Genomic DNA, 115343 nt, shown 5'->3' on the forward strand with positions numbered 1-115343 from the left:
CTGTTTTTGCAACTCTCGGGTTCCGTGCCGACCGCGTCGATGCGGGCGCGGTCCGTGGATGGGCAGGTCAGCTGGTCGACGTGATCGAGGCTGCAGCCATCGCCGAAGGGGATGACGTGAGTGAAGGGGCGAAACTATGACATACGTCGCATCGCTCCGCGGGGTCGACCGCTATACGGGGGCTCACAGTATTGATACCCTCACCTCATTAAGGGTAGCCTTTGCTACTTACTTCGGGACATCGATTGGCGACCTTATCAGGTCGTCCCGTCGGGGATGGACTACCTGTAATGAGTGAATCACCGAGAGACTCCAGCGCCGAACCCGCCGTGGTCGACATCGTCGGCGTCGGGTTCGGTCCGGCCAACCTCGCGTTGGCCATCGCTGTCGAAGAACACAATGCAAATTGTGCAGCCGTTGATCGGGTGAATGCGCGGTTCTTCGAAAAGCAGTCTCAGTTCGCGTGGCATCCCGGGATGCTGCTCGACGGTGCCACGATGCAGATCGCGTTTCCGAAGGACCTGGTGACGTTCCGTAACCCACAGAGCGGATACAGCTTCTTCTCGTATCTGTTCGAGCAGGGGCGGCTGGTCGACTTCGTCAACCACCAGACCTTCTTTCCCACGCGCCACGAGTTCAACGACTACCTGTGCTGGGCAGCTCGACGAGTCGACGCGGATGTGCAGTTCGGTACAACCGTCGACGGGGTCGAGGGCATCAAGAACTCCGACGGCGTTGTCGATCGCTTTGCGGTTCGCACAGCCGACGGTGAAACGGTGATCGCCCGCAACATCGTCGTCGGCGCCGGATTGAAAGAGCGGATCCCGGAGTGGGCAACGCCGTCGTCCCGGTGCTTCCACAACCACCAGTTCCTCTTCCACCTCGAAGCAATGCCTGAGCCCGTGCACAACCGGTTCGTTGTTCTCGGTGCCGGTCAGAGTGCCGCGGAGATCGTCGACTACCTGCACGCGAACTACCCGAACGCCGAAGTCCACAGTGTTTTTGCCCGCTACGGCTACAGCCCGGCAGACGACAGCCCGTACGCAAATCGCATCTTCGATCCCGAAGCCGTCGATCAGCTGCACGGCGCCGACGCCGCGGAACGACGTCGACTTCTCGATCTGCACCGCAGTACCAATTACTCGGTCGTCGACATCGAACTGATCAACAAGCTCTATGCCACCGAGTATCAGGAGATGGTTCGCGGGCCGCGGCGACTGTTCATGCGTCGGGCCTCGGAGATCACGAGTGCCGTGGAGACCGAATCCGGCATCGAACTGGCCGTCCGCAGCAACCTCGACGGCTTGACCGACACGCTGTCGTGCGACGCACTCATTCTGGCCACGGGTTTCACCCCGGCGCCGCTGGACAATTTGTTGGGTGAACTCGTGCCGGATTCGTCCGTTCCGCGTAACGTCAGTCGGGATTATCGACTGGCTGTAACGGAGGACGTGACAGGCGGTATCTATCTGCAGGGTGGGACAGAACAGACTCACGGATTGACGTCGTCGCTGCTGTCGAACGTGGCAGTGCGGGCGGGGGAGATTCTGGCGTCGGTGCTGAGCCACCAGAACCGAACTGGTGCGCTTGCTAGTCTGGGCGCACAAGACACGTACGTAACGAGTGAGGCGAGATGAGCACTAACCCTTTCGATGACGAAGACGGCCGCTTCTACGTGCTGGTGAACGACGAGGACCAGCACTCGCTGTGGCCCACGTTTTCCGAGGTCCCCGCCGGCTGGCGCGTGGTGTTCGGTGAAGACAGCCGCAAGGCGTGCCTCGAATACGTCGAGGCGAACTGGACCGACATGCGTCCGAAGAGCCTGCGCGAGGCAATGGAAGCTGATCAGGCTGCCGGCGGAAAGCACGCAGTCGAGAGCTGATTCTCTCACTGCTCGGAAACCCCCGAGTGAACCGAAAGAGCTGGGCACCGTCAGGTGCCCAGCTCTTTCTGCTTGAATCTCTCTTACTTCTCGGTGACGGGAACGCGGCGTTTGCGCTTGCGGACCATCGGTCGGCGTAGCGAGTCCACGCGCATCAGGATTCGTGGACGACGCAGTGTTCGTGCTCCCCATTCGCCGAGCGTCACGCCAGCAGCCAGGGCGCAGCCGATACCGAATGCCGACAGCAAAGCAGTCAGACCGATCAGTACCTGGTCGTTGAGCAGCGCGTACAGGCCTCGGTACAGCGACAGACCGGGGAGTAGGGGAGTGATGCCTGCGACCGCGACGACCAGCGGAGGCGTCAGGGCGCGGCGAGCCATCAGACCACCGGCAAGACCGACGACGGTCGCCGCGATCGCTGCGGCGATCACGGGGCCGACGTCGAGTGTTTGCACGAAGATCGACACACCGCTGCCGGCCGCGCCGCCCAGGAATGCCGCGGTGAGTGCACGCCGCTCGGCGTAGCAGGCAAGAGCGTAGAAGACCGACGCACACGCGCCGGAGAGCATCAGGATCGGCAACTGCGTGATGGTCGATACTTCCACGTTGATCGGTGGAAGCGTCGAACCCAACATCCCGGTCATTCGCAACGAGATCGCGACGCCCGCGATGATGCCGCCCGTCATCATCACCACTTCGAAGAATCGCGCGACGGCCGTGATGGGCGCACCCATGATCGCGTCCTGGACCGAGCCCACCAGCGACAGCCCCGACAGCAAGACGACCACGCCGGCCGCGATCACCAGCGACGGCCGGATACTGATCCCCAGCTGATCTTGAAAGGTATAGAGCGTCGCGGCGGGCGCAGCCGCGATGAGACCACCGACAACCTGCTGGAAGAAGAACGGTAATCCGAACCGGTTCAGTACGCGGTTGACCCGATCGATCACCATCGTCGTCAGAAACGCGACTGTGGCAACGAGGAACCCGCCGCCGAGCAGGACGGAGACCGAAGCCGCCATCGCTGCCCAGGCCATGGTTGCGGTCCATCGGTTGTACGGGTGCGGCGCCGTCGTGATGGCTGTGAGTGCGTCGTGCGCTTGGTCCGGTGTGATCGCCTCACGGCGGATACGACGCGTCAGACGGTCGACAGCCGCCAGTCGCGTGAAGTCCATCGAGCGGTAGTGGACGATGCGCATCGTGCTCGCCGGCGGTCGCGTCGGGCCGCGATAGGCAGAGAGCACAATCGAGTTGTAAGTGACGTCGACGTCACACTGAGCAAGGCCGTAGGTGGCGGCGATGAACTGCACCTGCTCCGCCGTGTCCATGGCCGCGGTCCCGGAGGCGAGGAGGACTTCGCCGACCCGAACCGCCAGGTCCAGAACTTCTGCGACGACGGCGTCGTCGGTGAGGTCGATCGGTTGTAGCGGCGCGGGAGCCGACGTGACCGTGTCGACGGTGGCTTGGCGGTTTCCCGTCAGGCGTGTGAGTGCTTCGGTGAATTTCGCCATCAGGGGGCGGAGTGGGAGTTGCGCATGGGGCCCACGCTATCTAACGTGACCCGGGCGCGGCCACCGTGACGGCTTGGATATGATGGCTCCGCAAAGTCAGTCGCGGCAACGCGTCGGTCTTCGCCTCCTTAGCTCAGTGGTAGAGCACTCGCCTTGTAAGCGAAAGGTCGTCGGTTCAATCCCGACAGGAGGCTCCGAAAGTAGAGGCACTCACCAAGATTCTGGTGGGTGCCTCTGTGTTTGCCGAATTACTGTGTTTGCCGGGTTCAGTTGGTCTCAGGCTTGTTCGTGGCCTGGCGCGGATCGATCGCGCCGTCGATGTACTGCTGGGCGATCACTCGCAGTTTGACGTTGCTGCGCTGTGAGTCCTGTATGAGGATGCGGAAGGCGCGGTCGGCGTCGACGCGGTGGGTGCCCATGATGATGCCCTTGGCTTGTTCGATGACGCCTCTCGATTCGAGTGCACGCTCGAGGTCCATCGCGTGCTTTCTGGCGATGTCGAGGCGCTGCGAGCTGTGCAGCGCGTAGGACGAGGTGACGGCGAACAGTTGGAGCAATGCCACGTCGGCGCCGGTGAAACCTCGGAGGTCATGGCTGTAGAGATTGAGGGTTCCCAGTGGGCGATCTCTACCGGGCAATGGCATCGACAGAAAGCTGACGGCGCCGACTGCTTTTGCCGCGCTTGCGAATTGAGGCCACCGGCTGTGGGCTTCGCTGGCATGCGCACGTACAACCGTGCCCGTGCGTGACGACGTCACACTCGGTCCGTAGTCCAGTCGGAATTGGATCGAGTCGACGGTGCGAACGAGTTGGTGGGTGGCGGCTACGGTTCGGAATGTCGAATCCGAACCGCCGATGGTTATTCCGGCCATGTCGGCGTCGGCGATGAGATCGACGGCGTGTTTGCAGACCTGTTCGAGAAATTGCTCGGCCTGGGCATGTGGATCGAGGTGCGCGTACAGCGATTGCAGGGCGTCCGAGGCGGCGTCCAGGCTGTCCTGCGACGCGGAATTTCGGCCCCCGGTAGGGCCGCGGTGTTCTCTGGCAATGCGCGGCGCCGTCATTGTCTCAACCACCCTTCCCCATCACGTCGCAGGCATGTCCGATTCGTCTTATTGTTGCACCGGACTAACTGTTGTGCACTCTGTTTGGGTGGACAAGTGTCTGGTGGGGCAGACGGTTATGCGGGTGGGATACGTATGCCTAATCGTGATGTTTGGTTCAGTCATTTGCGGGTAGTCCGCCGAGAATGGAATTGCGTTGTCCTGCAACAGTTAACGCGGAAACTGCGACCGCGGTACAAGTTTTCTCCGCAATGGCGCGCAGGTCGCGAACTTGGCCTATTGTCAGCGCCAGCGCACAATCTTGTACGCGTAACCCGCAGACAGTGAAGGGGATACGACGATGAACGGACTGATCGCGGCTCTGAACAGTGGAATGACCGTTGGCTTGGCCAACACGATTCTGACTTTCGGCGGAATCATCATCAATCTCAACATCGTGATCAACAACTGACCGCGTAATCGGCGAGTAACCGTTTGTTATGCCGATTCGATCGGAAGGTCCGGCCCTGGGCGTTCGCCCTTGCTCTTGAGCCAGCGATTGGGAAGCTTGCCGGCCAGTTCTCCGAGTGGACCGACTGCAGCACTGAGGATTCCGACTGTTTCCTGCAGTACCTCGACGCTGGCGCTCATTCTCTCGAGGTTGGGGGCGAGCGAAGTCAAGGTATCGGACAGTGCAACGATCTGGTCAAGCGGGCCGCCTTCGGCGATGAGCCGTTCGAAGGCGCCGTTCTCCGCCAAGAGTGTTTCGAGGATGCCGTTCTCGGCCAGTGCGCGATCGATGACACCGTCCTTGGCAGTCAGGCGTTCGACGGCACCGTCCTGTGCGGTCAGGCGTTCCAGCGGACCGTCCTCCGCCATCATTCGGTCGAGGAGACCGTCCGGGGCGAGCAACCGTTCCAAAGCGCCGTTCTCGGCGAGCACCCGATCCAACGGTCCGCCGGGAGCAAGAAGTCTTTCGAGTGGTCCGCCGGGAGCGAGAAGTCGTTCGAGAGTGCCGTCGGGTGCAGTCAGTTTGTCGACCGGGCCGCCGGGTGAGAGAAGGCGATCGAGCGGCCCACCGGGGGCCAAGGCCTGCCCGATGGGCCGATCGTCTGCAGTAAGCGATGACAACTGCTGGATCATCTGCATGGGTCCGCGGGGGCTGGCCAGGCCTGCAGCACCCGCCGTCACGGCACCGGTATTACCGACGGCGATACGGACGGTAGCCACCGTCAGCTCGGCGATACCCAAACTGATCTCTGCGGCTGCAATGCCCGCGCGTAGGGGAAGCGTGAGCATCTCCAGCAGTTTCATGCGTTAACTGTAACCGGTAACACACAAACACTCATCAGGATCGCCGGTCAGTGAAGGACCTTCAGACCGACCACACAACCGACGATGCCGAGGATCAGCAGAATCTTGACGACCGACGTGGACTCCGCGCCGGTGATCATCGCGTATCCGACGGTCAGGGCGGCGCCGATGCCGACCCAGACCGCGTACGCAGTTCCGATGGGAAGGGTGCGCATTGCATACGCGAGGCCGGCCATACTGACGATCAGGCCGAGGATGAAGACAACGGTGGGTGACATCTTGCTGAATCCGTCGGACTTACCCAGCGCGGTAGCCCAGACAGCTTCGAAAAGTCCGGAAATGACGAGCACGATCCATGCCATGGTGAACAACTCCCAAGGCACCGTCTTTTCGCTGGCCGGGTACGGTGCGCTCGTCCGGATGTCGTCGTTGACCACCCAACCATAGCAACAGAATTCTGCGTTCCGACCCGATCAGCTGGCGATTTAGGTCACCAAAGCCGTTCGAACTCTCTTCAGATGGATGGTCGACATGGCCACCACGATCGTCGCCGTCGCAGCGAGAACAGTCAAAGGAATCGGCGTGGTCACGGCGGCCGGTCCGTGTTCCTCGAGCGGAGCGGTCGACCACCCGAATTCCTGCGAGACAGGGTCCAGGAAGGTCGCTGAAACCGAGAACAAGGTAAGAGTGAAGGGAAGTACGGACCCGCTCGCGACTGCTCCGACGGCAACAGGCATGCATGACGCGACGGCCAGTCCCAGCGCAAGGGGGAGGACGAAGACGTAGGCAACCGTGGTCAGGGCGGCATCCAGCAATCCCGAGAGTGTGGTCACGGCAAGGAGTCCCAGCCCGAGTTGGGGCATCGGTCTTTTCCAGCCGACGGCGACGCCCAGCGCCAGGGCAGCACCCACCGCGGGCACCGCCCAAGTCCAGTCGGATGAAAAGGAAATCGAGCTGATCGAAACCGCGCCGATTGCGAGTCCGGCGAGTATGAAGCGGGCGTCGTGTTGCGGCAAACGCCAAGCCAGTGCGACGGTAACGGCAACCGCGATCACCACCGCCGTCACCCAGGACCCAGGCGATGTCGACGTCGAGCCCAACCACGCATACAGGGCCGTGAATGCCAGGGGCAGAACAACTCCCAAAGTCACCAGGCGTGTGTCGACGTCGTCCGTCTCTTGACCTGATCGTGCGGCCAAGGCGACTCCGGCTACCAGAAGGGTTGCAGCGAGCAGTATCCAGACGGGAACCGTGGACGGCACGGGGTAGGTATCGCCCGGAAGTGCGAGCGACCACCTGGCGACGCGATCGCGCCACAAGTCTGCGCCGCCGAAGTACAGGGTCGTCGCGGTCACCCCGAGTGCGAGAGCAATTTGTGCTGCGCGGTGACTCTTCGTCGGATATGCCGCCGCCGCGAGGAAAGTGCCGGCTCCCATTGCGTTCAGGGTCACCGATATCGAGGCGGAGACAGGGACGAATGCTGGTAACGCGATGACTAGGGCGCCAACTGCAGCGAAGACACTCGCGAGTCCGCCACGTCCCCAGCGATGTAGTAGCGCAACACCGACCGCCGCAACCACAGCGGCAGTTGCTCCCGCCCACTGCGGTGTGATCACCACCGAGGTGAGGCCGTCGTCGGAGAACGAGAAGTCGTCAACTCGAGACTCGGCCACTGCGTACGCGGCCACCACACCGCCGACCAGCGCGGACGCCACCGAACCGTAGAGCTGTGCGATTTGAACTGGGCTACGTTGCTGCATAATTCGTCGAATTTTTGCACAACTCGCCGATACGACTGATCGTCGCATCGCCGTGCGGATCCATCCACACTGGTTCCCCGTCTCGAAGTCGAGGAACAAGCAGATGGCGCCCTCGGCTCGGCCACTGAACGAAGTCGTAGCCGGCCAATTTGGTCTGAACGATATCGGCGACCCACACCGCAGCGTCCGCGAATGCAGTATCCATCGACAGTGCGTTGAAGTGGCTGAATCCGCCGATGTCACGTGCGCCTTGCCAGCCGATCGTGACGTTGTAGTCGCTGTTGATCGGAAATTCCCAGATCAGACGATCGACAACAACTTCAGCTCCGAATCGCAGGCAACGCAGATCTTGGGCTACAGCCGCGAGGGCTTGTGCCCAAGACTCCGGTGGCGCGAAGCCGGGATCCTCGCCGGGATCGGAGTTGTTGGTGAACAGAGGAATACGCCAGGTCAAGCATTCCATGTTCCACAGTGGAGGAAGTGACATGCCGCATCCTTCCGGTTCGTGGGCCTGTACCCCAGCTTTTCGCCTGTACCCCAGCTTTTCACCTGCACCCGGCTTTTCACCTGCACTCAGCCGTTCACAGGAAGCTCCCAGGGAACATACAGCGAGAATCCAGTGGCAGGGGAGAAGATGGTTCTCGTGACCGACAAGACCCCCGAAGCCCGCATCCTCGTCGTCGACGACGAACCCACCATCGTGGAGTTGCTCTCCGTGAGCCTCCGATTCCAGGGCTTCGAGGTGGCAACTGCTTCGAGCGGAGCCCAAGGCCTGGACGTCGCGCGGACATTCCGTCCCGACGCGATTGTTCTCGACGTCATGATGCCCGGGATGGACGGCTTCGGTCTGCTTCGACGCCTCCGTGCCGACGGTGTGGACGCACCGGTCCTGTTTCTGACGGCGAAGGATTCGCTCGACGACAAGATCAGCGGCCTGACCCTCGGCGCGGACGACTACGTGACCAAGCCGTTCAGCCTCGAAGAGGTCGTGACGAGGTTGCGGGTCATCCTGCGCCGCGCCGGCCGCGGGGTCGCACCGGAGCAGTCGCCGCGGGTGAAGTTCGCCGACATCGAACTCGACGACGACACCCGCGAGGTCTGGAAGAAGGGCGAGTTGGTTGCACTCTCACCCACCGAGTTCACACTGCTCCGATACTTCATGGTCAATGCCGGGACGGTTCTCAGTAAGCCTCGAATTCTCGACCACGTCTGGAACTACGACTTCGGCGGGGAGGTCGGAGTTGTCGAGTCCTACGTGTCCTACCTGCGGCGCAAGGTGGATACGGGGGAGACACCGCTGATTCACACATTGCGTGGGGTCGGCTACGTGATGCGTGAACCGCGGCAATGATCGCCGCCGCGGAAAACGATCAGCTTCCGAAGCGGGGTCGTTTCCGTCTCCATTCACTGCCGCTGCGCTTCACCCTGGTTGCGGCCTTGCTGGTGTTGGCGGCGCTGGGTCTGTTGGCGTCTGGCGTCGCGGTCACTTCTGCTCTCGAGAATTCACTGACCCAGCGAACCGACAAAACGCTGTACGAGGCGGTCGACGGCTGGGCAAAGCCGCACACCAGAGATTTGCAGCCACCCAGCGATGTCGGTCCGCAAACTCGTCCGCCCAGTCCCTTCTTCGTTCGGACGGTGACCCCGGACGGGAAGGTGTTCACTCTCAACGACAAGTCGACGACAACCGAACCCGACCTGTCGAAAGATTCCACCAACGGCCCGATCACCGTCGGATCGAGCGACGGTTCGGACGTGAACTGGCGAGTTCTCACGACGGTTCGCGAAAACACGACCACGACTATCGGTGTGCGACTGACGGATATCGAACAGACCGTCGACGACCTGGTCGGCCTGCAACTCGGCATCGGCCTGGTTGTCCTGCTGATCCTCGGCGGCGGAGCGTATTTCGTGGTTCGTCGGAGCCTTCGTCCGCTGGTCGAGGTTGAGGAAACTGCCGCTGCCATTGCCGCCGGCGACCTTCATCGACGGGTCCCGGAGCGTGACGACCGCACCGAGGTCGGCCGATTGTCGGTGGCGCTCAACGGAATGCTCGCGCAGATTCAACACGCATTTGCCGCGACCGAGGCTTCGGAGGAATCAGCACGGCGTTCCGAGGAGAAGATGCGTAGGTTTGTCGGCGACGCGAGCCACGAGTTGCGCACACCCTTGACGACTATTCGTGGGTTCGCCGAGTTGTATCGCCAAGGCGCCATGACGGATACGGAAACGCTAATGAACCGGATCGAGGGCGAGGCGTCGAGGATGGGACTTCTGGTCGAAGATCTTCTCATGCTGGCAAGACTCGACGAACAGCGTCCACTCGAGAACAAGCCAGTGGATCTGCTTGCAGTTGCGGCGGATTCGGTACAGGCGGCACGAGCGATCGCACCGGATCGAACTGTCGAACTTCAGATGACCGGCGGCCCAGGCCTGCCCGAAGTGCAGGGTGACGAGGCCAGGCTGCGTCAGGTAGTTGCCAATCTGGTGGGCAACGCGATCAAACACACTCCGCCGGATGCGCAGGTCACCGTTCGTGTCGGTACGACCGAGAACTCCGCGGTGGTCGAGGTTTCGGATACCGGTCAGGGTTTGAGTGACGAGGATGCCGCGCGGATCTTCGAGCGTTTCTACCGCGCCGACACCTCTCGCACCCGTGAGACCGGGGGCGCCGGTCTCGGCCTGTCCATCGTTTCGGCTTTGGTTGCAGCGCACGACGGAACCGTCAGCGTCGAGACCTCCCTCGGGCAGGGGACGACGTTCCGCGTCGAATTGCCGCGTGACCCGAAGGACGACTGACGCCGGATTACCGCAACCGGCCCCTCAGAAGTAGGTGTGCACCGTGCCGACGACGCGGTAATCCGAATCGACCTCGGGAATCAGTGACCACTTGTCGAACGTGGTGCAGGGATGCGAGATTCCGCAACCGAGCAGATCGCCGACCTTCACGTCGAAGTCAGCCGGAACGTCGACGTACGCGTGCTGGTCGTTGAGCGCGGTGATGGTCAGTTCTCGCGCTGGTCGGTTGGATCCGTCGCGTCGGCGCCACAGGACTATGGGAAAGCCTGCGTCGGAACCGACATCGCGGCGGCCGAAGCCCAGGATCACCCGTCCGGGTTCAGGTATTGAGAGCACTACGCCCCAGACCTCTGCGGCTCCCTGCAGAGTTCGTGGTCCGTCTGCCCATGGCGAAGTCTCGGCATAGAGACCGTGATCGTGAGTGATGTAGCAACCGCTGCGCAGCACGACGCGTACACCGTTGTCGAGTGCCCACCGTCCGGCCAGTTCGCGTACAACGAGATCGTGAAATGCACTGCCGCCGAAAGTGACCAGTGGCCGGGGAGCCTTCGCGGAGTTGTTCTCGAACAGGTTCTCGGCAACACAGATTTCCGTGAAAACCCGCGCGGATTTGAGATACGAATCGACGGAGATACGGCGGGCTGCTACCGAGGCTCCGGGCATCATGCCCTCGAACCCCTCGACTCCGGTGAGAATCAACGAAGGTGCCTGCGATGCTGCGCGTGCGACGTCGAGTGCTTGCTCGACAGTGCGAGCGCCCGCGCGTCCGCTGTCGTAGCCGAGTTCGACGAGAACCCGGATACGGCTGGCTGGTGAGACTTTCGCGATCAACTGTTCCATCAGGCGGACGCTCTCGACCGAGTCCACGAGGGTGGTGACGAAGAAATCGGGGTCGGTGGCCTGGGCGTCGCAGATCCACCGAATGCCGGCGGGATCGAGAACCTGGCTGGCGATGATGATGGTGTCCACACCGAACTCACGCAGAATGCGTGCCTGCGCAACGGTTGCCGCCGTCATCGCCCAAGCCCCGGCGTCGAGTTGCCGACGAACCAGTTCGGGGCTCATCGTGGTCTTCGCGTGTGGCGCCAGATCCACATCGTGATCGGAGCAGAACTGCGCCATGAGGTCGACATTGTGCGCGATCGCTGCACGATCGAGTGTCATCACGGGTAGCAGGAGGTTGCCGTCGAGCGCAGAGATCCCCAGTGGCTCCAGGTCGGAGCCGTCGCGGCCTTGGAGGTCGGTGCCGAATGCCTTGTGCTGCCAACCGATCGGGGGGTTCGCGAAATCCGTCATGGCATCGATTGTGCCGTTGATTGCAGACGATGTGTTCATGTGTGGTGACTTTCTGTCAGAACTATGCAGGTCAGAACGAGATCCGGCTATGAGCGGCGTACCGGGCGACCGGGCAACGCGTCCTGGACCACGGCACCGCCTTCGACGACGGGTACGCCGCCGACCAGCACGAGGCTGATTCCGGTGGAGGGACGGGTGCCGTCGATGTAGGTGGCGTTGTCGGTGATTCGCTCGGGGTCGAAAACGAGGATGTCCGCGTCGCTACCGGGGCTGATCCGACCTTTCGTCGCCATCGAGGGAACCGACTCCTCCAGAATCTGCGCGGGGATCAACGAGCAGCGCGCGATGATCTCCGACAGCGACAGCAGTTGACGCTCGCGGTACAGCGTACGAATCGCACGTGCATAGGTGCCGGCGCCGCGGGGATGGCCGAGTGCCTTCTCCGGCAATGGCCACTGCAACGCATCGGCAGCGGTACGGCCTGGCCAGGTCAGCGGCATCGCGTCGCTCGCGATGGCGGCACGGTCGAAGGTCATCGCGCGTTCGAGGAACTCGCGCTGCACGGTGTCGTTCTCGTCGAGGAACTCCACCAACACCAGTCCGCCGGGGTCGGTTGCCCGAAGATGTTCCAGCTGCTTGCGGTCCGCGATACGTTCACCGGTGGGCACGAAAGTCAGCGATCGTGGTGTCAGATTCATCAGATGCAGCTTGTCTGGATCGAGAAACGCAGCTCCGACGGCCGTCGAGCCTGACCCGTACGGATACGCCTCTGTCGTGACGCGAGATCCGGCTGCCTGGACCTGAGCCACCACGGACAGTGCATGGTCGACGTGCATTCCCGAGGTGCTGTTGACGTGGCAGTAGTGCATGTGCGCGCCGGTTTCGGCTGCTGCACGGGCGATTTCGACGGCGCCGTCCACCGGGCTCGACGGATCGGCCGAGATGAGTGGGCGCGCATGGGTGTAAGTGGGAACTCCGGCTCGGGCCGCGAGATCCGCTACCTGCAGGTACTCGGCCGGATCGGATTTCGGGGCGTATCCGACCACCACGCCGATGCCGAGAGCGCCTGCAGCGAGATCGTTTTCGAGGAGTTCGAGAATGTGGGCGCGCTGGGAGGCAGTGGGTTCGCCCTGCCAGCTCGGGGAACCGACATGGTGCAAGAGAGTCCTGATGTCGCCATCGGGATCGGCGCCCGAGAGTTCGATCATGCGTGCGTGCGCCCACGACGTCGCGTAGCCGTAGTTGATCGGGCGCCCCTCGGCACCGGCACGCGCATATGCCTTCGCAACAGGAATGACGCCTGCCTCCAGTTCGAGGGCCGTCGTCACTCCGTCCAACGCCTGAAGTCGCTGCTCGGCGATTTCCTGTCCGTGGCTGTGCAGGTCGATGAATCCGGGGCAGATCACCTGACCGGTCACGTCGATCGTCTGCCGAGCCTCGATCGCGTCGTGACCCCACGCCGAGACCTTGCCGTCGGTGATCGCGATGCCCCGAACCTCGTCGGTCCCCGATGCGGGATCGACGACGCGGCCGCCGGTGAACACGATGTCGTGGACCTGCATCAGCGCTGCACTCCTGTCGTTGGTCGAACCGCCTGGCCCGGCGAATGTCCCGATGGTTTCACGGCTCAGGTATCGGATTCTGGTGTGAACGTCCCAAATGGAGGCCGACTCACCGTTCGACCGGACAAGAAACGAATGCAGTCGAGTGTGAAGGTGAAAGCGAAGTTATCAATTCAGCCGATTGAGATCGATGGAGGACAGGAATGCACGCCTATATTTCGGTGGACATGGAGGGTATCGCGGGTATCGCGACGCTCGATCAGACGATCCGCGGCGGTGGCGGCTACCACCGTGCGCAGATGCTCATGACCGCCGAGACCAATGCTGCGATCGCCGGTGCGTTCGACGCCGGTGCGACGAGTGTCCTGGTCAACGACAGCCACGGAACGATGGACAACCTGCTTCACGCCGATCTGGATCCACGGGCGCGCCTGATCTTCGGATCACCGAAGATGCAGTGCATGGCTGAAGGAATGACGTCGGATCACGACGTCGCCCTGTTTGTCGGCTATCACGCACCAGCTGGTGGACCCGGCGTCTTGGCGCACACGTTCTCGAGTTTGTTCGCCGACGTCCGCCTCGACGGCAAGTCCGTCTCCGAGACCGACGTCAACACCCTCTACGCTGCCACCCAGGGCGTTCCCGTCGGTCTCGTGACGGGTGACGACATCATCTGTGGCTTGGTGGACGCGGCCTCGCCGACAACCGAGACCGTCGAGGTCAAGAAGGCACACGGATGGTCGGCAACCAATTCGCTGCCGCCGTCGCTGGCGTGCGAGCAGATCCGAGCAGGCGCCGAGCGCGCAGTGCGCAAGGCCGACACGCTGAAGCCGGTCGAGCTGCGTGACGAGTGGACCCTCGAGATCGTTCACCCCACCACTACGGGAGCTGAACTCGCCGAGGCTGTTCCCGGCTCACGACGGATTTCGGATCGTACGATTTCGCACACACTCGGCAGCGTCGACGACATTCTCGGCCTGATCACTGTCAATGCTCGGCTTGCAGCCGCAGGCGTCTCGACGATCGTGGCAGTCGCCAATCGCACGTGATGAAGTAGCGACTCTATCGCGAAATGCCGCCGACGCCGTGTGCGTCGGCGGCATTTGTCATCTCCTGGGGCAGAACATGTTCCGACCGACCAAACGTTGCTTCAGGTATTGGTGAAACGGACCAATGCGGTAGACGTGTTCGCTGTCACACTTCATCAGTCTTTTCAATGTTCTAGTCCATGCGGCACAAGACAATTCGGGAGGCTTGATGAAGGCGGAACACGTCACAGTGGAAGAACCATTGCGGGGGACCGGCGGTTCGGTTCGAAACATGTTGGACAACAAGTCGATTCGTCGCACAACCACCGTTACGGTGGGGCTGCTCAGTACTATCTGGTTGATCGACATGGTGGATCGCGTCATGATCGGGCTTGCGCTTCCGATGATCGGCGACGAATTCTCGCTCAGCAGTACGCAGTTGGGTGGTGTGGTTTCGGTCTTCGCGATCTTCTACATGCTCGGGCAGGTCCCCGGCGGAATGTTGGCCGACCGTTTCGGACCCAGGCCACTGTTGATCGTCGCCTTGATCCTGTGGTCGGTGTTCACCGCGTTGACAGGGTTCGCGTGGGGTCTCATCTCGCTGATGGTCATGCGTGCGATGTTCGGCATCAGCCAGGGGCTCTTTCCGGCGGCGTCGTTCAAGGCTTTGGCTGAGCGGACGCGTCCGAAAACCAGAGCGACCGCGATGGGTTTCATGCTCGGCGCCAACAACCTCGGCCCCGGCGTCGCACCGCTGATCATCGCGCCGGTCCTCATGGCCGTGGGGTGGCGTGACGCGTTCTGGCTGGTGGCGATCGTCGGCGCTGTGATCGGCACGGTGGTGTGGTTGGTGCTGCCGGCACCGTTGGACACGGACATCTCGGAAGATCCTGAGGCTGCGCTGCAACCTCTGGCGAGCGAGCACTCTCGCGCCGCGGTGTTCAAGTCCGCGTCGGTGTGGAAGTTCGCAATTCTGTTCTGCCTGGCCAACATGTCCGCGTACGGTCTGATGACCTGGGTGCCGAGTTATCTGCTCAACGACAAGGGACTCTCGCTGATCGACACGGGAATCTTTGCCGCGATCCCTTTCATCGTCACGGCGCTGGCAACGATTGTGGGCGGGCGGTTGGTGGACAAGTACTTCCACGACCGGGCTCGGATTCTTCTGGTTCCGTGTATGGCCACGTCGGCAGTCCTGTTGTTCCTGATGACCACCGCTGACACCGTCGCGATGTTCACGTTCTACGAGACGTTGGCTCTAGGCATCAGCGGTCTGTGTTCGATGTCGATCTTCGCGATGCCGTTGCGGGCACTTCCTTCCGAATTCCTCGGTTCCGGAATGGGTTTGATCAACGGTTGTGGTCAGTTCGCCGGTTTCATCACCCCGCTCGTGATGGGATGGATGGTGGACCAGTTCTCGTACATGGCTGCATTCGGAGTCCTGGTCGGAGCGACGAGCGCTGCCGCATTGGTGGCCATGATCGTTCCGCAGACCCCGGCGAAATTCTGAGAAGGAGACTGAAGATGTCGGCAACGGACGGCACACGAAAGATCGAAGACGACGTCGTCACCGATTTTTCCGAGAAGATGAGTTACGGGGCCTACCTCGGACTCGATACCCTCCTGGATTCGCAGCATCCGGTGAGCGAGCCGGAACACCACGACGAACTCTTGTTCATCATTCAGCACCAGACCAGCGAGTTGTGGCTCAAGCTGTTTCTCCACGAGATACGGGCGGCCAGAGCAGCGATCGCTGCCGACGACATTCGGGTCGCATTCAAGCGGATCGCACGCGTCAAACACATCCAGGCCACTCTGACCGAACAGTGGTCCGTGTTGGCGACACTGACGCCGGCGGAGTATGCGGAGTTCAGGGGCGTTCTCGGCAACTCGTCGGGGTTCCAGTCGTACCAGTACCGCGCCGTGGAATTCGTGCTCGGAAACAAGAACGCCGGCATGCTGAAGGTGTTCGAATCGGATCCGTCCGCCCATCGATTGTTGGAGACCCTGCTCGGAGAGCCGACGCTGTACGACGAGTTCTGGCGGTACCTGTCCAGGCAGGGTTACGACGTTCCGGCGTCGGCTCTCGAACGAGACGTCAGCGCGCCCTACGTGCGAAACGACGAGCTGATTCCGCTGGTCAAGGCAATCTACGAGAACGTCGAACAGCACTGGACGGCGTACGAGGCATTCGAGGAGTTGGTCGACCTCGAGGAGAGCTTTCAGCTGTGGCGGTTCCGGCATCTTCGGACCGTGCTGCGGGTGATCGGCATGAAGAAGGGGACCGGCGGTTCGAGTGGTGGTGCCGGGTTCCTGCAACGTGCGCTGGAGTTGAGCTTCTTCCCCGAGCTGTTTGCCGCCCGAACAGAGATCGGTACCTGACACACCTGCTTGATGACACACAGTTGCTTGTCACACCCAGCTGTTCGTGACGCACGACGAATCCGAGCCCGAAGGACAGGAGTCTTGGACAAGATCCGACAGGGTCGCTTCGGCCAAGCTTGACTGCGAAGTTGCAAGTCGGTGACAGGAGAGCGTCGGAGTGGACAAGAAATCAATGGTGGCAGACCTGGCGGCGCTGGTAACCGCCGAGTCGCCCAGTTCCGACCTCGGCGCAGTCGATGCATGTGCGGACGTGGTGGCCGACATCGGCGAACGCCATCTCGGAAGCGCCCCCGAACGTATCCGTATCGACGGACGCCAGCACTTGCGTTGGTCGTTCGGCGCGGAGCCGAAGGTGATGCTCCTGGGCCATTTCGACACCGTCTGGCCGCTCGGAACGCTCGCGGAGTTGCCCTGGTCGGTCACCGACAACATCGCCACCGGACCCGGAGTCTTCGACATGAAGGCCGGCATCGTCCAGCTCTTCCATGCGCTCGCATCGCTTCCGTCGCTCGACGGGGTGGTCGTGCTCCTCAATTCCGACGAGGAAATCGGCTCCCCGACTTCGCGCGCACTGATCGAGAAGCAAGCCCGTCAGGTCGACGCTGTGCTGGTCCTCGAGGCCGCCGCCGACGGCGCGGTGAAGACCGCGCGCAAGGGTATGTCGCTGTACTGCGTCGACATCGAGGGACGCGCTGCACATGCCGGACTGGAACCGGAGCGAGGCGTGAACGCCGTAGTTGAGCTCGCACATCAGATTCAGGCCGTGGTGGAGCTCGCGGACCCGGCGGCGGGAACGTCGGTGGTGCCGTCCGTGATCAGTGGCGGAACCACGACCAATACCGTTGCAGCGCAAGCACAACTGTGGTGTGACGTTCGCATGTGGTCCGTGAAGGAACAGGAACGCATCGATCGTTCGATCCGTGCGCTGACACCGGCGCTGGCCGAAAGTCGAATTTCGGTGTCCGGAGGACCCAACCGTGGGCCACTGGAATCAGTGTCTTCGGAGAAGCTGTACTTTCTCGCTCACCAGGTCAGCAGTGAGAGCGGGTTGGGAATGCTTCGCGACTGCGCAGTCGGCGGTGCGTCGGACGGAAATTTCACTGCCGCAGTCGGAACTCCCACGTTGGACGGCCTCGGTGCCGTCGGCGGTGGTGCCCACGCAGCGACAGAACACGTAGAGATAGATCAGATGATCCCGCGCGCCACCTTGTTGGCCGGTCTGGTGACTCGAATCCTGGAGGGAGGACTGTGACGATGACGTCGCCGAACAATGTCCAACGCAAGACCGTTCAACCATTCGGAGGTGTATCGCCTTCACGGATGCGGCAAGCAATCAGCCAGGCCGAGCAAGCCGCTCTGCTTGCATGTGTGACTATCGAAACCGTCACCGGGCATGCCGAGTTGGAACAGGTATTCGGTCTGTTCGAGAAGGTATGGCAGCCGGAGAGCGGCAACCCTCCCGTCCATCGGGACATGATGAAAGCGCTCGCGCACTCCGGTAACTACGTCGCCGGCGCTTTTCGTGGCGGAGATCTGATCGGCGGCTCGGTTGCATTCTTCGAGGAACCGCAACATCGTTCGTTGCATTCACACATCACGGGGATCCTGCCGAACGTGCAGAACGGGCACATCGGCCTCGCGTTGAAACTGTTCCAGCGAGCGTGGGCACTGGAACGAGGAATTCTCCACGTGCGGTGGACTTTCGACCCGCTCGTCGCTCGCAATGCCTACTTCAACGTCTCGAAACTCGGTGCGTTCCCGATCCAGTATCTGCCGCGTTTCTACGCGCCGATGAACGACAGTCTCAACGGCGGCGCAGACAGCGACCGATTGCTGATCGACTGGGAAATCGGTAGCAGCAAGGTTTCCGACGTCGTCGCCGGTTCGGGAGAGGTCCCGACTCCCGAGTCGTTGGGAGCGAGCGAACTGTTGTCGATCTCCGAAGCCGGCCTGCCCGTGTTGAAGTCGACCAAGAATCGATTCGTCACGGTGGCTACACCGAATGACGTGTACACACTGCGTAAGTCGGACCCGGCGGCAGCGAACGACTGGCGCCTGGCAGTCCGCGAGACTCTCGGGGGTGTGCTCGCCGAGAACGGAGTGGTTCTCGCAGTCACCAGGACCGGAAAATATGTACTGGACCGTGCGCCGGGAACACAGGCAGGCAGGACAACAGCGGAGGTTACATCGTGAAGATCGACGGAGTTGAATTACGCCGGGCAGCAATGCCGTTGAAGGCGCCGTTCCGAACCTCGTTCGGCACGGAGACCACCAAGGACGTGTTGTTCGTCAAGGTGGTCACCTCGGAGTCGGCGGGCTGGGGCGAGTGCGTTGCGATGTCCGAGCCTCGCTACTGCTCCGAATACACGGACGGCGCCGCCGAAGTCCTTCGTAAGTTCCTGATTTCGTCTCTGGGCGAACTCACCGATCCCGACGTGCATGCCCTGAGCGCGGCGATGGAACAGTTCGCCGGACACCCCATGGCCAAAGCGGCACTGGAAACCGCATTTCTCGACGCCGAGTTACGGGCCGCCGGGACGAGCATGTCTTCGTACCTGGGTGCAGTAGTCGATCGCGTACCTGCGGGTGTTTCGGTGGGTATCAAGAATTCGATCGACGAACTGCTCGAAGAGGTAGGCGGGTTCCTCGAGGCCGGATACCTGCGCATCAAACTGAAGATCGAACCGGGCTGGGACATCGAGCCGGTTCGCGCAGTCCGCGAGAGGTTCGGCGACGACGTACTCCTCCAGGTCGACGCGAACACGGCGTACACCCTGGCTGACGCGCGCCATCTCCAGCGGCTCGACGACTTCGACCTCCTGCTGATCGAGCAGCCGCTTCCCGAAGAGGAACTGCGTGGCCACGCCAGGCTGGCCGAGATGATGCGCACGCCGGTCTGCCTCGACGAGTCGATCACCTCCGCGAAGGTCACCGCCGACGCTCTGGCAATCGGTGCGTGCAGCGTGGTGAACATCAAACCGGGACGTGTGGGCGGTTATCTGGAATCGCGTCGTATCCACGACGTCTGCAAGGCCAACGGAATTGCCGTGTGGTGCGGCGGAATGCTCGAGACCGGAATCGGCAGGGCTGCCAACGTCGCCCTTGCCGCGCTCCCCGGATTTGTCCTACCAGGCGATACGTCGGCTTCCGACCGGTACTTCGCCGAAGACATCACCGAGCCGTTCGTACTCGACAACGGTTACGTGAAGGTTCCGGAAGGGCCGGGCATCGGCGTCGAACCGATCCCTGACCTGCTCGAAGCAATCACCACGTCGGTCGAATGGATCGGCATGGATCGGCTTTGACGAATCACTATGACACACTTCGTTCACAGGACGAAGGAGTGATAGACGTGGGCACCGTACGACCTCGCATCAGTTTGGTGCGGCTTCTCGAAGACGTGGGAACTACGGTGCTGAACCCGGTTGTCGGCGACCCGGAGGCGGTCCAGGAGATCGCCTCGGTGGTCATTCACGACCCCGACGACGACTCACCCTCGACACCGGACTCCATGGTGCTGCTCGTCGGCATCACCGGAGGCGAACGTATCGCGGAGTCCGTGGCCGGCCTGGCCGAGCGCGGAGTACGCGTGGTGGTCGCGCGAGTGACCACCGAGGTCAGCGATGCCGACCGTGAATCCATCATCTCCTCCGGCGTTGTCGTATTGACCTTGGCGCGTGGAGTTTCGTGGGTTCAGCTCACAAGCCTGCTTCATTCGGTGCTCTCGGCACGGAACGAAGTCGGGCACATCCACTCGCGCGGAGGTGGACCGGCCGGCGATCTGTTCGCTTTCGCCAACGCCGTCAGCGCACTTCTGGATGCGCCGATCACGATCGAGGACCGAAGCTCACGGGTCATCGCTTTCTCCGGACGTCAGGAAGAAGGTGACGGTCCACGTATCGCGACCGTTCTGGAGCGCCAAGTTCCTGACCAGTACATTCGAGTGCTCGAAGAAGCGGGAGTCTTCGACCGGCTCTATCGCAGCGATGATCCGGTGTGGGTTTCGGCCGAGACCCTCGGTACGAAAATGGGTCGTATCGCCGTGTCCATCAGAGCCGGCGACGAGTTCCTCGGCTCCATGTGGGTGGCAACCGGTGAGCCGATGTCCGAGGACCGGATGCGTGCACTGCGCGATTCGGCCGGGTTGATTGCACTGCAGATGTTGCGGTTGCGCGGCGGCGCCGACGCCGAGCGTCGACTGCGCGCAGACCTGATCGCAACCCTTCTCGACGGTGGATCCGGTGCGGTCGACGCGATGAATCGCCTCGGCCTCGGGACCGGTCCCGCACTCGTGATGGCATTGGGCCGCAGGTCTTTCGAAGGATCGTCGAAGCCGGACGACGCAGCCCACGTGGTGCGGCTGACCGACGCTCTGGCCATGCACCTGGGCGCGGTCCATTCGCAGTCGGCTGCTGCTCTGGTCAACGGAACCGGCTACGCGGTGCTGTCGGTGCGAGGGCATTCCCCGGCAGAAGCCGAGCTACAGGCGTTCCGTGTGGCCTCGGACTTCCTGGACCGAACCGGAGCGTCCGGCGACACGATCATCGGGATCGGCCGGGTCGTGACCAGACCGGCGCAGCTGAGCCGATCGAAGCGCGACGCCGAACATGCCCTCGAAGTGTTGTTGGCGGGACGAGCGTCGGGCAGCGTCGCCACCTTCAGTAGCGTCCACGTCGATGCCATCCTGTTGGAGATCGCGTCGGAAGCTGCAGCCGAAGGGTTCTCGGACCTCGGACCCATCGAGGCGATCGCCAGCCACGACGCAGCTCACGCGACCTCGTTCGTCGACACCCTCGATGCGTGGCTCAACGCCTTCGGTGACGTCGGTGACGCCGCGGCGTCATTGCACGTACACCCCAACACCTTTCGGTATCGTCTCAGCAAGTTGAAGGGTATGGCCGCGTTGGACCTGGACGATCCCAACGTCCGCTTCCGGTTGATGGTGCATCTTCGTCTGCGCGGTCCACGCTAGCTCGAAAGCCGAAAAATGCGGGTCGCACTGATTTCTCAGCGCGACCCGCATTCTTTGTCAGTGGGTTCAGATCAGCTGTTGTTGCGAAGTGCTTCGACAGCGATGCGGCCGACGGTTCCGATGGAGGCGTCGATCTTCGGGGCGCGGTGGGTGAGCTCGTGGGACTTGGTGAAGACACCGACGGCGTAACGCTTGCCATCCGGGTACGCCACGACGCCGGCTTCGTTACGTACCAATCCCAGCGTTCCGGTCTTGGCGGCGACAGTGACCTCGTCGGGGAAACCGGACGAAAGGCGATGCGGCCAGACCTGCTTGCTCATGATGGTTCGGACTTCTTCACAGGCCGATGCGGGGCCGGCTTCGTCCCTCCAGATTGCAGCCAGCAACATTGTGATCTCACGAGGAGTGCTGGAGTTGGAGCGGGCCGGATCCATGACGGAAATTGTCCGAAGAATTTCGATGGGCGGCATTTCCAGCAAGGTGCCCTTGTCGACACCGAGGTCGTCGTAGACCGATTTGAACAGACCACGGCAGTCACGGACCAAGTTGGTCTTCTCCAAACCGAGCCCGCGCAGCGTTGCGACGATGTTGTCGAGTCCGAGGCGTTCGTACAAGAAGTCCGTGGCGGCGTTGTCGCTGAAGCTCATCATGAGCAGAGCGAGATCTCGCCAGCTTGCGGTGACGTCGTCGGCGCAGCCGCCGATACCGATGCCGCCGGAGCGGAACTCGGCGGTCACGGTGGCGTGCTCGGTCGGATCAAGGGTGCCGGCCGCAACTTCACGGGCGTACTGGAGTACAACAGGAATCTTGAAAACGGAGGCGAGGATGACACCTTCGTCAGCGCCGTAGCCGAACTCTTCGCCGGAATCGATGTCGCGTGCGTGGACGAACGCATCGGTCTTCGCTTCGGCGAGTACAGCAGCGATCTCCTGCTGTGCGCTCTCAACGTACGTGGCGGTTTCGGTCATTCGAGAAGCCCTTTCGTCGGTATCCGTATATCTGGGTTATTCGTGGATCTGACGATAGTTAGTCGACGACGGGGGGTCTTGTACGAATCGACGAAGGTTGGCGCACGGTTCGGTGCTGATACGCCGAATCAACCGATTGTCAGGGTGTTCCGATTGTCAGGGTGTTGCGGGGGTCAGGGTGTTCCGGGGGCAGGGGTGTTCCGGGGGTCAGGACGCATAAGTTTCGAGGCGACGTCCGACCAGTTCGGCGACGTCGGTCCGACGCTTGTCCGAGACCACGCCTGCTAACAGGATGGTGAACAATTCGTCGATACGGTCGTTCAAATCGCTTCGTCTGGTGAGCACGTTCGAAACCAGTTGAACGCCGGTGAATGCCGAGATCGCCACGCGACCCACCGATTCCGGCTCCACGTCGTCGCGGATGTCGCCTTCGAGCTTCGCGGCCTCGGCCAGTTTTCGAAGCTCGCGGATCCACACGACGTACGGGCCTTGCGAACCGTCGGCAGAGGCCAATTCGAGGGTAAGACGGACTCCCGCACGAACAATCGGGTCCGCGACGAGTTGGCGGCCCATCTCGTGGCACACCATGACGAGCTGTTCCAGTGCCGGCGCGCCTGTGGCTGCAACTGAGGTGAAGGCAGTGATCGACATCTGGTGCTGTTCTTCGATGACCGCCTGAGCCAATTCGTCTTTGGACGAGAAGTGGAAATAGACCGCGCCCTTGGTCATCTGCGCCGCGGACACGATGTCATTCATGCTCGTGCTGCCGTACCCCGTGACTTCGAACCGATCAGCAGCGCCTTGAAGAATCTGTCGGCGACTGATCTTGGCACGTTCCTGCATTGCTCCCTTGTCCTCCGACTGTTAACACGTGAACCAGTTTTAGGGCCCTAGGTCCCGGACCAGCGCCCCACGGTAGCAGCGAATCTCGTGCTCGCGCGACAGCGCGAAACGGACTGTTCGGTGTGCAATCGCAGGTCACGGTCGGTAGGAGTGACAAATGCGACCGCCGCAACCTCCGTTGGAGGCTGCGGCGGGGAGTCCAGTTATCGGCCAGCGAAATTCGGTCGAAGGTACGCGATCAACGAGTCGAGACAGTTGACTCGAAGCCGAGGTCGCGTAGCGCCGACTTGAGTTTGGTCTGCGCCTCGTCGAGAGATTCGGGTGACGGCGAAGTATCGGCGCCACTGATGTCGAAGTTCCCCATGTCGTATGCGGGGAAGACGTGAACGTGAAGATGCGGAACTTCCAGACCTGCGATGAGGAGACCCGCCCGAGGCGCGTCGAACGCCTTCCTCACAGCCTGACCCAGGGTGCGGGCAACCGCGGTGACCTTGGCAAAGAGTTCAGGATCCACGTCCTGCCACTGATCGACCTCGGCTCGCGGTACCACGAGTACGTGGCCCTGCGTTACCGGCGCAATGGTCAGGAACGCGACAACGTCGTCGTCCTCCCACACGAAACGTCCTGGTAGATCTCCGTTGATGATGGCGCTGAAGACTGAAGGCATACCCCGAGATTAGCCCGCGTCCGGTTGCCAGGAAACTCCCAGGCTGGACGCAGGTTCGTCGGAGCCGGCCCGACAAATCTAGGACGCATGACGACAGAAGCCATGCAGACCGCGGGCAGCACGGACGCAGGGGAGCTTTCCGCGACGACTGTAGTGCTGGACGTGGTCGTCCCGGTATACAACGAAGAGGCCGGCCTGGAGACGTGCGTGCGGCGCCTGCGCCGGCATTTACGCACACAGGTGCCATTCTCTGCACGAATTACCATCGCGGACAACGCCAGTGTCGACGGCACGTTGGCACTCGCACGTTCCCTCGCCGAAGAATTCGACGACGTCCGGGTCGTCCACCTGGATGCGAAGGGCCGTGGTCGAGCACTGCGGCAGGTGTGGAGCGACTCCGATGCCGACGTGGTCGCGTACATGGACGTCGACCTCTCCACCGATCTCAATGCCCTGATGCCGTTGATTGCTCCGCTGCTCTCCGGCCACTCGGACATCGCCATCGGTTCCCGGTTGGCCCGTTCGTCGCGCGTGGTACGCGGCCCCAAACGCGAGTTCATCTCACGTAGCTACAACCTCATCCTCCGAAGCGCACTGCATGCTCGCTTCTCCGACGCTCAGTGCGGATTCAAAGCCATGCGAGTCGATGTTGCGCGGCAACTACTTCCGCTGGTGGAGGACACCGGGTGGTTCTTCGATACCGAATTGCTCGTGCTGGCCGAGCGAGCGGGCATGCGGATTCACGAGGTCCCTGTCGACTGGGTGGACGATCCGGACAGTCGGGTGGACATCATTGCCACCGCAGTTGCCGACCTCAAAGGTGTGGTCCGCGTCGGGCGAGCACTGTCGACCGGTTCCCTTCCCTTGGCTGAGCTCAGGGCGAGTTTCGGACGTGAACCACTGGTTCCCGGAGTCCCTCGAGGAATGGTCGGGCAGCTCTCGCGCTTTGCCGTGGTGGGAGTCATTTCGACGCTCGCGTACGCGCTGCTCTACCTCGCACTGCACTCGGTGATGGGGGCGCAGTGGGCCAACGCCGTCGCATTGCTGGTGACCGCGGTATTCAACACCGCCGCCAATCGAGCCTTCACCTTCGGGATCCGCGGGTCGGAAGGATCCGCCCGTCACCAGATGCAGGGGCTGCTCGTGTTCGGGTTCGGTCTGCTGCTCACCAGCGGATCGTTGTTCGTTCTCGACGTCATGGCGCCCGACGCGTCCAAGCACGTGGAGCTTGCCGTACTCGTCATTGCCAATCTTGTTGCCACAGTGAGCCGATTCGTCGCGCTGCGCTGGGTTTTTCGCACTGCACAATCCGTAGGAGCCAATCGATGACCGCCACTGCAGAGACACTCGCCGCGCCGCTGCCTGCGCCGGAACCGCAGCGTCAGGTGCGCTGGGAACCGTGGGCGCTCGGAGTGTTGCTGGTGGGCACCGGAGTCGCCTACATCTGGGGCCTGGGCGCGTCCGGATGGGCCAACTCGTTCTATGCTGCTGCGGTCCAGGCAGGTTCGGTGTCGTGGAAGGCCTTCTTCTTCGGTTCGTCGGATGCTGCCAACTCGATCACCGTCGACAAGCCGCCGATGTCCCTGTGGTTGATGTCGCTGTCGGTTCGCATCTTCGGACTCAATTCCTGGGCGATGTTGGTGCCGCAGGCACTCCTCGGAGTCGGATCGGTTGCGCTGTTGTGGGGAACGGTTCGACGGTATTTCGGTGCGGCCGCCGGCCTCATCGCCGGCTTGGTACTTGCGCTCACACCCGTAGCGGCGCTGATGTTTCGGTTCAACAACCCGGATGCCCTGCTGGTGCTCCTGATGATCGCAGCAGTGTGGGCGATGATGCGCGCCGTGCAGGACGGTCGCACCCGCTGGCTGGTGTTGGTCGGTATCTTCTGCGGATTCGGTTTCCTGACAAAGCAATTGCAGGTCATGTTGGTAGTTCCACCGCTGGCGCTCACCTATCTGATCGCCGGACCGCCGAAACTGGGTAAGCGCGTACTCCAACTGTTCGCGGCACTGGGCGGACTGATCGTCTCCGCCGGATGGTGGTTGGCAATCGTCGAACTGTGGCCGGCCGACTCGCGTCCGTGGATCGGTGGTTCGCAGAACAATTCGATTCTCGAACTGACACTCGGCTACAACGGGCTCGGACGCTTGAGCGGCAACGAGACCGGAAGCGTCGGCGGCGGCGGAATGCGCGGTGCTGGTGATGCTGCGGCCGGTGCTGCTGCGGGAGGCTTCCCCGGAATGGGCGAGGCCGCAGGCGGTATGGCAGCGGGAGGCATGGCACCAGGTGGTGGGGCCGGTGGCGGTATGTGGGGGAGTACCGGCATTACCCGACTGTTCGAATCTGCCCAGGGCGGACAGATTGCCTGGTTGATTCCTGCTGCACTGATACTTCTGGTGGCTGGAATCGTGCTGCGAGGCAGGGCTCCCCGCGCTGACACACAGCGCGCGTCATTCATCGTCTGGGGACTGTGGCTGTTGGTGACCGGACTGACCTTCAGTTTCATGGCGGGAATCTTCCACGCTTACTACACCGTTGCGCTGGCGCCGGCGATCGCCGCACTGATCGGTTCAGGATCCGTATTCGCTTGGCGTCATCGTGACGTCCTCTGGGTTCGCCTCGTTCTGGCAGTGTCGTTGGCGGCAACCGTCGCGATGGCGTGGGTACTGCTCGGACGCTCGCCTTCGTTCGTACCGTGGCTTCGCTGGGCGATTCTGGTCGTCGGCATCGTCACTGCCGTGGCAGTGCTGATTCCGGCAGCGACGCGAGGTCGATTGGCTGTGGCAGTGATTCTCGCGGCGATCTTCACCGGTCTGGCGGGTCCGACTGCGTACGCGATCGACACGATCAACACTCCGCATACCGGTTCCATAGTTTCGGCGGGACCGAGCGTGGAAGGTGGAATGGGCGGGCCGGGCGGTGGCCGCGGAGGATTCGGCGGATTCGGTGGCATGGTTGACGGCGGTAACCGTCGGACTGACGGGGCTGGGACCGGAACGCCGGGAACGCCCCCTGCCGGAATGGGCCAGATGCCCGGTGGTGCAACAGCTCCGGGTACCACCACTTCGGCCACCGATGGAACGCGGAGCGCAATGGGAGGCGGCGCCGCCGGTGGTTTGCTTCAGGGCAGTACACCGGGAGCTGCCATCGTGTCCACACTCGGAGAGAACTCCGACCAGTTCACGTGGGTAGCCGCGGCAATCGGGTCGAACAGCGCATCGGGCTATCAGCTTGCGACGCAGTCACCGGTCATGGCTATCGGAGGGTTCAACGGGAGTGATCCGTCCCCGACACTCACGCAGTTCCAGCAGTACGTGTCAGAGGGCAAGATTCACTTCTTCATCGCCGGCGGTGGGATGGGTGGCGGTATGAACGCCGAAGGTACCGCTACCGCGATCTCGACGTGGGTGACCGAAAACTTCACCGCCACAACGGTGGACGGGGTGACTCTCTACGACTTGACGGTTGGGGGCTGACCAACATGAACGCACGCCAGGTCCGCATCGGAGGTGCTCCCCCCCGATGCGGACCTGGCGTGAAGTTGTATGTCTGAGGTTCGTCCTCAGGTTTTGAAGGTGGTGTTCGCCGGCCGCGGGTGCTGCTGCGGGTCGATCGAGGGTGGTGGGATGAACCAGGGTTTGTTGTCGACCCCGATGCGGATTTCCCACTTCCCGACGAACCCGGATTTCCGGTGCATCAGCCGATGATGTGAACGGCACAGCAGGACAAGGTTGTTCATCACCGTCGGGCCACCGTTCGCCCAGTGCCGGATGTGGTGTGCGTCGGTCCAGGCGGGCACGCATGTGCAGCCGGGGAAGGCGCAGCCTTTGTCTCGGGCGATCAGCGCCACTCGCTGTTCGGCGGACACTAATCGCTTTCCGGGTTTCGCATCGAGCGGTGCGCCGTGGTCGTCGAGCAGTACGGTGGAGAGGAAGCAGTCGCAGCCGAGGAGTCTCGTCTGCGAGACGGACAGTGGCCCCAGCCAGGGCATGTGCCCGACATCAAGATCCGACACAGCCACTCCACTACCAGAAGTAGCGGGTGCGGCTGCGCAGTCCCGATGCTCAGCGAGGTCGCGGGCGTTGATGTGCACGTTCACGTGCGGACGCTGACCACCATCGAAACCGGTCTTCGCGCAATCCAAATACCGGCGGATCAGTTCGGTGAACCCATCCGCAGTCCGCTTCGCCGCCGACCGAGAATCCGGGGTTCCATCCGGTGCCGGGGTGGGCATCGTCAGATTCGACAACGCCGACAACAACATTTCCCCGGTGAGAGCATCGAAATCACCGCGCACCACCACCCGACCATTCAACGTCGACGCGATCCGCAACTCGTTGCGGTCGATATCTTCGGCGGGCGGAATCTCATCCGATTCGAACACTCGCTCCAAAGTCGCGATCACATTCCGCACCTTCGTCGTTGTCGCCTCCACGCCCGACGCGGCAGCCAACAACAAGTCGATACAGCGAGGGAGCGCTTCCTCCGGCATGCCCTTCGGTGGTGATTCGCAGAACGCCACGATCAACACGGCATGATCGAAGGAGCAGTCCCCGCCATCGAACCGGGCAGCCACCGCCGGAAACGGGCGTAGCGCTGCACCCAGGGCGGCGATCTTCTTCCCGTCCCGAACCTGCAGCATCGTGTTTGCCGCCAACCAGCAACCCACCCCGCGGCTCGCAATCACCTGATCATCCGGCCGCAACGACAACTCGTCCACCACCGCCACCCGCACAGCCTCGAGACGAAGAATCTCCGCACTCGCCTCGTTAGCAGCGGTACGCAACTCAGAAGCAGACAGCTGCCACAGGCGTCCGCGCAACCCCACCGCAGAACCCGAAACCACGTCCGACAGATAGACACTCATTGAATCCCCCGATCCCCACCCAACAATACTCGAACACGTGTTCGAGTCAAGCGTCAATTTTGTTGGGCTGGGGTGTGTTGCTCGAGGTGGCAGATGAGACTGGTATGGCCGTGCGTTCTCGGGTCGATGAGAGAATGAAGCGTGCCTGATCGACCTGAGATTGTCTGTATTTGCGGCTCTGTGCGATTCGCTGAAGAGATGCGGGAGGCGAACCGCGACCTGACGTTCGCAGGCGTGATCGTCGTCGCGCCGGGTGAAGCAGACGAGGCGATCTCTATCGAGCAGAAAACGCTGCTCGACGCGCTTCACCTGCGCAAGATCGACCTGGCTGATCGGGTGCTGGTCGTCAACCCACGCGGATACATTGGCGAGTCCACGCGCCGAGAGATCGCGTACGCGCGCGCCACCGGCAAACCAGTGTCGTTCACGGCGCCGTTTGATCAGTAAGCGCCTCGTTGGTGCAGGCGGCAAGGAAGATCCCAGGCAGAGTTGCGAGTGTTGCAGGAGAGTCGGTGGAGCGCGCTCCCGTCCGGAACCGCCACGCAGTCGGTTCGAACACCGTGCGCCGATCTACGGGCGGTTGACCGGTCGCCTTCACCTTCGGGAGCAACGGACCGATCACCTCCACCGCCTCATCCGAAATCGCATCACGCAAAACGCATAAACACTCGCCCGTGAACTACCGGATCAGGATTGGCAACACGCTCTAAGCGCGAATGCCGTCTAGGTCGTGGACCACGTCGCAGCAGGCGTCGAGTAATTCGCGATCATGGCTGATCAGTAATACGCCGACGCCGGTTTCGGTGGCGCGACTCTCGATCAACCGAATGAGCGCGGCCGTCGTGGCGGCGTCGAGCATCGCCGTCGCCTCGTCACAGATGAGGTATTTCGGTTGTTGCGCCAGCGATCTCGCTAGACAGGCGCGCTGCAGTTGGCCGTCGCTCACCTGGTGGGGTCTACGGGACAAGAGATCGGGAGTGAGGCCCACTTCTGCTGCCAGTGCGACCACATCGATTGTCCTACCGGCAATATCGCCGGGTTGACCGATGATCGAGGCGAGCGTCTGCCGAGGGTCGGTTGATGCGCGAGGTGACTGAAACAGCATGGCCACCGTCCCGCGCAGTGCCGCGGATACCGAGAATTTGGTACCCACGACGGGTGATCCGTCGATTCGCACCTCGCCTGACCACGGTGCATCCAACGAGGCGAGAATCCTTGCAAGTGTTGATTTTCCGGTGCCAGAAGGCCCGGTCAGGCCGATCAGCCTTCCCGGCGGAATTTCGAGCGAGACGTTCTCGAGCACCGGTCGGTTCCGGTGGTAACCGCTGGTAATTCCCAGAGCTTGCAAACTCATGTCAGCCCACCTTCCGCAGCGTTCGGTACGTGCGGTCACCCAGTGTGACCAGTTCGGTCGGGCCACCGGATTGTTTCGACTCCGGGCGTCGTAGGTGATAGACGCAGTCGTCGGGGAGATCGGTGAGTTGCGGTGGTGATCCGGGCATGGGATTCAAGCCTCGGGATGGCAAGGCGTCGAGCAGGTCTCGGGTGTAGTCGTGCAGCGGATCTTGGAACACCAGAGCCGCCGGACCGGTTTCCATGATGCGTGATGCGTACATGACGGCAAGTCGATCCGCGACATCGCTGCGGGTGAGTGATGCAAGGTCATGGGTGATGAGCAGGACAGCCGCCCCGGAGTCAGCGCACTCTCGAAGTAATCCCATGACGTGGTCGGTGAGTTCGCGGTCGAGGTTGGCGGTGGGTTCGTCTGCGACGATCACCGATGGATTCCCGGCCAGCGCACCGGCAATGGCAACGCGTTGCGCCATGCCGCCCGACAGTTCGTGCGGGTAACAGTCCAGGGCCGACGGTTCGAGTCCGACGCGAAGTGCCAAGGCGTCGCAAGTGTGATCGCCGCCGAGTGCGTCGATCGTCTCCTGTAGTTGCGATCGCGCAGTCCGGACGGGGGTGAGATGTGTTGCGGCGGATTGTGGAACGAGAGCCACGTGCCGCCCACGGAACGCGGTGCCGGAGAAGACGTCGATCTCGAGGTCCGCTGTACCGACGGTGACCGTTCCGGTTCGAGAAGCATTCGGTGGCAACATGTTCATGACCGAGGTGGCGATGATCGACTTGCCACACCCGGATTCGCCGACAAGCGCGGTCACCGTGCCGGCTGGAACGTCGAGGTCGATGTCGCTCGCAGCGTGGACTACGGATCCTCCGGGCAAAGGGATCCTGACGGTGAGGGATTCGATGCGTAGGCCGCGTTTCACAGTCGTAGCTCCGAAGGTCGAGGGGGCGTCAGCATCGACCGCAGGGCCGAACCGGCAACTGCAACAGCGACGGTGGCGATCACGAGGACTGCGGCGGGGAATGCAAGAGTCCACCAACCGCCGAGGAGCAGAGAACTGCGTGCCTCTTCGAGAAGCGTCCCGAGACTGGGTTTGTGCGGGGGAAGACCGAAACCCAGGAAGGACAATGTCGATTCGTGCCAGACGGCATGGGGCAGCAGGAGAACGACTGCGATCAAGGCCTGTGGCGCGGTCGCCGGCACGAGGTGGCGCATGATCACGTGACGTCGACTTGCTCCCGCGAGAATGGCGGCGTCGATGTAGGGACGCTCGCGCAGACTCAAGATCTCGGAGCGGATGATCCGGGCCACTTGGGTCCAGTGGGTCAGTGCGATCGAAAGCACGATGGCGGCAATGCTTCCACGGAACATCGCGACGATGACGATGCCGAGCAACAGGTGGGGGAGCGCGTTGACGGCATCGGTGCCGCGCATGACGAACCTGTCCACCAAGCCGCCGACCAGTCCGGCCGTAGTGCCGACGGCGACGCCGATCACCGTGGCGAGCAGCGCGCAGGCGAGTGCGATCAGAAGTGAGGTTCTGATGCCTGCAGCTATGCGCACGAATAGATCTCGGCCCGCCGAGTCAGTTCCGAACGGGTGATCGAACGACGGAGCCAGGCGAGCCGCCGAGAAGTCTGTGACTCGGTCGTCGACGTCGGCCAACCATGGGACCAACGCCGCGTACAGCGCAACGAGGATCAGCACGCCGAGGGCGATCTTGAAGCGTCGTTCAGCCATCGGTACCTACTCTCGGGTCGAGCACTGCAACCAGCACGTCGGCAAGCAGTGAGCCGAGCATGACCGTCAATGTCGTACCGACGGTGAGGAACGCGAGCAGTGCCATGTCTAGGTCTCGCGCAGACGACACGATGGCGCCGGCGATCCCCGGCCAACTGAACACCTCTTCCACCAGCACTGCCCCGACTATCAGCTCGGGCAACCGCACGCCGACGATGTTGACGAAAGGTGCCAGTGATGTGGGCAGTATGTGGCGCTTCGTGATGGTCGGCGTCGGGATACCGCGTGCTACCGCGCCGGCGACAAATCCCTCACTTTTCGAACCCACGACGGACTCTCGGACGGCAAGTAGGAGCCACGGCATTTGCGAAATGGCGAGCACCGTCACTGGTAGGACCAAGTGCCGGATCACCTGTCCCGGTGTGGGATCGGCGCCCCCGTCGGTCAGTCCGGCGACCGGGAGCCAGCCGAGAGTCAACGCGAAGAGCGCGATGGCACCCAGCGACAAGACAAACGGCGGAAGTCCTTGGACCACGACGCCCAGCCCGGACACGGTCTTGTCCAGGAATCCTCCACTGCGGATTCCGGCGAGAACACCGAGTGTCAGCGAGGCGAGAATCGCGATGAGGAGTGAGATCCCGACCAGCAGCAAGGTCCATGGCAGACGTTCGAAGATGACTTGGGAAACAGGCTGATTGAACGATCTGGAGATCCCGAGATCGCCGGTGAACACACCCTGGAGCCAATTCCAGTACGTGCTGTACCAGGGGTTGTCGAAACCCATCTGATCGGCGATCAACGCTTTGTCTGCGTCGCTTGTCGTCATGTATCGCGTGCCGAGGTAGCCGACCAGTGGATCGAACGGTGAGATCGCGGCGGCGGCAAAGAGTCCCGCGGACACCACGGCGATGACCGGCACGATGAACAACACCCGCCGACCGACCATCGTGAGGATGGCCTTTCGGCGGGAGTTGTCACGGTGACCCCGTGTCGGCCCCGCGTCTGGCCGAACGTCGACCGCTGTCATTGCCCTCGGGCCCACGTCTGCAGTGACCACCATGGACCCCAGGTCACACCGTGTGAGTGTGGTTCGAGTACCGGTCCGGACATCTGCCAGTCGGAATCCTTCGACACGTACGTATGGTCGAGGAACACGAGGATGACAAACCCGGGATCTTCGACGTACGCCTGCTGTACGTCGCGATACGCGGCATCACGCGTTGCCTGATCCAGGCTGCGGCGTCCTACTTCCAAGCCTGCGTCGACTGCTGGATTGGAGTAGTCACTGGCGTTGTCGTAGATGCTGCCGACCCCGGGCGCGATGTACTTCGAGTTCAGCGCGTCGTACGCCTGTGTGTCGGGGTCGAAAGGTTCGTCGCCGCCACCGAGAAGCGTCGAATCCTGGTTGATTCGAGGGTCTATGCGGTCCCAGGAGAGTGCTTCGAGGTCCACCTCGATGCCGACAGCGAGAGCGTCGGAGGCAAATGCCTGAGCGAGATCGCGTCGAACGGTGTCGACGGAGTTGTACATGATCGTGAACTGCGCCCGCTGACCGTCTTTCGAACGGATTCCGTCGGCACCTTCGATCCAGCCCGCTTCGGTGAGTATTCGCTCGGCCTGGGTCGGGTCGTAGGCGAAGGTTGCGTTCGGGTTGTACGAATCGCCGTAGACCTCGGGGATCGGAGTGGCGGCGACGCGGCCGTGTCCGCCCAGGACGTTGTCGATCATCGACTGGCGATCGGCGGCGAGGTTGAGCGCCATCCGCACGGCTTTGTCGCCTGCCACGGGATTGTTCGTCGGGAGTGAGAGCCCGCGCCAGTCTGCTGACTGATGAGCCGTCACGGACATGTTGTCCTTGCCTGAGAACGTATTGGCAAGCAGTGGAGGGAGATTGGTTCCGTCGATCTCGCCGGACACCATACGTTGGGCGCGGGTGTTGTCGTCAGGAACGTAGAGGAGAGTCAGCTTCTTGATCTCCGGCGCACCGTCCCAGTAGTTCTCGTTCGCCTCGAAGACCGCTCGATCCGGTGAGAGGTCGACGAGTGTGTACGGACCCGTACCAACCGGTGCGGTGTTCAACGGCGATTCGGCGGCAAGTCCGGGTGTCGCGAGGGACTCCGATGGAACCATGCCGATCAGCATCTTCGTCAGCAGTGGGGCATACGAGTAGGCGAGGCGGAACTCGACTGTGCTGTCGTCGACGGCCACGACGTCGCTGATCATGTCGTACGACGACCGCGCTTCGGAGGCGGAAGCGGGATCGAGGATCGCCTTGTACGTGGCAACCACGTCGGCGGCGTCGAAGGTCGATCCGTCGGAGAAGGTGACCCCGTCGCGGAGTTTGACCGTCCAGACTGTCGCGTCGGCGTTGGTCGTGGGCATCTCCGCGGCCAGAGACGGCTCGAATCCCGGCATACCGGTGCCTCCGGTGAGCCGGACGAGACCGTCGTACATCTTGGCCTCACCGGCAGCGCCGAACCCTGCGACCGGGTTGTAGCCGCCCAGTTCGTAGCCGTCGGCCAAGACCAGGCCGTCGTTGTTGCCCGAGGAGTCGGTGCCAGTCGGGCTACTGCACGACGTGATCAGAAGTGCGCCGATTGCGGCGGTTGCGGTGAGCGTCAGAACGCCTGGTTTATGGAGTTTCACGGGTGTCCTTTCCTTGGTGGACAGGTGTCCGAAAACATCTGTTCACCTATTCAGGTATTCATATGATCTCATCTCGAAACGGATATTTCGCACAAAGGTCGAACGCTGGGACCTTGGCCCCGTCAGTGGCACTCCGAGAGCGCTGTTATCGCAGGCCGTAGTCTGTTCCCCGTGCGCGTACTAGTAATCGGCTCCGGAGCCCGTGAACATGCCCTCCTTCTCTCTCTTGCTCGCGATCCAGGTGTCACGGCCCTGATCTGCGCGCCTGGCAATGCCGGGATCGCAAAAATCGCCGAGCAGCACCCCGTCGACGTCGCTTCTGGTGACGCGGTAACCGCGCTGGCCCAGAAGGTCGAAGCCGACCTCGTCGTCATCGGACCCGAGGTTCCGCTGGTTCTCGGTGTTGCAGACGCGGTGCGCGCAGCAGGTATCGCCTGCTTCGGGCCTTCGGCCGACGCCGCCCGCATCGAGGGATCGAAGGCTTTCGCCAAGGACGTGATGGCTGTCGCCGGCGTCAAGACCGCTCACAGCGAGATCGTCGACAATCCGGCCAAGCTCGACGAAGCACTCGACCGCTTCGGTCCCAACTGGGTGGTCAAGGACGACGGACTGGCCGCGGGCAAGGGCGTAGTCGTCACGACGGATCGTCTCGCCGCGCGCGATCATGCCGCTGAACTGCTCGAGACCGGGCACCCGGTTCTCCTCGAATCCTTCCTCGACGGTCCGGAAGTTTCGCTCTTCTGCCTCGTCGACGGTGAAACCGTGATCCCGCTGCTCCCGGCTCAGGACCACAAGCGCGTCGGCGACGGAGACTCCGGACCCAACACCGGCGGCATGGGCGCGTACACACCCTTGCCGTGGCTGCCCGACGAGATGGTCACGCAGATCGTCGACGACGTCGTCAAGCCCGTCGCTGCCGAGTTGGTCGCACGCGGTAGCAGTTTCTCCGGCCTTCTCTACGCCGGTCTCGCGATCGGTGTCGACGGCCCGGCCGTCGTCGAATTCAACTGCCGATTCGGTGACCCCGAAACTCAGGCCGTGCTTGCTCTCCTCGAAACGCCGCTGGGCGGTCTACTCAATGCGGCATCGACCGGAACACTCGATTCGGTCGGTCCGTTGCAGTGGCGCGACGGTTCCGCTGTCACGGTCGTGATTGCTGCCGAGAACTACCCGGCGACCCCCCGCACCGGCGACGTGATCACCGGAGCCGACGCCGACGGAGTCCTGCATGCCGGTACCAAAAAGCGTGAAGACGGAGCCGTCGTCTCGGCCGGCGGGCGTGTGCTGAGTGTTGTCGGAGTGGGCAAGGATCTGACCGAAGCGCGTGACGACGCCTACGCAAAGATCGCCGACGTCAAGCTTCCCGGCGGTCATTTCCGCACGGACATCGGACTCGGCGCCGTCGAAGGGCGCATCTCTCTTCCCTGACTCGTTCTTTCGGAGGGCCGGTGAACTTTCTGTTCATCGGCCCTTTTCATGGAAAATCAACGGTTCCTCGAAGTTACCCACGAGTATGGACTTCTCGTTCGGTTTCTCCCGGTATATCTCAGCGCGGGGGTCACGGAAAGAGAAGGGCACACTTGAGCATTCGCGCTGGATCCAACGAACGGCACGCACGTACCAATTCCACGCTCTCGCGTAGAAACTTCTTGGCAGCAACAGGATTAGCTGTGGGCGCCGCTGCGCTCTCGTCCTCGTGGACTACGGCCGCCGCTGCGCCCAGGCGAGCATTGAGCGACGGAGACCGTGTCCCTGCGCTCGTGATCGGCAGCGGGTACGGCGGAGCCGTTGCGGCACTTCGGCTGACGCAGGCCGGCATCGACACACACATGGTCGAGATGGGGAAGTCGTGGACCACACCGGGGTCCGACGGCAAGGTCTTCTGCCCGATGCTCTCACCGGACGGACGTTCCTTCTGGCTCAGAGACCGTACAGTTCAACCGGTTTCACACTTCTCCGGCGGCTCGGTGGACAAGAACATCAGCCGCTACGTCGGCGTTCTCGACGCCGAGGACTTCGGCGGGATCAAGGTCTATCAAGGCCGAGGGGTCGGCGGCGGGTCGCTGGTCAACGGCGGCATGGCCGTCACACCCAAGCGCAACTACTTCGAAGAGATCCTGCCCGGGGTCGATTCCAACGAGATGTACTCGACGTACTTCCCGCGGGCCAACGCTGCGCTCGGAGTCAACAACATCGACCCGGCCTGGTTCGAGTCGACCGAGTACTACAAGTTTGCACGAACCGGGCGAAAGACCGCTGAGAGATCCGGTTACACAACAACATTCGTGCCGAATGTTTACGACTTCAACTACATGAAGCAGGAAGCTGCTGGTCAGGTCACCAAATCTGCCCTGGTGAGTGAGGTCATCTACGGCAACAACGCGGGAAAGAAGTCTCTGGACAAGACGTACCTCGCTGCGGCATCCGCCACCGGCAAGCTCACGATCTCGGCGCTGCACGTCGTGACCTCGGTTGCGCCGGCCGCGACCGGTGGTGGATATCAAGTGGTGATGAACCAGATCAACGAGCAGGGCAACACCGTCGGCACCAAGACGGTGACCGCGGACAAGGTCTTCTTCGCGGCCGGCAGTATCGGTACCAGTAAGCTCCTGGTCGCGATGAAAGCACAAGGGCAGCTGGCGAATTTGCCGGGTGCGGTTGGGCAGGAATGGGGGCACAACGGCAACGTGATGGTGGGTCGCGCCAATCACATGTGGGACGCCACCGGCGCGAAGCAGTCGGCGATCCCCGTGATGGGTATCGACAACTGGGCCGACGCATCTGCTCCTGTGTTCGCGGAAATCGCGCCCTTTCCAGCCGGTACCGAACTGTGGGTCAGCCTGTACTTGGCGATTGCCAAGAATCCGCAACGTGCTCAGTTCCAATTCAACTCGGCAACAGGCAAAGTCGGTTTGAATTGGCAGCGCTCGCAGAACCAGCCGTCGATCGACATGGCGAAGAAACTCTTCGACAAGATCAACAAGAAGGAAGGCACGATCTACCGGACCGACCTCTTCGGTCCGGTGCAGACGTGGGGCGACCAGTTGACGTACCATCCCCTCGGCGGTTGTGTGCTTGGCAAGGCGACCGACGGCTACGGTCGTCTGCCGGAGTACCCGGGACTGTATGTCATGGACGGATCCCTCGTTCCGGGCAATGTCGGAGTCAATCCGTTTGTCACCATCACCGCTCTGGCCGAACGGAACATCGAGAACATCATTGCGAACGACATGAACTAGAGCGGCGACTCGGGGTCAGGTGCGGTGGGATCAACTTCCTGCCGCACCTGCTCTGCGTGGGCAGCGGTTACAGTCACCTGGACAGACGACGGTCGATCCAGGGATGTAGACGTGAGGCGGACAAAATCCGAGGTCGACGGTGATTGGCTCCGGTGGGGCGTGCCGTCGAGCGACGAGCTGGTGGTATCTGAACACGAATTAGACGACGAGCCCGAAGATTTGGTTCTGTGGGGTGGTGCGTCGAGTGCTGATCAACCGGTGACATGGGAAACCCACGCGCACCGATCGAACGAGATTCTGTTCCCTCGTTCCGGCATTGTGGTTGTTCGCTCGGGCGCCCAGATGTGGACATTGTTGCCGGGACGAGGGCTGTGGATACCGGCACTGCATCGACACTCGGTGCGCGTTGCCGCGGGTGCGCAGTTCCTGACGGTGTATTGCGCTGTAGGGCAGGGGCCTTCGCTCGGTGATCACCCGTTTGCGGTACACGGCACGCCGCTACTCTACGAGTTGTTTCTGCATCTGAGTGCTCGCGAGATGTCGGACGACGCGAGGCGCCGCGCCGAGCGAGTGTTCTTCGACCTCGTTGTTCCCGGCGACGAGCGCGGAGCGATGAAGATCCCCGATTCGGGCCCGGTCGGGCGGATTGCACGCGACCTGTTGTCTCATCCGGAGGACCCACGCAGTTTCGGAGACTGGGCGAACGAGATCGGCGTCAGCACCAGCACTTTGGCTCGTCGGTTCAAGGTGGACACCGGCGTGAGTTTCGGCCAGTGGCGAGTGCTGCTTCGGATGAACGTGGCGATGTCCCTACTCGGCCAAGGTGTTGCGGTCGCCGACGTGGCAGAGCAGATCGGATACTCGACGCCCAGTAGTTTCGTCGCCGCTTTCAAACAGTCCACCGGTGTCACGCCGATGGCATTTCGAAAGAACGCGGATCGTTGATCCGATTTCGACATTCTTTGACAAAACTCCGCGATTGCGTCATCCCCTGATCCGCTCTACCGTTAGCCATGTAGGCGAGGCTTACTTTACTTTCAGGGTTCGGGGTTCACCCGAAACCCGCTCGACAGCATGGGGCAGAAGTGATCGATTTTGTTGCGCCGCGTTCGAAACGCGGTAGCAGGGCCATCTTCATGGCTGTGGCAGTGGCACTTTCGACGGTGCTGGCAGCATGTGGCACCTCGACGACCGACGCGAAGTCCGACGGTGATGCGTGGACGTATGTCGATGCGCGTGGTCAGCCGATTTCGCTCGACAAGATCCCCGAACGCATTGTGGCGACGGCGGACACCGCGCCGGTGCTACTCGAATACGGGGTCGTTCCAGTCGGTATCATCGGCTTTTCCAGGCTGGACGAATCAACGTTGAGTGCATTCGACTTCAGTGGAATTGCCCATGTCAGCGAGACCGACACAGATATCAGTGCCGAGAAACTCCTGGCAGTGGACCCGGATCTGGTCATCGACATCTGGAGTTCGTACAACGGCGGAAACTTCGGCAGCATCTGGGGCGACGATATCGCTCGCGTCGAAGAGGTTGCTCCCATTGCAGGTGTCAATATCACCGACGGGGCGCAAGCGGCGTTGGACAGCTTCAGTTCGTTGGTTCAGGGTATCGGCGGCACCGACACCTCGCCGGTCTTCGCGGCAAAACGGGAAGAGTTGAGTGCGCTCGGTGACCGGGTGCGTGAATTGGCCACATCGCGAACGAATATCTCTGTTGCATACGTGATTCCGTTGGAGTCGAGCCTTGACTACGCGGTGCCGGGATGGACTCCGCTCGGAAGTATTCTCGAAACGATGGGCGTCGAATTCGCGAAGCTGGACAGTGAGGACGGTTTCTGGGCATCAGCGAGTTGGGAAGAGCCGGGCGTCTTTCCGGCCGATCTCCTCCTGATTCCGCCGACGTGGTCTGACGCACCGGAGCTCAATTCGCCGACTTTCACCAGGCTTCCGGCTGTGGTTTCGGGCCAGGTTGCCTCGGTAGAACTGCGTACGGGGTACAGCCTGACGGGTATCACGGAGCAGATGAGGCATTTTGCCGACGTTTACGAGAAGAGTGGGAAAGTCACCTGAGTGGCATCATCGCGGTGCGTGAACTCGCAGTGATCGATTGACTCGGTCGAGGATGCCGATGGCAGTGGTCAATGTGTCGAGGTCACCTTCGTCGAGGGCTGTCAGTTCTTGGGCCAGGACGCCGATGCGTAGTTCGGACCGACGGTCCCGACGCGCGCTTCGCTCGTCCTTCACGAAAAGCGTGCTCACCCGGCCGTCTGTGGGATCGGGTCGCCGCTCGATCAGGTCCTTGTCGGAGAGGATGCGCACCAGCGTGCTGACGGTGTTCGGGCGTCTGGAGAGGCGATCGGCCACGGCCCCGATGCGAGTGCCGGGATGGTGCGCGACATCGTGAAGTACCTCGGATTGTGCCTCTGGCAAAGTCGCGTCGGTACCCGACGTATCCATGTATTCACGCAGCGCTCGACGCAATTCGAACGCCGCAGCGATGAGTGATCTCGATGCTTCTTCCGCAGTGGGCACGCGATCAGAGTAGCGATCGATCCCGTGTGATCCACGTCCCAAAACTGTATCTGACACAGATATAGTTTACAGTTCCTCAAAGGGTAGGGTCACCTAACCATGACGGTAGATGAAGCTGTCATGCTTCACGACGTACGGGACACGATCATGAATTTTGGACAGAAGTCACGCAGTGTAATGCTGATCGGCGCACTGACATTGGTGGCAGCTCTCAGTGGCTGCTCGAGCGACGCCTCGCCCACAGACACTGACATCAGTGCGTCGACTCCGGCGGACTCTGCGTTTGTCGCTCCGCGAGAAGTCCCGGCTGGAATGGGGAGCGGAAAGTCGGACGGCGAATTCCCTCGTACCGTTTCACACTTCAAAGGTGACACCACGATCGAATCGCAGCCCGAAAAGGTTGTCGTCATTTCGACCGGGCAAGCAGATGCGCTTTTATCTCTCGGCGTCGTTCCTGCGGCTTCGACTCGTGGTGACGGTGCGGACCTGGTGCCGCCGTACCTGTTGGCCGCATACCCCGAATTCCGCACCCAGCTAGGTGATGTCGTCGACGCAGGTGGGCGCTTCACACCGAACTTCGAAGCGATCGTCAAGCTCGATCCTGACCTGATCTTGATGAATGTTGCAGGGAAGGATGCTGATTCGCTGTACGACCAGCTTTCGGCAATTGCGCCCACCGTGGCAACGCAGGGGACCGGCGTCAACTGGAAGCAGGACTTCCTGCTGGTTGCCGACGGGGTAGGTAAGACGCAACAGGCGACGGCACTGCTGGATACGTTCAACGCCGACGCCGCGGCCTTGGGTGCGTCCCTTTCGTCGCCGCCGACAGTGTCGTTCACCCGCCAGAACGGAAATCGCTTGCGCATCTTCGGTATTCCTTCGTTCGCCGGAAGTATCGCCCAGGATGCCGGCCTGACGCGTCCGGAGTCGCAGCAATTCGACGACACCTCCCGAGACATCAGTGAGGAAGAGCTGAACGTGGCGGACGCTGATTGGATCTTCTACGGAGTGCAAGGCGGGGACCCGGCGACGTTGACCAACGCGCCGTTGTGGGCGCAGTTACGTGGGGTGATTGCCAACCATGCCGTTGCTGTCGACGATGACGTCTTCTACCTCAATGCCGGGCCGACTGCGGCTCGTGAAGTGCTGAAGGTTCTGCAGAGCGCACTGCAGCAGTAGCTGATTCGGACTGGTTGTGCGTGCCGACGAACCGGAAGACAGCGCCACCCACAGTGACGGCAAGCGTCGCGAGGACAGCTCCGGCAACGACGTCGGTGAGCCAGTGAGCTCCCAAGTAGAGGCGAGTGAGCGCGACGACAACGGTGACCGTCACGGCGAGCAGCATCAGAAGGCGTTTGACGGACGGTGTTCGGTCGACGCTCACAACGAGAACCGCGATGCCGAACAGCGCTGCTGTGCCGGTGACGTGACCAGACGGGAACGAGTGGCCGGTCTCGAGAAGAACCTGGATGTTGGTCGGCGGACGTTCGCGACCGACGAGCGCTTTGATTACCGTGCTGGCGACTGCCGCACCGCCAACGGTTCCGATCACGATCAAACCCGGAACAACCGAACGTGCTCGCCACGAGATGAGCACTCCGCAAGTGATCCCGAGCAGCGCGGTGGCGACAGGACTACCGAGATCTGTGACGGCGACCGCGATCTGGTTGAGGGCGCCGCTCCGATGATCGACCATCCAGTCGGTCACCGGCCCGTCGAAGCTCGTCAACCACCCGTTTCGATATACCTGGATCGAGAGCGTCACCAGGGCGAGGGCGAGCCCGGACGCGCGGAGCGCTGTTGACCGAACGCTGGAGGTCCGGTAGATCGAACCGAATGCGAACAGCGCGGCCGCCACCACGATTGCGGCAACCGCAATTTCTGCGGTGGTGCTCTCGGTCAAGACTTCGGTGACCACGTTTCGCACGGTCGACACAGTTGCTGGCATGAATGCAGTGTGACGATCAGAAGCTGAAGAAACGCTGAACGTAACTCGGTCATGGGCCCACCGTCTGCTCTACTGGGTGCATCCGAACAACTGCGTGTCGACGAGACGGGGCCGGTGGTGCGAGTACTGGTTGTCGAAGACGAAGTACGCCTGGCCGAGACGATCCGGCGGGGATTGGTAGCCGAGGGATTCGTGACCGCCGTGGAACTCAACGGGGACGACGGATTCGCGATTGCCTGCAGCGACGAATTCGACGTGATCGTTCTCGACATCATGTTGCCGGGCAAACACGGATACGACATCGTGCGGGACCTACGCGCCCGGGAGGTGTGGACGCCGATCCTCATGCTCTCGGCGAAGGACGGCGAATACGACCTCGCTGATGCTTTCGATCTCGGTGCCGACGACTACCTGGTCAAGCCCTTCTCGTTTGTAGTATTCCTCGCGCGGCTTCGCGCACTGGTGCGGCGGGGCGCTCCCCAGCGTCCATCGATACTCACCGTGGGAGACCTGTCCCTCGACCCCGCCAAACATCAGGTGATCAGAGCGGGAATCGAATTGACGCTGACGCCACGTGAGTACAGCGTTCTCGAGTTCCTGATGCGCAACAACGGAGTTGTGGTCACGAAGACCGAGATCGTTCGCTCGGTCTGGGACACCAACTACGAAGGTGACGAGAACATCGTCGAGGTCTACATCGGTTACCTACGTAAGAAGGTCGACCTCCCGTTCGGAACCCACAGCATCGAAACCATTCGAGGCATCGGGTACCGCTTTGTCGGCACTGCCTGATCGTCAATCGGTCGGTAGCGGAATTGTCACCTCGAATCGACTTCCACCGCCTACCCTCTCGCTGACGGAAATGGTTCCGTGATGCGCCGCAACGATTTCCGACGCGATGGCGAGTCCGAGTCCGGAGCCACCTCCCTGCCTCGACCGCGGCTGGTCTAGGCGGACGAAGCGTCCGAAGATTCGTTCGCGTTCTGCTGCAGGGATTCCGGGCCCGTCGTCCTCGATCACGATATGGGCTTCGTGGCCGGCTTCGGAACACTCGAGATGCACGAGGGTCTCGGCGTGCCGTACTGCGTTGTCGACCAGGTTTCGCACCATGCGCGCCAACGCCCTCGGGTCTCCGGACACGCGAACCGGAGCAACGGTGGCGGTGACCGCGATCTCGGAGATACCGTCGATCCGCTTCTGCTCGGCGAACAGAATGTCGTCGAGGTCGACGTCGACGACGGTACCGATGGATTCGAGTTCGCTTTCGTCCGAGCGCGCGAGAATCAACAGATCCTCGATCAACTGCCGCATCCGTCGCGCCTCGGGAAGTAGCGCGTCTTCGATCAGTGCGTCGTCGAGGAGATCCGGGCGTCGGTGTGCCAGTTCGAGAGCCGTCGTGATCGTGGACAGTGGACTACGTAATTCGTGGGAGGCGTCGCTGACGAATCGTTGTTGAGCAAGTGCGCCTTCGTCGAGGCGCGCCAGCATGTCGTTCATTGTTGTTGCCAGTCGGGCTATCTCGTCGTTCCCGGACGGGACGGGCACTCGTTCACCTTGACGGCCACTCGAAATCGAGGCAACCCGAGCGCGGATGCGTTCCACGGGAGCGAGAGCCGAACCCACCAGGCGGTAAGTGGCAAACGCGGCCAGTCCAAGAACCAGGGGCCCGGCGATGGCGAGCAGAACGGCAACGGTGGTCACCACGGTTTCAACCGGTTCACGGTCGGCGCCGACGAAGACGGTGACCGGTCCGGCCGGCGTCTGAGCGCCGTGTCCGATCAGCCAGTAGTCCTCGTCGTCGGACTTCTTGACCCTTCCATAGGTGTCCGATTCGTCAGGGCCGAGAATGCGTTCGGACAGTAGGTCGCTGTCAGTTCCAGGCGATTGGGCGACTATTCGGTGATCGGCGTCGACGATCTGCACGATTCCGATCTGGCTGTCGGTGGACAGAAGCGAAGGGTCGAGATCGGCTGGGCTCTTCCCGGTGAGTTGCTGGACCAACTGTGTGGCACGGGCCTCGGAGCTGTTCAGTGCGGACAGGTGCAGGGAGTTCGCCAGTACGAAAACCAGTGCAAGCCCGGCGATCACCAAGCAGAAGGCGATCACGAGGGTAGATGCCACGGTCGTCCGGGCGCGCACGCTCCACCGGGACGGGTGCAGAATCGACTCGCCGATGACGTTCATGGCGTCCAGTCTGTACCTTCGCGGCTGTGCGTATACAAAGACGGGCGACGCGGCCTCGTAATCGGACCGCGTCACCCGTCTAGAGGATCAAGCCACTCGCTTGGCGGTTCGGCCGCCGAATTCGAGCATCACGGCGCGTCCGGTGTCATCGGTGACGAAGCGCCCCAGCGTCCGCGTGGTGTCGGCGCGAGCAGCGAAGTCGAGATCGTTGACGAAGGCGATCGGGATCGCCGGCGGCCAGACGATGTCCTCGTATTCGCCGAGGTCCTGCGCGCTGCCCATGCGGACGCCGATTCCCTCGTCACCGGGGGCGACGGTCATGGTCAGGTTGCCGGCCTGGTACTTGCCCAGGACGGCGTCGACGGCAGAGGGTTCGGGCTCGACCACGTCGAGAGATGCCGGCGCGGGCAACTCTGCGAGGTTGGCCATGCACCAGTCGACGATCTTCTTGCCGATTCCGCCGCCGAGTGCGTTGGTCAGCACGGTGACGGCGAAGTTCTTCTCAGGCACGGTCAAGAACTCGGAGACCTGGAGGTTGCTGACGTTTCCGCCGTGCCGGACAACCTGTGTGGTTCCGTATCGAGTCAGCAGCCAGCCGATGCCGACTTCCTCGAACATCATCGCGGCGGGACGCTGCGGCTTCTGCATCAGCAACCGGGTGGACTCGTCGAGAGGCTGTCCCTCACCCGGGTGTTCGCCCGACAGTGCGTAGCGTGCCCAGACGAGCTGATCGCGCACCGAGGACCACATTCCACCGCAGGGCGTCATGCCGCGGTCCAGTCCGGTCTCGTTGGACACGAACGGCTCACCCTCGCGGATGTAGTGGCCGAGTGCAAACCGGTGGGTCATCACGTCCCAGGGCAGGAACGCCGAGTTCTTCATCTCGAGTGGGTCCAGAACGCGCTGCTTGACCAGCTCTTCGAAGGTCAGTCCACTGATCTTGGCTACGACGTATCCGGCGAGAACGAATCCGGAGTTGCTGTAGGAGAAGACCTCTCCGACGGGAAATTCCTGTCGTAGTTCTTTCAGCCGTGAAATCGATCGACCCAGGGCGTCTTCACCCCAGCCGGCCGAGAGGCTGGCGTCGCCGGTGAATCCGCCGGTGTGCGTCAGAAGATGACGCATCGTGACTGTGCGGGTGGCTTCGTCGTCGGCGAGGGTCAGTTCGGGGACGTACTCGACCAGTGGGGTGTCGAGATCGAGTAGGCCGTCCTCGACGAGTGCCATCGCGGCTGTTGCAGCAAAAACCTTTGTGGTGGAGCCGATCATGAACATCGTCTTGTCGGTGACCGGGAGCTGGGTTTCGACGCTCTCGATGCCGCTGGTGACGACGATGTCCTTGTCGCCGTGCACGATACCGACCGAGACGCCGGGGATGTTCGCCTCGACCCTCCACTGGTCGACGAGTTCCTGAAGCTGTTCTTGCATCTTTGATTCCTCGAGTTCGCTGGCGTTCTGTGTTTCGGCGTTCGGTGTTTCCGTCATCGTATGTGGATCGGTCGTCGTCACGCGTTAACCCGTGGTAGGAAGCGGAATCCGACGTACACGCCGTCGCGGTGCGGCCGTACCGTCGTCCAACCGGCGGCCCCGGGTTGACGGGTGGTCCAGGTCCCCGGGATCTGCGACGGTACGAGAGTGGCTACCGCTGCAGGCTTCTTCGGAGCTGTTTCGTCTTCCTCGGGATTCGGGATGACGTCGCCGATGACGGTGATCACAGCCTCGTCAGCGGACTCTCCACGACGGAACTCGATTGCTATTCCGCCCGAGCTGTACTTACCCAGAACCGAATCCGGAATCGACTCCACACTCGCGGGGTTCGGGGCGAGGGCTTGCGGAGGTTCGAGTCCGACCAATGCGGCTGCGGCTTCGGTGAAGAGATCACGATAGAGGCCGTCTGCTTTGCCGCCGCTGGTCAGCAGCGCGATCGCGACATTGTGGCGGGGGAAGATGCGCAGATATGCGTGCTGCCCGATGGTGCTGCCGTCGTGGCCGAAAATTTCTTCGCCCGACCAGGTTTCGTGGAACCAACCCAGACCCCAGCCCGACTTGTCCGGGAACAGTTCGCTGATGTCGATTTCGGGTGTACGCATCGCGGCCGCTGATTTCTCCGACACGATCCGCACGCCGTCGACGCTCTGACCTTCGAGAAGGCCGAGTTCCGCGAACGTGAGCAGATCTCCGATGCTGGCAGTGATGCAGCCGGCCGGCCCCATCGAGCGCGTGATCGGCCAGACGGGCATCACGACGGAGTTCCCTGTATGACCCGCTGCCACAGAGTATCTCGGAGTATCTCCGGTCAACGTGAGTGTGTGCGCGAGGCCGAGCGGATCGATGATCCGCTCCTTGAGGATGTCGTCCCAGATGCCGCCGCGAAGAACCTCGACGATACGAGCTGCAAGGACGTACGCGGAGTTCGAGTACGCGAAGCCGTCCTCGAGTGGATGAACCTGACGGAAGTCACGCAGGCCCTCGACGTAGCGTTCGACGACGTCGTCTCCGCGACCCTTGTCGATGAAGAGGTCACCGTCGATTCCGTTGCGATGGTTCAGAAGTGCGCGAACCGTGATGCGGGCGGCTGTTTCCTCGTCCTGCAGTGCGAAGTCGGGCAGGATCGACCGGACGGTCGCGTCCAGGTCGAGCAAGCCTTCGTCGACCAGCTGCATGACCAGCATCGCGGTCCATACCTTGGTGATGGATCCGATCTGGAACAGGGAGTCGGTGGATACCTCGACCCCGGTGTCTGCATTGATCACGCCGGAAGCCACCGTCGTACGGGTGATTTCCTTGCCGCTGGAATCGAGTGTGAGAATACCGAATTGAGCACCGGTGACGCCGTAACGCTCACACAGTACGTCCAGTGAGCGCTTCCACGCGTCGGCGCCGGCAGATGCATTGGCCAGGCCGGTCTTGGGCAGCTTCGCGGAGGTGTATCGCTTCACCCACTCGATGAGCCGTGTGCTGTAGTCGATTCGGTGCGAGATCGAGCCGTTGACGAGGAACCCGTGGCTTGCACCGGGATACGCCACCAGTCGGGTGGGTACATGCTGCTGGCGCAGTGCGGCGAACCAGGCCTCGGCCTGACCCAGCGGGCACCGCTCGTCCGACTTTCCGTGCAGGATCAGCGTCGGAGTCACCACGTTCTTCACGGCGGCGAGCGGTGAGGCTGCCAGCAGCCCCGCGGAGTTCTCGGGAACAGTGGTGCCGGTGGCGAGCGACGCGAGGTGCGGACCGAAATCGCAGACTCCGGCCATGGCGTTGAAATCGCAGATCAGCCCACCGGCCACCGCCGCGGCAAAGCGATCGGTCTGCGAGGTGAGGTGGCAGGTGCTGTATCCGCCGTAGCTGTACCCGGTGATCGCCAGTCGGTCCCCGTCGACAAGTCCCTCGGCGACAAGCGCGTCGATCGGCTCGAGGAAGTCGGCTTGGTCCGAGGTACCCCAGGCGCCGTTGACGGCGTACATGAAGTCTGCGCCGTACCCGTCCGATCCACGTGGATTGAGGGTCAGGATGCGCCAGCCCTGCGCTGCGAGAACCTGGTGGGCGGGGTGATAGGTATCGGCAACGCCGGTCCACGCGTTGTGCGGTCCACCGTGAATGTCGAGCAGAAGGGGTGCAGCGCCATCAGTTTCGGGAGCGGACAGCAACCAGCCATGCACGGTACGGCCGTCGGAGATGGTGAATTCGCGCTCCTCGGCGGCAAACAGGGTCACCTCGGGGAGTGCTTCTGCGGTGAATTTTGTCAGCGTGGTGACAGCGCCGCTGTCGAGATCGACGAGTGCGACCTCGCCGAAGGACTGCTGTGTGGTGACGATGACGGAGGCGACGCGGGCGTCACGGGCAACGGAGAGCGCCGAGACGACCTCGTTGGGATTGGCGACGAGGGAGCGAGAGGTTCCGGTTTCGATGTCGGCTGCATACAGATGCGTCCATCCGCGATCGCGGAGGCAGAACACGATTTCGTCGCGAGTATTCGACAGTGCCGGTGTGCCACCGGGGTAACCGGGCGCGCCGGGCATCACGTTGCGATCGAGATGAGCTGTGAGGGTGACGTCGACCGGTGTCTCAGTTGGGCCGGGGACGGACAGACGGATCAGGTCGGCAGTTCCGACACGGACCTCGGGGGTGCCGATGGCGACGACCGAATCTCCTTGCGGGTGCCACAGTGTGGAGCCCTGCACCCCGGTGGCGTGACCGAGTCGCTGCGGCGGAACTGACAGATCGTCGACGAGGATTCGGTAAGCGCTGAACGTGAGGTTCAGATCGCTGTCCGGTTCGAGATTCGCGGTGAAGGCAAGAGCCGTGCCGTCGGGCGACCAGGACGGTACGTCCGCATTCCAATCACCGTCGGTGAGGCGTCGTACTGCCTTCGTCTCCAGATCGACGGTGTGCAGGTGGCGACGGAAGGTGCCGAGCCAACCGGCGCCGTCCACCTTGTATCCGAGTCGGTCGGTGACGATGGGCGCATTCGGATCGGTGGAGTCCGAACGTGAGATCACAGCGGCGAATGCAATGGCTTTTCCGTCCGGGCTCCAGACCGGTGCGCCGGCACCGAGGGGGAGTGATGCTGCTGTGGTGAGGGTTTCGGCCTCGCCGCCGGCGAGCGGGATCAGGTGCAGCTGCGCGGAGTCGCCGACCTTGCGGAGGAAGGCAATCGAGGTTCCGTCCGGAGAGAACCGAGGTGCCGAATCGGCGGGCCCCGCAGTGAGGCGGCGAGCCTGGGAATCGCGGGACACTGCCCAGAGCGATGTAGTTGCCTTTCCGGCAACAATTTCCGAGCGAACGAAGACGACCACGGTGCCGTCGGGCGAGATTGCGGTTTCAGTGGGTGTGACCACGCGGTGGAGGTCGTCGAGAACAAATGGACGGTCAGTCATGTAGATCCTTCGAATCGGAGAAATAGATGCAGACGTAAAGCTTTGTCTTCCGGCTTATTTCAGAACTCGGATGCCTGGGCCCGCCAGGGTTCCACCAATCGGCGCGTACAGGGACGTCGCACCGTTGAAGAACATGAAGTTCGGCGATGTGGATACCGGAACGACGTCAGAAGAGGTGAACAGCGCCTGTTCCGCTTCCTTCCACACCGAGCAGGATTCCTGCCCGGGCAGAACCGATGCCTTCGCAGCCAGTTCGGTGTACTCGGGATTGTCGATCGATGCGAAGTTGACGCCCGCCGGCGGGGTCGGGCCGGAGAAGTACGGAACGAAGATGCTGGGAGTGTCACTCTGGACGGTCAGACCGATCGAGATCGACCAGGATGTCAGGTCCTTTGCCGCGAACGTATTGGAGATGATGAAATTGTTGTCACCACCGCGAAGCTCTACCTTCGCGCCGAGTTCCTGCCACTGCTTCATCGCGTATTCTGCTGCTGCAGAAGTGGTATCGCGGTAGTTGGCAAAGATGACCGTCAATTGCAGCGATTGACCGTCCTTGGTCAGAACGCCGTCGGATCCGGGCTTCCAGCCGGCGTCGGCGAGGGTCTTCTTCGCCGCGGCCATGTCGAACTTCGGAACTACACCGGTGACACTGTCGTAGTCACATGCCCGCGGATCGACAACGGCCAATGCCGTAGCGCGCGAACCCTTGCCACCGGTGTTGATGTCCGTGTAGTCGTCGAGATCGATTGCCTGCACGAGCGCGCTGCGCACCGCTTCGTCCTTGGTGGGAAGAGCAGCATTGTGGTTGAAGATGAACTGCCCGCTCAAGGTGTTCGACGTCATCGATTCCAGGCCGGACGCTTCCACACGTTCGATATCCGCACCGGCCACCGGTGCTGCGTTCACCGTTCCGGTGAGGACCAGGTTCGCCGTCGTCGCCGCGTCGGTCACGATCTTGATCGTGACGGCCTTGGGCACTCCGAGGGTGTCCGATGTGGTTTCGCCGTTCGGTCCCCAGTTGTATCCGTCGCGGCGTTCGAGCGTCACGTGATCGTTTGCCACTACTTCGGTGATCTTGAACAGGCCGGTTCCGTTGCTGCTGCCGCGAACACTGGCGGGGTCGTCGAGTGCTGCCTGGCATGCCAGTTTGAGAGCACCGATGCGCTCGAGCAGGAAGGGCGCAGGTTCCGCCGTCTTGATCGTGAGCTCGTCGCCATCGGCGGTTGCTACTGCAGTTTCGGGTACCGACGCTCCCAGCCACGGCGAGCCGTTCGTCTTGTCGACGACCCAGTTGATGTTGTTCGCGGCTGTCTGGGCAGTGAACGTCGTGCCGTCTTCACACGTGATCCCTTTTTTGAGGGTGAAGTTCAGCGAAGTTCCGTTCTCGCTCCATTTTTCGGCCAGATACGAGCCCGCTGCACGGGTTTTGGGGTCGATGGCCAACAACGAGTCGTTGGTATAGCTGTTGATTGCCTGCGTGGCAGTCAGGTTGGTGATCAGGGGATGAAGGTTGCCGGGGTCGGTGTTCACGATCGTCGTGAAACTCCCGTCCTTGGCGTAGTCCCCGGAGGTCCCGCCGCCAGGATCAGAGGTGCTTCCGCACGAGGCAACCGTGAGAACGCCGATCGTGACCAGAGCCGCGGTGGGCACTGAGCGAGCTTTCATCTGATGCACCTTTTGATCGAAGGATGTCGTTGATCAATGCTGCGCGAGGGACGTGGCCCAGGTCTCGTTGAATCGACTCATGCTGAGCACCTGAATCTGTCGGATCGTCACAATGGATGGTCGTCGTTTCTCACGGAAGTGTGGTTCGGCTACCGTCGGGGTGTGCGCTCAGAATCTCGTCGATCAGATATCCAGACCTTCCATGTCATGGATGTATGGAAGGCCGCGACCGAACGTCAGCGGACGCACGGTGACGTTCTGACGTTGGCTGCCGGTCAACCGTCGACCCCCGCGCCGGCACCGGTGCTACGTGCGACGCGCGAGATCCTCGGCACCGAACTACTCGGGTATACCGAGACTTTCGGGATCCTGCCGCTACGCGAAGCTATTGCGCGCTACCACAGCGAGCGATCGGGAATAGCCGTCGACGCCGAAGACGTGGTGGTGACGACAGGTTCGTCCGGGGCGTTCACCTTGCTTTTCCTGGCCGCGTTCGACGAGGGCGACACCGTGGTGGTCGCTCGCCCCGGATATCCCGCCTACCGCAACACCCTTGCCGCTCTCGGCTGCAACGTCGTCGAACTCGACTGCGGGCCGGCAACCCGATACCAGCCGACGGTGGACATGCTCGAGGCCTTGCCGTCGCCGCCTGCCGGTCTGATCGTCGCCAGCCCGGCAAATCCGACGGGCACGGTGATCTCGCCCGAGGAGCTCGCTGCGTTGGCGACGTGGTGCGAGCAGCACGGCACCCTTCTGATCTCGGACGAGATCTACCACGGCATCGGATACGGCGATCAGCACACGTCGAGCGCCTGGGAGACCTCACGCGAATCCGTAGTGATCGGCTCGGTGTCCAAGTACTTCTCGATGACGGGTTGGCGGCTCGGGTGGATGTTGGTGCCGACGTACTTGCGGCGCCCGCTGCAGAGACTCGCGTCGAACATGACGGTGTGTCCACCCGCGATCTCTCAGTACGCCGCCATCGAGGCGTTCTCGGACGAGGCGAAGGTCGAGTTGGACGGGCACGTTCAGCGGTACGCCGTCAATCGTGAACTGCTGTTGACCGGGTTGCCGAAACTGGGCATCACCGAACTGGCTCCCGCCGACGGTGCGTTCTACGTCTACGCGGATATCGGCCATCTGTGTGGCGACGAGGGCGCCACCGCGTGGTGTGCCCGGTTGCTGACAGATACCGGGGTCGCGTTGGCACCCGGAATCGATTTCGACACCGTCCACGGAAACCGGATGGTCAGACTTTCGTTCGCGGGCGCGACAGCCGACATCCAGGAGGCGCTGACCCGCCTCGAGAAGTGGCTCGGGTAACAAACAGCAGGGTCTTCGAGCTGTTTCGCCATGCGGAGGTGCCCTCTGCTGGCACGATGTCGTGGTGTCTTCTGCAGCTACGCCCAAGGGTGAACGACGTCGCCAAGCTCTGGTGGCGTCCGCTGCTGAACTTTTGCTGGAGGGCGGGTTCGACGCCGTTCGTCACCGAGCGGTGGCAACCAGGGCCGACCTTCCTCTGGCTTCGACGACCTATTACTTCGACTCACTCGACGATCTGATCGCGTGTGCCGTCGAGCTCAACGGCAACGCCGACATGGAAGCGATGCGCGCCAGAGTGGCTGCGGTGACCCAACGTCGGCGGGGCGCGGAATCAACCGTCGAACTTTTGGTCGAGCTGCTGCTCGGAGACGAAGAGAAGCGGCCGGAGAGCCGCGAACGATTGATCTCGCGCTACGAACGATTTGTGGCGTGTGCCCGTCATCCCGCGCTTCGTGACGTGCAGTTGCGCCTACGCGCCCAGCTCGACGACCTGTTGACCGATGCGCTTCGACGCTCGGGCCGAACGGCGCCCGAGGGGCAGTTGCGCCGTCTTGTCGCGATGGTCGACGGCGCGATGATCACGGCGCTCGGGGAGTACGACCCGGACCCACGCGGGTTGGCCAGAGGAATGCTCTTGGAATCGATCGACGTGATGGCGCCGCCGGTCGTCTAGCTCGGGGGTGACAGCTGCTCTAGCTCGGGGGTAACAGCACTGCTCGGCCACCGTTAGACTGAGGCCTCGTGAGCCGCATCCCGAATGTCCTTGCCAACCGATACGCCAGCCCGGAGCTTGTTGCTCTGTGGTCTCCCGAGTACAAGATCGTGCTCGAGCGCCAATTGTGGGTGGCGGTGTTGCGTGCGCAGGCAGAGCTGGGCATCGACATTCCGGCCGACGCCATCGACGACTACGAGCGCGTCATCGACAACGTCGACCTGGCGTCCATCGCGGACCGCGAGCGGGTCACCCGCCACGACGTGAAGGCACGCATCGAGGAATTCAATGCACTCGCCGGACACGAGCAGGTCCACAAGGGCATGACCAGCCGTGACCTCACCGAGAACGTCGAGCAGCTGCAGATCGTGCGTTCTCTCGAACACGTCTACAACCACGGCATCGCCGTCGCCGCCCGTCTGGGTGAGCGCGCTGCCGAGTACTCGTCCATCGTGATGGCCGGCCGCTCGCACAACGTCGCAGCTCAGGCCACCACCTTGGGCAAGCGTTTCGCTTCCGCGGCCGACGAGCTTCTCGTTGCACTGACACGTCTGCGTCAGCTGATCGACCGCTACCCGCTGCGTGGGATCAAGGGCCCGATGGGTACCGCTCAGGACATGCTCGACCTCCTCGACGGCGATGCGGCCAAGCTCGAGCAGCTCGAAGCGAAGGTCGCGGAGCACCTCGGATTCGCCCACGTACTGACCAGCGTCGGCCAGGTGTACCCGCGTTCGCTCGACCACGACGTCATCTCCGCGCTCGTCCAGGTCGGCGCGGGCCCGTCGTCGTTTGCACACACGATCCGCCTGATGGCCGGCCATGAGCTGGTCACCGAAGGCTTCCAGCCCGGCCAGGTCGGCAGCTCGGCGATGCCGCACAAGATGAACACCCGCTCGTGCGAGCGAGTCAACGGACTTCAGGTGATCCTGCGCGGCTACGGCTCCATGGCAGCCGAGCTCGCGGGTGCACAGTGGAACGAAGGCGACGTCTTCTGCTCCGTCGTGCGCCGCGTCGCTCTCCCGGATGCGTTCTTCGCGATCGACGGCATGTTCGAGACCTTCCTGACCGTGCTGATCGAGATGGGCGCGTACCCGGCCGTCATCGAGAAGGAACTGACGCGCTACCTGCCGTTCCTCGCCACGACCCGCGTTCTCATGGCAGCGGTGCGCGCGGGCGTCGGACGCGAGACCGCCCACGAGGCGATCAAGGAGAACGCCGTCGCAGTTGCGCTGGCGATGCGTGAGGAAGGCAAGGAGCCCGACCTGCTCGATCGCCTTGCCGCCGACGATCGTTTGCCGCTCGACCGCGCCGCACTCGACGAGGCTCTGGCCGACAAGGCGGCCTTTGTCGGCGCCGCGTCTGCTCAGGTCGACGCCGTTGTCGCCGAGGTGCAGAAGCTTGTCGACGCCAACCCCGAAGCTGCGGCGTATGCGCCGTCGCCGATTCTGTAAGGGCTACGCCCCCGTGCGCCTTTTCGGTAGTCACCACTACCGAAAAGGCGCACAGGGTCGAAGAGCATGAACTGCATCTTCTGTTCCATCATCGCCGGTGAGGCCGAGGCCAGCGTCGTCTACGACGACGCGAATGTCCTTGCCTTCATGGATATTCGGCCGTTCACATCCGGCCATCTCCTGGTCGTGCCGAAGCGCCACGCCAGTGGATTGTCCACGCTCGATTCCGACGACGGTGCCAGGATCTTTGCCGTCGCACAGAAGATCGCCGCAGCGATGCGTACCGGACCTCTCCCGGTCGACGGAGTGAATCTGCATCTCTCCGACGGAGCTGTTGCGGGGCAGGAAGTCTTCCATGTTCATCTGCACGTCATTCCGCGAAATCGCGGCGACGGCTTCGGCCTGCGTGCACTACCTCGCACGCCCAATCGGGCAGTTCTCGACAGCACGGCTGCCGTCATTCGCTGTGCACTGAACTAGCGGTACCGGCCAGTTTCAGGGACTGCCGATCAGTTCGACAACGGAGTCCAGAAGGACACTGCGCCAGCACAACCAGTCGTGGCCGCCGTCGAAGATCCGATACGACACGTGCGCTCCGGCAGCTTCCAACGCCTGTGCGACCGCTGCGCTGTGCCCGACCATGTCGGACTCGTGCCTACCTACTTCGAGGACAACGCGTAAACCGTCCGGCACGCCATCGCGCTCGATGCGTGCGGCGATGTCTCCACCCGGCGGACCGTCCTCGCCGCGCTTCAAGCCTGTCGGCCACCAGAATGAACCGGACCCGCTGGCGACCAGCGCGAAGTGTTCGGGGAATTCGAGTGCTGCGAACATCGAGGCCAGGCCGCCGAAACTCTGCCCCGAGACCACCGTTCGCGTTCGATCAGACGAGAAGGGTGCGACGGCGCGCACCTGCGGAAGTAGTTCGTCGACGACTGCACTCCAGTAGTCGCGGTTGCACGGCAATTCCTTCGAACGACGTTGATTGTCAACGGAATCAATGGCCAGCAGAACGCAGGACTTCAGTTTGCCGGTCTGGACTGCACGATCGAATGCGGCACCTGCTGGCATGACCTCGGCCCAGTGGCGCCCGTCGAGAAGTATCACGAGCGGCCGTTCTTCGAGCGGTGTCAATCCGTCGTCCACGGTCTCGTAGATCCACACCGGCCGCTCGACGTCCAACGTCGAACTGGCCCAGGTGAGCTGTATCGACTTCCTGAAAACTGGAGCATCCCAACCGAACTGGACCGGCGCCGAGGGCATCTCGGCGACGGAACGCCTTGTGTCCACGCCTGCGGAGAGCGGATTGAGTGGGTCGGCAATTCGGTGTTCGAGCAACCCCAACCAGCGGGTGCGGCGGGTCGTGTCTTCCTTGCCTGCTCCCGGATAATCGAATTCGTCGACTACGGACTTCGGCGCCGGGATGATGCTGTAACTGCTGCGCCAGGTGTTCGAGACTTCGGCGGCGTAGAACCACACCGGACTCTCGCCGATCCGTTGCATCACGCTGAGTTGTTCCGCGTGATGGTCGGTCAACGAGTTTGCGTCGAGGTAGACGCGCTCGACTTCCGTCTCCTCGGGTTGTCGCCAGAGGAAAGTTACTCGAACTGTATGTGTGTCAACACTTTCGATGATCGGCGTGCCTTGTTGCACTATCCGGTTCCAGAAGGTGTCGATGTCGGGCGAGGCCGCGAGGGAAGCGGACAATTCTGTCACCGCCTGAGTTAGCATGAGCACAGCCTAACCTAATTTCATGGGCTTTTGAATTCGAGGAGTGGTCCGCCAGTGGGCGTCACAATGAAAAAATCGCGCGCCTTGAAGGTGCTCTCCGCAGTCTTGGTGGCAGGGTTCGCTCTCGCCGGATGTAGTTCTGCGGATGCCGATTCCGGTGCTGATTCGGCTGCATCGCAGGGTAATTGGCCCCGCACGGTGGAAACGTCGAAGGGGCCGGTGGAGATCACGTCGAAGCCGGAGAGGATCGTCTCGACCAGTGTGACGCTGACGGGCACACTGTTGTCGATCGATGCTCCGGTGGTGGCTACCGCATCGACGGGACCGAACACCGACGTATCGGATGCGCAGGGGTTGTTCACACAGTGGGGCGACATAGCTCGAGAACGTGGACTCGCAGTGCTGCCGATGGGCGGCGCGAACGCAGAATCCGTTCTGGCCCAGAACCCGGACCTCATCGTCGTCTCGGCGACTGGAGGTGACTCCGTCGTCGATCTGTACGAACAGTTCACGGCCATTGCTCCGACAATAGTGGTGGACTACGGCGGAAGTAGTTGGCAGGAAGTGGCCGCCGTGCTGGGTGAAGCGACAGGTCTCGAAGACAACGCAGCGGCCACGGTCGCGAAATTCGACAGCGCAGTAGAGGCAGCGAAGGCCGAGATCACACTTCCCCCGCAGCCGACCACCGCGCTCGTCTACTACGAGGACGGCAGCGGCGCCAATATCTGGACGCACGAGTCCGGGCAGGCGAAGTTGCTCACGGCGATGGGTTTCACGGTCGCCGACATTCCCGAGTCTGCGAAGAGCAGTGAATCCATGGGTAAGCGCAAGGACATCATTCAGGTCTCGGCCGAGAACCTCTACGACGGTATCGCGGGCAACACCCTGATCTTGGTCAGCGCCGACGACGGTGCGGTGAAAGCGGTCGAGGCACTTCCCCTGTTGGCGCAGCATCCGGCAATTCGTGATCACCATGTCTATGCCGTGGGGCTCGATACCTTCCGTCTCGACTACTACAGCGCAACCAACATGGTGAACCGGTTGGTCGAGCAGTTCGGCTGATCCATAAGTGCTAGTGCTTTCACCCCGAACTAGTCCTTTGGTTGTAGCCGAGAATCGAACATTCCCTTCACGTTCGTCGAATGTGGGACCAAGTGGTGCGCGCATGCCACCATGAACGTCAATCATCGGATGCGGAATGGGGAGTGGATGTTCGACTCGGCTGGTCAGAATGTCTCGGGGCAAGCCCTGGCATCGCGAGGGTGGGGACGTTTCAACCTGAACAACCCGGCCACGGCGGCCGTGATCGTCGGCCTGCTGAGTGTGCCGTGGGTGTTCGGTCTCGCCAGTCTCAAGACTGAACCCGAGACGAGCAATCGAGTGCTGAGCGATCCGGGAACCGTCGTCGGCATCATGGGTTTCCTGACGGTGTTGACCGTGGTGGCGTGTGCGCGCCGGCGGTACCCGATCGCGTACTACCTCCTGACGTTGGCAGGATCCGGCGGATTGATGCTCTTCCTCGGGAGTCGATCGCTGGGGGCCACGCCGCTTTTCTGGTTCGCGATCATGGCAGTGTCCATCCGGGTGAGCGGCATGCGCCTGGTCGGACTGCTGGTCCTCGGAATGGCGATGGACGTGATCTTGGCGATGTATCTCACCGAGCGGGACGGGCTGACGGTCGCAGAGGTTCAGGTGGGGGAGTTGCCCCACCTGTTCCTCGAGCCGGCGGCAAACACCGTCACGAGTTTTCTGGTCGTCGCCGCCATGGGAAAGATCGTCGCGCGTCTGCGAAAGCAAGCAATGGAGAACAGTCAGGCCGTAGCGGATCTGCACCGGGACCGCGAACGCAAGATTGCGAATGCCGTTGTCGCCGAACGGCAGGACATGGCACGTGAGTTGCACGACGTCGCGGCTCACCACATGACCGGCATGATCATCCAGGCCCGTGCCGCCGACAAGTTCTTCTCGAGCAATCCAGAACAAGCGCAAGCCCTTCTGGGCGGCGTCATCGAGCAGGGGCAGCGGGCCCTCAACAGCTTGCGGCAGATCGTGGGGATCCTCCGTCTGGGTGAGGAAGACCCCGATTTCCCGACGCCTATGGTCTCCGACATCGACGAGTTGGTGGACGACTGCAGGCGCACCATCTCGTCGATCTCGCTCGAGAAAGTCGGCCGCTTCGACGACCTGGACAGCGGAGTCCAGTTGACGTGCTACCGCATCGTCCAGGAGGCGTTGTCGAACGTCCTTCGCCATGCGCCGGGTAGCGAGTCCAAGGTATGTCTGAGCCGAGAAGCCGGTGCGGTGAGAGTCCGGGTGATCAATACGCTCGGGAATGCTCGTCCGTCCTCCGACGGGCAAAACCTCGGAATTGTGGGAATGCGCGAACGCGCGACGCTCATGGGTGGTCAACTGGACGCCGGACCGAATTCGGAAGGTGAGTGGGCTGTGCAGGCACTGGTGCCGGTGAACGGGAGGATCAACGCATGATCGATGTCCTTATTGCAGACGACCAGCAGGTGGTACGGCAGGGGTTCGAACTGTTTCTCTCCGGTCACCCCGAGATTCGCGTCGTCGGGCATGCCAAGACGGGAGTCGAGGCGTACGAGCAGGTGCGTGCACTGCGTCCGGACGTCGTACTGATGGATATCCGAATGCCTCACGGTGACGGATTGACCGCGACCAGGGAGGTCCTTGCCGAGTTTCCGGCGACCCGCGTCGTCGTGATCACCACGTTTGATCTCGACGAGTACGTTTTCGAGGCGCTCGACAGTGGCGCCGCAGGGTTCCTGCTCAAAGACGCCGATCCCGAGGAGCTCTCGTCGGCAGTGCTGACCGTGGCCGAGGGGGGTTCGGTACTCTCTCCGAGATTGACGTCGAGACTGATCGTGGAGTTCGCGAGGCGCAAGCCGGCACCGATGTCCACGGCGCGCTCCGGATCGGATCACGGTCTGAGCGCGCGTGAAATGGATGTGGTGCAGTTGCTGTCACAAGGCTTGGGAAACAACGACATCGCAGATTCTCTCAGCCTCGAGCAGAGCACGGTGAAGTCGCACATCAGCAACATCTGCAAGAAGCTGCAGGTGCGTACCCGTGTGCAGATCGTCATCTGGGCGTACCGAAACAACGTGATCGCCGTATCGCGCTGACGCACGGGACGCTGCGGCGCGTCCGGCACGGCGCGGGCAGAGAAAGTCCACGTGCCCGGGTTCGACCCCTCGTCGAACCCGGGGCAGCTGGGTCGCTCAGCCCAGCAGTTTGGCTTTGAGCGTCATGACGGTCGCCGGACTCAGACCCAAGCCCTCGGTCAGGTAACGATCGACCGACCCGTAGGTCAGGTCCAACTGGGCGAGGCCGGCATCGAGATAGCTTGCCTCGACACCCAACAGGGGCTCCATGTTGACGGCCATCTGTTCGCCCAGGCTCGCCGCGATGCCCGCGCGCGTGGCCTTCATGCCTTCGGCTGTGTATTCGTTGGTCAGCAAGTAGTCATTCATGATCACTGAGCGGTCGACACCGGCGATGCTCAGCAGCAGAAACGACGTCCAGCCGGTGCGGTCTTTACCTGCAGTGCAATGGAAGACCTGTGCGCCTTCGGTTTCCGCGAGGCCCGTGAGCAACTGTGCGAACCCGGCTCGCTCCGTCGCTCCGGTGACGAAGGCGCGGTTCATGTCCTGCATCATCGATCGTGAGTCATCGGGGGACTTGATCTTCGCGACCATCTCGGCGATGTTCCCGGACAGGATCGGAATGTTCTCGTACGCAACCCCGTTGGGCAGGACATCCGGCTTGCTGGCGATCTCGGGTTCCGTGCGCAGATCGTAAACCTTTGTCAGTCCCAGCTTTTCGAGAATGCTCATGTCATCGCCCTTGGGCGTGATCGCGTTCGCGCGGTAGAAGACTCCCTTGTTCACGGGCAGACCGAGAGTTCCCGAGTATCCGGCGCCGGTGCCTGCGACGTCGCGGAAATTGTCGATCCCGGTCAGCCGCGGAGCATCTGGGGTTTGCTCGGCACTGCCGAAGTTGCTGGATCCGAAATCCAGTGAGCCGAACTGTGGAGCCGAGGGGGCAGGTTCGGCGTGCGCGATCGAGGCGCCGAAACCGGTGATGAGAAAGCTGCTGGTCAACGCAATGGCCGCGGCAGACCGTAGCGAGCACGTGCGCGTGGATCGGGACATGTGTGAGCCCTTCGTCGAGCGGAGAGAGTGGCTGGTCGATGAGGTATCGCGAAGGCAAGGTAGCGAGTTCTCGTGTCCGATTCGAGAGGAATCTTGCTTTGCTCCCTCTCAGTGGGAGGCGTGCTGCTGTGAGCGTGAGTGACTCGGGAGGCGCAGTTCATTCCTCGGGACCTGTGTTTGTGTAAAGGTCCAGTGCCCTGATATTGGTTAGCCTCACCAAATCAATTCCGGAGCAGTCCGGTGCGTTCAGATGGAGTTCAACATGCGGGTTCAAGGTCTGTCGTGGTTTCGCCGCGCAGTGGTGATCGGCGCAGCAGCTGCGCTGGCGGTCGGCGTCGCCGGCTGCAGCAACTCCGAGGAGGCGTCGTCCGAATCGTCGACGACAGCCGCGAGCTCGCAGACCCGTGTCTTCGAGGCACAGAACGGATCCGTCGAGATCCCGAGCGACCCGCAGCGGATCGTGGCCTGCGGATACGCAGTTCTGCCGCTGATTCAGGCGGGAGCGAACCTGGCAGCAGTATGTGAGTGGACCCGTGAACTCGGCAACATGGACGACAAGACCAAGGCCGCTTACGAAGCTCTGCCGAAGGTCGCGCCCGACGGCAACGTCTCCCAGCTCAACTACGAGGGAATCGTCGCTGCCGAGCCCGATCTGATCATCATGGGTGTTCCCGCTCGTGTCGAAAGCCAGCTGGACATGGCGCAGCTCAAGGCGGCCGCTCCCGTCGTCTTCCTGGGACCGACGGTTCCTGCTGATTGGCGAGTGCTGGGCGAGCAGTTCGCCGATGCCGCGAATGTCTTCGACACCTACGGCGAGTTCAAGGACGACTACGACGCCAAAACCGCCGAACTGGCCGCGAAGTACAAGGACAAGCTCGGCTCGTTGACCTTCGGCGGCGTGTGCAACGTCTGCAAGCCCGAGGCCGGCACCTTCTCACGCGAGTACGCGTCTTCGTACACGACCAATCTCTTCGACGGACTCGGACTGCAGTTCCCCGGCACCCCCGCAGACCCCGCCGACATCCACGTCGAACAGGTATCCATCGAGAAGATCGGCGAAAATCTCGGAAATGTCGACGTGATCGTCTACGGCCTCAACGCCGATGGCTCGATGTCTCCGCAGTTGCAGGAGCTGGTCAATTCCGAGCTGTGGAAGGAATTGCCCGCAGTGAAGGCCGGCAACGTCGTCCAGGTCCAGCATTCGTTGGCCGCGACCTATCAGACGGCTCTTCTGACGCTGGATTCGATCGACGAGGGCCTGTCGAAGCTGCCCGCAAACCAGTAGTTCATCGACTGTGACGGTGGCCTCTCGCCTGCTGGCGAGGGGCCACCTGCATATCCGGATGAGCAGGGCGGACAGCTCTCCGAACGGCGAGGACGCTCACCTGTCCCGGCTACCGGGGTTCTGTACGAACTGCGAACGCCCGATAGGGTGACCGGGTGCGTCCTACACTTGATTCCTACACTCATCTGGCCGGTGGCAAGGTCCGTGACCTTTACACGATCGACGACGAGCATCTGCTGCTTGTCGCGAGTGATCGGATCTCGGCCTACGACCACGTGCTCAGCACGCCGATCCCGGACAAGGGTCGCGTGCTCACCGCGATGAGCGTGTTCTTCTTCAACGTCCTCGGTGGCACCAACCACCTGGCCGGCGAGCCCGACGACGATCGCATCCCGGAAGAGGTTCTCGGCCGCGCTCTCGTGGTGCGCTCCCTCGACATGGTTCCCGTCGAATGCGTCGTTCGTGGCTTCCTCACCGGCTCCGGCCTGGTCGACTACAACAACACCGGCGCAGTGTGCGGCGTCGCGTTGCCCGAGGGCCTCGTCGAGGCGTCGCGGCTGCCCGACCCCATCTTCACCCCGGCGTCCAAGGCAGCTCTCGGGGATCACGACGAGAACATCAGCTTCGATCAGGTAGTGGAGAAGGTCGGCCAGAAGCTGGCAGTGCAGCTTCGCGAGGACACTCTCGACGTTTATGCCCGCGCCTCCAACTTCGCGGCCGATCGCGGAATCATCCTTGCCGACACCAAGCTCGAATTCGGTCTCGACTCCGGTGGAAACCTCGTGCTCGCCGACGAGGTGCTCACCCCCGACTCGTCGCGCTACTGGCCTCTCGAAGGCTACGAAGCGGGCAAGGTGCAGCCCAGTTTCGACAAGCAGTTCGTGCGCGACTGGCTCACGAGCCCCGAATCCGGCTGGGACCGTAGCTCGGACACGACACCGCCGCCGTTGCCGCAGGAGATCGTCGACGCGACTCGGGCACGCTACATCGAGGCGTACGAGCGCATTTCCGGTCTGTCCTTCGACGATTGGGTCGGTCCCAGCGCATGAGCCTGATCCCGCCGGTCGCAAAGAAGGTCCCCGCCGAACGTACCCATCACGGACACACGTTCGTCGATGACTACGAGTGGCTGCGGGACAAGGACAACGCCGAGGTCGTCGCATACCTCGAAGCCGAAAACGCGTACACCGACGAGCAGACGGCCGCGCTCGAGCCGTTGCGCGAGAAGATCTTCCAGGAGATCAAGTCGCGGACGCAGGAAACCGACATGTCGGTGCCCACTCGCATGGGTAAGTGGTGGTACTACTCGCGCAGCGTGGAAGGCAAGTCGTACACCGTCCAGTGCCGGTGCCCCATCGCCGGTGAAGACGACTGGACTCCGCCCAACCTGACGCCCGGCGTCGAGCTGGCCGGCGAGCAGATCCTCATGGACGGCAACGTCGAAGCCGAAGGGCACGAGTTCTTTTCGCTCGGCGCGTTCTCCATCAGCGAGGACGGCACGTTGCTCGCGTACTCGGTGGACATCGTCGGCGACGAGCGGTACACCTTGCGGTTCAAGAACCTCGAGACCGGTGAGATGCTCGCCGACGAGATTCCCGATACCGCGCCTGGCGCCACCTGGGCGATCGACCACAGTCACGTCTTCTACATGACGGTCGACGATTCCTGGCGTCCGGACACCGTGTGGCGTCACAAGCTGGGAACGCCGCAGAGTCAAGATGTTTCGGTGTTCCACGAGCCCGACGAGCGGTACTGGGTTTCGGTGGGGTCTACCCGCAGTGAGAAGTACCTGATGATCTGGGTCGGTTCCAAGGTGACCAGCGAAGGCTGGATGCTGGAATCGGCGAACCCGGAAGGCGACTTCCGCGTCATCATCCCGCGTCGCGAGGGCGTCGAGTACGGCGCTGAACACGCGGTGATCGGGGGAGAGGACCGCTTCCTGATCCTCCACAACGACGTCGTGGACGGAGTCAAGGCCGAGAACTTCGTGTTGGTGGAAGCTCCCGTGTCGGATCCGACGAACATGACGACGCTGATCGAGCACAGCGCAGACGTTCGTCTGGAAGAAGCCGAAGCTTTTGCCGGACACCTCGTCCTGAGCTACCGCCGCGAGGCGCTCACTCGGGTTGCCGTGTGGCCGTTGACGGATGACGGCTACGGCGAGCGTCACGAAATCGACTTCGACGAAGAACTCTTCAGCATCGGTATGGGGTCCAACCCGGAATGGGCGCAGCCCACCATCCGACTCGGCTTCACGTCGTTCATCACTCCCGGGCAGGTATACGACTACTACGTCGCCAGTGGTGAACTGGCACTGCGTAAGTCGCAGCCTGTTCTCGGTGACTTCGATGCGAGCAATTACGAACAGCGTCGCGACTGGGCAGTGGCCGACGACGGAACCCGCATTCCGCTCTCGATCGTGAGGCGCGTAGGTGCGCCGGAAGGTCCCGCGCCGCTGCTGTTGTACGGCTACGGTTCCTACGAGGCGAGCATCGACCCGTCGTTCTCGGTTGCCCGCTTGTCGTTGCTCGATCGCGGCGTCGTCTTCGTGGTCGCACACGTGCGCGGCGGCGGCGAGATGGGTCGTCACTGGTACGAAAACGGCAAGACGCTCACGAAGAAGAATACCTTCACCGATTTTGTCTCGTGCGCAAAGCATTTGATCGACACCGGTGTCACGGCGGCCGATCGGATGGTTGCCGACGGCGGTAGTGCGGGTGGATTGCTGATGGGGGCTGTCGCCAATCTCGCTCCGGAACTGTTTGCCGCCATTCTCGCCAATGTTCCGTTTGTCGACCCGCTGACGTCGATTCTCGATCCGTCGCTACCGTTGACGGTCATCGAGTGGGACGAATGGGGAGATCCGCTGCACAACAAGGACGTCTACGACTACATGCGCTCGTACAGCCCGTACGAGAACGTGGAAGCCAAGGACTATCCCGCCATTCTTGCGATCACGAGCATCAACGACACCCGCGTTCTGTACGTGGAGCCGGCCAAGTGGGTCGCGAAACTGCGCGCCACGAAGACCGGTGATGCTCCGCTACTTCTCAAGACCGAGATGAGCGCCGGACACGGCGGTGTCAGCGGTCGGTACGAGAAGTGGAAAGAGGTCGCGTTCGAGTTCGCCTGGGTTCTCGACACGGTTGGCGCAAACTAGCTTCTGTGTCAATCAGGTTCTGCGGTAACGAACCTGAGGGCGCCCAGCGCGCCCGTACTCGGTCTCCCGGGTGAGCATGCCGTCGTCTGCCAGCTTTTCCAGGTAGCGCCAGGCCGTTACCCGGGACACGCCGACCGATGCTGCCACCTCTGCAGCGGTCACGGGTCCCTCAGAATCCCGGACAGACGCTGCGACGAGTCCGAGCGTTTGAGATGCAAAGCCTTTCGGCGCCGCTGCTCGATCGTCGGACGTTCGTAGTGCGGACATCGCGCGGTCGATGTCGTGTTGACTGACCGCAGACTCTCCAGCGGGAAGTGCTGCACGATATTCGAGGTAGCGCTCGAGCTTGTCGCGGAATGCTGCGAAAGTGAACGGCTTGAGAAGATAGAGGACGATCCCGCGAGCCACGGCGCTTCGGACCACCTCCAGATCGCGCGCCGAGGTAACCGCGATGATGTCCGGACTGGGCCGCAACCCGCCCAGGGCGGAGGCCACGTCGAGACCGCTGGCGTCGGGCAACCCGATGTCGAGCAGGACCAGGTCGATGGGCTGGTCGGTGGCATTGGCCGCCGTAACTGCACGCACGGCGGCGTTCCCGGAATGAACCACGCCGTGGACCACGAATTCCGGCACACGCTCGACGTAGGAACGGTGTGCCTGCGCGATCAACGGTTCGTCGTCGACTATCAGTACACGGATCATCGCGGTGCTTCCGCCTCGCGCAGCGGGATACGGACAACCAGCATTGAGCCCATCGCCGGCTCGCTGGTGAGCGTGCCGCCGTGCCGTTTCACAACTTGAGAGACCAGTGCGAGACCGAGTCCGCGAGAGCCGGATTTTGTGGAGTAGCCACGGCCCTTGGCCTTTTCGAGTGCTTCGGGTGTCATTCCCGGGCCGCTGTCGGCGACGGCAACAACCATCATCGAATCCTCTTCCATTACCGTCACTTCCACCCACGGAGACTCGCTCGCGCGCGATGCGTCAATAGCATTGTCCACGAGATTGCCGACCAGCGTGACCAACTCGCGTGCATTGAGCGAAGGAACCGGACCGAGCGCGGTGTCTTCCGTGATGGTCAGGTCGACCCCGCGTTCGGTCGCTTCGCTCATTTTCCCGAGCAGTAGTGCGGCCAGCGCCGGCTCGTGGACCGCATTCATCAGACGATCGATCAGCTGTTGGGACACCCGCAATTCGTTGGTGGCGAAGGCCACTGCGTCCTCGTTTCGCCCCAACTCGACCATCGTGATGATCGTGTGCAGACGATTTGCACTCTCGTGGGCTTGCGATCGAAGCGACTCGGCAAAACTTCGTACCGAATCCAATTCCCCGAGTACGTTCTGAAGTTCGGTGTGATCGCGAATTGTCAGCACGGTGCCAATTCTGTTGCCCTCCCACTCAACCGGGTGTTGGTTGACCACCAGCACACGCTTGTCGGTGAGATGCACTTGATCCTTCGCGGGAGAGGCGTCGTCGACCCGCATGGTCTCGGGGATGGATGAAAGTGGCACGGGCCCGTCCGGTAGATCGAGGAGGCGACGTGCTTCGTCGTTGACGATGTCCACTCTCGCGTCTTTGCTTCGGCCTTGCCCGATCACCACCAAACCCTCACCGATGCTGTGCAGTACGGCGTCGTGGTGCTCGTACATGGTGCGCAGTTCGTCCGGAGCCATTCCCAGGGTCTGTCGCCTGATGCGTCGGCTCACCAGAAGTGAACTCAGGAGGGCGGCAAGAAGACCGCCGCCGGCAACGAACAGGATGACCGGAACACTTTGGGCGAACTGCTTGCTGATCTGCTCGCGGGTGACACCGGCAGAAACCAGACCGACCAGGGTTCCGCCGGAATCGTAGACAGGAGTGACTGCGCGGATCGACGGCCCCAGCGACCCGGCGTACGTCTCCGTGAAGGTCACGCCGGCGAGTGCGCGGTCAATGTTTCCGTTGAACAGTTGACCGATCAGCTCCGGGCTCGTGTGGGTGAATCGAGTGCGATCCGGCGCCATCACCACGATGAAATCGACGCCGGTTGCCTGTCGTATTTTCTCGGTCTGTGGTTGCAGAATCGCGGTCGGGTCCGGGCTCGTCAGGGCGGCCGCCGTCGAATCCGACAGGGCGAGAGTCTGCGCTATCGAGCTCACCTGCCTGCGGATCGCGTCGTCGCTGTCTCGGCGTTCGTCGACAACTGCGAGCGCGGCCCCCACGCCGATGACCAGCGCCAACAACGCCAATTGCAGGAGCAGGATCTGCCTGGCGACGCTCATACGTCGGCCGGTCTTTCGTTCGACCATCGAGCGCCTCCTGAACGTAATGAACACAAACTTCCGGGCCCACCTGTTTGCAACAAGAATTCTCCACGACTCGAAGTGATCCCGATCACTTCACAGATATCCGATCCAAAGGACACCCCATGAGCAGCACGGCAACAGGGACAGTAGACGGTTCCCCACAGCCCGAGGGCACCAAGGCAAAGCGCGACAAGACGCATTGGCTCTACATGAGCGTCATCGTCGCGGTTATCGGCGGCATCCTCGTCGGTTGGCTCGCACCCGAGTTCGGTAAGTCCGTCGGTGTACTCGGCACGTTGTTCGTCAGCCTGATCAAGATGATGATCAGCCCGGTCATCTTCTGCACCATCGTGCTCGGCATCGGCTCGGTTCGAGCTGCGGCCAAGGTCGGCAAGGTCGGCGGCCTCGCACTCGCCTACTTCATCGGGATGTCCACCATCGCACTCGCGATCGGCCTGGGCGTCGGCAACCTGCTCAACCCGGGCAGCGGCCTGAACATCACGCCCAACGCGGCCTCCGTGGCCAAGCTTGCAGATCAGGCCCACAGCGCGGGCGGTACCTGGGACTTCATCGCGTCCATCATTCCGACGTCGATGCTGTCCTCCCTCACCGCCGGCAGCGTGCTGCAGACTCTGTTCGTCGCCCTTCTGGTCGGCTTCGCGATCCAGTCGCTCGGCAAGTCGGGTGAGCCGATTCTCAAGGCCGTCGGATACATCCAGAAGCTCGTGTTCAAGATCCTGACGATGATTCTCTGGCTCGCCCCGATCGGTGCTTTCGGCGCCATCGCCAGCGTCGTCGGCCAGACCGGTTTGAACGCCGTCGTCCAGCTCGGAACCCTGATGATCGGCTTCTACCTGACCTGCCTGATCTTCGTCTTCGGTGTTCTCGGAACGCTGCTGCGCGCGGTCACCGGATTCAACATCTTCAAGCTGGTCAAGTACTTGGCCCGTGAGTACCTGCTCATCTTCGCCACGTCGTCCTCCGAATCGGCACTGCCGCGTCTGATCGCCAAGATGGAGCACGTCGGCGTCGAGCGCACCACGGTGGGCATCGTCGTTCCCACCGGCTACTCGTTCAACCTCGACGGCACCGCGATCTACCTGACGATGGCCTCGATCTTCATCGCCGACGCCATGGGACAGCCGCTCGCCTTCGGTGAACAGCTCTCGCTGCTGGTGTTCATGATCATCGCCTCCAAGGGCGCTGCGGGAGTCAGCGGCGCCGGTCTGGCCACGCTGGCCGGTGGACTGCAGAGCCATCGCCCCGAGCTTCTCGACGGCGTCGGACTCATCGTCGGAATCGACCGCTTCATGTCGGAAGCGCGGGCGATCACCAACTTCTCGGGCAATGCGGTCGCGACTCTCCTGGTCGGCGCGTGGACCAAGACGATCGACAAGGAACGCGTCATCGAGGTGCTCGACGGGAAGATTCCGTTCAACGAAGCCACGATGCTCGACGACGAGGACGAAGAAGAGCAGCACAAACTCGAAACGGCTCCGACCGGCACCAAGCAGTCATTTGTGAGCCATCACTAGATACTTCCGCTCTGTTGAACGTTTGACCGCACAGCAGGCGCGGAACCCGATCTACGATCAGTGATCCTGGTCGTAACGATGAAAGAGACCGCCGCACTAACCGTGCGACGGTCTCTTTCTGTTCGTGGGTGCTATGTGTACCAGGTGGGTTCGGGAATCTCGCCGGTCAGAAAACGACTACCGACTTCACGGCGCTTGTACGCGAGCGGATCGTGCAGGGTATGCGTCCGGATGTTGCGCCAGTAGATATCCAGGCCGACATCGTTGGACGTGGCTCTGGCACCGGTCAGTTCGAAGATCTTGTTGCTGATCTCCAAGGAGACGTCGGCGGCGCGAAGTTTTGCGGCCGCGATGCGTACGGCGAGGTCGCCGCGAGCCTGTTCGGTAAGGTTTTCGCGAGCGTCGTGGAGCACGGCGTCGGCCTGACGGCTGACCTGATCCACGAAGGCCTCCGCTGCCCACAGCTTCGATTGCAAGTCGCCGTAGCCCTCACGGAGGTACCACTCGTCGGTTGCGATTTCGCGGTTGTCACCGCCGTACGGCCATGGACGCGTACGGGTTCGGGTGTACTCGGCCGCAGTGTCCAGTGCGCCACGGGCGATCCCGAGGTAGAAGTTCGCGAACACGATCTCGATCGCGGGGAAGTTCAGCGTGTTGTAGACCAGAGGTTGGAATTCCTTGTCGACAAAGCCTGCCGCACTTGCCCAGTCGACCTCGACGTCGTTGATCTCGACACTGCCGGAATCGGTGAGGCGCTGCCCGAGGTTGTCCCAGTCTCCGCGGAAGACTATGCCGTCCTGAGCAGTCGGCACGATAGCGAACACATGCGTCGCAGTTCCGTCGATGATTCCTTCGAGCACCGTGAGGTCGGTGACTCGTCCGCCGGTGGAAAACGACTTCACACCGTTGAACACCAGGGTGTCTCCGCGGTCCACGACGGTGAGGTCGGTGTCTCGAGGGTTCACTGCGCCGCCGAAGAAGAATCGGTTGCTCGTGTACAGCTCCTCGACAGCGGAGATCTGCGGATCGGTTCCGACCAATCTGGCTGCCCATGCCCACAGGTAGTGATACCCGAGCAGTTGCCCGATGGAGCCGTCGGCGCGCGCGATCTCCCGAACCACCTTGTAGGCGGTCTCCCATCGCTGCCCGCCGCCGCCGAACTCGATCGGACCCAGCAGTGTCACCAGACCACTGTCCTTGAGCAGCTGAACTTCTCGGAACGGTGGTTCGCCGGCTCGGTCGCGGGCGAGTGCGTCGGCGGCAAGGATGTTGCTCACCTCGCGAGCGCGGTCGATCCAGCCTTCGGATGTGTCGGGAACGCCGACGAAGACTTCGGTTTCACTGGTCACGGTCATGCCTGTACATCCTATTCGGTCGGTGCAGTCCCGATGGCCCACACGTAAATCGGTTCGGTTCCGTTGATTTCGTAGTCGCCGACAACTTTGGATTTGAAGACGACCGGATTATGACTGGCCACGGTGCGGGCGTTGCGCCAGAACCGATCGAGATCGAGGTCGCGGCTCACTCCGGAAGCACCGAGTGCGTCGAAGATCTTGGCCGTGGCCGGAACGACGAGTCCGATCGAGGCGACTTGCCCTCGCCCCGAATCGATTTCGGCTGCGATGTTGGCAGCTTTCTCTTCCTCCGGCGAGCCGGAGAATGCGGCTTCGTATGCCCATTGGGACGACTGTGCTGCGTGCAGCGCCACGGCCTCGGCTGCAAAGGCAGCCGAGGACACCTCGCCGACAACTTGCTGGATCTGCGAATCCTGCGCGTATCTCGGAGCGTTGCCGTGACTGAAGGTTCGAGTACGAGAGGCGACTCGACGAGAGATCTCGGTTGTCGCAGCCTTGGCGATGCCGGCGAGAGTGGCGAGATGGAAAAGTTGGTAGAACGCTGTCTGGTACTTGAATCGCGTCGAGAAGTCGAAGATGTTCTCCGGCTGGACTATTGCGTTCTCGTAGACGGACGAGCCGGAGCCAGTCGTCTGCTGGCCGAACCCGTTCCAGTCGTCACTGTGTGTGACACCGGGTTGTCTCGCTTCGACTGCGGCGATCACGAATGCGCCGGTGTCGGTGCGCTGCGAGTACAGGTCGATCCAGTCGGCGAAAATGGAACCCGTGCTGTAGAACTTTGCCCCGTTCGCCAGGAAATGGTCGGAATCGGGTGCGGGCGAGACCTTGGTGTTGGCTTCGCCCAATGCAACGTCGCCGATTTCGGTCCACGCGTTGCCGACCAACTGTCCCTCCGCGAAGCGTCGGAGCCAGGTGTCACGCTCAGGCCCGGGGTCGGCGACCAGTCGGTCTTCGACAAACGCGAAATGACCGCGCAGTGCCTGGGTGATGTTGGAATCGGCGCTCGACAACTCGACTAGTAACCGGATCAATTGCGGGATGCTCGCGCCGGATCCACCGTGTGTTGTCGGCACCCGAACGGCGCCGAAGCCTGCTTTCTTGAGTGCGTCGATCTGTTGGAAGGGAAGCACGTGATCGCGTTCGCGTTCGACGACGGCTTGTGCGATGTCCGCGAAGATCGGACGGAATTTTGCTGCCAGTGTTTCGTAGTCGACCTCACTCTTGATCGGATCTGCAGACCGGGAAACGGCATTCGGCGTCAGTGCGGTGGTCATGGGAAGAATGCAAGCTGTAATCACCAGGGGCGTCGATCCTTCATCGCGACCTGATTCGAAGTGTTGTCAGTCCGCGCAAATCTCGGTTCGATGGCCTGCCGGGCAGTTGTACCGGAATCGGATGGTCAGTGCGATTGCTCGTGAAGGTGTTCTACGATCCATCCGTTCCATTCGACAGTTCCTCCGGAACCACAATCGTGTCGGAACGGCTGCCCTGGAGAGCCGGGTCGAACGACCACGCGAAAGTCTCTCGCCTCCAATCGAAGATCGACAGTCGTGTGTTCTCCGTCGACGCTCTCGGCGACACTCTCGAGTGCGTCCGTCGCGACGATGCCGGTAACGCGTCGGACTGCGTGTTCGGCGGCCTGAGCGGCCTGTGACAGTGCCGCTCGGCCGCGCAGGTGCAGCAGCTCCAATTCTCCGGCTTGGTATTTTTCGGCTGCATCGATCGCGGAGTTGCCGTCCAGTCGGCTGAAATAGACTGCGGCGGGCCACGCAATCATGTTGGCCGCGAATCGATCTCCGCCGATGTGACTGCATTCCCACACATCTGCGATCTGTGCCGCGTTCAGCGCCGACACGACCGGGCGACCGAGTTCCGCGCAGCACGCATCCTTCTTTCCATGCGTGCAGACCGCGAAGAGCGGTTCCGTGCGGGAGCGGCCGAAGTCGGGTTCCACTCCGGTGGCCATCGATTCGAACGGCAGTACCGACAGGTCCTCGTATCGATCGACCGACCCTTCCCGCATCCACTGACGTGTGCCGTCCGTCCAGGCGAGTACGCACATCGGGGTGAGGACTCGGCGGTTGCGGGGCCGCCGGATCACCACGAGGCGGATACGACCCTGCGCTGCGTAGATTTTTTCGGTGAGTGCGACGGGGAGAACGTCGTCAGGAGCGGACGCCGGCCAGGGGCCGGGGTGCTCGATCAACACCCACAGATGTGTCATTCCGGCGCGACCGACCATCGGTTCGCCGGCGGTCGACGACTGCCGTGTACAGGCGTGAGGGCGTCGACTGGTTTGCGGATTGGCGACAAATTCCGGAAAGCACTGCATAGATGCCTTCCCCAGGACACCGTCGCTGCAGGTGTGGCAGGGAAGGGAAGACATGATGAGGCTCCAGTCTCGTAGGTTAGGCTCACCAGACTATTGGATGGTGAATCCTTTGCTCAGCCGTGGTGAATGCGCGTGGCTGTGACGGTCGAAAGCAGTCGGTAACAGGAGTGTTGGGAATGAAACGCAGTAACTCGCGGGCGAAGTACGTGCTGGGTGGTTTTGTCCTCGCCGCCATCGTGGCAACGACAACGGCGTGTGGCAGTGACGACAAGACGGATACCGACAGTCAGTCCGCCGACACCGTGCACGCGGTCACCCATGCCCGCGGAACCACGGACGTACCGATGGATCCGCAGAGAGTTGTCGTGCTCGAGCCGGTTCAGCTCGACACGTCGGTAGCGCTGGGCGTGATTCCCGTGGGCACCGCGGTCCTCAGCGAGACGACCGGTGTTCCGGCGTACCTCGGTGAGAAGGCCGCGGAGATCGAGATGGTCGGCACCGTCGCGGCGCCGAACCTCGAGAAGATCGTCGCACTGAGCCCGGACCTGATCATCGGAACGGAATCGCGGCACGGTGATCTGTACGAGCAACTCGCTGCCATCGCGCCGACCGTCTACATGGCGACCCAGACCGATCCGTGGCAGGACAACGTCCAGTTCGTCGCAGAGGCGTTGAACAAGACCGATCAGGCAGGCGAACTGCTCGGTGACTACACGGCACGCTGCGAGGAAGTGGCGAGCAAGCACAGCACCGAGGGCAAGACCGCTCAGCTCATCCGCCCACGCGACGACGTTCTGACGCTGTACGGACCCACGTCGTTTGCCGGAAGCACTCTCGAATGCGCGGGACTCACGATTCCCGCACGCGACTGGGAGAACTCGATCTCCGTCGACCTCTCCCCGGAATTCGTCTCCGGAGCCAACGCCGACCTCATCCTGGTCACCTCCGCGAAGCCGGCAGATGCCAGCACGATGCCGAAGGCCGTGGCGGACAACGCCGGATTCTTCCCGAACCCACATCTGGTCGACATGTCCTACTGGATCACGGGCGTCGGACCGCTCGGCGGCCTCACCGTTCTGGACGACCTCGATCGCATTCTCGGAGCATCGAAGTAGCAGTAGGTGAGAACAAGCAGTAGGTGAGAACAAGTAGTGGGCGAGAACTGGCAGTCGGCAAGAGTCGCTAAGTTGGACCTATGACAACTCCAGTACAGAACATCGCGATCAACACCCTCGGTGGCGTGCCCACCTCGTTGGGTGAATACGACGGCCGTGCCGTGCTCGTGGTCAACGTGGCATCCAAGTGTGGACTGACCCCGCAGTACTCGGCGCTCGAGAAGCTGGCCAGCGAGTACGCCGATCGCGGTCTGACCGTGATCGGCATCCCGTGCAACCAGTTCATGGGGCAGGAACCGGGTACCGCCGAAGAGATCGAGACGTTCTGCTCCACTACCTACGGCGTCACGTTCCCGCTCCTCGAGAAGATCGAGGTGAACGGCGAGAACCAGCATCCGCTGTACGCCGAACTCACCAAGGCTGCCGACGCCGAAGGCGCTGCGGGCGACATCCAGTGGAACTTCGAGAAGTTCTTGATCGGACCGGACGGCACCGTCGTCAACCGCTTCCGTCCGCGGACCGAACCTGACGCTCCCGAGGTTGTCGCCGCCATCGAAGCCGCGCTTCCCAAGAATTAGTAGCCGCGCTTCCCAAGAATTAGTAGCTGCGCTTCTCAAGAGCTAAACGCTCGTTGCTGAAAACTGCCGCCGGATGATCATCCGGCGGCAGTGTGCTGTTCACCCACAGCTGCCACTATCGGAGTATGTCTGCAGAACTGATCGTGTCGGTATCCGGAATCAGAGACGAGACATGTTATCTCGCTGCCGGATTCGCAGACGAGATGGACGCTCGAGGTGTCCGCCTGTCGCTCCTGGTGGCGCCGCGACTGAAGGACAAATACCGACTGGCCGACGACGCGGTGACGACGGCCTGGCTGCGTGAGCGTCGTGAGCACGGCGACGCCATCGTTCTGCACGGCTACGACCAGGCCGCGACCAAGCGTCGTCGAGCCGAGTTCGCCACTCTGTCGAAGCACGAAGCAAAACTGCGACTACTCGCTGCGGATCGGGTTCTCGAGCATGCAGGCCTTCGGACCCGGGTGTTCGCACCGCCGCGCTGGGTGGCGTCGCCTGGTGCCATGTCGGTGTTGCCGGAGACCGGCTTTCGGACGATGGCAGGCCTCGGCGCAGTACACGATCTGACCCGTGGAACCTTGCAGCGGGGAAGGGTTTTCGGTATCGGCGAGGGCTTCAAGGCCGAGCCGTGGTGGTGTCGCGCATTGGTTCTCGGAGCCGGGCGCGCCGCCAAGCGTGGGGGACTGGTCAGATTGTCGATTACTGCCAAGCAGTTGGGAAACGAGGGCCCACGTCAGGCTGTTCTCGACGCTGTGGACCTCGCGCTTTTTCATGAGGCCACCTCGCAGGTATACCGATGGAACTCCCCGTCGCAGGAACTCGGCGCTGCCTGAATTCGGTCATTGGCAACTATTCGATAGCTGCGAGATGGTGTCGTGTGTCCGGGTTGCCCGAGCAGGCAGAGTCTTCGCATTTATCCCGTTCCTTGCAGGCAGTAGGGCCGATTAGGTCAAAGTCGCATAAAGTGGACGTTGAATTCGAGTATGGCGTCGCCCAACCTTTTCGCTGCTACAGTGCGTGCAGTTAATCTGCCGCTAGTAGACGAAGTTGAGGTTCACCATGCGCGCACGAGGGTTCTCCAAGTCGGCCGAGGGTCTTGTCGCTCTGGCTGTGGGCGCAGTCGTCTGTGCTGCAATCGTCCCGGCAGTTGCGTCTGCCGCTCCGACCGGCGTGGTTCACACGCTGCCGACAGGCGGTGTCGACGGCGGTGCGAGCGAAGGCACCCGCACCGCAACTGTCGACGACGAAGGTGAGCAACTCACACTGCGGCTTCACAAGATGAATCTGCGGGGATCCGACTTCTCGATGGCCGTACAGGAAAGCGGCGGCGAGCTGACCGATGTGGTGATCCCGGCGCCCCGTTCGTACATCGGCAGTGTGGAAGGGCATCCGGACGCAATCGTCTCGGCCATCGTCGACTCCGCCGGAACACTGCGTGGGCAGGTGATTTTCGATCGTGGTGCTTCGATCGAGTTCGTGGGATCCGACGTGGTCGGTCGCAGCACGGCGCCGATCGACGCAAAACCCAAGTGGCCGACCGCCTCTATCGCGTCGGCCTCGGCCGCAAGCGTCGGCAAGACGGTGAAGCAGTTCGTGGTGGGATTGGATCTGAGTGGCGAGTGGTACTCCGCGCACGGCGCAGGCAGTCCCGCCGTCGCTCTGGATCGGGCCGAGGAATCAATGGCCCGAACCGCTGCCATCTGGATCAGAGACGTCGGAATTCGGCCGATCCTGGGTCGGGTTGTCCTTCGCGCCGATGCCGCGAGTGACCCGTATTCGAGCAGTTGTGAAAACCTCGACCAGTTGGAAGGTCTGTGGTCCGATCAGGTCGGCACGAGCGTCGACCAGGCGACTGTCGTCTGCGCTTCCGGTGGCGGAAATGCCTACTACTCGAGGTTCGAACTCGATCACAGCTACGCGCAGGTCGGTGCCGAGCCCGATGGCAGCTTCAGCCGCGTCCTCCGCCACGAGTTGGGCCACAACTTCTACGCCGACGACTATCACGGCGGCGGCGCCGAGGGATCGACCATCATGAACGGCAACGACCTCTCGCGCTTCGACGGCACCGAATTTGCTGCCATCGTCGATGCCGCCGACGTGGCCTCGGATCGACTCGACGACGTCGGTCGGTACACGGCAAGCCCGATCCCGCCGTACGCCGCACTCGACACCGCGCAGGTCCGCTCAGGTGGCACAGTCACCGTCGACGCCGTCGCGAATGATCATGACAGCAACGGAGATTCGATCAAGGTAACCGGGGTCGAGGCGACGTCACTTCTCGGTGGCACCGTAAAGCTCGAAAACGGCGAAGTGGTGTTCGAGGCCGGAACGAAGACAGGCACCGACAGGATTCTCTACACACTCACCGACGCAGCCGGTGGGACGAGCACCGGCTGGATCATCGTCGATGTGAGTGCGTGAGGACTGAATCAGGCGACTTCGACGCTCGACTCCTCACCGAGAACTCGGAACTCGGTACCGTCGGCAGCCATTTCCGAGTAGCGACCGTAGAAGATGCCTGTGGCTTCGTCGCGGATGATCGCTTGATGGATGGGAACCGCGACGCGCGGCGCTACCGCGCGGAGGTAGTCGATGGCCTCCGAGATCTTGAGCCACGGTGCGGCGGCGGGAAGGGCAAGAACGTCGACCTTCTGTTCGGGGACGTAGAGGGAATCGCCGGGATGCATGAACTGCGCGGGGTTGGTGGCGTCGCCGAGGAGGAACGCGGTGTTGTCGATCATCGGTAGGTCCGGATGGATGATCGCGTGCTCTCCGCCGGTTCCGGTCACCTCGACGTCGCCGATGCTGAACCGGTCGCCCGGCCGGACTCCCGTCCAGCGCCCACCGAGCTTCTCAGCCGTCTGCGGATCGCTGTACAGCACCGCGTCGGGGTTTGCTTCGGCCAGTTCGGGCAGCCGCGCCGGGTCGGCATGATCGGGGTGTTGATGTGTCACGAGGATGGCGTCGAGGCCGGTGATGCCTTCGAATCCGTGCGAGAAGTTGCCGGGATCGAAGAGGATTTTCGATCCGTTCAACTCCACGAGCACACAGGAATGGCCAAAATGTGTCAGTCGCATGATTTCGAGTATGCGCCGCCCTGGAGTGACTCGCAGGCGGGTTTCGCGGGTGTTGGCCGTCACGCCCCGATCACTCGATGCGAACCATCTCGGGTGCGCCCGGTAAACTGGCCATCACCCGAGCGTTTCACTCCGGGTTCGCGCACTAGTACCGAGGAGCAGCACGTGGCCCGTGTCGTCGTCGAAGTCATGCCCAAGGCCGAGATTCTCGACCCCCAGGGACAGGCAATTGTCGGGGCACTGTCTCGCCTGGGCTTTGCAGGAGTATCCGATGTCCGTCAGGGCAAGCGGTTCGAGTTGGAGATCGACGGCAGTGTCGAAGACGCCGAACTCGAGAAGATCGCCGAAGGCCTGCTGGCCAACACGGTGATCGAGGATTGGACCGTCAGGCGAGTCGAGGCATGAGCGCACGTATCGGGGTTATCACGTTCCCGGGCACGCTCGACGACATCGATGCCGCTCGGGCCATCAACCTGGCCGGCGGTGAAGCTGTCGAACTCTGGCACGGCGACGCAGACCTCAAGGGTGTCGACGCGGTTGTCGTTCCCGGAGGATTCTCCTACGGCGACTACCTTCGTTGCGGCGCGATCGCACGTTTTGCTCCCGCGATGGGCAAGGTTGTCGAAGCAGCCAAGGGCGGCATGCCGGTCCTGGGCATCTGCAACGGTTTCCAGATCCTCTGCGAAGCAGGTTTGCTCCCCGGTGCCCTGACCCGTAACCAGGGTCTGCACTTCATCTGCCGCGACGAGTGGTTGACGGTCGAAGCCAACAACACGGCTTGGTCCTCGCGTTACGAGGCCGGCGCCCAGATCCTCATCCCGCTCAAGTCGGGTGAAGGTCGCTTCCAGGCTTCCGAGAATGTTCTCGACGAACTCGAGGGTGAAGGCCGCGTCGTCTTCCGCTACTCGGAGGAGAACCCCAACGGTTCGCAGCGTCGTATCGCCGGTATCTCTTCGGCCAACGGCCGCGTCGTCGGGTTGATGCCGCACCCCGAGCACGCCACCGAGGCTCTCACCGGACCGAGCGACGACGGACTCGGCTTGTTCTACTCGGCACTCGACGCGATCGTCACTGCCTGATCGCCTGCTGATTTTCACCACTGAACGCCGACCGGAAATCCGGTCGGCGTTCAGTCGTTTGTGGGGGCGTCCCGGTTCTCGGGTTACTGGCTGTAGGAACTGAGGAAGTTGCCGAGACGCTCGAGGGCGGTCGCGAGGTCGTCGGTGTTCGGCAGAGTCACCAGTCGGAAGTGGTCGGGTTCGATCCAGTTGAACGCGCGGCCGTGACTGACCAGAATCTTTTCCGATTCCAGTAGATCGAGAACGAACCTCTCGTCGTCGACGATGCCGAACTTGTCGACGTCGAGCTTCGGGAACAGGTACAGCGCGCCGTCGGCCTGCTGACAGCTGATCCCGTCGATGCTGTTGAGCGTGCTGTGCGCGAGATCGCGCTGTGCTGTCAGTCGACCTTGCGGGAGCAGGAGGTCCTCGATGGACTGGCGTCCGCCGAGTGCGGTCTGGATCGCGTGCTGCGCCGGCACATTGGCACACATTCGCATGTTGGCCAGCAGTTTGATGCCTTCGATGAAACTCGACGCCCGCTCGAGTGGTCCGGTGATGGCCAGCCATCCGGCTCGGAACCCGCAGACGCGGTAGGCCTTGGACAGCCCCGAGTACGTCAGACACAAAACGTCTCGCCCGGTCATCGACGCAAGGTTTGTCATGGATCGGCCGTCGTAGACGATCTTCTCGTAGATCTCGTCGGCGAAGAGCATCAGGTCATGCTTGCGGGCAATGTCGACGAAGCGTTGCAGTACCTCCGTCGAGTAGACGGCGCCCGTCGGATTGTTGGGATTGATGACGACAATCCCTCGGGTGCGCGGAGAGATCCGGGCTTCCAGATCGTCGAAGTCCGGTGCCCAGCCCTGGCTTTCATCGGTGAGGTAGTGAACCGGCGTGCCGCCGGCAAGTGAAACCGAAGCCGTCCACAAGGGGTAGTCGGGAGCGGGAATCAGGATCTCGTCCTCGGGATTGCAGAGCGCCTGCATCGTCAGCGTGATCAGTTCGGAGACGCCGTTTCCGAGATAGATCTCGTCGACGGTGACGTCGGTGATACCCCGCGTCTGGTAGTACTGGACCACCGCGGTGCGCGCCGAATACAGTCCGCGAGAATCGCAATATCCCTGGGCGGTAGGGAGATTGCGGATCATGGCCATCATGATTTCGTCCGGTGCTTCGAATCCGAAGGGGGCCGGATTACCGACGTTGAGTCGCAGGATCGTGTGTCCCTGATCCTCGAGTTCTTCGGTCTTGTCGAGAATTCGTCCTCTGATGTCGTACCTGACATTCTCGAGCTTGCGGGCCTGATCGATGGGTGTGTTCACGCGGTTACGTACCTCTCCGGTTCGGGCGGGCGATTTGTGTTTCAGATGAGAAGGGCGCCTCAGGGTTCGGTCTGGAAACGGACATTGATTCGCGATAGCGCTAGCGGCGAGAGGAGAGTAGCGCTACTATGATTCGACATGTCCAATGATAGCAGTTCGAGGATTGTCGCAGCCTTGCGCGAATGGATCGCGACGGCTCCTCCAGGCGCGAAGCTTCCGTCCACTCGGTCGCTCGTGAGCCTGCACGGGGCGAGTCCGGTCACCGTGCAGAAGGCGCTGCGAACGCTGGTATCTCAGGGGGTTGTGGAGGCTCGTCCCGGTGTGGGGACCTTCGTACGCGCCGCACGCGTCGTGCGACCCAACGATTACGGGTGGCAGACCGCGGCGCTCGGATCGCCGAACTATCGTCTGCAGCTGCCTATTGCGCTGCAGTCCACCTCCAACGACGTGATCGCGCTGCATTCCGGCTATCCGGCCCGAGAGCTGTTGCCCGAAGGGCTGGTTCGTGCAGCATTCACCAGGGCGACGCGAACCGACGCTGTGTTCAATCGGCCCCTCGCTGCCGGGCTTCCGGAACTGCAGTCCTGGTTTGCCTCCGAATTGGGTTCCGCAACTCCTGCCGGCATCACTCCGCCGGGGCCGAACGACGTGGTTGTACTTCCCGGCAGTCAGGGTGGGCTTGCGACGTCCTTCCGCGCGTTGGTGGGGGAGGGGCGTCCGTTGCTCATGGAATCGCCGACCTACTGGGGTGCGATCCTGGCTGCCGCCCAGGCCGGAGTCACGGTCATTCCGATCTCCAGCGGCGCCAACGGCCCTGATCCTGAAGAGCTTTCGCGTGCATTCGAACAGACCGGTGCCCGGGCGTTCTACGCACAACCGAGCTTCGCGAGCCCGACGGGAGCGCTGTGGTCGCCGTCGTTGGCTGACAAGGTTCTCGACACCGTCCGTCGGCACGGCGCCTTCCTCATCGAGGACAGTTCGGCGCTCGACTTCGGAATCACCGCGGATCCCAGCCCCATCGCTGCACGCGACGACAGCGGACACGTCGTTTACCTTCGTGCACTGACCAAGAGCGTGTCGCCATCGGTGCGAGTTGCCGGATTGATCGCCCGAGGGCCGGCCTACGAGCGGATTCTTGCTGATACACAGGCGGATTCGATGTATGTCAGTGGGATGCTGCAAGCGGTAGCGCTCGACGTCGTGACCCAACCGGCCTGGCGTACGCACTTGCGCCGGCTTCGTCACCAACTCGAGGCCAGACGTGACCTCCTCGTGTCGAGTCTGCGCGAGCATGCGCCGGACGCTCACCTCGACGCTGTACCGCAAGGCGGACTCAACCTCTGGCTTCGGCTCCCCGACACCACGAATCTCGAACGTGTCGTGCAGGACTGCCGGTCGGCCGGCGTCATCGTCGGGGCCGGTGACGATTGGTTCCCGGCAGAACCGACCGGAAAGTTCCTGCGGCTCAACTACGCCGGACCGAACCCGGGTGAGTTCCCCGACGCCGCCCGCATCATCGGCCGAGCAATCACACAACATATGTAGAACTTCACCTCGCTGGTGGTTGACCTGAACTTCCGTTGAGGTTTTATCGTCGTGTCCATGAACAAACAAGCGATGCAGCCACCGGCCAATCAGCCGATCGGATTCTGGACAGCGCGCGCCGGTGAAGCGATTCGCGCGCGCACGCGCGGAGCGCTCGAAGCAATCGGCGTGACCCAGCCGGGGTGGTGGGTCCTGCACCAACTTTCGCTGCACCCTGAAGGGGTGGAGCGAGCTGTCCTCCTGCGAACGATCGGTCCGAACGAATCAACCGACGTGATCGACGCGGCCGTCGACTCTGCTCTCGACCTGGGCTGGGCGCGTGAAGACGAGTCTGTCCTTCTCCCTACTGATGCGGGCACCCAGCAGTTCGATCGCGCCGCGCGGGTACAGCAGATGCTGCAGGAAGAGCGGATGCAGGGAATCAGCGAAGAAGAATTCGTCACCACCATCACGGTTCTGCAGCGAACCATCAAGAACGTGGGCGGCGACGCCTGGCACTGGTAGCCACCACTACCGCCGCCCGCTGTCTGGCAGGGCGGCCTCGATCAACTCGACGGCACGAGATACACCGCCCGCCGCTGCGAGTTCTTTTGCCAACTCTGCACTGCGTCGGCGGAACTCGTCCGAGCTCACCCGAGTCAGCGCCTCTCGAAGCTCTACTGGCGTGACGGTAGCGCCGTCGACGCGTACTGCGACACCGGCGTCGACGAGTGAGTCGGCGTTGCCGAACTGATCGACGGCTTGCGGCACCGCGATCATGGGTGTGCCGGTCACGAGACCCTCGCTGGATCCGCCCATACCCGCGTGGGTCACGAATGCGTCGGCCTGCTGCAGAATCGCGAACTGCGGTACCCAGCGGTGTATTTCGACGTTGGCGGGCAGTGGTCCGAGATCCGAGATCTGCACCTGCTTTCCGATCTGGAGGACGACGTGCCAGCCGTCCGTCTGGCCGAAAGCCTCGACGCAGGTGCGATAGAAATCCGGATGATCGGTGAAGGCTGAACCCAGCGAAATCAACACAAGCTTGCGTTCGGGATCCGGGTTCACCCAGGGTTGATTGCTCGGTTCGAGTGCGGGGCCGACAAACGTGTAGACGTCGCGGTTCACTCGATCGGCGTTGGGCTGCATCGATTCTGCGATCAGCACGATTGCACGGGGTGGGCGTCCGGTGAACTCACGCGGATCGACCTCGACGCCTTCGGCGCGGAAGAACCGGGCCTCGCGATCGAGTAGGTCGACGCCTCTCGGATCGGAACGAATCTCGTCGTACATCGGTGCGGCGTCGGCTTCGTAGCCGTCCCAGGCAACATACGTCGGCGACAACTGGATGATGGGAACGTTCCACTGCTGAGCCAGTATTCGCGCGGGGATCCCGGCGATGTCGTAGAGAAAGAGGTCGGGACGGTCGTCGTCGTAGATTTGGCGCAGCTGCGGCAGCATCGCCTCGTAGTCGTCCTGGAAAATCGTCAACTGATCGATCAGATCCCCATCCCAACTCTTCTCCGGTTCGGCGCCGTCAGGGGAAGGAACGAGGCTGGGCAGCGTGGAGACGTACGGTGCGAATTCGGCCCCGGTCGCCTCGATGACCTCGCGCATCGACTCGTCGTTGGCGTAGGTGACGCGGTGACCGGCGGCGACGAGACGCGCGATGATCGCCAGGCTCGGATTGACGTGGCCAGGTGCCGGAATGCTCACCATGGCGATATGTCTGCGGGTCATCGATCACTCCTGCCGTCTGACTGTTGTCGAACAACAACTGTTCTGGAACAACTCCGGATACCGGACCGAGACTATCCACCAGGATGGGTAACGGCATCTGATTTTTGCCGGGGAAGTACCGTGCGCACTCGAGTAGGACTACGCATCCGAGTGCCGGGATGGGCGAGCAGACTTCGAAGCATGAGCACACCGACAACACCTTCGAAGACCACTGCAGCCTTCTATCTGCAGGCCGGAATAGCCTTTGCCGTCAGTTTTGTCGGCACCCTCCTCGGAATTGCGTATCTTCCGATCGATGCGTGGCAACGCGGATTTCTCGGAATGTCCTTGCTGTTCTTGGTCACCAGTACGTTCACGTTGGCCAAGGTGATTCGTGATCAGCAGGAGGCGTCTACCGTCAGGGTTCGAGTGGACGAGGCTCGACTCGAGAAGTTGATCGCCGAGCACGATCCGTTCAAGGCAGCTGCCTGAGTCCCATCGGCAAAGTGAGGACGAGCGTGCTGCCGAGTGGCTGCTCGTTGCGGCGGGCCGTCAGGTTGCCGCCATGCGCCAGCGCGAGGCTCCTCGCAATGGTGAGTCCCAAACCGGAGCCGTCGGATCGATCACCGCGATGGAAACGGTCGAAGACGGATTCGAGTTGGTCTGCGGGAATTCCGTCACCGGTATCGGTGACGGACACCGTGAGGTGATCACCTTCCCGTGCGAGTGTCACCTTCACCGAACCTCCGGTTGGAGTGTGCCGCAACGCGTTTTCGAGCAGGTTGGCGAGGATCTGTTCGATTCGTTGGCGATCGACCTCGGCCGTGACCGGTTGCGGAGGCAAGGCGGTTGTCAATTCGACTCCACGATCGGCAAAACGTGGCCCCGCTGCTGCCGTTGCGCTGCAGACGATGTCGTCGAGATTCTCGGTCCGGCGATCGAGTTCGAGAGCGTGTTCGTCGGCAGCGGAGACGTCCGCCAGATCGCACGACAGCCGACGCAGACGTTCGAGTTGATCGCGCATCACCGACCACGACGAAGGATCTGTCGGCACAACTCCGTCCTCGATACCGTCCACGTACGCAGCCAAAGTCGATACCGGAGTGCGCAATTCGTGGGCAAGGTCGGCAAGCAGTCGTTTGCGGACCCGATCCGAATGATCAAGGCGTGCAGCCATGTCGGCGAATGCCGTTTCGAGACGCGTGAAATCGGCATCTACGTCGGACCTGCCGATAGTCACGTCGAAGTTCCCGTCGGCGACGCTTTGCGCCGCCTCTGCCAGCATGGTGATCGGTGCCGTGACGCGTCGGACGATGTAGACCGCGGCGATGCCTGCGCCCACCAGCGCGACCGCGATCCCGCACAACAGAGCAATGGTCATGGTCTGAGCGAATGCTTCTTCGGTGTGGGTACGGACATTCGAGTCTTCGATGCCGGCCATCATGAGGTGGTTGTGAAAGAGCGGGGCAGCGACGGCGATGGCAACGGCGGCGATGACGAGGCAGGCGACGAACAGGACGACAAGCTGCGCGAGCAGTAGTTTTCCGCGTAGCCCGAGTCTTTTCATGACGACCGTGTTCATGACGACCTCAGTGAGTATCCGACGCTCCTGACGGTTCTGATGAACCGCGGATCGGTCGCGTCGTCGCCGAGTTTGCGGCGTAATGCACGGACATGGACGTCGACGATGTGCTGGTCCCCGAACCAGGACGACCCCCACACCGAGGCGATGATCTCGGCCCGACTCCAGGCTGCGTCGGGTCGGGATGCGAGCGCGGACAACAGGGTGAACTCGGTGGGGGTCAGATCGACCAGGTTGTCGTCGACACGGACCGTGCGGGCCAGGACGTCGATGTCGAGTCCGGGAGGCGTTGGCAGCACTTTCGGCAGCAAACTCGACGCGCGTGGCCGTCTGAGCAGAGCTTTCACTCGCGCAACCAACTCGCGGGGGCCGAAGGGCTTGACCACGTAGTCATCCGCGCCGGCCGCCAGACCCGTCACCTTGTCCGACTCTTCACCGCGGGCGGAGAGCATCAGGATGTACGCGTCCGAGAAGGTGCGGATTCGTCGGCAGACTTCCATGCCGTCGAAGCCCGGGAGCATCAGATCGAGCACGATCAGCGCGGGCTCGAATTCGCGCACCGAGCGTACTGCGCTCGGCCCGTCGTGGGCGAGGCGAACGGTGAATCCTTCGCGTGTCAGATAGTTGGCGACAACCTTCGCGAGGGCAGTCTCGTCGTCGACGACAAGTACACGCCCCGGTTCCTCACCAGGTCGTAGTTCGGCGCTCATCAAACCGAGGTTAGTCGACTGCGTGTCTGCATTGCTGTCGTGTGGTGGTTTCCGCTCGACTGTGAAGATTCGATGAAGGAAGCCTGTTTGGGCCGGTTATCGGGCTTCGAGGCGGATTTTCGCCGGTAACGTGGCAACTGTGCATGTGCAGCATTGTTGTCAAATCAATTGTGGTGCAGTGCATATCGAACAGAATCAATTCTCGGGAGTGGAACATGTCTTTGACGGTCAGGAAGAGCGCCGCACGGTTCGTGCCGGTTGTGGCAGCGGCAGCACTGTTGATTGCCGGATGCTCGGACAACTCCGGGGAGAGCGTCAACCATTCTTCCGAAACAACTAGCGTCGCAGCACAGTCGGAGATTCCTGCGGGTGTCAATGCTGACGACATCGAGTTTCTCGAAGGGATGTACCCGCATCACGCGCAGGCATTGGACATGGCCAGAATGGTCGACGGTCGAACCGACAATGCCGAACTTCTCTCTCTTGCAGCGCAGATAGAGGCAGCGCAAGGCCCGGAAATGGCTCAGATGACGGAATTGCTGACGAAGTGGGGACGCCCCGATCCTTCGTCGAGTTCGATGGAGGGCATGGATGATTCGGCGCATGCGGGACACGGCGTCGGGATGGCCGAGATGCCGGGCATGATGTCGGCCGACGACATGACCGCCCTCACCGACGCCAGTGGCGCGGAGTTCGACAAGTTGTGGCTGACGATGATGATCGAGCACCACATGGGTGCCATCACCATGTCCCAGACCGAACTCGACAACGGGCTCGATCCATCGGCGGAAAAGATGGCAGAAGCGATCATTGCCGGTCAGCAGGCGGAAATCACTCAGATGGAAGCGATGTTGAAGGAGAAATGAACGGTTGACCTCGGCCGCGTGACCTTGCTCGGTGGCCGAGTCGGGCATACGTTCGAGGCTGATGGTTTGACCGCTGCAGTGCCGAAATCACACGCGAGGGGATGACCGCCACATGGATCACAGTCAGATGGACCATAGCGAGACGGACCATAGCGCGATGGACCATGGCCAGATGGAGCACGGTGCACACGGTGGTCACGCGGATCATGTCGCACAGTTCCGGACGTTGTTCGCAGTCATGCTGGTAATCGCAGTTCCGGTTGTTGCGGCAGATGCGATGTTCGCTGATCTGGTCGGGTACACATTGCCGGAAAACTCTCTGGTGGAATGGATCTCACCGGTACTCGGCACCGTGATGTACTTCTGGGGAGGCAAGCCGTTCCTCACCGGCGCTGTCGCTGAAATACGTTCTCGGCAACCCGGAATGATGCTTCTGATCGCACTTGCCATCACCGTTGCCTTCTTCGCTTCTTGGGCTGCAAGTCTGCACTGGGTGGATCACACTCTTGATTTCTGGTGGGAGCTCGCGCTTCTGATCGTGATCATGTTGTTGGGTCACTGGATCGAGATGCGTTCGCTCAGTCAGACATCGAGCGCCTTGGATTCGCTTGCCGCTTTGCTGCCCGACGAGGCCGAACGGGTGGTGGGGGAGTCGGTGGAAACCGTGCCCACCGCAGCTCTGGCCACCGGCGACCTGGTGATAGTTCGTCCCGGCGCCCGCGTTCCCTCGGACGGAACGGTCGTCGAGGGCAGTGCCGACATGGACGAATCCATGATCACGGGCGAGTCGAAGACCGTCCGCCGGACTGTCGGAGATCAGGTGGTGGCCGGCACCGTAGCCACCGACTCGGCACTTCGGCTTCGAGTCACCGCTGTGGGAGAAGACACCGCGCTCGCCGGTATTCGGCGCCTGGTCGAACAGGCGCAGAACTCGTCGAGTCGTGCTCAGGTGTTGGCGGACAAGGCCGCTGCTCTGCTGTTCTGGTACGCACTGGGCGCGGCAGTGCTGACCGCGATCGCCTGGAGTATTTGGGGCACACCGGAGAGCGCAGTCACCCGGACGATCACCGTTCTGGTGATCGCCTGCCCGCACGCGCTCGGGTTGGCGATTCCGCTGGTCGTCTCCATCGCGACGGAACGAGCAGCTCGGGCTGGGATTCTGATCACCGACCGCATGGCCCTCGAGGCGATGCGCAACGTAGACACCGTTCTCTTCGACAAGACCGGCACTCTCACCAAGGGGGAGCCCGCAGTGGTCGGTGTGCGCGGCGTCGACGGGTACTCCGACGACGAAGTTCTCAGCGCAGCCGCTGCCGTCGAATTCGACAGCGAACATCCACTCGGGCGCGCCGTCGTCGCAGCGGCGCGGGAGTTGTCGCTCGAATTCACTTCGGGTTCCGACTTTCAGGCGCACAACGGGATCGGGGTTGCTGCGGACGTCGGCGGCTCACGCGTCGGTGTCGGCGGACCGGGGATGTTGAGATCGGTCGGGGCCACAGCGATCCCGGGGACCGAAGAGTGGCTCAGTGACGGGTCGACGGTCCTGCATGTAGTGCGTGACGAGAAGGTAATCGGCGCATTGGCATTGGCCGACGAGATTCGCCCGGAATCAGCATTGGCCGTCGACGCCCTCCACGCTCGCGGTGTTCGAGTGGCCATGGTCACCGGAGACGCGGAGGCCGTGGCTCATTCGGTCGCCCGCAGACTCGGAATTGACGAGGTCTTCGCCGAGGTGCTTCCTCAGGACAAGGGCGCGCAGGTATCTCGGCTTCAGGCTGCGGGCCACCGCGTGGCGATGGTCGGTGACGGGGTCAACGATGCGCCGGCACTCGCCCAGGCGGATGTGGGTATCGCGATCGGTGCCGGAACCGACGTGGCGATCGCATCGGCGGGAGTTGTTCTGGCCAGCGATGATCCGCGTTCGGTGAGCTCGGTCATCGAGCTGTCCCGCGCCACCTACCGCAAGATGGTTCAGAACCTCTGGTGGGCAGCGGGATACAACGCGATCTCGGTTCCCCTCGCTGCGGGAGTACTGGCGCCCGTCGGGTTTGTGCTGCCGATGGAGGTCGGAGCAATCCTGATGTCGGTATCCACTGTGGTCGTTGCCGCGAATGCCCAGTTGCTGCGACGCTTGGACTTGCGGCAACCACCGGTGACCGCGTTCGAGTCGAGAGTGCTCACACCGCAGTAGTGAGCGGATGAAGGCGGACTACTGTCGGCTCAGGAACGGAACGAGCGCACGCAGCACAGCTTCGGAGTCCGCGACTGCGCTCGCGTGATCAGCCCCCTCGATCACAGTCAAGGCACTGTCCGGGATCAGCGACGCGAGATGCTCGGTATCCGGCAGGCGCTCGCGATCTCTCGATCCGACGAACAACAACGCCGGTGTGGTGATCCGTTGAAGCACGGCGTCGTCGATGCCCTGCTCCTTCTCGGCCCGGCGCATGTAGGCCGCGAGTGCGAGGGCATCGTTGATTCGAAAGGCAGTCGCAGTCTGTGGATCCACCGGTTTGCCGCGCCTCGCGCCCCAACCGCTCAGAAACCCCTCGATACCGCCGCTTTCGAGTGCGTCGATGCAGCCTGGGAAGAACAATGCGTCGAACGCCCCCGTCATCGGCCGGCTACTACCGCCCCCGACGGTCAGCGATCGCACCCGTTCGGAGTGCTCGACAGTCAGCGACATCACCGAGCGCCCGCCGAACGAGTATCCAAGGACGTGAGCCGGTTCGAACGGAGACTCCGTGTCGAGGATCTCCAGGAGATCGCCGACCACCAGATCCATTGCATACGAATCGGAGTCGTGTGGTTTGTCACTGCGTCCGTGACCCCGCATGTCGACGAGGATCAGACGATACTGTTCCTGGAGCGCCTTGACGTACCCGAAGCCACGCCAGATGGAGCGCGACAACGCTGTGCCGTGCACCATCAACAGGGGTGGGCCATCGCCCACGATCTGATAGGCGATCCGCGCACCGTCCACCGGATTTCTCACGTCGTGCAACACCCGTCCAGTATGGGTGCCAGCTACTGCGCACACGAACTCGAGTAGTCGTCCGGAGCCATTCCGACGGATGCCGTGAACTTTCACGACCAGTCGAGCAATCAACTCGGCCTCCCTCAGAGCTACCGGTCACTGCCCGGCCGGGCAGTACCCACCGTTCCAAGCAGTGCATCGGTGAAGGGGTCTGCCGTGCTGACGCCTGCGGCTATGCCCCGAAGCAGAGCCTCGAAATCAGTGGCAACTACGGTGACCTCCTCGAACTCAGGCTCTCCCCCACGGACAACCTGACCGTCCGGTGCGAGCGCCAGGTACTCGTACCCATTGCGTACCGACAGCAGAACCGGGAGGTGAGTGGACCAGAAGGCGTTGATCGCCGCGCGCTCAGCCGGCCCGGAAGCGACCGCCAGGCTCTCGTGCCGGAACGCATTCCAAGGAAACGCCTCATCACTGACGCCGACTCCACCGGCATAGTTCTCCGCCGAGAGAAACCACACCTGGTCGTCGGAACTGGCAAGTACGGAGAACGAACTCGCCCACACGATGAGTTGATCACAAACGCCGACCAGCGGTTGCGGAACTGGGGCAGAGGCCGATCGAGTAGGTTCTTCGCGAACCCAACCTGCGATCGACAGCGCGGCGGTTGCGTCGAGGTGAAGGCACATCGCCCCACAGTAAGGCCAGACCGTCTCGCACCGATAGCGTCAACCGTCGGCCTACTCGGGATCGATGTCCTGAATACCATTCTCGTCCATGCTGATCCATCGCGTTATGCCGATGTCGCGCAGGAACGGCAGATCGTGACTCACCACCACCATGGCACCGCGGAAATCGGAAAGTGCCTGCGTGAGGTGAGCGAGACTCGGTAGGTCCAGGTTGTTAGTCGGCTCGTCGAGAAGAAGCAGCTGGGGCGCGGGTTCGGCCAGAAGGATCGTCGCTAACGCCGCGCGCAATCGTTCACCGCCGGAGAGCGCAGAAGCCAACACGTCGGAATCCGTTCCCCGGAAAAGGAACCGTGCCAACTGCCCACGAATTTCCTCGGCTGTCGCGTGTGGCGCGGCCAAAGCGACGTTGTCCGCCACCGAGAGATTCTCGTCGAACACGTCGAGACGTTGGGGGAGCGCACGAGAGGCTACGAACGGAGTCGACGCAGCGAGTGCATCGAGCAATGTTGTCTTGCCGATTCCGTTGCGTCCCAGTAGCGCAATCCGCTCCGGCCCGGTGATCTGGAGCGATACCCCTTGGCCGCTCCGCAACGTAACCTCGGCGAGCCGCGCAACCTGCTGCCCCGGATGAACCTCTGTAGCAGGAAGGTCCAGGCGAATCTCGCGATCGTCTCGAAGGAGTTCCTCTGCCTCCGACAGGGCGGACTTGGCCTCGTCCACCTTCCCGATATGGTTGAGGGCCAGCTTTCCGGCCGAAACTTGGGCTTGGCGTTTTCGTTCCTGCGCGATAATCAGTGGCACCCGCTTGTTCTCGAACATCTTCTGCCCATAGCGCTTACGTCGGTCCAGTTTTGTTCGAGCGTCGATCAGCTCGCGGCTCTGCTTCGCCAGATCGGCCTTGGCGTCGCGAACAGTGGCGAGTGCGTTTTCCTGCTCAGCGGTCACGACCTCCTGGTAGTGCGAGTAGTTGCCGCCGAACACGCGTAGATCCCCCCGACGTAGTTCGACCGTGTACTCCGCGGTGTCGAGCAGTTCCCGGTCGTGGCTGACGATCAGTACGGTTCCCGGAAACTGTTGGACTGCAGCATGAACTCGTGATCGAGCGTCGCGGTCCAGGTTGTTGGTCGGCTCGTCGAGGAGCAGCACCTGCGGATTCTTCAGCAGCGTTGCGGTCAGGCCGAGTAGGACGGTCTCTCCGCCGGAGAGGGTGCCCACGGTTCGGCTCAGTGCCGCCGTATCCGGAACTACCTTCGCGAGGCCGAGTCGATGCAAGGTGGAGAGAGCGCTCTCCTCGATATCCCAGTTGTTGTCCACGAGTGCAAAGTCGGACTCGGATCCGTCACCGGTTTCGATGCGGTGCAATGCGTTTCGTAGTTCGTGGATACCGAGGATGCCGTCCAGCCGAACACTCGGATCGAGTGTGATGTCCTGACGGAGGTAGCCGACCTCGCCGGAAGCGGTTACTGATCCGGATTCCGGTGAGAGCTCTCCCGCGATCAATCGCAGCAGAGTCGACTTTCCCGATCCGTTAAGTCCCACGAGACCGACACGGCCACTGGGGAATACGAAGTTGGTGCGGGAAAAGACTGATTCGCCGTCCGGCCAGATGAAGGTGAGATCCGAGAGCGACAGAGAAGAATGGGATTGGGTCATGAGTACTCCAGAGGGTGCTTGGACTGTGCGCCCGGCTCAGCAATTGCTGATGGGTGCGAGTGCCTTCGCGTGATGAACCTCTAGAGGAGCAACGGCCCGTTTCCTGTTCTGTCGGGAATGATTCGTGTTCCAGGTTAGAACACTCGAGTGGTCCCCTGCAATCGAATTATTTTGTGCTGTCGGTCTCGTCAGTCTTCGGTGCTGAGATTTTCTGGTCCTCAGATTTTCGGGCCTTCGGACCGAAGATCGTCGACCTTCGACATTGCTTCTCGGAGTTCCGTGAGCCATTGTTCGCTGTGCTTGCCCGCCAACCGGACTGTCCACATGAGAGCGTCCGCACGCGAGCGAGCAACTCCCGCGTCCACCAAGGTGTCGAGAACCTTGCGTTCGGGCTGACGTAGTCGTGTCATCACCGGAACTGCGAGATGTGTGAACAGGACGGTCTTTTCGTCCAGGCGTACACCCCAGGCGACCTTGCGTCCGTAGCGAGCCTCGGCCTCGTCGGCGATTCGCATCCGGTCGGCGCGCGTGGTTTCACGAAAGCGCGAGATCCTTCCGTCCGCGGCGGCCTCGCCACCGTCGACTGCCGGGAGTTCACCGATCACGACGATTTCTTCGCGGTCGACCTGGACGTCGGCGGTCCCGGTGAACCAGTCATCTGGAAGTCGACCGGCAAACCAGTCGGACGCATCACTCGCGTCGGGAACCGATGCCTGTTGCCAACCTCCGGGACGGCCGAACCTGCGGTCGCCGGAGCTTTGTGAGTTCTTCATGGCGTTCTCCTCGGAAAGCTGGTGGAGCATGACGTGCGTTTATTGCACTGATTACATGATTACACCGATAGTCGAACCGGCGCCACAAATTCGGGCATGATCGGAGTCGTGCGCCTTTCACACGCTCGTCAGAGCTTCCGAACTTTCCGTCGTCCCGTGGCTGCCGTGGCTCTGGGGGTATTGGCCGCAGGATCGGTAGTTGCCTGCAGTTCTGGCCCTGACCAGCCGAAATCAGTGGCAGAGGAGTTCGCCTCCGCGCTCACGTCGGATGACGTACAAGCGGCGGCAGCCCTGACCACCGATCCGGCAGCGGCCTCGACTGCGATTTCGGCTCTGATCGACGGGCTGGGCAAGGACGAGGGAACATTCACCGTCTCCGACGCCACCGAGTCCGGTGATTCTGCGGGGACGTTCACACTCGATGCGGCGTGGAAGTTCGGTGAAGGTCAGGACTGGAACTACTCGACGCAGGGAAACGCGTCGAAAAGCGGGGACAACTGGCTGATCCAGTGGGACCCGGCGCTGCTGGCCCCGGACCTGACCTCCTCGACCACTCTGCGCTACACGCCCACGACCGGTGCGCCGCCGTCCGTGCTGGACGCGGCGGGTCAGCCGATCATGGAGCAGCAGGTGGTGACGCTGGTCAATCTCGATTCCGCTGCGGTTCCTCCGGTGGACACGGCAGCCGTGGCCGCCCTGCTCTCGCCCATCGCACCGACGATCACGGCGGCATCGCTCAGCGGCGACCTTGCGTCGGCGAGCGGGAAGCCGGTCACCGCAATCACTTTGCGTGCCGAGGATCTTGCACCGATCGAGGAGCGGTTGGCGGCGATTCCCGGAGTGAGCTTGGCGCCGCAAGCGCGGTTGCTCTCGGTGGACAAAACTTTGGCGTCGCCGACGTTCAGTGGGCTGTCCGATCTGTGGCAGGAGGGGCAGGACAAATCCGCAGGCTGGGCGGTGCAGCAGGTGAAGCAGAACGGAACCGTCACCACCGTCGCCGGCCAAGACGGGCCGGTCGCTCCGAACATCGCGACCACCATCGACCGACCACTGCAACTCGCCGCCGAGAACGCGCTCGCCGGGGTGACGCAACAGGCGGCGATCGTAGCGCTACAGCCGTCGACCGGAGCGGTGTTGGCGGTGGCCCAGAATGCCCCCGCCGACGCACAGGGCCCCATTGCGTTGACCGGCCTGTACCCACCGGGGTCCACGTTCAAGACCGTGACGACCTCCGCGGCGCTGCAAGCCGGCGTCGCTACACCGGACACCGTTCTGGCGTGCCCGGGTACCGAGAACATCGAGGGCCGTCAGATCCCCAACGACGACGAGTTCGACCTCGGATCGGTTCCGCTGCACACCGCGTTCGCGAAGTCGTGCAACACCACCATGGCCAGGATGGCCGTCGGTCTGCCTGCCGATGCTCTACACAACGCGGCTCTGCAGTTCGGGCTTGGCGTCGACTACGTCACTCCGGGCCTCACGACGGTGACGGGCAACGTCCCCGATGCGAACACACCCGCCGAACGCGTCGAGTCCGCGATCGGACAGGGCACGGTGACCGCCACGCCTTTCGGGATGGCTCTCGTGGCGGCCTCGATCGCCAACGGGACGACACCCGCGCCGATGTTGGTCAAGGGACAGCCCGGCGTGGCAGATCAGACCGTGGCACCCGCGCCCACCGAGGTGACCGAACAGTTGCGGGTGATGATGCGCGAGACCGTCACAGGCGGTACGGCAACGTCGTTGCAGGACATTCCGGGGCTTCTGGGCAAGACCGGTACGGCCGAAACCGAAGGTGGTCCAGCACACGGGTGGTTTGTCGGAATCAAGGGAGATCTCGCATTTGCGGTGTTCATTGCCGGCGCGGACAGCTCTTCGCCTGCGGTGCAGGTAGCGGGCACTTTTCTGCGCTGAAACCTGTTTTCCGTTGCAGTTGGATCACGCCGTCGTAGCTCAACCGTGACACGTTCGTAGGCATCCCGTGCTTGTTACTCGTGTGACAGAAGTAAAGAGTTACATGCATGGGGCCCGGAGGACAGCACAACCGTCGTGGAAAATATGTCGTTGCTTCGATAACTGCTGTCGTTCTGACAGTGGCGCTCGCGTCATGTGTCATCGGTGGGGAGAAGAAAACCGACGCCGCTTCGGTGGTGGAAGACTTCGTCACCGCCCTCAACAACCACGACGCCGAAGCTGCTGCGGCGCTCACGTCGTACCCCAACGCAGCCCGGCCCTCGATCCAGCAGATGTTCGACGGACTGGCCGCCAAGTCCACCGACTTCGACGTCGCTCAGGTCATGGATCTGGGTAGCGACTCCGGACTCTTCACACTCGACGCGTCCTGGAACTTCGGCGAAGGCAAGGACTGGAGCTACCAGTCGCAGGGCGAGGTTCGCGATCTTTCCGTCGGTTGGCGGGTGTCCTGGGACCCGTCAGTCCTGGTTCCCGACCTCGGAAACGGGCGCACCGTCTCGTACACCCGCACCGACGCTGCGCCGCCGAAGGTCGTCGACAGCACGGGCACCCTGCTCATGAACGAGCAGACCATCAACGCGATCACTCTCGACCCGGCGACCATGCCGGACCCCGTCGACACCACTCGTCGCCTCGCCGCAGTTCTCGAACCCGTCGCACCGTTGGTGACCTCGGAGTCGATGCTGGCCGACCTCGCGGCCAACCCGGGCAAGCCCGTCACCGCCGTACTGCTCCGCGATCCCGACTACGCGTACCTGGAAAGCGATTTTGCAATCCCCGGCGTCGTCGTGGTCAAGACACCCAAGCTGATCGCCTCCGATCGTCGTATCAACTCGCCGCTCCTGGACCCGCTTCGGACCGTGTGGCAGGCCAATCGCGACGCCACCGCCGGTTGGGCGGTCAACCTGGTGGAGTCCAACGGATTCCCGATCAAACAAGCCGGCTTCCAAGGACCTCCCGGCCCCGACGTCGCCGCAACCCTCGACTCGCACGCTCAACTCGCTGCGATCGAAGCCGTCGTCAGTGCAGGTACTCCCGCCGCCATCGTCGCGATCCGCCCGTCGGACGGCGCCATTCTGGCTGCAGCACAGAACAATCAGGCCATCGAACAGGGCCCGATCGCATTCACCGGGTTGCGCCCGGCCGGCGGCGCCCTCGATTTGGTCCGCCTCGCATCGTCGATGCAGAACGGCGTCGACCCCGGATCTGTGTCACCCGAACAGTTGGCCGACACCGGGCAGCAACTCGGACTCGGCAACGGCTTCCACATTCAGGGACTCGATCAGCAGACGGCAGTACTTGCCGCGAACCGCCCCGGCGTGGACCAGGCGATGAACAACGTCATGGCCAACAAGACGTCCAACGACGCGGACGCGCCGACAGTGACTCCGTTCGGAATGGCGATGCTCGCGGCATCGATCGCCCGCGGCAGTGCCCCGCTGCCGATGATGGTCTTCGGACAACCGGCTACCGCCGACGTCACGCCGACGGCATTGCCCGGCGACGTCAACAATCGTCTGCGCGACGCCATGCGAGGGGCCGGCGGACTGGCCGGGTACCCGGACATGATGGCGGCCGGTGCAGCGAGCGGTGACGATCGTTGGTTCTACGGATCGCGCGGAGACTTCGCGTTTGCAGTGTTCGTCGCAGACGCCGACGGCGGCGATCGAGCAATGCAGATGACGGACAAGCTCTTCCAGGAACTCGGCAAGCCTGCCGACAAGTAGTACCAGGCACCGCGGGTAGATTCCTGGTTCGTGAACCTGCTCGATTTCCTTTTCCTCGTCGTAGCGGGATTCTTCAGCGGTCTAGTCGGTTTTGTCACCGGTCTCGCATCGATTGTTTCGTATCCGGCGCTGCTGAGCGTCGGGCTTTCGCCGGTCAGCGCGAACATGACCAATACCGTCGCGTTGGTGGCCGTCGGCGTCGGCGCATTGGCGAACTCGTCCCGTGAAGTTGCCGACACCGGTCCGAAACTTGTTCGCTGGTCTCTCTATTCGGCTGCCGGTGGCATCATCGGTGCCCTGATTCTGTGGCTGGCACCGGAAGGTTCGTTCGAATCCGTTGTGCCGGCGATGGTTGTGTTCGCCTCGCTCGCGCTGCTACTGCAACCGAAGATTCGTGAGTTGTCCGGCGGCGGTGACCGTCCCGGAATCTACTCGGCCGCACTGTTTGCCGTCGCGGTCTACGGCGGCTATTTCGGTGCCGGTGCCGGCGTCATCTTCCTGGCCGCGACGCTCATCCTCACTTCCGAAACGGTGTGGCGTGCAACGATCCTGAAGAGCTTCTTTCTCGGCATTGCCAATCTTGTGGCTGCACTCATCTTCGCCTTCTCCGGACAGGTGCATTGGGTGGCCGCGTTGGCGATGGCGCTCGGAGCGTTGGCCGGAGGTTGGTGTGGCCCGCCCGTAGTCAAGAAAATCCCGCCATCGGTACTGCGTGTGGCAGTAGCGATAGCGGGATTCGTGCTGGCTCTGTGGTTGTGGGTGAAGTGAGACCGCCTACTTCACGCCCTGCATCAGCTTCTTGATCCAGGGCGAGGCAAGAGCAAGAAGTACTCCGATTCCGATTGACGAGAAACCGATGATCAGGAAGAACGGACGACTGTCGTCGATGTCGAAGTAACCGGCCAAGGTTCCCGCCATCGAAGAACCCAATGCAACGGACAAGAAGAACAACGCGACCATCTGGGTGTGGAAATGCTCGGGCGCGAGTTTGGTTGCAAGGGAAAGGCCGACGGGGGACAGGAAGAGTTCCGCGAAGGTGAAGAGCAGAAGCACTCCGGCAAGGCCGAGGAGCGGTGCACTGTTCGGTCCGCCACCGGTGATCGGGATGAATGCCAGGAACGCCAGACCCATCGTGCCGGTACCGAGCGCGAACTTGATCGGCGACGACGGCTGACGGTCACCGAGTTTTGTCCACATCGCTGCAAACACACCGGCAAAGATGATGATGAACACCGGATTGATCGACTGCACCCACGTCGGCGGGAAGTCCCAACCGAAGAGATTGCGGTCCAGGAGTTTGTCGGAGATCACCGGCACGGTGGTGAACTGCTGCTGAAACAGCGACCAGAAGGCCGCGCTCGCAATGAACATCGGGATGAATGCAAAGACTCGACTGCGTTCGACCTTGGTCACCTTCTTGCTGGTGAGCATGAGGAGGAAGTAACCGACCGAAGCGACGATCGTGAGTCCGACAACGACGTCGGACATGTTGTCCGCGGTGATCAAACCGGTGATCGAGGCGACCGCGACGACGACGATCGCAGCAATGCCGATCCCGATGTAGAGCGCGCGCTTGTCCGCGGGCAACGGGTTGCCGGGCTCGGCTCCAATTCCGTGAAGATGCTTCCGACCCAGCGTGTACTGGATCAGGCCGAGAGCCATGCCGACGGCGGCGAGAGCAAAACCGGCGTGGAATCCCCAGGCGTCCTGGACGGCTCCGGTGAGCAGTGGACCGACAAGACCGCCGATGTTGATGCCCATGTAGAAGATGGAGAATCCGGCGTCGCGGCGATTGTCCTGTTCGGAATATAGGTCTCCGACCAGAGAGGTCGCATTGGCCTTCAAGCCGCCGCTGCCGAAGGCAACCATGACCAGGCCGACACCCACACCCCACATGCCAGGAAGAACCGACAAGGCGATGTGGCCGGCCATCACCAGCGAAGCGCTGTAGAAGAGCGTGCGCTCGGAGCCGAGAAGTCGGTCGGCCACCCACGCGCCGAGAATCGTCGACAGATAGACGGTGCCGCCGTATGCGCCGACGATGCTGGTCGCTGCCGCCTGACTGATGCCGAGGCCGCCGTCGCTGACGCTGTAGTACAGGTAGTAGATGAGGATGCCTTGCATCCCGTAGAAGGAGAATCTCTCCCACATCTCGACGCCGAACAGGTTCGCCAGCGCAAAGGGTTGGCCGAAGAACCCCCGGTCTTCTTTCTCGCTACGTTCGACGGGCTCCGTAGTGTTGCTCATTCGAAAAGTGTCCTACGTGCTCGAGCATTTCGGGTGGTTCCGAGCCGTGGAGTTTGGTTACGACTTGGTGCGGATCCTCGCTACCAGCGGAGCGAGTGCGCGCCAACCGAGAAGGAACGCGCCGAGGACCAGCGTCGCGACGACGATGAAGCTGAACTGGGTGCCCTGGCCACTCAACACTCGCAGGATCATGCCGACGACGACGGCGCCGAGCCAAACGACAATGCCGGTGGGAAGAAGGAGAACGGCGTTGAACTTGTCGCGGTACAGCGCGAACGTGGCAGCCCATCCGATCACCAGGCCGGTCAGGAAGGGCCACGATGTCTTCGCCAGACCGGCGAGCGCATTGGCTTCTTCGTGGGTACGGCGCCCTATCGCGCAGAAGATTATGACAAGAATGGCGTCGATCAGCAGGAATGGTGCGTACTTCTTCACGCTCACACCATACGACTGTGCGCCTTTATTAACCGCGGGCGGTTAATAAAGGCGCACAGTGCTGTTAGGCCTGGAGGCCGGCTTCGATCTCGAGGGTGATCGTGATCTTGTCGCCGACAACTGCTCCGCCGCCTTCGAGGGGCATCTCGATGGAGATGTCGAAGTCCTTGCGGTTGATGACGGTGGTGGCTTCGAATCCGGCGACGGGGCCCTGGCCCATGCCCGGGTTGACGCCGTTGAACTCGAGGTTCAGCTCGACCTCGCGGGTGACGCCGTGGAGCGTGAAGTCGCCGGCGAGGACGAAGTCGCTGCCCTTGGAGCGCACTGCGGTGGACTTGAAGGTGGCCTTCGGGAACTTCTCGACGTCGAAGAAGTCAGCGGACTTGATGTGGCCGTCGCGCTGCTCGTTCTTGGTGTTGATGGAGTCCACGGAGATCTCGGCCTCGACGGCGGGGGTTCCGTCTTCGGCAACGGTGATCGTTCCCGAGAACTCGTCGAACGTTCCACGAACCTTGGAAACCATGAGGTGGCGAACCGAGAATCCGACAGTGGAGTGGACGGTGTCGATGACCCAGGTTCCGGCGGTCAATGTGGGCAAGGTTGCGGTGGTCATGGAAGCTCCTGAATAAGTAGTTGAATGTTCAAGTTCTTGTAGCTTCAACTATGGACCCCAGGAAATCCTTCCGCAAGATCATGTGAGCTGCATCACAGTGTTTGTGCTTGCGGCATAGACGGCGTGAAGCGCCGACGCTGTCACCGACTGATGCACCGCAATGCCCCAGCGCCCCTCGCTGTTCACCACGCATTCTGCGATGGTGACTGCCGAATTCGCACTACCGGAAGACCCCGGGTTACGGGGCAGTGAATGCTGGGTGAGCGAGACGACCTCGACGGCCGAGCCTTGGTCGGTCAGGATTTTGCTCAAGGCCTCGACCGGCCCGGACGCACTGGCTACAGCGGTGACCTCGCGTCCGTCGCGATCGATGGCGACGAACAACTGATCACCGTCGGCGGTGTGTTCCAGTGAGTACCGACGCACTCCTCCGTTGTACCCGTACTCGCGCAGCAGCAGTTTCCACAGCTGGTCGGCGGTCATTTCGGTGCCCGAGTCGTCGGTTTCGAGCTGCACCCGCGAGGCGAAGTCGATTTGCAGGCGCCGGGGGAGTTCGACCCCGTACTCGGTCTGCAACAGATAAGCGATTCCGCCTTTGCCCGACTGGCTGTTCACACGAATCACCGCCTGGTAATCGCGGCCGACGTCGGCGGGGTCGATCGGCAGATAGGGGACTGCCCACGGCGCCGATCCCGGATCGACGCCGGCAGCCTCCGCACTCTCGTAGTGATGGGCGAAGCCCTTCTTGATCGCATCCTGGTGGGTTCCGGAAAATGCCGTGTACACGAGATCTCCGCCGTACGGGTGGCGCTCGTGGACGGGAATTCGGTTGCAGTACTCCACCGTTCGACGGATCTTGTCGATGTCGGAGAAGTCGATTTCCGGATCGACGCCCTGTGCATGCAGATTCAGCCCCAGCGTGACCAGGTCGACGTTGCCCGTGCGCTCGCCGTTGCCGAACAGGCATCCCTCGACGCGCTGCGCGCCGGCCAGTACTGCCAGTTCGGCACATGCAACCCCGGTGCCGCGGTCGTTGTGCGGGTGGACCGAGAGAATCACCGAATCGCGTCGGGCCAGGTTCTGGTGCATGTATTCGATCTGGTCGGCATAGATGTTGGGGGTGGCGATTTCGACTGTGGCAGGCAGGTTGTGGATGACCGGGCGATCGGGACTGGCGTCCCAGAGTTCGGTGAGGCTGTTGCAGACCTGCAGGATGTAATCGGGTTCGGTGAGGTTGAAGACCTCGGGGGAGAACTCGAATCGCCACCCGTCGTGGCCTTCGCCGCCACGGGCCACGTCCTGTGCCGCGCGGAAAATCATGTCGTGCAGCTCTTCTCGCTCCTTGCCGAGAACCACGTTTCGCCACGTCGGCGCAGTCGCGGTGTACATGTGGACGACCGCGTTCGGCAGTCCCTCGATCGACTGGTACGTCCGTTCGATCAAATCCGTACGCGCGGCGGTGAATACGACGATGGTGCCGTCGTCGGGAACGAGATCGAACCGCACCAGGTCGCGAACGAAATCGAAATCGGTCTGGCTCGCAGAGGGATAGCCGACCTCGATTTCCTTGTAGCCGATCGCCACCATCAGTTCGAACATTCGGCGCTTGCGTTCCGGGTCCATCGGTTCTGCGAGGGCTTGATTGCCGTCACGCAGATCGACGGGCACCCACAGGGGCGCCGCGGTGGTGCGATTGGACGGCCACGTTCGGTCGAAAGTCGGAATGTCGACGCGATCCCACGCGGCGCGATAGCGCTCGGACGGCATGGGTGACGGCTTCTGGTTGTTCCAGCGGTTGGCGCGGGTTGTACTCATCTTCGGTTTCTCCTGCGGTCGAGTCGAGAGACCGGCATGGCGAAACCCCGCGGAGGGGTGCCGGTCTGTCAGGCCCCGCCGCGGCAGTCGAGAAGGAGTGCTCCTGTAGCCATGCGGGCTACACTAGAACGAAATCACTTATCAGACAACCTGAGGAGTTCACGTGTCACCGATCGTCGAGCGTCGGCTGCTCACCGACCAGGCTGCGGAGTTGCTGCGAGCGCGGATCGTGAGCGGTGAATGGGAAGTCGGCGCCAAACTTCCAGGTGAAACCACTTTGGCTGCGCAGTTGGGTATCGGTCGGTCCACCATCAGGGAAGCGGTGCGGACCCTCGCGGGCCTCGGCATGCTCGAATCGAGACAGGGTGCCGGCGTCTTCCTACGGAGTACGACGCCTCCGGATCAGTGGCCGCGCGTGCTCGAAGCCGAGGCGATTCTTCATGTCGTCGAGGTGCGAAATGCGGTCGAGATCGAAGCGGCTCGGCTGGCGGCACAGCGCCGCGATGCCGTTGACGTCGCGGCTCTGCGGCAGGCGTTGGACGGTAGAACTGCCGCCGCGCACTCTGGGGACGCAGCGTTTGTCGACGCCGACATTGCGGTCCACCGGGCAGTGGTGGATGCGGCACACAATCCCGTGCTGTCGGAACTCTTCGAGACTTTTGTGCCGCGTCTGCGGGCCGCGTTGATCGAGTTGATCGCGGTTCTGGACCTGCATCCACACAGTCAGCCGGATGCGGACGAGCATCGAATGTTGGTGGACGCCATCGAAGCCGGCGACGCGGAGGCAGCGGTACGGATCAGCCGGGCACACCTCGACGACATGGCGGCAGCGTTGCGACGTTAAACGCCCGGCTGTTCGCGGCGTTCGAACTCGAGATCCATCTCGAGGTCTTCGTGGTGGGTTGCACGGAATGACACGAGGAAGATGAGCCATCCCACCAGAGCGACAAGTACGAAACTGATTATCCGATAAACGAATACCGCTGCTGCGGCTTGCGCCCAGGTAGAGCCCGCCATGGTCAGTGCTGTGATGAGCACGGGCTCGACATAGCCGAGACCGCCCGGCATGAGGGGAATACTGCCCACCGCTTTCGCCGCTGTGAACGCGATCAGCAGGCCGGCGAAGGACGGATCGGCTCCTACTGCCCAACAAGCGAAACCGAGACAGAGGACGTCGGCAACTCGGTGAACTGCCGACCATCCGAAGGCAACCGCAGTGTCGGTCCGACTGAGTTCAACCGAGTCCAGTTGCTTGAGGATTTCGGACCAACGGTGCATACCGCGCCCGGTCGGGTTTTTGCGGGAACGGTTGTACAGCGCCAGAACTCGGTGCCCGATGCGTTCGATGCTGCCGGGATTCTGGGCTACGTATCGCAACGCCAGAAACAGTGCTGCCATGCCGACGAGCGAAATCGTCAGCGTCACCGGGCTGACCTTGGTGCCGAACGCCACTGCGCCAGTGGCACCGAGTAGTGCCAGAGTCGCGGCGGCGATGACACCGCACATTGCCAACTGCCAGGACGCGACAACCGGCGTCGCCCCCCACTTTCGAGTCTGCTTGTACGTGAACGCTGTCGAGAAGACCTGGCCGGCAGGCAACGTCAACGCCATCGCCGTGCTGGCGTAGATGACCGAGAGGTTCTTGAGGTGACCGGCGACAACACCTGCCGCGTTGAGAAGGCGCTGCTGAACGGACGCGTAACCACTGAGGGACACCGCCTGGGCGGCTACACAGGCAGCCACCCAACCCCAATGGATTTCGGTGAGAGCTTGCCAGTACTCGTTGAGACGAGGCCACAGGATGATTCCCTCGACGATCAGAAGGGCGATCAGAGCCACCCCGAGCAGCCACTTCAACCACCAGAAGCGCCCTCTGGCCCGACTGGTCTCGGCCACGGGCGAGCGTGGTCGTCTCAGTCGCCGTGGGGTATTTCCAGGCTGAGCCATCGACTCACCCTAACCAATTTGATCCGGATCGACCTCTGGATACTTTTCGGGCCACGCCAGATGCGTCAGTCGTCGGCGCCCACGCAGTTGGACTTGCTCGCCGAGTTCCCACTCGGCCTGTTCCTCTTCGTCGGCGAAATACAGCGCGCTCGTCGACGCCAGCACTCGGCTGGGCCGAAGTTTCGCGAGCTCGGTGAGCCGTGATGCTTCGTTGACCGGATCGCCGATCACGGTGTACTCGAAACGTTCGGCAGCACCGATGTTGCCGGCGACCGCGAGTCCCGCGCTCACGCCGATACCGACGTCCAAGCCGGTGATGTCGTTGAGCTTGAACCGCAGCTCGCGAGCCGCCGCGAGGGCTGCCGTCGGAGCGTCGGGTCGATCGAGTGGTGCACCGAAGATGGCGAGCGCCGCATCACCCATGAACTTGTTGACAAAACCGTGGTGGCGATCGATGACGTCGACGACCACACGGAAGAACTCGTTGAGCAGTTCGACCACTTCGCCCGGCGGGCGCTCGGCCGCGGCACCGGTTGATCCGACCATGTCGACGAACAGAACTGCCACGAATCGAGTTTCGCCGCCCAGTTCGGTACCGAACTTCAGCGCGCGCCGGGCCACGTCCTCGCCGACGTGCTGGCCGAACAGCTCACGCAGCAGGCGACGCTCGTCGGACTCTTTCATCATGCGGTTGAATCCGACCTGTAGCCGGCCGATCTCACTGCCGTCGAACACCTCGACGCGTACGTCCGTGGCGCCGCGCTGCACTCGCTCGATGGCGCGTCGCAGTTGTCGGATCGGATCGGAGATCTGAGTAGCCGTCAGCATCGACAGTGCAAAGGCCTGCACGATCGCCATGATCGAGATGAGCAGGATCGCCCACGCGAGCGAGTCGGGGGAGAACTCGAGATCGGTCGTGAGCTGCGTCGAGCACAGCAAGATGATGCCTGCGACGGGCATCAGCGTGCCGAGTCCCCAGGTCATCGCCAGCCGGGTTCCGACGCCCGGCGCCATGGTCCGATCGAATTCGCCCTCGCTCAACGCCTGGGCGGCGACCGGACGCAAGATGCGCTCGCCGAGCATGTAGGTGAACCCGAAGGTCGTGGTCGCGGCCATGCAGACCGTCACGATCACGGCGATCGCGAGTCCGGGCATCTCGGTGATGGTCAGGAACACGAAGATGATGCCGCCCAGAATCCACAGCACCAGGTGGACGATGGCCTGGCGAAGCGGCGCGTGCAGTGCCGCCATCTGCTCGGACCTCGTCGGCGGACCCCCGCGCAGCCGCCAACGGATGACCGACTTCAACATCATTGCCGCCGCGGTGAGGCTGACGGCACCGGCGAATGCCAGGTAAACGCCGAAGATCGCGAAGTTGCGGACCCGGTCGGCAACTATCGCGTCGGACTCTTGGATCGGAACGCCGTACCGCACGAAAGCGAAGACCAGCACCGCGCCGATCAGATTGGCCGCGAGCATGGAGAGCATATAGAGGGGCCACCGGCTGCGGATGGTCACCGCTATTGCTCTGTATGAGGCCCGCACAGGGTTCAATTTAGCTGGCAGAGCTCGAAGTGTTGGTACGCGCGTCCGATTATTGGTCCGCTCACCTGTGTCGGCCGGTCCGGTTAGGCTCGCGAGGTGAACGCAAACAGGGGGCGTGCGGAGCGAGCTTCGAGGATGAACAAACCCATCTCCGCCGACGCTCGGGCGGTGCACCCGGGCGTGCGCATCGCGGCGGAATGGTCGTGGCGCCTCATCGTGATCTTTGCCGGGCTACTGGTTCTCGGATATGTGGTTCTGCGCCTCGAGACCGTGCTCATCCCGGTGGGGCTGGCTCTACTGGCATCGGCTCTGTTGATTCCGGTTGTCGATCGGCTACAGGTGTGGGGTGTTCCTCGCTCGGCAGCCGTGATCGTCGTTCTGCTTGCCTCGATCGGACTGGTCGCGGGAATCATGACGTTTGTCGTCGAGCAGTTCATCGACGGGTTGCCCCAGCTCACCGACCAGTTCACGGCCAGTGTCACGCAGATTCAGAACTGGCTCACCAGCGGACCGCTGCATTTCAGTGAGGACCAGATCCGCCAGGCTGGTGATTCGGTCGTCAAGTCGGTGCAATCCAATCGTGAGTCCCTGACCAGCGGCGCCTTGACCACAGCGACGGTCATCGGCGAGATCTTCACCGGGGCATTGCTGACGCTGTTCACTCTCATCTTCTTCCTCTACGGCGGCGACCAGATCTGGCAGTTCGTCACCCGGATCGTTCCCACCGACGCTCGTCGTCGCGTGCGGATCGCCGGTTCTGCAGGTTTCGGGTCGCTGATCGGTTACGTGCGGGCCACGGTCGCGGTTGCCGCCGCCGACGCGATCGGTATCGGTGCCGGCCTGGCGATTCTCGGGGTGCCGCTCGCCCTGCCGCTGGCGTCGTTGGTGTTCATCGGCGCGTTCATCCCGATCGTCGGTGCATTTCTGACCGGTTTTCTCGCGGTGCTTGTCGCTCTGGTCACGAAGGGTTTCCTGACGGCACTGATCGTCCTCGGCATCATCATCGGCGTCATGCAGCTCGAAGCGCACGTGATGCAACCGCTGTTGTTGGGTCGCGCTGTTCGCCTGCATCCGCTGGCAGTCGTTCTCGCCATTACAACGGGCATCGTCCTCGCCGGAATCGTCGGCGGGCTCTTGGCTGTTCCGATCGTCGCGGTCCTGAATACCGCCATTCGTTCCCTCCTCGCCGACGACCCGGATATCGCGTATGCCGAACTGCACGTCGAAGATCCGGAGACCCCACTGTTCCCCGCCGAACCCGACGAGCCGCGCGCCGAGCCTCGCATCGTGAACCCCACTCCTCCCGATGACTGAGCCCACCCGCCGTCGTCGGCTGCACTATCAGCCGACCGTTCGCGAGGCGTCGGGCGTCGACACCGATCCTGATGCCCCGCTGTGGCGGGCGGCGCAGGCATTTCGCCTTGTCACGCTGGTGTACGCGATCAGCTACCAGTTCGCTTCGGCCTCCGACTACACCAACTCCCGGCTCAGCTGGTTCTTCGTCGCTCTGATGGCCGTGTGGACCGGGGTGTCGGCACTGTTGCTCGGGACCTCCGGTGCGTTGTTCGGGAAGAAGCTGCCGAGGTACCAGGTGGTGATCGCCGATCAGGTGGTCGTCATCTTGCTGATGGCGTCGACGAGGCTGGTCTCCGACCACGAGTGGTATCAGAATCACCAGACGCTCCCCACCACGCTGTGGGCCACCAACGCGGTCATCTCCGCGGCAATTCTCGGCGGGCCGTGGCTCGGTATGGCGTCCGGAGTTGTCATTTCGGCGGCCAGCGCGATCATCCGCGATCAGGTCAACCTGGATCTCTGGCGCGATGCGACGGCTCCCGTTCTCGTATCGGTTGGTCTGGCGTTGGGCTTGGCCACCACCACCGCTCGGCGCTCGCATCGGCAACTCGAACAAGCCGTACGTCTGGCCGCGGCAACGGAAGAGCGCGAACGCTTGGCACGCGAAGTACACGACGGCGTTCTGCAGGTGCTGGCGATGGTGCGCCGGCGAGGAGCCGCACTCGGCGGCGAGGCAGCTGAGCTGGCCGCTCTGGCCGGCGAGCAGGAGGTCGCGTTGAGAATGCTGATTTCCGAGCAGGTTTCGGGTGCCGCGGCAGATGTCGGCGGACAGACAGTGGATCTGTGTCCGCTGCTGACCACGCAGGCCAGCACGTCGGTGTCGGTGTCGACGCCCGCGCATCCGGTCGTGATCGAGCGCGATCGAGCAATCGAACTGGCAGCCATCGTCGACAATGCCCTGTCCAATGTCGGGCTGCACGCCGGTCCTGCGGCGAAGGCGTACGTATTGCTCGAAGATCTGCCGGACGAGGTGATCGTCAGTGTCCGCGACGACGGCGTCGGAATCCCCGAAGGTCGCTTGGCGCAGGCCGAGGCCGAAGGCCGCATGGGAGTATCGAAGTCCATTCTCGGTCGAGTACAGGTGCTCGGCGGAACTGCAGTCCTGCAAACCGGGCCGGGGGAGGGCACCGAATGGGAGATCAACGTTCCGAAGGGGAAGAGTGAGCGTGGCTGACGAAAAGGGCGAGAATCCGGTGACGGTGATGGTCGTCGACGATCACCCGATGTGGCGCGACGGTGTCTCCCGGGACCTCGAAGCCGCCGGCTTCACCGTGAGCGCCACGGCGGAGGGCGTCGAGAGTGCGCGCCGCCGAGCCGCCGCCGTGCAACCGGCCGTGGTTCTGATGGACATGAACCTGCCGGACGGAAACGGTGCCGACGCCACCACCGCAGTGCTCGAGGTTTCGCCGAAGAGCAAGGTACTGGTGCTTTCGGCCTCCGCCGAGCGTGACGACGTCCTCGACGCGGTCAAAGCCGGAGCGTCGGGTTACCTGGTCAAGAGTGCTTCGGTGGCGGAACTACTCGAGGCCGTGCGAGCGACTTTCGACGGACAAGCTGTCTTCACACCCGGCCTCGCCGGATTGGTGCTCGGCGAGTACCGCCGGATGTCGACGGCACCGGCCGACGATCGCGCACCCGAGCTGCCTCGGCTCACCGACCGTGAGACCGAAGTGCTCCGTCTTGTCGCCAAGGGGCTGAGCGCAAAACAGATCGCCACGAGGCTCTCGCTCAGCCACCGGACCGTCGAAAACCATGTGCAGGCAACGCTTCGGAAGCTTCAGTTGGCCAATCGCGTCGAGCTCACGCGATACGCAATAGAACAAGGTCTCGAATAACGTTTATCCTGGAAATCATGGAGGCCAGGAATTTACGCGTATCCGATGCCGAACGAGAGCACGTCGGCGAGCTGCTGCAGAAAGCTGTCGGTCAAGGGATGCTCTCGCTCGGTGAGTTCACCGAGCGCATGGACACTGCCTTGGCTGCAAAGACGCGAGGTGAGCTCAACTCGGTTCTCGCCGATCTTCCGGGCATCACGCTGATCTCCGACTACGACCCACCCGCGTATCCCAATGCAGGTCAGCCGATGTACCAAGGCCAGCCGTATCCTGCGCCGACGTACCAACCCCAACCGCCGCCGGTTCACCCGAGCCTGCCTTACCGCGCACCCGTCGGGGCTCCGGTAGTCGGTAACTACGGAACGGCAAATGCTGCCGTAATCCGTGGACGAATGGCGACGGTGACGCGAAACGGCGCATGGATCGTTCCTCCCTCTGTCGTGGTCGATACCAGAATGTCCAGTGTGACTATCGACTTCACGCGCGCCGTGATGCAGACGCAGGTCGTGAACATCTCGATCGACGACTACGCCAGTTCGATTTCACTGATCGTTCCCGAAGAGGCGACGGTGGACATGAACGGTGTCGAAGCAGTCGGAGGAAGCGCGTCGAACAAGGTTCGTTCCGGCCCGCAGATGGGCCCGCTGCATCTGGTGGTGCACGGCAAGGTGCGATTCGGCAGTGTCACCGCGAAGCATCCCTTCGGTACCACGATCCGAAAGATGTTCGGCTCCTGACCTTTCAGTGATACGCGCGGGTCAACATCTCGGCGACGCACACGGGTTTGTCACCGTGTTCTCGTTCGAATGTCTGCGTCACCGTGATCTGGACGCCGCCATTGATCGGTTCGACTTTGCTCAACGTTGCACGCATGCGGACGCGAGAGCCAACCGGAAGCGGAGCAGGCAACCTGACCTTGTCGAATCCGCAGTTGAGAGCAAACGCAAAACCCTCGAGCGAGAACATCGCATACGAGAACATGGGTCCGAGTGAGAGCGTGTAGTTGCCGTGCGCGATCGTTCCACCGAACGGTGACTCCTTCGCGCGATCCACATCGACGTGAATCCACTGATCGTCGCCGGTGACCCGGGCGAACTCGTCGATGGACTCCTGCGTGACATCGTGCCAGTCGCTGACGCCCAACTCTTGGTTCAGGTTGGCGCTGAGGTCTTCTGCTCCGGTGAGTACAAGCATGAATCTTCCTTTGATCGGTAGGTGCTGGCAGTCGGTCAGTGACTTTCGATGCCGAATCCCACACCGTGCGTCTGTGCGATCTCGGCGGTGGCAACGAGATCGAATTCGATCCCGAAATCTGCTTCTACCCGCGCTGCAACCGATTCCGCGGCGGAACCTGCTTCGGCCAGAAGTTTCGGCATCAGTTCGAACAGGTCTTCCATCCCTCCGGGCGTGATGATTTCGAGAATCCGTGCTGGAGCGTCGTCGGGATTCCACACGGCGTGCCACTGGCCACGCGGTTTGAAGATCATGGCGCCAGTCTCCGCGTAGACGACCTCGTCTCCGACCATCGCTGCGACGCGGCCACTTTGAACCACCGTGTACTCGTCTTCGCGGCTGTGGCGATGGACCGGTGAGGTCATCGAATGCGGAGCGATGCGGTGTTGTACAAGAGAGAATCCTCCCTCGGTTTGTTTGCTTCGAACCATCATCCGGACGCCGGTGGCCGCGAGAGTCCCGGCAAGATCTACGTCCGGTCCGAGGACGGTCGTCGTGGTGTGGTTTGCGGAATTCGGTGACATCGATTTGGTCCTTTGCCGTCGTGAGCGTCGTTGGCTGCGCTCCGGTTTCAATTCTCGAATCATGTACCAATCGGTCTAGTGATGCAAGGTTTTGGCGATTTATGCACTTCAAGTGTTGTTGATATGTGTACTGATCGGTATGTTGAACTTATGTCTACGAGGGATTTGTTGGTCGATGCCGCTGCTGACTTGTTGCAGCGGAAGGGGTACGCGGGAACGGGTGTGTCGGAAGTGCTCTCGGCGAGCGCGACCACCAAGGGGTCCTTGTACTTTCACTTTCCCGGTGGCAAGGAAGAACTCGCAGGCGAGGCTCTGAGGCGACGCGGTGAGGCAATGGCCGATTTCATCCGGCATCTCCTGGAGAGCTCACCCGATGCCGCCACCGCGATCTCGGCATTTGCTGCCGCACTGGCTGCGCGTTTGTCGGATTCGGACTACGAACGTGGATGCGCCCTGGCCACGGCAACACTGGATGCCGCAACCGAATCCGAGGTCATCCGTGGTGCTTGTGCGGACGGGTACAACTCGTGGCTGGGGCTGCTGGCTCAGCGCCTCGAAGCCGACGGTTGGTCCCGCGAAGACGCAGAGTCCGAGGCAATTCTCGCTCTGTCCGCACTCGAGGGCGCGCTTGTCCTCGCTCGGGCGCGTCAGGATCCCGCTCCGCTTCACACTTCGGGTCGGTTGCTCTCCGAACGATTGCGGAATGCAGCGCCTCGGCGATAGTTCCCTGTCGGTCGATGATGCAGTCGGTCGATGGTGCCGTCAGTCGAAGGTGTCCTCAGTTGAATACGAGAACTCCCCAGGCTGATCGAGTAGTACTACTCATCTGATCGGTTCGGCCACGCAGCAAGCTCGTAGCCATGACCACACCGAGCTCTTCCGCCGTCGATCCGCGACTGGTGACCGCCCTGTCAGCCGAGTGCGACAGCATCGGCCGGCAGTTGCGCCACATGGGCCAGAACCTGTCGATCCTGCAGACTCAGCTGGCCTCGGCTACTGTGCCCCCGCCCATGCCGGTAGTTCCGGCACCCGCAGCTCCGGCGCCACAGATGCCGCCAATGCGTCCTCAGCAGAACGTGCCCACCTGGCAGCCGCCGACGTATCCGGTTGCCGCACCTCGCCAGCCCTGGTGGCAACGCGACGGTGTCATCAGTCGACTCCTGGCCGCCGCCGGTGTAGCCGTCACACTGATCGGCGTCGTGATGCTGCTGGTACTTGCAGCGCAGGCCGGATTCTTCGGACCGCCGCTGCGGGTGCTCGGTGGCGCACTCCTTTCCGGCGCCTTGGTGTTTGCCGGAGTACGGGTCCACGGACGACCAGGTGGCAAAGTGGGAGCGATTGCTCTGGCTGCCACCGGTTTTGCGGGAATGTACCTCGACGTCGTCGCTGCCTCTGTTCTCTACGGTTGGGTGACGACGCCGCTCGCGGTGGTGATTGCCTTCGGGATTGCCGCGGCCGGCGTTGCTTTGGGGGTGAAATGGGATTCCGAATCACTGGCGCTCATGATCGTTCTGGGCGCAGCGGTGCTGGCTCCCGTGTTGACGTCGGGAATATCGTTGACTCTCATCGGTTTCCTCTTCGCGATCCAGTCGGCGACGTTCTCCGCCCAACTCGGTCGTGACTGGAAGTACCTGGGCATGGCGCGCACAGTACCGGTGGTTCTCGCGCTGCTCGTAGCGATAGCGTCGGAGTCCATCTTCAGCGAATCCGGTAACAGTGCAGTGCAATTGGTGATCAGTGCCGGCGTGGTTGCAATAGTGGGCGCGGGCTGCGCGATGGCTATGCAGTGGACGGGTTCGCCCTCGCGCGGCGGAGTTGCAGGGGCGTGGTCCACCGCTACCTTTGTTGTCTCGTCCCTTCCGCTGATGAGCGTCGGGGCCGTGCTCGGGCGCACCGAATCCGCAGTGCTGTACGGAATTGCAGCGCTACTACTACTTTCCGCTGCAGCGGCAGCCAAGCCTTTGCCGACGCAACTGCGATTCGGACTGGGCGCAACCGGCGCTCTTGCATTGTTGCTGTGCTGCTTGTCCGGGGCGACGGAATCTCTGGTCGTACCGCTGGTCCTCACCGTCGGCATGATCTTCCTCGGAGTCTCGCTGTATGCGGGTTCGCGCTTCGTCTTCGCCCTCGGAACCGCCTTTGCGGCAATCGGATCGATCGGATACCTCACGACGGTTCCGCCGGAAGCGTTGACGACTGCCCGTGCCGCATCCATGCAACTCGGTGCGATCACGGCACTCTCGAGCCTGACGGCGATAGGTGCACTGGTGATGCTGGTGTGGGCGATTCACCGACTGAAGTTGATCGCCGATTCGAATGCAGCGGTTCTATGGGCGGCCGCAGGGTTCGGTGTCCTCTACGCGGTGACGTGTGCGCTCGTCTCGTCCGGCGTCGAAATCTTCGACAGTGCAACCGGATTTGTTGCCGGGCACAGCGTTGCAACCATCGTCTGGATGCTTGCCGCCACGTCAGCGCTGGTGCTCGGATTGAACAACCGTCAGCATGCTCGCGTTTTGCTCGGAGCTGGTCTTGCTCTCACCAGCGCGGCAGTGGCCAAGCTGTTCCTCTTCGACCTGGCCACGCTCAGTGGGCTGGTGCGCAGCGCTGCCTTCCTGGTGGTCGGCTTGCTGCTCCTGCTGGTCGGGACTCGTTATGCACGAGCCTTCGCCAGGCAGGAGCAGGTCAGCTCCGCTTCTGGATCATGAGTCAGCTTCGCTTCTGGCGAGCGATGAGCTCGCTGACACTGATGGCGCCTGCGTCGTCAGGTCGGTGCCTGCCGGTGGCGTTGTCGTCGCCGTCAGAGGCATCCGAGACTCGGGGCTCGGTGGGACGACGCTCCGGAGCGATCGGTGGAGGCGGCGACTGGGGGGTCGCCTCCACCGAGGTCGGGGCCGAGCCGTTTGTTGCAGCGCCGTTTGTTGCAGCGCCATTTGTTGCAGAACCGTTGGTAGCACCGTTTGCAGAGCCATTCCGGCTCGAGCCGTTGGTACCTGAACCGCTGCTTGCCGAACCGTTAGTACGCGAAGGCGTCCGCACCACCGGCAGCGGCCGTGAGGCCGGGGGAGTCTGTTCCCGAGCCCGCAGGTCCGACAACCAACTCTCGATGGGACGCTCGGCCGGCGCAGCGGGCGTCGGGTTTCTCCGCTTGTCGGTGGTGTTCGGTTGCGGTCGGTACGAAGGATTGGGGACCGGTGCCTCGATCAAGTTCTGGGGCGCGCTGGCTGCACTCCCGATATCGAGACGACGTCGCGGTGCCGGCTTCTCCGCGGCAGGTGTATCCGTGTTCGGTGCCTTGATCGTCATTTCGCTGAGCGGAATGGGCTCGGTGAGAGGATCGGGAACACGAGGTCCGCTTTCCGGCTGTGCAGCCGGGGCAGGCGGCGGCATGACCCGCGAGGCCGCTTCGATCTTGCGCGGCTGACCCGGTCCGGCGATCGCACCGACAGGCGCGATCTGCGGGACGTTTGCGAGCACAAGTTCGTTGTCGAGGATCGGCTCACCCAGCCCGATCTTCTGCTGGATCCGCTTCATCCAGGCCGGGGCCCACCAGCAGTCGTCGCCGAGCAGTTTCATGGTCGCGGGGACCAGGAACATTCGGATCAGTGTGGCGTCGATGATCAGCGCGGAGATCATGCCGTACGAGATGTACTTCATCATCACCAGATCGGACAGGCCGAATGCACCGGTGACCACGATCAGAATCAGTGCGGCAGCGGTGATGATCCGGCCGGTATGTGCCGTGCCGATTCGGATGGATTCGGTAGTACTTGCGCCCTGCGCTCGCGCTTCGACCATGCGGGAGAGCAGGAACACTTCGTAGTCGGTCGACAGGCCGTAGACGATCGCGATGATCAACACCAGGACGGGAGACATGATCGGTCCCGGCGTGAAGTTCAACAGACCGGAACCGTGCCCGTCGATGAAGATCCAGGTCAAGATTCCGAGCGTCGAACCCAGGCCGAGCGCGCTCATCAACGCAGCCTTGATGGGCAGGACGAGCGAACCGAACGTCAAGAACATCAGCAGCGTCGTCAGCAGGATGACGGATACGACCATCAGCGGCAGACGGTCGAGCAACGCATCGACGCTGTCCTGCTCGATGGCCGGAGTACCGCCGACGAGCACAGTTGTGCCCTCGGGCCAATCCGCGGATCGCAGATAGTCGATGGTGGGACGTGCCTCGTTGCGCTCGGTCAGACCGGCTTTGAGGACGTTGACACCGTCCTTGGTCGCAACCTCCGGGGTGAACTTCTCGACCAGACCCGGCGCAGCGTTTGCGGTCTTGGAAATCTGACCGAGAGTGGTGTTGTCCGCTCCCTCGATGACGAGTCGAACGGGCTCGGTGCGATTGCCCGGGAAGAGTTCGTCGAACTGCGCCTGCGCGACACGCGTGGGGCTGTCCGGGGGCAGGTACGTCTCGTTGATACCGCCGAACTTGATGCCCGTCAGCGGAATGATCATCAGCAGTAGAGCCGCGACGATCGGGACCGCGACCTTGAGCGGATGCTGCATGACCCAGCGGGTGAGCTTGCCCCAGAAACCGTTCTCGATTTCCTCGTTGGTCTTGGTCTGGCGCAGCTTCTTGAAGGTCAGCGCGTCGATCCGTTTGCCGAGAATGCCGAGAATCGCGGGAAGAATCGTGATGGACGAGATCGCGGCAAGCATGACGGCCGCAATGGCGCCGTAGGCCACCGATTTGAGGAAGCCCTGCGGGAACAACAGCAGACCGCCGAGGCTGACGGCAACCATGGTCGCCGAGAACATGACCGTTCTACCCGCCGTCATGACCGTTCGGCGTACTGCGGTCGGGGTGTCGTACCCCTCGGCTATCTCTTCTCGGAAACGGCTGACGATGAACAGTCCGTAGTCGATCGCGAGACCCAGGCCGACCAGAGAGACCACGGGCGCAACAAACGCGTTGACCTCGGTGAAGTTGGTGATCAGTCGAATGATGCCGTTGGCGCCGATGACGGTCAGACCGCCGACGATCAACGGGAGGGCTGCAGCGACGACGCCACCGAAGACGAAGAACAGCAGGACACCGACGGCGGGAATCGCGAGCATTTCCATGCGCTTGATGTCGTTGGCCATCGTGTCGTTGAGCGAATTCGCGACAGGTTGCAGGCCGGCGAGTTGCACGTCGACGCCGTCGATGTAGAACTGCGACTCGACGTCGCGGAAGTTGTTGGACACCGCGGTGTCGTTGTCGCCGGCGATCGCGATGCTGGTGACCGCGTGTTGCTTGGTCTTGTCCGCCAGGGCCGCCACCGAGAGACCGTTGTCGACCTTGAAGTACGAGCCGTTGATCTTCATGATCTGGTCGGGGTTGTCGGCGACGAGCCGCTGCAGATTGTCGATGACCTTCGCTTGGAACTCGGGGTCGTCGACGGTCTTGCCCTCCGGCGCCGTGTACAGCGCCAGAACGTCACCCGTCGTGCTGCGTCCGAACGTGCCGTCAGCGAGTTTTGCAGCCTCTACCGATTCCGACCCCGGATCGTCCCAGCCGCTCTGGCTGAGATGATCCTGCAGGCTCAGGCCGTACGCAGCGAGCCCGAGGAGCCCCGCCACCATGACAGCGATGACGGTGAAGCGGGCTCGATAGACGATGCTTCCCCAGCTGGCGAACACTGATCAACTCCTACTCGGCAACACTTTTTCGCCCGATGAGCAGGGCAGAAAGCGGTCGGAACGGCTGCAACCAGGCGCCCTCGTCGGGCAGGGTGTCCAGGCTTACCCGTGGCAGAGGCTCACGGAAGACACCTGGGATGTCCTCGAGATCGACGAAGTCCAAGATATCGGACGACACAGCCCAGCTGGCGTGTTCACGGAACCCGAGAACCTGGACCGGGATACCGGTTGCTGCGATGTCCTCGAGAGGTTCGCGGAACGCTTGGCCGTCGGCGGACGCGACCATGATTCCGGCGAGGCCCTCGCCGTACCGGAGCGCGATGTGCTCGAGCATGTCCGAATCGACATCGCTGTCTTCATCGACCTTCGGCTTGGCGAACACCGCGAAACCCACGTTAC

General features: G+C 62.4%; 102 protein-coding genes, 1 tRNA gene and 1 riboswitch (2 of these 104 running past the window's edge). Of the genes, 54 read left to right on the forward strand and 49 right to left on the reverse strand.

Annotation, left to right across the window (positions count from 1 at the left end; genetic code table 11):
* The 3 genes from AC3WQS_RS12035 to AC3WQS_RS12045 form a co-directional block, all read left to right on the forward strand.
* Positions 1-140: the end of an amino acid adenylation domain-containing protein gene (locus AC3WQS_RS12035; RefSeq protein ID WP_492713395.1), read on the forward strand. It extends 16555 nt beyond the left edge of the window; the window shows 140 of its 16695 coding nt (coding positions 16556-16695); the start codon falls outside the window, past its left edge; it ends in the stop codon at positions 138-140.
* Between the two features lie 150 nt (positions 141-290).
* Positions 291-1637: a lysine N(6)-hydroxylase/L-ornithine N(5)-oxygenase family protein gene (locus tag AC3WQS_RS12040; protein WP_019747015.1), complete on the forward strand. Its 1347-nt coding sequence runs from the start codon at positions 291-293 to the stop codon at positions 1635-1637.
* On the forward strand, positions 1634-1882 hold the full coding sequence (locus AC3WQS_RS12045) for an MbtH family protein (protein ID WP_003945538.1): 249 nt from the start codon (positions 1634-1636) through the stop codon (positions 1880-1882). The genes AC3WQS_RS12040 and AC3WQS_RS12045 overlap by 4 nt, the downstream gene beginning before the upstream one ends.
* An 83-nt stretch (positions 1883-1965) precedes the next feature.
* On the opposite strand, the gene AC3WQS_RS12050 is transcribed toward AC3WQS_RS12045, so the two are convergent.
* Positions 1966-3393, reverse strand: a complete 1428-nt coding sequence (locus tag AC3WQS_RS12050) for a threonine/serine exporter family protein (protein ID WP_019747016.1) — start codon at positions 3391-3393, stop codon at positions 1966-1968.
* Positions 3394-3515: 122 nt separating this feature from the next.
* Here AC3WQS_RS12050 and AC3WQS_RS12055 point away from each other — a divergent pair.
* Positions 3516-3587: transfer RNA gene (locus tag AC3WQS_RS12055), tRNA-Thr, on the forward strand.
* A gap of 72 nt (positions 3588-3659) precedes the next feature.
* Here AC3WQS_RS12055 and AC3WQS_RS12060 read toward each other — a convergent pair.
* The 5 genes from AC3WQS_RS12060 to AC3WQS_RS12080 all read right to left on the reverse strand — a co-directional run bounded on the left by AC3WQS_RS12060 (position 3660) and on the right by AC3WQS_RS12080 (position 7997).
* Complete coding sequence (locus AC3WQS_RS12060) at positions 3660-4457, reverse strand: GAF and ANTAR domain-containing protein (RefSeq protein WP_020968516.1); 798 nt, start codon at positions 4455-4457, stop codon at positions 3660-3662.
* Positions 4458-4934: 477 nt separating this feature from the next.
* Positions 4935-5750, reverse strand: coding sequence for an ABC transporter (locus AC3WQS_RS12065; RefSeq protein WP_446696386.1), 816 nt, complete (start codon positions 5748-5750; stop codon positions 4935-4937).
* A 47-nt stretch (positions 5751-5797) separates the two neighbouring features.
* The gene (locus tag AC3WQS_RS12070; RefSeq protein WP_020906330.1) at positions 5798-6112 is read right to left on the reverse strand and encodes a DMT family transporter; all 315 of its coding nucleotides are present in this window, start codon (positions 6110-6112) and stop codon (positions 5798-5800) included.
* Between the two features lie 14 nt (positions 6113-6126).
* Positions 6127-6192: riboswitch (guanidine-III (ykkC-III) riboswitch) on the reverse strand.
* 43 nt (positions 6193-6235) lie between these two features.
* Positions 6236-7510, reverse strand: coding sequence for a hypothetical protein (locus AC3WQS_RS12075; protein WP_084326889.1), 1275 nt, complete (start codon positions 7508-7510; stop codon positions 6236-6238).
* A complete protein-coding gene (locus tag AC3WQS_RS12080; protein WP_492713394.1) occupies positions 7497-7997 on the reverse strand; it encodes a hypothetical protein in 501 nt (166 codons plus the stop codon). The genes AC3WQS_RS12075 and AC3WQS_RS12080 overlap by 14 nt, the downstream gene beginning before the upstream one ends.
* Before the next feature lie 147 nt (positions 7998-8144).
* Between AC3WQS_RS12080 and AC3WQS_RS12085 the strand changes: the two genes are divergently transcribed.
* Together AC3WQS_RS12085 and AC3WQS_RS12090 are read left to right on the forward strand one after the other, a co-directional pair.
* Positions 8145-8861: a response regulator transcription factor gene (locus AC3WQS_RS12085; protein ID WP_007734368.1), complete on the forward strand. Its 717-nt coding sequence runs from the start codon at positions 8145-8147 to the stop codon at positions 8859-8861.
* Positions 8858-10309, forward strand: coding sequence for a sensor histidine kinase (locus AC3WQS_RS12090; protein ID WP_283567163.1), 1452 nt, complete (start codon positions 8858-8860; stop codon positions 10307-10309). Before AC3WQS_RS12085 ends, AC3WQS_RS12090 begins: the two co-directional genes overlap by 4 nt.
* 24 nt (positions 10310-10333) lie before the next feature.
* Here the strand turns inward: AC3WQS_RS12090 and AC3WQS_RS12095 are convergent, their stop codons facing one another.
* Together AC3WQS_RS12095 and AC3WQS_RS12100 are read right to left on the reverse strand one after the other, a co-directional pair.
* A complete protein-coding gene (locus AC3WQS_RS12095; protein ID WP_492713393.1) occupies positions 10334-11605 on the reverse strand; it encodes an alanine racemase in 1272 nt (423 codons plus the stop codon).
* Between the two features lie 86 nt (positions 11606-11691).
* The gene (locus AC3WQS_RS12100) at positions 11692-13167 is read right to left on the reverse strand and encodes an amidohydrolase family protein (protein WP_290287165.1); all 1476 of its coding nucleotides are present in this window, start codon (positions 13165-13167) and stop codon (positions 11692-11694) included.
* A 203-nt stretch (positions 13168-13370) separates the two neighbouring features.
* On the opposite strand from AC3WQS_RS12100, the gene AC3WQS_RS12105 reads away from it, so the two are divergent.
* The 7 genes from AC3WQS_RS12105 (at position 13371) to AC3WQS_RS12135 (ending at position 21552) form a co-directional block, all read left to right on the forward strand.
* Positions 13371-14216 (forward strand): M55 family metallopeptidase, encoded by an 846-nt coding sequence (locus AC3WQS_RS12105; protein WP_446696384.1) that lies wholly within the window; start codon positions 13371-13373, stop codon positions 14214-14216.
* A 208-nt stretch (positions 14217-14424) separates the two neighbouring features.
* Positions 14425-15705, forward strand: coding sequence for an MFS transporter (locus AC3WQS_RS12110; RefSeq protein WP_492713392.1), 1281 nt, complete (start codon positions 14425-14427; stop codon positions 15703-15705).
* Positions 15706-15719: 14 nt separating this feature from the next.
* A complete protein-coding gene (locus AC3WQS_RS12115) occupies positions 15720-16577 on the forward strand; it encodes a tryptophan 2,3-dioxygenase (RefSeq protein ID WP_019747028.1) in 858 nt (285 codons plus the stop codon).
* 160 nt (positions 16578-16737) lie between these two features.
* Positions 16738-17832: a M20 family metallopeptidase gene (locus AC3WQS_RS12120; RefSeq protein WP_492713391.1), complete on the forward strand. Its 1095-nt coding sequence runs from the start codon at positions 16738-16740 to the stop codon at positions 17830-17832.
* 2 nt (positions 17833-17834) lie between these two features.
* Positions 17835-18773 (forward strand): GNAT family N-acetyltransferase, encoded by a 939-nt coding sequence (locus AC3WQS_RS12125; RefSeq protein WP_003945514.1) that lies wholly within the window; start codon positions 17835-17837, stop codon positions 18771-18773.
* Positions 18770-19885, forward strand: coding sequence for an o-succinylbenzoate synthase (menC, locus tag AC3WQS_RS12130; protein WP_492713390.1), 1116 nt, complete (start codon positions 18770-18772; stop codon positions 19883-19885). Before AC3WQS_RS12125 ends, menC begins: the two co-directional genes overlap by 4 nt.
* A 47-nt stretch (positions 19886-19932) precedes the next feature.
* A complete protein-coding gene (locus AC3WQS_RS12135; RefSeq protein WP_020968527.1) occupies positions 19933-21552 on the forward strand; it encodes a PucR family transcriptional regulator in 1620 nt (539 codons plus the stop codon).
* Between the two features lie 71 nt (positions 21553-21623).
* Here the strand turns inward: AC3WQS_RS12135 and AC3WQS_RS12140 are convergent, their stop codons facing one another.
* The 3 genes from AC3WQS_RS12140 to AC3WQS_RS12150 all read right to left on the reverse strand — a co-directional run bounded on the left by AC3WQS_RS12140 (position 21624) and on the right by AC3WQS_RS12150 (position 24030).
* Entirely contained in the window at positions 21624-22520 is an 897-nt protein-coding gene (locus tag AC3WQS_RS12140) for a serine hydrolase (protein ID WP_020906342.1), read from the reverse strand.
* A gap of 207 nt (positions 22521-22727) precedes the next feature.
* Positions 22728-23363, reverse strand: coding sequence for a ScbR family autoregulator-binding transcription factor (locus AC3WQS_RS12145; RefSeq protein ID WP_492712686.1), 636 nt, complete (start codon positions 23361-23363; stop codon positions 22728-22730).
* A 238-nt stretch (positions 23364-23601) separates the two neighbouring features.
* Entirely contained in the window at positions 23602-24030 is a 429-nt protein-coding gene (locus AC3WQS_RS12150; RefSeq protein ID WP_021342963.1) for an HIT family protein, read from the reverse strand.
* Positions 24031-24117: 87 nt separating this feature from the next.
* On the opposite strand from AC3WQS_RS12150, the gene AC3WQS_RS12155 reads away from it, so the two are divergent.
* Together AC3WQS_RS12155 and AC3WQS_RS12160 are read left to right on the forward strand one after the other, a co-directional pair.
* The gene (locus AC3WQS_RS12155) at positions 24118-25359 is read left to right on the forward strand and encodes a bifunctional glycosyltransferase family 2/GtrA family protein (RefSeq protein ID WP_020906343.1); all 1242 of its coding nucleotides are present in this window, start codon (positions 24118-24120) and stop codon (positions 25357-25359) included.
* Positions 25356-27506 carry an ArnT family glycosyltransferase gene (locus AC3WQS_RS12160; protein ID WP_492712685.1) on the forward strand — a complete coding sequence of 717 codons (2151 nt, stop codon included), beginning with the start codon at positions 25356-25358 and terminating at the stop codon, positions 27504-27506. Before AC3WQS_RS12155 ends, AC3WQS_RS12160 begins: the two co-directional genes overlap by 4 nt.
* 86 nt (positions 27507-27592) lie before the next feature.
* Here the strand turns inward: AC3WQS_RS12160 and AC3WQS_RS12165 are convergent, their stop codons facing one another.
* Positions 27593-28897: an HNH endonuclease signature motif containing protein gene (locus AC3WQS_RS12165; protein WP_492712684.1), complete on the reverse strand. Its 1305-nt coding sequence runs from the start codon at positions 28895-28897 to the stop codon at positions 27593-27595.
* Positions 28898-29095: 198 nt separating this feature from the next.
* Here AC3WQS_RS12165 and AC3WQS_RS12170 point away from each other — a divergent pair, with 198 nt between their 5' ends.
* On the forward strand, positions 29096-29344 hold the full coding sequence (locus tag AC3WQS_RS12170; protein WP_223257917.1) for a hypothetical protein: 249 nt from the start codon (positions 29096-29098) through the stop codon (positions 29342-29344).
* Positions 29345-29603: 259 nt separating this feature from the next.
* Here the strand turns inward: AC3WQS_RS12170 and AC3WQS_RS12175 are convergent, their stop codons facing one another.
* The 5 genes from AC3WQS_RS12175 to AC3WQS_RS12195 are packed head-to-tail and all read right to left on the reverse strand — an operon-like array spanning position 29604 to position 34634.
* Positions 29604-30251: an ABC transporter ATP-binding protein gene (locus tag AC3WQS_RS12175; RefSeq protein ID WP_492712683.1), complete on the reverse strand. Its 648-nt coding sequence runs from the start codon at positions 30249-30251 to the stop codon at positions 29604-29606.
* Position 30252: 1 nt separating this feature from the next.
* Positions 30253-31170 (reverse strand): oligopeptide/dipeptide ABC transporter ATP-binding protein, encoded by a 918-nt coding sequence (locus AC3WQS_RS12180; RefSeq protein ID WP_097387828.1) that lies wholly within the window; start codon positions 31168-31170, stop codon positions 30253-30255.
* Entirely contained in the window at positions 31167-31988 is an 822-nt protein-coding gene (locus tag AC3WQS_RS12185) for an ABC transporter permease (RefSeq protein ID WP_492712682.1), read from the reverse strand. The genes AC3WQS_RS12180 and AC3WQS_RS12185 overlap by 4 nt, the downstream gene beginning before the upstream one ends.
* Positions 31981-33015, reverse strand: a complete 1035-nt coding sequence (locus tag AC3WQS_RS12190; protein WP_492712690.1) for an ABC transporter permease — start codon at positions 33013-33015, stop codon at positions 31981-31983. Before AC3WQS_RS12190 ends, AC3WQS_RS12185 begins: the two co-directional genes overlap by 8 nt.
* Positions 33012-34634 (reverse strand): ABC transporter substrate-binding protein, encoded by a 1623-nt coding sequence (locus AC3WQS_RS12195; RefSeq protein WP_492712681.1) that lies wholly within the window; start codon positions 34632-34634, stop codon positions 33012-33014. The genes AC3WQS_RS12190 and AC3WQS_RS12195 overlap by 4 nt, the downstream gene beginning before the upstream one ends.
* A 171-nt stretch (positions 34635-34805) precedes the next feature.
* Between AC3WQS_RS12195 and purD the strand changes: the two genes are divergently transcribed.
* The 4 genes from purD (at position 34806) to AC3WQS_RS12215 (ending at position 39951) form a co-directional block, all read left to right on the forward strand.
* Positions 34806-36062, forward strand: coding sequence for a phosphoribosylamine--glycine ligase (purD, locus tag AC3WQS_RS12200; RefSeq protein WP_021333105.1), 1257 nt, complete (start codon positions 34806-34808; stop codon positions 36060-36062).
* 152 nt (positions 36063-36214) lie between these two features.
* The gene (locus AC3WQS_RS12205) at positions 36215-37873 is read left to right on the forward strand and encodes a GMC oxidoreductase (RefSeq protein ID WP_029254543.1); all 1659 of its coding nucleotides are present in this window, start codon (positions 36215-36217) and stop codon (positions 37871-37873) included.
* Between the two features lie 111 nt (positions 37874-37984).
* Entirely contained in the window at positions 37985-38818 is an 834-nt protein-coding gene (locus tag AC3WQS_RS12210) for a helix-turn-helix domain-containing protein (protein ID WP_046377993.1), read from the forward strand.
* Positions 38819-39009: 191 nt separating this feature from the next.
* Positions 39010-39951: a substrate-binding domain-containing protein gene (locus AC3WQS_RS12215; RefSeq protein ID WP_046377994.1), complete on the forward strand. Its 942-nt coding sequence runs from the start codon at positions 39010-39012 to the stop codon at positions 39949-39951.
* A 6-nt stretch (positions 39952-39957) separates the two neighbouring features.
* On the opposite strand, the gene AC3WQS_RS12220 is transcribed toward AC3WQS_RS12215, so the two are convergent.
* Entirely contained in the window at positions 39958-40413 is a 456-nt protein-coding gene (locus AC3WQS_RS12220) for a MarR family winged helix-turn-helix transcriptional regulator (protein ID WP_019747049.1), read from the reverse strand.
* A 99-nt stretch (positions 40414-40512) separates the two neighbouring features.
* Here AC3WQS_RS12220 and AC3WQS_RS12225 point away from each other — a divergent pair, with 99 nt between their 5' ends.
* Positions 40513-41592, forward strand: coding sequence for an ABC transporter substrate-binding protein (locus AC3WQS_RS12225; protein WP_492712680.1), 1080 nt, complete (start codon positions 40513-40515; stop codon positions 41590-41592).
* Here AC3WQS_RS12225 and AC3WQS_RS12230 read toward each other — a convergent pair.
* On the reverse strand, positions 41528-42361 hold the full coding sequence (locus tag AC3WQS_RS12230) for a phosphatase PAP2 family protein (protein WP_492712679.1): 834 nt from the start codon (positions 42359-42361) through the stop codon (positions 41528-41530). The genes AC3WQS_RS12225 and AC3WQS_RS12230 overlap by 65 nt on opposite strands.
* Before the next feature lie 117 nt (positions 42362-42478).
* On the opposite strand from AC3WQS_RS12230, the gene AC3WQS_RS12235 reads away from it, so the two are divergent.
* Complete coding sequence (locus tag AC3WQS_RS12235) at positions 42479-43153, forward strand: response regulator transcription factor (RefSeq protein ID WP_024487527.1); 675 nt, start codon at positions 42479-42481, stop codon at positions 43151-43153.
* A 3-nt stretch (positions 43154-43156) separates the two neighbouring features.
* Here the strand turns inward: AC3WQS_RS12235 and AC3WQS_RS12240 are convergent, their stop codons facing one another.
* The 4 genes from AC3WQS_RS12240 to AC3WQS_RS12255 form a co-directional block, all read right to left on the reverse strand.
* The gene (locus tag AC3WQS_RS12240) at positions 43157-44545 is read right to left on the reverse strand and encodes a sensor histidine kinase (protein WP_070386304.1); all 1389 of its coding nucleotides are present in this window, start codon (positions 44543-44545) and stop codon (positions 43157-43159) included.
* An 87-nt stretch (positions 44546-44632) separates the two neighbouring features.
* Positions 44633-46030: a serine hydrolase domain-containing protein gene (locus AC3WQS_RS12245; RefSeq protein WP_019747054.1), complete on the reverse strand. Its 1398-nt coding sequence runs from the start codon at positions 46028-46030 to the stop codon at positions 44633-44635.
* A 20-nt stretch (positions 46031-46050) separates the two neighbouring features.
* On the reverse strand, positions 46051-49419 hold the full coding sequence (locus tag AC3WQS_RS12250) for a serine hydrolase (RefSeq protein WP_259117443.1): 3369 nt from the start codon (positions 49417-49419) through the stop codon (positions 46051-46053).
* Between the two features lie 54 nt (positions 49420-49473).
* Complete coding sequence (locus tag AC3WQS_RS12255) at positions 49474-51084, reverse strand: ABC transporter substrate-binding protein (protein WP_020968549.1); 1611 nt, start codon at positions 51082-51084, stop codon at positions 49474-49476.
* 207 nt (positions 51085-51291) lie between these two features.
* Between AC3WQS_RS12255 and AC3WQS_RS12260 the strand changes: the two genes are divergently transcribed.
* The 4 genes from AC3WQS_RS12260 to AC3WQS_RS12275 all read left to right on the forward strand — a co-directional run bounded on the left by AC3WQS_RS12260 (position 51292) and on the right by AC3WQS_RS12275 (position 55050).
* The gene (locus AC3WQS_RS12260) at positions 51292-52407 is read left to right on the forward strand and encodes a pyridoxal phosphate-dependent aminotransferase (RefSeq protein WP_179154745.1); all 1116 of its coding nucleotides are present in this window, start codon (positions 51292-51294) and stop codon (positions 52405-52407) included.
* A 64-nt stretch (positions 52408-52471) separates the two neighbouring features.
* A complete protein-coding gene (locus AC3WQS_RS12265; RefSeq protein WP_024487531.1) occupies positions 52472-53080 on the forward strand; it encodes a TetR/AcrR family transcriptional regulator in 609 nt (202 codons plus the stop codon).
* Between the two features lie 68 nt (positions 53081-53148).
* Positions 53149-54570: an adenylosuccinate lyase gene (gene purB, locus AC3WQS_RS12270; protein WP_019747059.1), complete on the forward strand. Its 1422-nt coding sequence runs from the start codon at positions 53149-53151 to the stop codon at positions 54568-54570.
* A 66-nt stretch (positions 54571-54636) separates the two neighbouring features.
* Positions 54637-55050 carry an HIT family protein gene (locus AC3WQS_RS12275; RefSeq protein WP_492712678.1) on the forward strand — a complete coding sequence of 138 codons (414 nt, stop codon included), beginning with the start codon at positions 54637-54639 and terminating at the stop codon, positions 55048-55050.
* A 15-nt stretch (positions 55051-55065) separates the two neighbouring features.
* On the opposite strand, the gene fes is transcribed toward AC3WQS_RS12275, so the two are convergent.
* A complete protein-coding gene (gene fes / locus AC3WQS_RS12280; protein ID WP_492712677.1) occupies positions 55066-56301 on the reverse strand; it encodes an enterochelin esterase in 1236 nt (411 codons plus the stop codon).
* A 66-nt stretch (positions 56302-56367) separates the two neighbouring features.
* On the opposite strand from fes, the gene fepB reads away from it, so the two are divergent.
* The 3 genes from fepB to AC3WQS_RS12295 all read left to right on the forward strand — a co-directional run bounded on the left by fepB (position 56368) and on the right by AC3WQS_RS12295 (position 59447).
* Positions 56368-57363 (forward strand): Fe2+-enterobactin ABC transporter substrate-binding protein, encoded by a 996-nt coding sequence (gene fepB / locus AC3WQS_RS12285; protein WP_047889107.1) that lies wholly within the window; start codon positions 56368-56370, stop codon positions 57361-57363.
* A gap of 147 nt (positions 57364-57510) precedes the next feature.
* Positions 57511-58788: a sensor histidine kinase gene (locus AC3WQS_RS12290; protein WP_019747063.1), complete on the forward strand. Its 1278-nt coding sequence runs from the start codon at positions 57511-57513 to the stop codon at positions 58786-58788.
* Positions 58785-59447: a response regulator transcription factor gene (locus AC3WQS_RS12295; RefSeq protein WP_019747064.1), complete on the forward strand. Its 663-nt coding sequence runs from the start codon at positions 58785-58787 to the stop codon at positions 59445-59447. Before AC3WQS_RS12290 ends, AC3WQS_RS12295 begins: the two co-directional genes overlap by 4 nt.
* Positions 59448-59543: 96 nt before the next feature.
* Here AC3WQS_RS12295 and AC3WQS_RS12300 read toward each other — a convergent pair whose 3' ends face one another.
* Complete coding sequence (locus AC3WQS_RS12300; protein WP_021342988.1) at positions 59544-60476, reverse strand: tyrosine-protein phosphatase; 933 nt, start codon at positions 60474-60476, stop codon at positions 59544-59546.
* Positions 60477-60726: 250 nt separating this feature from the next.
* Between AC3WQS_RS12300 and AC3WQS_RS12305 the strand changes: the two genes are divergently transcribed.
* From AC3WQS_RS12305 to AC3WQS_RS12315, 3 genes are all read left to right on the forward strand, one after another.
* On the forward strand, positions 60727-61761 hold the full coding sequence (locus AC3WQS_RS12305; RefSeq protein ID WP_492712676.1) for an ABC transporter substrate-binding protein: 1035 nt from the start codon (positions 60727-60729) through the stop codon (positions 61759-61761).
* A gap of 155 nt (positions 61762-61916) precedes the next feature.
* Positions 61917-62810: a phosphoribosylaminoimidazolesuccinocarboxamide synthase gene (locus AC3WQS_RS12310; RefSeq protein ID WP_019747067.1), complete on the forward strand. Its 894-nt coding sequence runs from the start codon at positions 61917-61919 to the stop codon at positions 62808-62810.
* On the forward strand, positions 62807-64921 hold the full coding sequence (locus AC3WQS_RS12315; protein WP_492712675.1) for a S9 family peptidase: 2115 nt from the start codon (positions 62807-62809) through the stop codon (positions 64919-64921). Before AC3WQS_RS12310 ends, AC3WQS_RS12315 begins: the two co-directional genes overlap by 4 nt.
* 12 nt (positions 64922-64933) lie before the next feature.
* Here AC3WQS_RS12315 and AC3WQS_RS12320 read toward each other — a convergent pair whose 3' ends face one another.
* Together AC3WQS_RS12320 and AC3WQS_RS12325 are read right to left on the reverse strand one after the other, a co-directional pair.
* A complete protein-coding gene (locus AC3WQS_RS12320; protein ID WP_003945570.1) occupies positions 64934-65623 on the reverse strand; it encodes a response regulator in 690 nt (229 codons plus the stop codon).
* The gene (locus AC3WQS_RS12325; RefSeq protein WP_019747069.1) at positions 65620-67206 is read right to left on the reverse strand and encodes a sensor histidine kinase; all 1587 of its coding nucleotides are present in this window, start codon (positions 67204-67206) and stop codon (positions 65620-65622) included. Before AC3WQS_RS12325 ends, AC3WQS_RS12320 begins: the two co-directional genes overlap by 4 nt.
* 119 nt (positions 67207-67325) lie before the next feature.
* Between AC3WQS_RS12325 and AC3WQS_RS12330 the strand changes: the two genes are divergently transcribed.
* Positions 67326-68738: a C4-dicarboxylate transporter DctA gene (locus AC3WQS_RS12330; protein WP_003945501.1), complete on the forward strand. Its 1413-nt coding sequence runs from the start codon at positions 67326-67328 to the stop codon at positions 68736-68738.
* Between the two features lie 131 nt (positions 68739-68869).
* Here the strand turns inward: AC3WQS_RS12330 and AC3WQS_RS12335 are convergent, their stop codons facing one another.
* The 3 genes from AC3WQS_RS12335 to AC3WQS_RS12345 form a co-directional block, all read right to left on the reverse strand.
* A complete protein-coding gene (locus AC3WQS_RS12335) occupies positions 68870-70093 on the reverse strand; it encodes an acyl-CoA dehydrogenase family protein (protein ID WP_492712674.1) in 1224 nt (407 codons plus the stop codon).
* A gap of 11 nt (positions 70094-70104) precedes the next feature.
* Positions 70105-71367 carry an acyl-CoA dehydrogenase family protein gene (locus AC3WQS_RS12340; protein WP_492712673.1) on the reverse strand — a complete coding sequence of 421 codons (1263 nt, stop codon included), beginning with the start codon at positions 71365-71367 and terminating at the stop codon, positions 70105-70107.
* Between the two features lie 125 nt (positions 71368-71492).
* On the reverse strand, positions 71493-72479 hold the full coding sequence (locus tag AC3WQS_RS12345) for a sucrase ferredoxin (protein ID WP_250885132.1): 987 nt from the start codon (positions 72477-72479) through the stop codon (positions 71493-71495).
* Between the two features lie 122 nt (positions 72480-72601).
* Between AC3WQS_RS12345 and AC3WQS_RS12350 the strand changes: the two genes are divergently transcribed.
* The 4 genes from AC3WQS_RS12350 to AC3WQS_RS12365 all read left to right on the forward strand — a co-directional run bounded on the left by AC3WQS_RS12350 (position 72602) and on the right by AC3WQS_RS12365 (position 76536).
* A complete protein-coding gene (locus tag AC3WQS_RS12350; protein ID WP_020906375.1) occupies positions 72602-73540 on the forward strand; it encodes an ABC transporter substrate-binding protein in 939 nt (312 codons plus the stop codon).
* 80 nt (positions 73541-73620) lie between these two features.
* Positions 73621-74118, forward strand: a complete 498-nt coding sequence (locus AC3WQS_RS12355) for a glutathione peroxidase (RefSeq protein ID WP_003945816.1) — start codon at positions 73621-73623, stop codon at positions 74116-74118.
* Between the two features lie 125 nt (positions 74119-74243).
* Positions 74244-74948, forward strand: a complete 705-nt coding sequence (locus AC3WQS_RS12360; protein ID WP_019747074.1) for a DUF2334 domain-containing protein — start codon at positions 74244-74246, stop codon at positions 74946-74948.
* A 226-nt stretch (positions 74949-75174) separates the two neighbouring features.
* On the forward strand, positions 75175-76536 hold the full coding sequence (locus AC3WQS_RS12365) for an Ig-like domain-containing protein (protein WP_070796323.1): 1362 nt from the start codon (positions 75175-75177) through the stop codon (positions 76534-76536).
* Between the two features lie 8 nt (positions 76537-76544).
* On the opposite strand, the gene AC3WQS_RS12370 is transcribed toward AC3WQS_RS12365, so the two are convergent.
* Positions 76545-77192 (reverse strand): MBL fold metallo-hydrolase, encoded by a 648-nt coding sequence (locus AC3WQS_RS12370; RefSeq protein WP_029254557.1) that lies wholly within the window; start codon positions 77190-77192, stop codon positions 76545-76547.
* A gap of 165 nt (positions 77193-77357) precedes the next feature.
* On the opposite strand from AC3WQS_RS12370, the gene purS reads away from it, so the two are divergent.
* Both purS and purQ read left to right on the forward strand, forming a co-directional pair.
* On the forward strand, positions 77358-77597 hold the full coding sequence (purS, locus tag AC3WQS_RS12375) for a phosphoribosylformylglycinamidine synthase subunit PurS (RefSeq protein ID WP_003945817.1): 240 nt from the start codon (positions 77358-77360) through the stop codon (positions 77595-77597).
* Entirely contained in the window at positions 77594-78271 is a 678-nt protein-coding gene (purQ, locus tag AC3WQS_RS12380; RefSeq protein ID WP_019747077.1) for a phosphoribosylformylglycinamidine synthase subunit PurQ, read from the forward strand. Before purS ends, purQ begins: the two co-directional genes overlap by 4 nt.
* 83 nt (positions 78272-78354) lie before the next feature.
* On the opposite strand, the gene AC3WQS_RS12385 is transcribed toward purQ, so the two are convergent.
* Complete coding sequence (locus AC3WQS_RS12385) at positions 78355-79575, reverse strand: pyridoxal phosphate-dependent aminotransferase (protein ID WP_019747078.1); 1221 nt, start codon at positions 79573-79575, stop codon at positions 78355-78357.
* A 138-nt stretch (positions 79576-79713) separates the two neighbouring features.
* Here AC3WQS_RS12385 and AC3WQS_RS12390 point away from each other — a divergent pair, with 138 nt between their 5' ends.
* Both AC3WQS_RS12390 and AC3WQS_RS12395 read left to right on the forward strand, forming a co-directional pair.
* Entirely contained in the window at positions 79714-81120 is a 1407-nt protein-coding gene (locus AC3WQS_RS12390; RefSeq protein WP_019747079.1) for an aminotransferase-like domain-containing protein, read from the forward strand.
* Between the two features lie 57 nt (positions 81121-81177).
* Positions 81178-81624: a hypothetical protein gene (locus tag AC3WQS_RS12395; protein WP_024487534.1), complete on the forward strand. Its 447-nt coding sequence runs from the start codon at positions 81178-81180 to the stop codon at positions 81622-81624.
* 6 nt (positions 81625-81630) lie between these two features.
* On the opposite strand, the gene AC3WQS_RS12400 is transcribed toward AC3WQS_RS12395, so the two are convergent.
* Entirely contained in the window at positions 81631-82839 is a 1209-nt protein-coding gene (locus tag AC3WQS_RS12400; protein ID WP_172932307.1) for a macrolide family glycosyltransferase, read from the reverse strand.
* Between the two features lie 180 nt (positions 82840-83019).
* Between AC3WQS_RS12400 and AC3WQS_RS12405 the strand changes: the two genes are divergently transcribed.
* Positions 83020-83310: a YiaA/YiaB family inner membrane protein gene (locus AC3WQS_RS12405; protein ID WP_003945505.1), complete on the forward strand. Its 291-nt coding sequence runs from the start codon at positions 83020-83022 to the stop codon at positions 83308-83310.
* Here the strand turns inward: AC3WQS_RS12405 and AC3WQS_RS12410 are convergent.
* A complete protein-coding gene (locus tag AC3WQS_RS12410; RefSeq protein ID WP_492712672.1) occupies positions 83294-84400 on the reverse strand; it encodes a sensor histidine kinase in 1107 nt (368 codons plus the stop codon). The genes AC3WQS_RS12405 and AC3WQS_RS12410 overlap by 17 nt on opposite strands.
* Positions 84397-85110: a response regulator transcription factor gene (locus AC3WQS_RS12415; protein WP_446696377.1), complete on the reverse strand. Its 714-nt coding sequence runs from the start codon at positions 85108-85110 to the stop codon at positions 84397-84399. The genes AC3WQS_RS12410 and AC3WQS_RS12415 overlap by 4 nt, the downstream gene beginning before the upstream one ends.
* A 215-nt stretch (positions 85111-85325) precedes the next feature.
* Here AC3WQS_RS12415 and AC3WQS_RS12420 point away from each other — a divergent pair, with 215 nt between their 5' ends.
* Both AC3WQS_RS12420 and AC3WQS_RS12425 read left to right on the forward strand, forming a co-directional pair.
* Complete coding sequence (locus tag AC3WQS_RS12420; protein ID WP_446696376.1) at positions 85326-85976, forward strand: DUF305 domain-containing protein; 651 nt, start codon at positions 85326-85328, stop codon at positions 85974-85976.
* 112 nt (positions 85977-86088) lie between these two features.
* Positions 86089-88167: a heavy metal translocating P-type ATPase gene (locus tag AC3WQS_RS12425; protein ID WP_446696375.1), complete on the forward strand. Its 2079-nt coding sequence runs from the start codon at positions 86089-86091 to the stop codon at positions 88165-88167.
* Between the two features lie 18 nt (positions 88168-88185).
* On the opposite strand, the gene AC3WQS_RS12430 is transcribed toward AC3WQS_RS12425, so the two are convergent.
* From AC3WQS_RS12430 to abmR, 4 genes are all read right to left on the reverse strand, one after another.
* Positions 88186-88956, reverse strand: a complete 771-nt coding sequence (locus tag AC3WQS_RS12430) for an alpha/beta fold hydrolase (protein ID WP_024487536.1) — start codon at positions 88954-88956, stop codon at positions 88186-88188.
* Positions 88957-89099: 143 nt separating this feature from the next.
* Positions 89100-89639: a hypothetical protein gene (locus tag AC3WQS_RS12435; RefSeq protein ID WP_021343034.1), complete on the reverse strand. Its 540-nt coding sequence runs from the start codon at positions 89637-89639 to the stop codon at positions 89100-89102.
* A 51-nt stretch (positions 89640-89690) separates the two neighbouring features.
* Positions 89691-91292 (reverse strand): ABC-F family ATP-binding cassette domain-containing protein, encoded by a 1602-nt coding sequence (locus AC3WQS_RS12440; protein WP_492712671.1) that lies wholly within the window; start codon positions 91290-91292, stop codon positions 89691-89693.
* Positions 91293-91510: 218 nt separating this feature from the next.
* Complete coding sequence (abmR, locus tag AC3WQS_RS12445) at positions 91511-92065, reverse strand: ATP-binding transcription factor AbmR (RefSeq protein WP_029254565.1); 555 nt, start codon at positions 92063-92065, stop codon at positions 91511-91513.
* Between the two features lie 96 nt (positions 92066-92161).
* Here abmR and AC3WQS_RS12450 point away from each other — a divergent pair, with 96 nt between their 5' ends.
* The 3 genes from AC3WQS_RS12450 to AC3WQS_RS12460 all read left to right on the forward strand — a co-directional run bounded on the left by AC3WQS_RS12450 (position 92162) and on the right by AC3WQS_RS12460 (position 96534).
* Positions 92162-93979, forward strand: a complete 1818-nt coding sequence (locus AC3WQS_RS12450) for a penicillin-binding transpeptidase domain-containing protein (protein WP_211918315.1) — start codon at positions 92162-92164, stop codon at positions 93977-93979.
* A gap of 107 nt (positions 93980-94086) precedes the next feature.
* Entirely contained in the window at positions 94087-95766 is a 1680-nt protein-coding gene (locus tag AC3WQS_RS12455; protein ID WP_020968573.1) for an NTF2-like N-terminal transpeptidase domain-containing protein, read from the forward strand.
* Between the two features lie 30 nt (positions 95767-95796).
* Positions 95797-96534 (forward strand): sulfite exporter TauE/SafE family protein, encoded by a 738-nt coding sequence (locus tag AC3WQS_RS12460; RefSeq protein WP_003945554.1) that lies wholly within the window; start codon positions 95797-95799, stop codon positions 96532-96534.
* A 6-nt stretch (positions 96535-96540) separates the two neighbouring features.
* Here the strand turns inward: AC3WQS_RS12460 and AC3WQS_RS12465 are convergent, their stop codons facing one another.
* From AC3WQS_RS12465 to AC3WQS_RS12480, 4 genes are all read right to left on the reverse strand, one after another.
* Entirely contained in the window at positions 96541-98013 is a 1473-nt protein-coding gene (locus tag AC3WQS_RS12465; RefSeq protein WP_019747095.1) for a peptide MFS transporter, read from the reverse strand.
* Positions 98014-98070: 57 nt separating this feature from the next.
* Positions 98071-98448, reverse strand: a complete 378-nt coding sequence (locus AC3WQS_RS12470) for a DUF3054 domain-containing protein (protein WP_020968574.1) — start codon at positions 98446-98448, stop codon at positions 98071-98073.
* A 64-nt stretch (positions 98449-98512) separates the two neighbouring features.
* Entirely contained in the window at positions 98513-99061 is a 549-nt protein-coding gene (locus tag AC3WQS_RS12475; RefSeq protein ID WP_019747097.1) for a YceI family protein, read from the reverse strand.
* A 78-nt stretch (positions 99062-99139) separates the two neighbouring features.
* The gene (locus AC3WQS_RS12480; protein ID WP_492712670.1) at positions 99140-100876 is read right to left on the reverse strand and encodes a 2-isopropylmalate synthase; all 1737 of its coding nucleotides are present in this window, start codon (positions 100874-100876) and stop codon (positions 99140-99142) included.
* Positions 100877-101039: 163 nt separating this feature from the next.
* On the opposite strand from AC3WQS_RS12480, the gene AC3WQS_RS12485 reads away from it, so the two are divergent.
* On the forward strand, positions 101040-101720 hold the full coding sequence (locus AC3WQS_RS12485) for a FadR/GntR family transcriptional regulator (RefSeq protein WP_007734477.1): 681 nt from the start codon (positions 101040-101042) through the stop codon (positions 101718-101720).
* Here AC3WQS_RS12485 and AC3WQS_RS12490 read toward each other — a convergent pair.
* Both AC3WQS_RS12490 and AC3WQS_RS12495 read right to left on the reverse strand, forming a co-directional pair.
* Positions 101717-102823 carry a lysylphosphatidylglycerol synthase transmembrane domain-containing protein gene (locus AC3WQS_RS12490; RefSeq protein ID WP_029254570.1) on the reverse strand — a complete coding sequence of 369 codons (1107 nt, stop codon included), beginning with the start codon at positions 102821-102823 and terminating at the stop codon, positions 101717-101719. The two genes, AC3WQS_RS12485 and AC3WQS_RS12490, sit on opposite strands and share 4 nt — an antisense overlap.
* 9 nt (positions 102824-102832) lie before the next feature.
* Positions 102833-104311, reverse strand: a complete 1479-nt coding sequence (locus AC3WQS_RS12495) for an adenylate/guanylate cyclase domain-containing protein (RefSeq protein WP_003945952.1) — start codon at positions 104309-104311, stop codon at positions 102833-102835.
* A 192-nt stretch (positions 104312-104503) separates the two neighbouring features.
* Between AC3WQS_RS12495 and AC3WQS_RS12500 the strand changes: the two genes are divergently transcribed.
* The 4 genes from AC3WQS_RS12500 to AC3WQS_RS12515 are packed head-to-tail and all read left to right on the forward strand — an operon-like array spanning position 104504 to position 108296.
* Entirely contained in the window at positions 104504-105682 is a 1179-nt protein-coding gene (locus AC3WQS_RS12500) for an AI-2E family transporter (RefSeq protein WP_019747101.1), read from the forward strand.
* Positions 105675-106898, forward strand: a complete 1224-nt coding sequence (macS, locus tag AC3WQS_RS12505; RefSeq protein WP_003945490.1) for a MacS family sensor histidine kinase — start codon at positions 105675-105677, stop codon at positions 106896-106898. The genes AC3WQS_RS12500 and macS overlap by 8 nt, the downstream gene beginning before the upstream one ends.
* A gap of 28 nt (positions 106899-106926) precedes the next feature.
* A complete protein-coding gene (locus AC3WQS_RS12510; RefSeq protein ID WP_047269712.1) occupies positions 106927-107559 on the forward strand; it encodes a response regulator in 633 nt (210 codons plus the stop codon).
* A 17-nt stretch (positions 107560-107576) separates the two neighbouring features.
* A complete protein-coding gene (locus tag AC3WQS_RS12515; RefSeq protein WP_042950911.1) occupies positions 107577-108296 on the forward strand; it encodes a DUF1707 SHOCT-like domain-containing protein in 720 nt (239 codons plus the stop codon).
* Positions 108297-108300: 4 nt separating this feature from the next.
* On the opposite strand, the gene AC3WQS_RS12520 is transcribed toward AC3WQS_RS12515, so the two are convergent.
* Together AC3WQS_RS12520 and AC3WQS_RS12525 are read right to left on the reverse strand one after the other, a co-directional pair.
* On the reverse strand, positions 108301-108753 hold the full coding sequence (locus AC3WQS_RS12520) for a MaoC family dehydratase (RefSeq protein WP_019747104.1): 453 nt from the start codon (positions 108751-108753) through the stop codon (positions 108301-108303).
* 35 nt (positions 108754-108788) lie between these two features.
* The gene (locus tag AC3WQS_RS12525) at positions 108789-109316 is read right to left on the reverse strand and encodes a cupin domain-containing protein (RefSeq protein WP_020968577.1); all 528 of its coding nucleotides are present in this window, start codon (positions 109314-109316) and stop codon (positions 108789-108791) included.
* A gap of 150 nt (positions 109317-109466) precedes the next feature.
* On the opposite strand from AC3WQS_RS12525, the gene AC3WQS_RS12530 reads away from it, so the two are divergent.
* Both AC3WQS_RS12530 and AC3WQS_RS12535 read left to right on the forward strand, forming a co-directional pair.
* Complete coding sequence (locus AC3WQS_RS12530) at positions 109467-110039, forward strand: TetR/AcrR family transcriptional regulator (protein WP_019747106.1); 573 nt, start codon at positions 109467-109469, stop codon at positions 110037-110039.
* 137 nt (positions 110040-110176) lie between these two features.
* Complete coding sequence (locus AC3WQS_RS12535) at positions 110177-112021, forward strand: DUF2339 domain-containing protein (RefSeq protein ID WP_492712669.1); 1845 nt, start codon at positions 110177-110179, stop codon at positions 112019-112021.
* Position 112022: 1 nt separating this feature from the next.
* On the opposite strand, the gene AC3WQS_RS12540 is transcribed toward AC3WQS_RS12535, so the two are convergent.
* Together AC3WQS_RS12540 and AC3WQS_RS12545 are read right to left on the reverse strand one after the other, a co-directional pair.
* Positions 112023-114944: an MMPL family transporter gene (locus AC3WQS_RS12540; protein ID WP_021343022.1), complete on the reverse strand. Its 2922-nt coding sequence runs from the start codon at positions 114942-114944 to the stop codon at positions 112023-112025.
* Positions 114945-114954: 10 nt separating this feature from the next.
* Positions 114955-115343, reverse strand: the 3' portion of a protein-coding gene (locus tag AC3WQS_RS12545; RefSeq protein WP_003945733.1) for an NYN domain-containing protein. 319 nt of this gene lie beyond the right edge of the window; only the last 389 of its 708 coding nucleotides appear in the window; its start codon lies off the right edge, out of view — the gene reads right to left on this strand; its stop codon occupies positions 114955-114957.

It is taken from the genome of Rhodococcus sp. FW305-130 (assembly GCF_058788335.1).

Coding starts and splice junctions, on each gene's coding strand:
- AC3WQS_RS12040 (WP_019747015.1), top strand. CDS start 291: ATGAGTGAATCACCGAGAGACTCCAGCGCCGAACCCGCCGTGGTCGAC.
- AC3WQS_RS12045 (WP_003945538.1), top strand. CDS start 1,634: ATGAGCACTAACCCTTTCGATGACGAAGACGGCCGCTTCTACGTGCTG.
- AC3WQS_RS12050 (WP_019747016.1), bottom strand. CDS start 3,393: ATGGCGAAATTCACCGAAGCACTCACACGCCTGACGGGAAACCGCCAA.
- AC3WQS_RS12060 (WP_020968516.1), bottom strand. CDS start 4,457: ATGACGGCGCCGCGCATTGCCAGAGAACACCGCGGCCCTACCGGGGGC.
- AC3WQS_RS12065 (WP_446696386.1), bottom strand. CDS start 5,750: ATGAAACTGCTGGAGATGCTCACGCTTCCCCTACGCGCGGGCATTGCA.
- AC3WQS_RS12070 (WP_020906330.1), bottom strand. CDS start 6,112: ATGGCATGGATCGTGCTCGTCATTTCCGGACTTTTCGAAGCTGTCTGG.
- AC3WQS_RS12075 (WP_084326889.1), bottom strand. CDS start 7,510: ATGCAGCAACGTAGCCCAGTTCAAATCGCACAGCTCTACGGTTCGGTG.
- AC3WQS_RS12080 (WP_492713394.1), bottom strand. CDS start 7,997: ATGTCACTTCCTCCACTGTGGAACATGGAATGCTTGACCTGGCGTATT.
- AC3WQS_RS12085 (WP_007734368.1), top strand. CDS start 8,145: ATGGTTCTCGTGACCGACAAGACCCCCGAAGCCCGCATCCTCGTCGTC.
- AC3WQS_RS12090 (WP_283567163.1), top strand. CDS start 8,858: ATGATCGCCGCCGCGGAAAACGATCAGCTTCCGAAGCGGGGTCGTTTC.
- AC3WQS_RS12095 (WP_492713393.1), bottom strand. CDS start 11,605: ATGACGGATTTCGCGAACCCCCCGATCGGTTGGCAGCACAAGGCATTC.
- AC3WQS_RS12100 (WP_290287165.1), bottom strand. CDS start 13,167: ATGCAGGTCCACGACATCGTGTTCACCGGCGGCCGCGTCGTCGATCCC.
- AC3WQS_RS12105 (WP_446696384.1), top strand. CDS start 13,371: ATGCACGCCTATATTTCGGTGGACATGGAGGGTATCGCGGGTATCGCG.
- AC3WQS_RS12110 (WP_492713392.1), top strand. CDS start 14,425: ATGAAGGCGGAACACGTCACAGTGGAAGAACCATTGCGGGGGACCGGC.
- AC3WQS_RS12115 (WP_019747028.1), top strand. CDS start 15,720: ATGTCGGCAACGGACGGCACACGAAAGATCGAAGACGACGTCGTCACC.
- AC3WQS_RS12125 (WP_003945514.1), top strand. CDS start 17,835: ATGACGTCGCCGAACAATGTCCAACGCAAGACCGTTCAACCATTCGGA.
- AC3WQS_RS12140 (WP_020906342.1), bottom strand. CDS start 22,520: ATGACCGAAACCGCCACGTACGTTGAGAGCGCACAGCAGGAGATCGCT.
- AC3WQS_RS12145 (WP_492712686.1), bottom strand. CDS start 23,363: ATGCAGGAACGTGCCAAGATCAGTCGCCGACAGATTCTTCAAGGCGCT.
- AC3WQS_RS12150 (WP_021342963.1), bottom strand. CDS start 24,030: ATGCCTTCAGTCTTCAGCGCCATCATCAACGGAGATCTACCAGGACGT.
- AC3WQS_RS12155 (WP_020906343.1), top strand. CDS start 24,118: ATGACGACAGAAGCCATGCAGACCGCGGGCAGCACGGACGCAGGGGAG.
- AC3WQS_RS12160 (WP_492712685.1), top strand. CDS start 25,356: ATGACCGCCACTGCAGAGACACTCGCCGCGCCGCTGCCTGCGCCGGAA.
- AC3WQS_RS12165 (WP_492712684.1), bottom strand. CDS start 28,897: ATGAGTGTCTATCTGTCGGACGTGGTTTCGGGTTCTGCGGTGGGGTTG.
- AC3WQS_RS12170 (WP_223257917.1), top strand. CDS start 29,096: ATGCGGGAGGCGAACCGCGACCTGACGTTCGCAGGCGTGATCGTCGTC.
- AC3WQS_RS12175 (WP_492712683.1), bottom strand. CDS start 30,251: ATGAGTTTGCAAGCTCTGGGAATTACCAGCGGTTACCACCGGAACCGA.
- AC3WQS_RS12185 (WP_492712682.1), bottom strand. CDS start 31,988: ATGGCTGAACGACGCTTCAAGATCGCCCTCGGCGTGCTGATCCTCGTT.
- AC3WQS_RS12190 (WP_492712690.1), bottom strand. CDS start 33,015: ATGACAGCGGTCGACGTTCGGCCAGACGCGGGGCCGACACGGGGTCAC.
- AC3WQS_RS12215 (WP_046377994.1), top strand. CDS start 39,010: ATGGCTGTGGCAGTGGCACTTTCGACGGTGCTGGCAGCATGTGGCACC.
- AC3WQS_RS12225 (WP_492712680.1), top strand. CDS start 40,513: ATGACGGTAGATGAAGCTGTCATGCTTCACGACGTACGGGACACGATC.
- AC3WQS_RS12230 (WP_492712679.1), bottom strand. CDS start 42,361: ATGCCAGCAACTGTGTCGACCGTGCGAAACGTGGTCACCGAAGTCTTG.
- AC3WQS_RS12240 (WP_070386304.1), bottom strand. CDS start 44,545: ATGAACGTCATCGGCGAGTCGATTCTGCACCCGTCCCGGTGGAGCGTG.
- AC3WQS_RS12245 (WP_019747054.1), bottom strand. CDS start 46,030: ATGACGGAAACACCGAACGCCGAAACACAGAACGCCAGCGAACTCGAG.
- AC3WQS_RS12250 (WP_259117443.1), bottom strand. CDS start 49,419: ATGACTGACCGTCCATTTGTTCTCGACGACCTCCACCGCGTGGTCACA.
- AC3WQS_RS12255 (WP_020968549.1), bottom strand. CDS start 51,084: ATGAAAGCTCGCTCAGTGCCCACCGCGGCTCTGGTCACGATCGGCGTT.
- AC3WQS_RS12260 (WP_179154745.1), top strand. CDS start 51,292: ATGGATGTATGGAAGGCCGCGACCGAACGTCAGCGGACGCACGGTGAC.
- AC3WQS_RS12275 (WP_492712678.1), top strand. CDS start 54,637: ATGAACTGCATCTTCTGTTCCATCATCGCCGGTGAGGCCGAGGCCAGC.
- fes (WP_492712677.1), bottom strand. CDS start 56,301: ATGCTAACTCAGGCGGTGACAGAATTGTCCGCTTCCCTCGCGGCCTCG.
- fepB (WP_047889107.1), top strand. CDS start 56,368: ATGAAAAAATCGCGCGCCTTGAAGGTGCTCTCCGCAGTCTTGGTGGCA.
- AC3WQS_RS12290 (WP_019747063.1), top strand. CDS start 57,511: ATGTTCGACTCGGCTGGTCAGAATGTCTCGGGGCAAGCCCTGGCATCG.
- AC3WQS_RS12295 (WP_019747064.1), top strand. CDS start 58,785: ATGATCGATGTCCTTATTGCAGACGACCAGCAGGTGGTACGGCAGGGG.
- AC3WQS_RS12300 (WP_021342988.1), bottom strand. CDS start 60,476: ATGTCCCGATCCACGCGCACGTGCTCGCTACGGTCTGCCGCGGCCATT.
- AC3WQS_RS12305 (WP_492712676.1), top strand. CDS start 60,727: ATGGAGTTCAACATGCGGGTTCAAGGTCTGTCGTGGTTTCGCCGCGCA.
- AC3WQS_RS12315 (WP_492712675.1), top strand. CDS start 62,807: ATGAGCCTGATCCCGCCGGTCGCAAAGAAGGTCCCCGCCGAACGTACC.
- AC3WQS_RS12320 (WP_003945570.1), bottom strand. CDS start 65,623: ATGATCCGTGTACTGATAGTCGACGACGAACCGTTGATCGCGCAGGCA.
- AC3WQS_RS12325 (WP_019747069.1), bottom strand. CDS start 67,206: ATGGTCGAACGAAAGACCGGCCGACGTATGAGCGTCGCCAGGCAGATC.
- AC3WQS_RS12330 (WP_003945501.1), top strand. CDS start 67,326: ATGAGCAGCACGGCAACAGGGACAGTAGACGGTTCCCCACAGCCCGAG.
- AC3WQS_RS12335 (WP_492712674.1), bottom strand. CDS start 70,093: ATGACCGTGACCAGTGAAACCGAAGTCTTCGTCGGCGTTCCCGACACA.
- AC3WQS_RS12340 (WP_492712673.1), bottom strand. CDS start 71,367: ATGACCACCGCACTGACGCCGAATGCCGTTTCCCGGTCTGCAGATCCG.
- AC3WQS_RS12345 (WP_250885132.1), bottom strand. CDS start 72,479: ATGTCTTCCCTTCCCTGCCACACCTGCAGCGACGGTGTCCTGGGGAAG.
- AC3WQS_RS12350 (WP_020906375.1), top strand. CDS start 72,602: ATGAAACGCAGTAACTCGCGGGCGAAGTACGTGCTGGGTGGTTTTGTC.
- AC3WQS_RS12355 (WP_003945816.1), top strand. CDS start 73,621: ATGACAACTCCAGTACAGAACATCGCGATCAACACCCTCGGTGGCGTG.
- AC3WQS_RS12360 (WP_019747074.1), top strand. CDS start 74,244: ATGTCTGCAGAACTGATCGTGTCGGTATCCGGAATCAGAGACGAGACA.
- AC3WQS_RS12365 (WP_070796323.1), top strand. CDS start 75,175: ATGCGCGCACGAGGGTTCTCCAAGTCGGCCGAGGGTCTTGTCGCTCTG.
- AC3WQS_RS12370 (WP_029254557.1), bottom strand. CDS start 77,192: ATGCGACTGACACATTTTGGCCATTCCTGTGTGCTCGTGGAGTTGAAC.
- purQ (WP_019747077.1), top strand. CDS start 77,594: ATGAGCGCACGTATCGGGGTTATCACGTTCCCGGGCACGCTCGACGAC.
- AC3WQS_RS12390 (WP_019747079.1), top strand. CDS start 79,714: ATGTCCAATGATAGCAGTTCGAGGATTGTCGCAGCCTTGCGCGAATGG.
- AC3WQS_RS12395 (WP_024487534.1), top strand. CDS start 81,178: ATGAACAAACAAGCGATGCAGCCACCGGCCAATCAGCCGATCGGATTC.
- AC3WQS_RS12400 (WP_172932307.1), bottom strand. CDS start 82,839: ATGACCCGCAGACATATCGCCATGGTGAGCATTCCGGCACCTGGCCAC.
- AC3WQS_RS12405 (WP_003945505.1), top strand. CDS start 83,020: ATGAGCACACCGACAACACCTTCGAAGACCACTGCAGCCTTCTATCTG.
- AC3WQS_RS12410 (WP_492712672.1), bottom strand. CDS start 84,400: ATGAACACGGTCGTCATGAAAAGACTCGGGCTACGCGGAAAACTACTG.
- AC3WQS_RS12415 (WP_446696377.1), bottom strand. CDS start 85,110: ATGAGCGCCGAACTACGACCTGGTGAGGAACCGGGGCGTGTACTTGTC.
- AC3WQS_RS12420 (WP_446696376.1), top strand. CDS start 85,326: ATGTCTTTGACGGTCAGGAAGAGCGCCGCACGGTTCGTGCCGGTTGTG.
- AC3WQS_RS12425 (WP_446696375.1), top strand. CDS start 86,089: ATGGATCACAGTCAGATGGACCATAGCGAGACGGACCATAGCGCGATG.
- AC3WQS_RS12435 (WP_021343034.1), bottom strand. CDS start 89,639: ATGTGCCTTCACCTCGACGCAACCGCCGCGCTGTCGATCGCAGGTTGG.
- AC3WQS_RS12440 (WP_492712671.1), bottom strand. CDS start 91,292: ATGACCCAATCCCATTCTTCTCTGTCGCTCTCGGATCTCACCTTCATC.
- abmR (WP_029254565.1), bottom strand. CDS start 92,065: ATGAAGAACTCACAAAGCTCCGGCGACCGCAGGTTCGGCCGTCCCGGA.
- AC3WQS_RS12450 (WP_211918315.1), top strand. CDS start 92,162: ATGATCGGAGTCGTGCGCCTTTCACACGCTCGTCAGAGCTTCCGAACT.
- AC3WQS_RS12455 (WP_020968573.1), top strand. CDS start 94,087: ATGGGGCCCGGAGGACAGCACAACCGTCGTGGAAAATATGTCGTTGCT.
- AC3WQS_RS12465 (WP_019747095.1), bottom strand. CDS start 98,013: ATGAGCAACACTACGGAGCCCGTCGAACGTAGCGAGAAAGAAGACCGG.
- AC3WQS_RS12475 (WP_019747097.1), bottom strand. CDS start 99,061: ATGACCACCGCAACCTTGCCCACATTGACCGCCGGAACCTGGGTCATC.
- AC3WQS_RS12480 (WP_492712670.1), bottom strand. CDS start 100,876: ATGAGTACAACCCGCGCCAACCGCTGGAACAACCAGAAGCCGTCACCC.
- AC3WQS_RS12490 (WP_029254570.1), bottom strand. CDS start 102,823: ATGGCTCAGCCTGGAAATACCCCACGGCGACTGAGACGACCACGCTCG.
- AC3WQS_RS12495 (WP_003945952.1), bottom strand. CDS start 104,311: ATGCTCTCCATGCTCGCGGCCAATCTGATCGGCGCGGTGCTGGTCTTC.
- AC3WQS_RS12500 (WP_019747101.1), top strand. CDS start 104,504: ATGAACAAACCCATCTCCGCCGACGCTCGGGCGGTGCACCCGGGCGTG.
- macS (WP_003945490.1), top strand. CDS start 105,675: ATGACTGAGCCCACCCGCCGTCGTCGGCTGCACTATCAGCCGACCGTT.
- AC3WQS_RS12510 (WP_047269712.1), top strand. CDS start 106,927: ATGGTCGTCGACGATCACCCGATGTGGCGCGACGGTGTCTCCCGGGAC.
- AC3WQS_RS12515 (WP_042950911.1), top strand. CDS start 107,577: ATGGAGGCCAGGAATTTACGCGTATCCGATGCCGAACGAGAGCACGTC.
- AC3WQS_RS12520 (WP_019747104.1), bottom strand. CDS start 108,753: ATGCTTGTACTCACCGGAGCAGAAGACCTCAGCGCCAACCTGAACCAA.
- AC3WQS_RS12525 (WP_020968577.1), bottom strand. CDS start 109,316: ATGTCACCGAATTCCGCAAACCACACCACGACGACCGTCCTCGGACCG.
- AC3WQS_RS12530 (WP_019747106.1), top strand. CDS start 109,467: ATGTCTACGAGGGATTTGTTGGTCGATGCCGCTGCTGACTTGTTGCAG.
- AC3WQS_RS12535 (WP_492712669.1), top strand. CDS start 110,177: ATGACCACACCGAGCTCTTCCGCCGTCGATCCGCGACTGGTGACCGCC.